We start from the raw sequence: 115,343 nt of genomic DNA, 5'->3' as shown, positions 1-115,343 counted from the left end.
GAAGCAACCGGGTTATATTTCGCTGTACCGGGGCCGGGAAGAAATTAAGAAAGTGCCGGAAGACCGAGGCGTGGCAGAATTGATTAATTTGATTAAATCGGACGATCGCTGGGTCGATCCTTAGCCGATTCTTTCTCTGTTGTGAGAGTCCGACAGTCCGACACTCCGACAGTCCGACAGGGGTTGAAACCCCTGTCTCATAGCTGAAGTCGGTTTAAACCGACTGAAGAGCACCTTTGTCAGAAGCTGGAGGGCCTGTTTCACAAAGAGTGAGTGTTCTATTCAGGGGTGGGCACGCGAGCCCGCCCTGAATAGAACTCGGCAAAGTTGAATAATATATGTACGCCAACTGCCACCGGGCCTTGCTTGTGTTAGATTGAGCGTAATTATTCTGAACTCTTTTCGTCCCGCGCGTCAGACAAATGGTTATAACAAAACGAGGGCTTGTTCTAAGTGCAGCAGCGGTGGTACTCACTGCTGTAACTCTTGCGAACGCTGGTTGCAGTTCTAAATCTCTGGCTTCTTTTCGGGGAAGCCCTAAAGAATTGGTTGATGAAGTTTGGCAGATTATAGACAAAAGCTATGTGGATGGCACTTTTAACCAGGTTGACTGGAAAGCGGTGCGGAATGATTATTTGAACCGGACTTATACCAGCGACGACGAAGCTTACAAAGCAATTCGGGAAATGCTGAAGAAGCTTGACGATCCTTATACGCGGTTTATGGACCCTCAAGAGTTCAAGAATATGCAGGTTGAAACTTCTGGGGAACTGACAGGAGTGGGGATTCAGTTGACTCAAGATGAGGAAACCAAAAAGTTGGTGGTGATTTCGCCGATCGAAGATACCCCTGCTTTTACTGCTGGTATTCTGGCAAAAGATATCATTACTAAGATTGACGGCAAGAGCACAGAAGGCATGGATACGAATCAAGCGGTAACTTTGATTCGCGGCCAGGCGAATACCGAGGTGACGCTGACGATTTTGCGTGGAAGCAAGGAATTAGAATTTAAGCTGAAACGCGCTAAAATAGAAATTCATCCAGTGCGGAAGTCGGTGCAGAAAACCCCGATCGGAGAAGTCGGCTATATTCGCTTAAATCAGTTCAGTGCCAATGCTGCATCGGAAATGCGATCGGCAATTAAGGATTTGGAACAGAAAAAGGTAACGGGTTATATTTTAGACTTGCGTTCCAATCCCGGCGGGTTGCTGTACGGAAGTATTGAAATTGCTCGGATGTGGCTCAAAGAAGGTACGATCGTCTCGACGGTCGATCGAGTCGGTGAGGCCGATAGACAAACTGCAAACAAGGCAGCGATCACAGACAAACCGTTAGTTGTACTGGTAGACGGCGGTTCAGCAAGTGCTAGCGAGATTCTATCCGGCGCTTTACAAGACAACAAACGCGCGGTTTTAGTAGGGACAAAGACATTTGGTAAAGGTTTAGTTCAGTCAGTACGCGGTGTGGGAAATGGTGCCGGTTTAGCGGTGACAATTGCCAAGTATTTTACTCCCAACGGCACTGATATCAACCACGCCGGGATTGAACCGGATTTTAAAGTAGAACTCACCGAGGCTCAAAAACAGGAATTGAGGCGCGATCGCGATAAAATTGCTACGGCGGCAGATCCGCAGTACGCCAAAGCTATGGAAGTTTTGACACAGCAAGTTACTGGTAAAACTGGGAATGATAAGGCGGAGTCGAAACCGAATGCAGCGCCATCTAAGCCGACTGCGGCGCAGGTAAAACCGAGTGCAGCACCTTCTAAATCGAAGTAAAAAACTTGTGTAGGATGTCAGTTAAAAAAAGCATTCGGGGGAAGAATCACGGCTAAAAGCCCAGATTTTCAACTCGAATGCTTCGCTATTTTTGGCAATCCGTCATTGTGACTCATCTCAAATTCGGTAGCATCGTCGGGCGTAAAATCCAGTCAACAGTCAACTGCGGACGGTGCAACTGTAATCGATCTAATTCATCTGCGTTAATCTGTGTTTATCTGCCTGTATCTGCGGTTAAAAAAAGAGAATGTATTAACCGCAGATGACCATGGATTGACGCTGATTCACGCAGAGGTCGAGAATAGAGATAGGAATAATTGCGATGCTAACAGATTTGAGATCGCGTTAGCTTTCGCCATGGGGAGGAAAGTAATCGCAATCCGTCATTGCGGCTGGCATTTCCCGGCGCGAATTAATCCGATGCGGCGGGCGATCGCATCTTCGGGCGAATCGTAAGGGCCCCACTTTTCAATAATACTGGGGTTTTGTTCTTCGAGTTGGGCGAGCGGCAAAATTTCGCAATTACCCGCAGGACGTTTGACAATATAAAATTTTGGTGTTTGTTTCATAGCTAAATTCGTCAAATCAATTCTGGATACTAACTAGGCAATTGGCTCATTATATCAAGTAAGGTGTTGTGCATTGAAACTGCGATACAACCCTCTGATATCTCCGTGTTCTTCCTCTTTCAAAGCTTTCTGTAGTTTCTCTATCTGTTTTGGATAGAGATGATTTTTGGCTGGCTTTTTTGTAATGATTTAATAAATAAATGTTCTATTATACCCTATTTAAATACACAACAGCTTAGTCTCAACTCCAGTGCAATCATGAAGCAGGGCGATCGTCTTTTTTGTACCACTTTTAAAACTTTCCTAATTGTGTTTGTAGTGAGGACTTTAGCATTCATCAAAACTCAGGACTCAAGTCCTTACTACAAACCCCATTCCCTATTTCCGCCACCTGTCAAATTGGTCTTCGGAACAGCCATTAATAAATTGATTGCTCACCCAACCGTCAAGAATGGTAAAAGTTTCATTAGGAGGATTACCCGAAAATCTGGCCGCAATTTTCACCCAATTACCTTGTCTGCTGAGGGCCCTAACTCCGTCTCCCCTTTTCAATTTAGCAACAACCGGGTACTGATTGCCTGGGCCTTTGCGAATGTTAACAGCGCCACCTTTACCTGTAATAAACGAGCATTGAGTTCGCTTTTTTAAAGCTTCTGCTTTTGCCGGATTAAGACTTTGCTGCTTTCCGAAAACAGGAAAGCTGTAAAGCGAGAAGCTAAAAGTTGCAACTGCGGCTGCAATAAAAAAGGCTTTTGATTGAGTAAAGATTAGCATTATTTCATTTCCTTGGATGGGTCGAACAGAAGTCCTGACTGTGAACTTTTTGATAAGGACTTCACTCCTTACTACTAACTGTTATTTTACAGAGGCAAACCATTCGGTAACACCTTGGGCGATCGCCTCGGCTAACTTCTTTTGTTCTGTCGGATTCACAATCCATTCAAACTCTTCGGGATTGATCAGAAATCCCAATTCCATTAAAACAGATGGAGCAACGGCAGGACGAGTCATTGCTAAGTTGTTCCAGAATACACCATAGCTCGGACGGTTCAACTTGGCAACTAAATAATTGTGCAAAAACATTGCCAAACTGTGCGCTTGCGGGTGAAACCAGAAAGCGCCGACACCTTTAGTATTAATCGCGTCGCCGTTATCGGGCAAAGCATTGTAGTGAAGTGAAATTGCGATCGCAGGTTCTTCTTTTTGAATCATTTCCACCCTCGGCGGCAAATCCAAATCGACATCTTCTACCCGCGTCATTAGCACGTTCGCGCCGCGATTTACCAATTCATCTCGCACCAATTTCGACACTGTTAAAGCTACTGTTTTTTCCCTAATTCCCACTGGACTCACCGCACCTCCATCCTCTGGCCCGCCGTGTCCCGGATCGATGAGAACCTTAATTCCCGACAGCGGCTTTGCTTGCGACACAGGCATCATGCTTGTATTTGCCGGCGGGTGTTTTAAAGACAGCACTAAAGTTGTGCCCTCGTATCTCAATTTATAGCCCCACTGCTGCGCTGATTTGAGATTAAAAGTGTATTGTACTTGCAGCGGCGAGATTTGTTGCCATTCCAAACGCGAAATTACCGGGTCATCCTGGACGCGAATAATGTCAGTTTGAGCGGTAGTATTGTACAGCGTTAAAGTGAAGGTGCGTTCTCCTTCTTGCACGGTGACTGGGACGGGTATTTCTAAGGGAAATAAGACCTCTGTCCAGCCGGAAACTTGACGCGAACTGGCGCTGCGAATAATCGATCGCGGAGGCACTGAATCCTGGACAATTCGCACTTCCGAGGCTTTAATCCAAGCACCGTAATCGAGTCTGACCCATTCTCCATCGCGCCCGATAACTGTTGCTCGTGTTCCCTTGGGCAGCGGTGTCATTCGAGAAAAATCTGTACTCGCCCCGGTTCTAGCGACACCAGGATCTGCTGTTACTTCAGCTATTTCTAAGTCAGCCGGAGAAAGAATAGAAATCTTGCCAGTACCCTGCTGGCTGATAGTTCGATCGTTCATTGTTAGCTCAAATAAAGGCACGCCTAAATCAACTGTTTCTCCCTTAGATGAGAGGGCGTTCTCAGGAGTTTTACCGCAGCCTTGATACTGTTCGCTGCCGCCTTTTTCGATCGGAGAGTTTTCACCTAACAGTACAGATTTGTTGTCGGGTAGTTCGACTTGCGATCGCGCTTTTAAAGGAATAGTAACGCCGGCCAATTTTACCGCAACTCGAGCATTGGCAGGTGCGATCGCCCCAAAGCAAATATATTCGCCCGGCAAACTCGCCACATCGACTTTCGGCGTCAGGGAATCTTTAGCAAAAGCCAATCCTGCAGGGACTTCCGGCTGATTCGACTGGCGCGTCACCTTAATTTTGACTTCCTGATTTTCGTAACGCAAGGTAAAGACATTTTCGCCGAGTTGCAGCGGAAAAGTCGGGGCGAAATGCCCGGATGCGGTGCGCGAAATTTGGTTGCCATTTACCAAAACTTGTCCCGGTGCGGGCGCTGTGCCGATTAAAAAGATGCGATCGGCTGTAGTTTTGTGGTTAGTCGGAGGATAAGCAACAAACAAAGGTTGAGCCGCGACAGCTACAGAGGCGATCGCCATTATCATCCCGAACACAACTAATCCTAAAAATTTTCTCATTCTAAATAGCAGCTAATTGAGAACCTGTTTGTTCTTTTTACTATACTTCCCCAATTCTATCAGGTTTATAATTGCAAATTGTCTAAATTACCGGGTAAAATCTTTAACTTTTAATTCCGAGGTGTTTATCCACAGTCGATCGAGGCGATTCGCCGGCATCGTCAAATACAAAACATCTCCCGCACTCAAACAACAATTCAGCAAATCCCAACCGTGAATAGTTTGACAATTAGTTTCCACATACAAAGGCACAAAATCAGCAGACATAGCAGCATCTTGAATGCGGTGGCCGCAGAAAGGATGTGCCGGTGTAATCAATGTACCCAAAGCAACCCAAAGACGATCGGCAGTCATCCCGTTGCCCAAAATTCGCCCTCCAATAGCTGCCGCCGCGAAAGCAGGTGCCGCCAATTCCGTCGAACTCAACACAGATTCAAACTCAAAAACTTGCTGCACCATCAGAGCAAAATGAGAGTCTTGATTGCGGACAATAACTGGTAGTTTTGGTGCTAATCCTTTAGCACTTAAGGCAATTTCTAAATTAGACATATCGTTGCTAGTAACTGCCAAAAGAGATGCCGCTTGCTTAATATTAGCAGCTTCTAAAGTGGCGGGAACACTAGCACTTCCTTGAATAACCGGAATTTTGAGAGAGCGAGCCATACTTAAAAACCGACAGTTCGGATCTTGCTCGATCGCCACAACCTCAAAACCATTAGTGTGGAGTTCTTTCGCAATTTGTATTCCCGTGCCGCCGAGTCCACAAATTATGTAGTGACTGCGCCCTGGAACTCGCGCTACATCCCAATATTCAGTAAAGCGAGTTCCCAATACGTAGTCGTTGAGCAGTGCGTAGCAAATGCCGATGATACCTGCTCCAACTAACATCATGACAACTGTAAATAGTTTAATGCTTTCGGGAGCTTGTTCAGCCACTTTTTCATGGCCTCCTGCTCCGGTAATCATCCCTACTGAAAAATAGAGAGAATCAACAATTGAGATATTATCGTCAACACAAATATAGGTAGCAGTAGCAACTACAATCATTGACAGCAGCGTCAGTAGAACAATTACTGTTGCTTGGCTGTGCTGCTGAAATCGGCGCAGGTTAGTTAAGGTTTTGAGCAGTGTTTGACTTAAATTTTTTCGGGGGCTGCGCACAGTTGGCTGAGTGGCAACAATTAGCCGATCGCCCTGCTGGCATTGCTGCTCGGCAAGCACCGCCGATACTAAATCAATTTTGTTAGCAGCCGGCAGATAATAAATCAACATTCGCGAACGATCGTTCCACAAATCGCTCAACTTTCGGCCTTTCCAAGCATGATTTTCATCGATATATTCTTCGTGAATCGGCCAAGTGCGATCGAACAAACGCAAATGTCCGATCGCCTGACTTCCGAGAGCAGCAAAGGCAAAAACCGGAGCAGCCAATGATGAAACGCTCATGGAAGTGTGATCGGGCAAAGTGCGATCGAGTCTGTCGCCCAAGCTAGTATTGAACAATCTGTTGATAATGCGAATCCTCGGATTGAGAATCCTCGCCTGCATCAAAACTGCCAAATTCACAGCATCATCGTCTCCTGCAATTACTAAAGTATTAGCGTTTTGAATGCCCGCCGCCAACAAGGTAGAAGCTGCTTGCAAATTGCCGACAACTACATCAGAAGTTTCGCTGCGAATTGGGCGATCGCTAATACCAACCACAATCGCTCCTTGCTGTCTCAACAAACAAAAAATCTTGTGTCCCGTGTGGCCCAACCCGCAAACAATGATTCGAGGTTTCATAAAAAGTTATTTGCCAGCCAATTTCCGAGCTGTCCTTTGTAATTTTACTTACCATTGTTGACTCTCCTGGCTTTGTAAAATGTAGCTAAAAACACTATCTAGGATGCTTGTGCAGCAGTGGTCTCGAAGTTTTGAAACAAGGAGAGGGCAGTGCGATGCCTCTACAGCCGCGTTGCCAATTTTTGAAAAAAAGACACCGCACTGCCATGTACCTACAGACATGAGGTGCAACTAACCTGATTTAATTTTTGAAAAGTATCCGGGTGCGACAGCCAACCAGCAGAATTGGAATAGGTAGGGACACTGCCCTGTCCCTATAACTATGACTTCCTACATAAATTTAGCTGCCTTAGTGGCGGGAATTATTATGAAATTGACTGCACCCTTATTAGCATCCGCTGTAGTTTTCACCGGTACTGTCGCCTTTGCAAGCCAAGTGCAAGCAGCTCCAGCCAGCAACTCTTGGAATAGCACTAGAACAACATTTCAGTGCGTTACTTCCGGTCGCAATTTTGTGACAATTGCGCGACGCGGAAATGTCACGACCGATCCGATGATTCTGTGGAAATCTACCGAGTTCGGCCGCGAATATACACCTTGGCAGCGCTGTCAAATTGTTTCCAATAGATTGACCAAAGCTGTTGCTCAGAATGGCGGAAGATTGAGCAACTTGCAGTTAACAACAGGAATTGTTAATAACTTGCCCGTAGTTTGTTACGTGAACGGACGGGGGCGCTGCAACTCTCAAAATCTGCTGTTCACCCTAGACAAGCGAAATGCTAAAAATCCCGGTGATGCTTTAACGAGATTGATTAATTTTGCCCAAGACGGCGGTGGGCCAGTTACAACGTTCAGAACAGGAACTCAATCATCTGCACCGCAGTTTGTTCCCTTTGGAGATATGGTCGATCGAGCTTTTAATTCTCCAAACAAGAAACCGTCAGTTCCTGTAGCAAAACCGCAGGGCGATCGAGGTATTTAATAGCCGCGCCTCTAACTTGCACCTGAAAAATTTTGAAACTATTGTGGGGAGTAGGGGTTGGGCTTCTAGCCCGCCCCTATATATTTAGACTAAAAAAACTACACTGTCACCCCTTCAATCTTCTCATCTGTCAACTCATACAACTCTCGCAACTGCTGTAACTTATCCGCATCCGGCTGCCACAAACCACGCCCGTTAGCCTCCAACATTCTGCCGACAATATTGCGAAAAGCTTCAGGATTAGCCTCCCGCAACTTCTTCGCCATCTCTTCATCTAAAGCATAAGTATCAGCCGCCTGATCGTACACCCAACTATCAGTAAAATCAGCCGTTCCGCCCCAACCAATTAATGCCGTCATCCGCTGCGAAATTTCATAAGCACCGCCAGAACCTTGATTTGCCATCGCGTTAGCCCACTTAGGATTGAGCAACTTAGTTCGATATTCCAAGCGCAGCAAATCTTCTAAATTGCGAGGAGTTGTATCCTGAGAAAAACTTTCTACAAAACTCGTGTTAACCTTTTTGCCGCGCTGCTTTTCTGCGGCTTTCTTCAAACCGCCAGTATTCGCATAATACTCTTGAATATCAGTCAAACCGTATTCAACCGAATCAATTTCTTGAATTATGCGATCGCACCCTTGCAACAACTGAGTCAAAACCTCCGGCCTCGCTTCCCCCTTATCCTTCCTCCCGTAACTAAAAACATTGCGACTTTCCCAAGTTTTCCCCAACTCATCCCCCGATTCCCAACTACCATCAACAACCCTATCGTTAACCAAAGAACCAAAATCCCCAGCCGGATTAGAAAACAACCTTGCCGAATAATTCTGCACACCTTTTGCCTGCAAAGTTAAAGCGTGTTTGCGAATAAAATTCTCCGACTCCGGTTCATCAGCATCCGCCGCCCGCACAAACAAATCATCCAACAATTCAATAATATTCACAAAGCTATCACGGAAAATACCCGAAAGATTTCCCAACACATCAATCCGGGGATGACCGACATCAGCTAACGGTTTTAACTCATAGCGAACAATTCGTCCAGTACCTTCTTTAAGAGGTTCAGCCCCCACCAATTCTAGCAGAATTCCAATAGATTCGCCCCGCGTTTTAATCGCATCCAAACCCCACAGCATCACCGCCACAGTCTCAGGATATTTACCCTGTTCTTTAACGTGCTTCTCAATTATTTTCCGAGCAATTTCGCGGCCCCTTTCATAAGCAGCAGGAGAAGGCATCCGATAAGGGTCTAAAGCATGAATATTCCGACCAGTTGGCAACACCCCAGCCCCATCCCGCAACAAATCCCCGCCCGGTGCCGGCAGAATATATTCCCCATTCAAACCCCGCAAAAGATTAGTCAACTCATCCGTAGTTTGCAACAACAAATCCCTAACTAGCAAGCCCTCCTCAAAAACCTCACCAAACCCCTCTTCTGGCACAGGCATCTTGCCTGTGCTTGTTTGCGAAACAATTGCTTTCACCTGTTCCTCCGACAACCTATCCCCAAAATAAGCCTCAAGATAAGAGGTCATTTCCTCAGAATTAGGCGGTTCCCCGAGAACGTGCAAACCAGAAGAAAACAAGCGAGATTCCACCACCTGCAAATACTCGTATAGCTTCACAAGATAGCGGTTAAAAGCATCAGCACTGAACATTCCCACATTTTCAAAACTAAAAGCAATCCCCAACTTTCGAGCATCCTCAAACGGACAATCAGCCTCCAAACCGCTATCTAAAACCTTCTTGCAAATAGCCTCTTTCAGCACATAATTCTTTGCAGTATCTTCCCGATATTCCGCAATCAAATCCCGCAAAGCCATCAATTCCTTGTACAAACCAGCGCGGCCGTAGGGCGGCACGTTGTGAGAAATCAAAACACCGTAACCGCGCCGTTTTGCCAACATCGATTCCGAGGGATTGTTGGCGGCGTAGATATAAAGATTCGGCAAACTTCCCAACAGAATATCCGACCAAGAATAGCCTGTATTTCCCAGAGGCGATCCCGGCAACCATTCCACAGTGCCGTGCATTCCGAAGTGAACCACAGCATCAGCTTGAAAATCATTTTGCAGCCACTTGTAAAAAGCAGCGTATTGAGGGTGAGGCGTCAAATCGCGATCGAACATTAAGCGCATCGGATCGCCCGAAATTCCCAGCGGCGGCTGCAAACCTATCCAAACATTGCCCAGTTGAATGCCACCGATTTGGAACTCGTCGCCGTCTGTCTTAATCCCAGTACCAGTCAGAGATTTCCACTGTTTTTCGATACGGCTTGTTAACAGATAGCCCAGCCATTTCTCCAGAGTTTTAACATTAACAGTATTGCCGTAAATTCCCTCCGTATCTGCGTTCATCCGCGTTAATCCGCCCCCATCTGCGGTTGCAGCATCATCCGCCTCTTTCACCCTGCGAATTAACTCCTCCCCGTCAGCCGGAATTTCTCCAACTGTATAACCTGCTGCTTGAAGTTTGTGCAGGAAATTTAGCAGCGATTTCGGTACATTTAATAAAGCCGCCGTACCCGCCGCACCGTAACCGGGAGGAAACCCGTAGAGAATAATCGCAATTTTCCTTTCAGATGGCGGAGTTTGACCTAGTTTCACCCAATTGTTAATTCTACTTGTCAGGCGTTTCGCGCGATCGGGAACCAGATAAATATCCTCACCCACCAAACCGCCCAGGGGAACAGGATCGATCGCGCCATCCAACTCCGGCAAAGCATACAATACCACACTTTGCAAACCTCCAATCCCCTGACGAGTCCAAGAATGGATATCCTGAATCAGTAGAGGTGCGGACACAAAATAAGGTACATTTTTAGCAGTTAAAATCCGCTTGGCAACTTCCACCTGCCTTCCACCCTCCATCGAACCAGCAGGCCCGCCAACCAAAGGAAAGCCAATAGTAGAAACAATCGCATCAACTTCCACAGCATCTTTAGAAAGCGAAAGAGTTTCAATATTGCCTTGTTTTCGCCGCGCAGTTTCATCAGCAGTCGTCATCCAATCCCGCACAGCCACATGGCCTTCAACCCCATTGATAAAAATCGGCAAAGGCACAATTCCTGCATCTTCAAAATAGCGAATTAATTGAGGAATATAAGGCTGCTTGGTGATAACGTGCTTGCGGTAAAGCAAAAGTCCTACCACAGGGGATTTTACTGGATTGGAATTAGGGAAGCCATTGGTTCTAAATTTTGTGGAACGGGCATCTTGTCCGTTATAACCCTTTCTATCCAGATGTCTGGCCTCTTTTGTGGAACGGGCATCTTGCCCGCTTCTACCCCTTTGATTACCGAGATACCAATCTAAATATTGCCGGGGCGATTCAAAATAACCATTATAATCAGGATGCAATAAACCCATATTGGGAGTTTCCACAGGCGGCGGAATTTCTGCAACCTTCAGCCCCAAATACTTTTCGGCAATAATCCAAAACATCGAGACAACATTATCCGCACCGCCCGCATTCCAGTAACCATAAATAATCAGCCAGTTTCGCAAATCCTGCACTTTTTGCACCGGCACATACTTTAATAACTTCGGCCCCACCTTCAAAAAACTGATATAACCAGCCAGCTTATCTTCTTCTCGCCCGTTGCTGAACTTATCCAGAATAAACTTAACCGGTTTCGGCATTCCCTTCGGCTTGTCGCCAATTTTAAAAGCGCCGATTTGAGTAAGACTCATCAATTCCAAAGCAGACTCAAAAACCAGGCGGATCGGGATATGTTGCACCCTTTCTCGCAGCCACATTACCGCATCGTAATCAAACAGCAAACTCCCGAAAAACACATCAGCATTCGAGAGGGCGGCTGCTACAGCATCGGGTTCATCTGCGAGGGCGCGATCGCTAAAAACCCGCACTTCCAATCCCTGACAGCCAGAAACAGCCAACTCGGCAGCTTTGCGGTACAAATCAGCATTAAAAGATTCAAACCCTGCAATTAAGACAATGCGTTTCACAGCCCGACCTCGAAATATTTATTGATTGTAGCCTGTTTTAATTAGGTTATATTATATTAGATAGCATCCTCGGTGGGGGTGGGGCGGGTTTAGTAGATTTCTGGTGTTGTATTGCAGACCTTGGCGAACCCGCCCCTACATTACCAATTATCAATTATTAATTCCTAATTTCCGTCGCAACTCTCATAAAATCTAAAATCTAAAATCTAAAATCTAAAATGGTTCGACTTCCTCCCGCCATAGTTATCTTAGGTCAAAACAGCCAGCCGATCGCCAAAAAAATCTCCGCACATTTCCCCGGTTCCCAGATTTACGGTTTAATCGATCGCACCAACGACACAGACATCAACTTTAGCAACTTCGGCGAAACATTGCGGGAATTATTCGCAACACAAACCCCAATCATCGCCATCTGCGCCGCCGGAATTATCATCCGTACCCTCGCCCCGCTGCTGTCAGACAAACGCGCCGAACCCCCAGTTTTAGCCGTCGCAGAAGACGGAAGCGCCGTCGTACCGCTGCTGGGCGGTTTGCACGGCGTTAATGATTTGGCCAGAGAGATTGCAGCAGCCCTAGGCGTACAGCCTGCAATTACCACAACCGGAGATATCCGCTTTCGCACCGCGCTGTTGAGTCCTCCCCAAGGCTATTCTTTGGCGAATCCAGAGGACGCGAAGACTTTTATTTCAAATTTGCTCGCCGGGGCACAAGTACGCCTAGAAGGGGCTGCAAGCTGGCTTTCCGAGAGCAATTTGCCGTTAGCGAAGCCCGCCCCTACGGGGACTACGCCAACGCAGAGGATCGCCCCCGACCCAAAATTGACCATCCGCGTCACCGAAAAAGCAATTGCGCCAACGCCCGATTGTTTAGTTTACCATCCGCAAATTGTGGCAGTTGCACTCGCAAAGCTATCGAATATTGAGCCGGAAATAGCGGTTTCATTAGTGCAGCAAGTCTTGGAAAATGCAGGTTTAGCAGCAGCTTCTGTTGCGGGATTTTTTGCATTAAAAGAGGAGATGGGAAATCCGGCACTTGAAGCAGTTTCACAATATTTCAAAGTCCCCGTCCGCTTTTTCAATCTCTCCGAACTTGTCGAATTAGACTCTATTGAATTCATCGAAAATCAGGCCGCACAAATTGCCCTGACAGCAGCCGGTGCAAACAGTCAGTTAATCGAAGGCGATCGCACTTTAGCCCTGAATTGCGCGATCGCCCTAGCCGCCCAACCCCTAGATGCTAGCGCGATCGGAGTTAGCCGCGGCAAACTGGCGATCGTCGGTACCGGCCCCGGAGGCGCGCCCTGGATGTCCCCGGAGGTTAAGGAAATTCTGCGCGAAGCCACGGATTGGGTGGGTTACAAGTTCTATCTCGACTTAGCCGGAACTATGCGGGAAGGGCAAAAGCGGCACGATTCCGACAACCGCGAAGAGATCGATCGCGCCCGTTTTGCCCTAGATTTAGCAGCATCAGGCAAATCTGTCGCCGTCGTTTCGTCGGGAGATCCGGGTATTTTTGCGATGGCGGCAGCGGTGTTTGAGGCGATCGACTTTGATGCCAAACCCGAATGGCAAGGCATCGATATTCGTGTGGCACCGGGCATTTCAGCCATGCAGGCAGCCGCTGCTGCGATCGGAGCACCCCTCGGACACGATTTTTGCGCGATTTCGCTTTCGGATATTCTCAAGCCTTGGGAGGTCATTGAACAGCGGATTTCGGCCGCTGCGATCGCAGATTTCGCGATCGCATTTTACAATCCGATCTCAAAACAGCGGATTTGGCAACTCTCCAGGGCGATCGAGATTTTGTTGCAAAGTCGCGATCCTAAAACCCCGGTCGTACTAGGGCGAAACCTCGGTCGGCCCGGTCAATCTGTGCGGGTTTGCACCCTCGGCGAATTCCAGCCGCAAGATGCAGACATGAGAACTTTAGTGATTGTCGGTTCGAGTCAAACTCGGATTATTCCCCGCAAATATGGAGATGTTTGGGTTTACACGCCGCGCAGGTACGAAAAATAAGTAAAGCAGCAAAAACTTCGGAAATCAGCAATTGACTGACAGCTAATTGACTTTGAAAAAGAGATATTTTGTTCTCGCTGGGCGGAGTCTACTTTAACAAATAGCGGCGGATCGATCGACCTGTTATTTCATCTCATAGCGGTTACTGAGATTGAGATGCGATCGCCTTTGATTACAGAAATCCTCGGTACTGAGGGCTATCGGCTTCCTGAAGCCGAGTTTTTCTTGCAGGCATCGATCGTCGAATTTAGATATCGATTCAACCGTAGTAAGGATTTCAGCTTCATTTTTGGATCTCTATAATTTACTTCTCAGAAAACAAATATTTTTATGTAGCCACAATAAAATAGACGGCGATCGAGCTCTGCTAAATTCCTTAATCTTGCAGTAATCTTACGGTAAAAAAAAAGAGCGCCTTCACCGGGATGAGTCTTCTCTATCTGTAGATATACTGAAAAAAGGTTTTTTTTGATAGCATACCTTTAAACCAAGGTTAAGAAAACGGTTAAAAGAAGATGAAATTCCAAATTCCTCTAACTCCAGGATCTGTAACCCAGTTACTGCTGCGAGTGGTGGCCTGTCTAGTTGTACTATCTTTCTTAAGTCAGATGACTATGTACTTCTTGCCGGATTACCCGTCTAGAGACTACTTAGCAAAGGCATTCAACGTTGATTACGAGCGGAACATTCCGACCTTCTACTCATTTTTGGCATTGCTGTTTAGTTCTCTCTTGCTGAGTGCGATCGCCTATGCGAAAAATTTGGATAGCTGTCGCTACAAGCATCACTGGAAAATTTTATCATTCATATTTTTATATATATCTTTAGACGAAATTGGTCAATTGCACGAAAAATTGATTGACCCGATGCGAAACCTGCTAAATGCCACAGGATTTTTTTACTTTACTTGGATTGTGCCGATGGGTTTTCTGGTAGCGATATTTCTTGTGTCCTACAGTAAGTTTCTGTTCCACCTTCCTGTTTCAACGAGAAAATTGTTTGTTGCAGCCACCGCTCTTTATATTGGAGGAGCAATCGGAGTGGAAATGCTAGGGGGATACATAGTTTATACAATAGGACCGGGGAATATATCCTACGTGATGTTAACGACCATTGAAGAGTTCTTAGAAATGCTGGGCATCGTTGTATTTATCCACGCCTTGATGTCATATATCAAGACATATTTAGGCGGGGTAAGTTTGAATATTTCCATACAAGGAAAAAACACACCAGTTACCGAGCATCAAAATATCGGCTTACCTGCCCTTAGCGAACCAGCAAACAGAAAGCTATTAAGGTAAATCACTTGAAACCGGGTTTGATGGACGACGAAAATACTGCACTTGGGTCTTTAATCGCAAAAAACAACCCGGTTTATTTGGTTCTACGATCTTCGGCGCACCAAATGACTAATATGTAAGCTACTTGCTGCACCAAACGACTAATTAGACGTAGAACAGCTTAGTTCACAGATGACATCCTCACCTTTATCAGAAAATCGCTAAGAGCAACTTTTGCATTAGGATTTGACGGCAAATGACTTGTAAAACTCGCATCTTCTAATATATTAATTAGCCGATCGCGCTCTTGCTGATAAAATTCAATATCTGTATCTTCCAGCACTGATTTTTCCTCCCCAGCCAGCTTGCGATCGATCAGATCGGGAATATACGACAATTGGAATTTATCGTTAAGTTTCACCAAATTCGCCTCGACTTCTCCGGTTTGCATCAAGTGAATCCCAGCCAGCAACACCCGGTAAACGTACAGCAGCGGCTTAACCCGACGCGGGTGTTCTTTCTCAAACAATTTCCATTGAGTTTTAGCAAAACCGAGATAGTGGTGGCTGTGGTGCTTGGTTATGCAGTTAGAGGCGATATCCTTTAATTCCTCGTGTTCCTTTGTAGTGTAAACTATGAGCGGCGAATACAGTTGTTCTAGCACGTAGCCGTTGCGCTTCAACAGCATCTCAAAAAATTTCTTGATGTCGTGAGTTACTAAATCTAGTTGCATTCCCTCCCGAACTTCAGAAACTTCGATTGTTTCTTCTCCAGAAATCAGTCCAATTACTTTCGGTAGCGGTAAGATGTGTACTCCCCGCAAGTCGAAGTCAGAATCTGCGGAAGGAAAGCCGTATAAGTGCGAACCGCTGACAGTCGCAAACAGCAGCGGATAAGGTTGAAATGAGATAATTTGGGCGAGATGCGAGATGTATTCTGTCATTTATTCAACAACATTTTATCTATGCTTATTTCAATTCCGGTTAAACAATCGCAAATACCTGTAGGGGCGGGTTTTACCAACTATATATGTCTCAAATTAACGATCTCGTAAACCCGCCCCTTTTAGCCGATCGCACCTCTACGCGCTTCAATCAAAAACTGATTAGCTTTCTCGTAATTAGGACGTTCTGGTAGCTTAGTTGCAGCAAAAGCGCGATCGAACTCACCGTGCAAACTCAACCGCCAGCGATTCACCTCATCCCAGGATATTTCTTGGTTGCGGATAGATAGCAATTGCGATCGATAATCCTGCACCCGAACCGGCACAAACCCCTCCTTGAGCACCGTAATTCCTGACAGCAACAAGCGAATTAAGTGCATCGCGTGCTTCCAACGAATTTCCCCGGTATTCCGGAGGTCTTGCTCCATCTTTTTAAATTGAGATAAAACGTAGCTATTGTAAGTTTGATAAACCAATTGAGAAAGAAAGATTTCCTTAATTTCCAGCAATTCTTGTGCTACGGGAGAAACTGTTTCTACTAAAGGCGTGTACAAACATTCTAGCACATTTGGATTAGCTTTTAGTGCCAAAACCAGAAACTTTTGCAGTTCCCAATAGCATTCCTGATTTTCCTTGTTCTCCAATTGTTCTGGGATGCCGTAAAGCGACCAATGAAGTATTGCGGGCGGCAGGTAAATCCCGCGTCTGTCTGTATCGGATTGCTCGTTATCAAGACCGTAGGCTCTAGAACCAAGAATGCAGCGGTAAATTACAGAATCGTAGAGGTTGTATTCTGCAAGAAAATCTCCTCCTGACTGCAATCCTTCGCTCTGAAACTGCTTGCGGATACTGAGTTCGTGCCGCCGCAGACTAACTTCTGTTCCGTCTGGGAGTTTAACTAAATATGCGTGGGAATTGTCCGTAGGCGATTGAACGATGACGCCTACTAATCCCGGTTTCCAAGATTGAGCGCCTGCGGGGTTTTTGACCTCGATTTTGGTGACAATTTGGGTTCCTGCGGGGATGATTAAGTTGAAATTTTGAGGAAGATTGGCATTTGCCATGAGGAAACCTCCTGCGGGGCACGAGCTACGATATTTATTGTAGCATATGTGTAGTATATAAGGGAGTTTTGGGCGATTCCCTACCCTACCCTACGGGAACCCCTGCGGGAAGATAGCTTCGCTTCACGCAGATTTGGCCTTGTTGAAAATAGCCTAATTCACGATCGATTCTGCAAAAACAGAAACAGAAATAATTAAAGAATCTCCCTCCTCAGATAGGATGCGCTGGCTTTTAATGGAAGGTGGGGCTGGATGAGATTTATAATCTGTTATAGGGAAAAATAGAGGAGTGGAGCGCTCGCACGCTCTAGAAAAGGGGTTGGTAAACGATATCGTAATGTCTCGTAACGAAGCGAACACCCGAAAAGAATTAATAGATAAAGCCCTACAGACAGCGGGATGGAACCTCGATGCTCCAAACCAGGTGGGGATAGAGATTCCGGTGGATGGGTATGATGCTGAACCTTGGAACGGAGTGACGGACTATTGTCTGTATCAGCCGAATGGCGAAGTAATTGCTGTTGTAGAGGCGAAGCGACAAAGCCGCGATCCAAGGGTAGCAGAACAGCAGGTGAGGCATTACGTTACAGAGATTGAGAAACGCCAGAGTTTTCGCCCCCTTGCTTTTATGAGTAATGGGGATAAGACATTTTTCTGGGATGTGGGGAACGAACACAAGCGCCAAGTGGCGGGTTTCTTCTCGCTCAGAGACTTGCAGAATTTGCTCTACATCCGTCAGAACAAAATCCCCCTGAAACAGTTGAGCGTGAATCTTGCTATTGCCAACCGAACCTATCAGCAGTTGGCAATTCAACGGGTTAGCGAACGGTTTGACGATGGACACCGGCGGGCGCTGGTGGTGATGGCGACGGGGACGGGGAAAACGCGCACGATTATGGCGCTGATTGAGTTGTTCCTGAGAGCGAATCAAGCGCGGACGGTGCTATTTGTGGCGGATCGAGATGCTTTGGTGAAGCAGGCCTTAGATGAGAATTTTAAGGTTTATTTGCCCAACGAGCCAAGAGATAGAATCCGAACCTACAACATTGATTACAGCAAGCGGCTGTATGTGGGAACGCTGCAAACGCTGGTTAAGTGTTACAAAAAGTTCTCTCCTGGCTTCTTTGACGTGGTGATTTTTGATGAATCTCATCGATCGATTTACAACCAGTTCCGCGAGGTGGTGGAATATTTCGATGGGCGGATTATTGGACTGACGGCAACGCCAGCGGCTTTTATTGAGCGCAATACGTTCCAGCTTTTTCGCTGTGATGGTATTCCGACTTTTAATTATCCTTATCGAGATGCGGTGAATGAAGGCTATCTCGTAGATTACAGCCTTCGTCAAGCACAGACTCGCTTTCAACGGGAGGGGATACGCGGGGCAAACCTTTCTGAAGAAGACCGCAATACTTTGATTCAGCAAGGGTTAGACCCCGATGAAATTGATTATGAGGGGACGGAATTAGAGCGCACTGTCACTAATCGGGATACGCTGCGGAGACAGTGGGAAGAAATTATGGAGGTTTGCCACAAGGATGAATCGGGGCAGTATCCGGGTAAAACAATTGTATTTGCGGTGAGTCAAAACCATGCCCTGCGCTTGGCAAGCGTGTTTGAGGAGATGTATCCTCAGTATCCCGACATGGTGCAGGTGATTACTTCCCAGATGGAACGCACCGATGATTTGATCGATCGATTCAAGAAGGAAGAGATGCCGCGCATTGCTATTTCTGTCGATTTGCTGGATACCGGGATAGACGTGCCGGAGGTGGTCAATTTGGTGTTTGTGAAGCCCGTCCATTCTCTCATCAAAATGCAGCAGATGATTGGACGGGGGACGCGCAGTAATGACGCTTGCCGCTATTTTCATCGGCTTCCCAATCGGCATAAGGATGAGTTTCTGATTATCGACTTCTGGGAGAATGAGTTTGATAAAGACCCCAGTGAGGAGACGGTGACACAAAATCTGCCTGTTACGGTGAAGATTTTTAACACGCGGTTGAAGCTGCTGGAACTTTATCTAAATAATCAGGAATCGGCAGATTGTCAGCAGGCAATTAGGGATTTACGGCAGCAAATTAACCAAATTCCCCGCGATGCGTTTAGCGTGCAGCAGGTTTATTCTCAGATTGAGCAAGCTTGGACGGATGGATTTTGGCGGTATCTGAGTCAGCGCAATATTGATTTTCTCCGCACTCAGGTTGCGCCGTTGCTGAGGTTTGTGGCGGGGGTGGATGTGGCGGCGGCGACGTTTACGAATAAGGTGGAACGGTTGAAGCTGGAGATTCTCACCGATGGGGCAAAACCGGGGACGTTGGAATCGATCGCGGAGGATGTGAGTCGGTTGCCGGATTTTGTGTTTGAGGACTCCCAGCGTCGGGGTTCGGCGGATTTTTGCTTGTCGCATCGGCTGCGGAGGGCGACACCGGAAGAGTTGAACCGGGCGATCGCGGATTTGGCCAATCAGATGAAAAATCGGCGTCAGCGTCCCAGTTCGTTTATTGAGATTGATTTGGGCGATCGCATTGCCGTTAGTGGTTATATCAGCTTGGGAGAAGGGGGAGAACAGGTTTATGTGGAGGAATACCGCCAACGAGTTGAGGCTAAGGTGTTGGAGATTGTGGAGACTCACCCGACAATTGCAGCAATTCGCAACGGGGAAGCGGTGACGGACTTGCAACTGGTGGCGTTAGAACGTATTCTAAGGCAGGAGTTGGGTGGCCCAAACGTGCAGTTGTCGGAGTCGAATATTCGCAAGGCGTTTAATTTGAAGGTGAATAGTTTATTATCGTTTCTGCGAGAGTTGTTCGAGATTGAGGCATTGCCGGATTATCAAGATGTGGTAAGGCGGAATTTTGAGGATTTTATTGCCCAACGGCAGTTTAACTCCAATCAGATTCAGTTTTTAAGGGCCGTGCAGAATGTGTTTTTGAAAAAGCGACGGTTGGAAGTTCCAGATTTGTATGAGGCACCGTTAGACAGATTTGGGGAGGATGCGGTAGAAAGGTGGTTTACTGAGGAGGAAGTGGATGATTTAATTGAATTTGCTGCACAGTTTGTGGCTTAGCTTAAACACTAGATACTGCCTCTAATCTAGACAAAGTTATTAAAAGAAAAACATAGAAAATTAAATTATTAAAAGCCCTTTCACTCCTACAGAATTAATATGACTCATTTTGGCATCATCTGTCCTGGTTCTACTGGTCCCCTCAACACTATGCTGCCTTTAGGGCAGGAACTTCAACGGCGCGGTCATCGCGTCACTCTATTTGGAATACTCGATACTCAATCTAAGACATTGGCAGCCGGATTGGAATGGCGGGCCGTTGGCAATGAAGAGTTTCCTGCAGGATCTACGGCAGCATCCTTTGCACAATTGGGAAAACTCAGCGGATTGGCTGCATTGCAATATACGATTAATCTACTTAAGCAGGGAGCGGCTGTTATGCTCCGGGATGCTCCAGCATTACTTGAAGCATCGGGTGTAGAAGCCTTGCTAGTCAACCAAGGTTCAGTAGAAGGAGGAACTGTTGCCGATTTTCTAGACATTCCTTTCGTAACTGTGTGCAGTGCAGTGGTGCTGAATCGAGAACCGGGCGTTCCTCCTTTTAACACCCTCTGGGAATATAGCCCAGCTTGGTGGGCGCGTTTACGCAACCAAATGGGTTATCTGTTACTTAATCGTGTCGCGAAGCCCATTCGAGATGTAATTGCTGAGTATCGCCAAGAATGGAACCTGCCTCCGCACACTCATCCTAACGATCCCTACTCTCAACTGGCTCAACTAAGTCAAGCACCTGTTGAGTTTGAATTCCCTCGGCAGGAATTGCCTCCGTGGTTCCATTTCACCGGCTGCTACCATTCGTCAGCCAGCCGAGAACCTGTTCCTTTTCCCTATGAAAAGTTGACGGGGAAACCATTAATTTATGCTTCGATGGGAACATTGCAAAATCGCCTGATTGGGGTTTTTCAGGATATTGCGTTAGCTTGTGAGGGATTAGATGCCCAGTTGGTGATTTCTCTTGGGGGTTCAGCTAGTCCAGAATCCCTGCCACAATTGCCCGGAAATCCTCTGGTTGTTGGCTATGCACCTCAATTGGAAATACTCACAAAAGCTACCTTGATGGTTACTCATGCAGGAATGAATACCACGATGGAATGCCTCAAGAGTGGAGTGCCAATGGTTGCAATTCCGGTTGCTAATGACCAACCAGGAGTAGCAGCACGGATCGCTTGGACAGGAGCAGGTGAAGTTGTTCCTCTGAACAAATTGAGTGTTCCCAGGTTACGATCTGCTATCGGAAAGGTGCTGACCCAAGATTCTTACAAAAAAAATGCGCTTAGGTTACAAGAGGCGATCGCTCGTGCTGGTGGAGTGAGTCGAGCTGCCGATATTATCGAACAAGTTGTATCGACGCGGAAGCCTGTTTTAGCTCAAAGCCTGCAATAAATAAATAGGTTTTATTAGCCATCACTTTGAGAATTGATAGATGCTCACTGACCCTGAACTCCGATCGAAAGTTGACCAAATTTGGGATAGATTGTGGTCGTCGGGACTCTCCAACCCGATGGATTCCATCGAACAATTCTCCTATCTGCTATTCCTCAAACGACTCGACGACGCGGAGAACCAGCGCGAGAAACAGGCAAAACGCCGCAATCAACCGTTTGAAACGCAAATAGACCCAGAATTGCGGTGGTCGCACTGGATTAATTTTAAGGCAGATCGGGCTCTCAAGCATCTTCGCGATCGCGTTTTTACCTGGTTGCGGACGGCGGGGACTGAGGGGAGTTCTTTTGAGCGATATATGCAGAATGCTGAGTTTAAAATCAGCAAACCTGCGACGCTGATAGAAGTCTGCAACTTGATTGATGAGATGAAAATCTCGGAACAGAATCAGGATGTTCAGGGCGATTTGTACGAATATCTGCTGAGTAAACTCAATAGTGCGGGACGTAACGGACAGTTTCGCACGCCTCGCCATATTATCCGCATGATGGTGCAGATGGTTGACCCGAAACCGAAGGAACGAATCGGGGATTTGGCGGCCGGGACTTGTGGGTTTTTGGTGAATGCCTACGAGTACATTTTAGAACAGCACAGCGAACCGGATGAGAAAGGAAAACGGCAGTTAATCGGAGATTTACTCAGCGACGAAGAACGGGAGTTTCTGCAAACAGAAGCTATTACTGCATACGATAATGATTCTGGCATGACGATGTTGCGGATTGGGTCGATGAACCTGATGCTGCACGGGATTAAGCATCCCCGCTTTTTCTACATGGATACGCTTTCTAAATCCTTTGAGGATGAGAAAAGCTTAGATGTGGTGCTGATGAATCCCCCGTTTAAGGGGAAGATGGATGAGTCGGATATTAACCCCACGCTGCCAACGAAGTGCAAGAAGACAGAACTGCTATTTTTGCATCTGATTCTGCGGGTGTTGGATATGGGGGGACGCTGTGCGGTAATTGTGCCGGATGGGGTTCTGTTTGGTTCGAGTAACCAACACCAGGAAATTCGGAAAAAACTGATTGAATCTAATCGACTCGATGGGGTGGTGTCGATGCCTTCTGGGGTGTTTAAACCCTATGCGGGTGTTTCGACGGCGGTACTGCTATTTACTCGCGGCGGTACGACGGACAAAATTTGGTTTTACGATATGGATCATGATGGGTTTTCGCTGGATGATAAGCGGCAACCTGTTGCGGAGAATGATATCCCGGATATTCTCACGTGTTGGAACAATCGGTTTGATGCTGATTTCACGATGCAAAAAGCAGAACGCCTGAGTGTGTTAAAATTGCAGATTGCACCCTTGAAGGCTGAACGGTTGATAATGCACAAGGAAATCAATCGCCTGACGTTTGAGAATGCTGTTGCACCGGCAGATGATGAGCTAACGCGCCTCGCTTTGGAAACAGATAGGCAACGACTGGCACAACTGCAGGAGCAAATAGCACCCCTGCAAGCCGAAATCAATCAATTGAATCGCCAGTTTTGGGTGACAAAGGCACAGGTGAAGGCGAATAAATACGACCTTTCAGCTAGTCGTTACCGTCAGATTGAGCAGGATGAGGTGTATTATGAAGCGCCACAGGTTACAATGGAGAGGTTGCTGAAGTTAGAGCATATTATGGGGATAGAAGTGCGGGAGTTGATGAGTTTTATAGATGAAAAATGAAAGTTAGAGAAGTTATTAAAATGTTAGAAGAGGATGGTTGGTATTTAGCTAGAACAAAAGGCAGTCATCGTCAATTTAAACACCCAGAAAAGGCTGGGACTGTCACGGTGTCAGGTAATTTAGGCGTTGATATGCCAATAGGTACGCTTAAAAGTGTTTTGCGACAAGCTCAACTAGAGGAGGAGGAAGATTAATGCGTTATGCTGTTGTAATTGAAAAAGGTGAAACTAGCTACGGGGCTTATGTTCCCGATTTACCTGGATGTGTAGCTGTGGCTGAAAGTTTAGAAGAAGTGAGGAATTTAATTAAAGAGGCGATCGCCTTTCATATTGAAGGACTACAAGAGGATGCTTTTCCTATTCCCGAACCTGTCTCTATTTGCGAATATGTTGAAGCTGGATAAAAGAGCGATGGCATTGGAAACTGATCGGCAACGACTGGGACAACTGCACGAGCAAATGGCACCCCTGCAAGCGGAAATCAATCAGTTGAATCGCCAGTTTTGGGTGACAAAGGAACAGGTGAAGGCGAATAAATACGACCTTTCAGCGAGTCGTTACCATCAGATTGAGCAGGATGAGCCGTTTTATGAGTCGCCACAGGTTACAATGGAGCGGTTGTTGAAGTTAGAGCCTTTGATGGAGATGGAAGTGCAAGAGCTAATGGGCTGCATAGAGTCTACATGAGATAGTTGCAGCATGATGACATTTCAAGTTGATACTTGGCAAAGAGTAAAGCTAGCAGAGATATGCGACAAAATTACTGATGGAACTCATCAGCCACCCTCCTTCAATTCTGAAGGCATTCCATTTTTATTTGTTCGGAATATCGTTTCAGGGCAAATTGACTTCAATGTTGAAAAGTATGTGTCACGAGAGACATATGAAGAGTTGACTCGTCGCCATCGACCTTTACCTGGTGACTTGCTTTTCAGTGCTGTAGGCAGTTTTGGCGTTGCAGTTGTTGTTGACACTGAGCGAGCTTTCACATTTCAACGTCATATTGCTCTCTTAAAGCCAAAAACAAATCAAATAGACTCTTATTTTTTAGCGCTTTATCTCAATTCACCGGAAGGGCGGCAACAGAGTGAAATAGCAGCAACAGGTGGCTCTCAACGAACTGTAACCTTACAAGCTCTTGCTGAGTTTGTAATCCCTCTGCCACCGTTAGCAGAACAAAAGCGAATTGCCGCGATCGCCCAAAAAGCCGATCGACTCCGACGCACCCGACGCTACGCCCTACAACTTAGCGACACCTACTTGCGATCGGTCTTTTTGGAGATGTTCGGCGACCCAATCGCTAACCCGAAAGGATGGGAAATCGTTAAACTTAGTTCTCTTGGTGAATTAGATCGTGGTCGTTCAAAACATAGACCAAGGAATGCCCCTAAATTGTTTGGGGGTTCTTATCCCTTTATTCAAACTGGTGATGTTGCTAACTCTGCTGGATATATTAGAACGTACAAGCAAACCTACTCAGAATTAGGACTTAAACAAAGTAAGCTTTGGACAAAAGGAACTTTATGTATAACTATTGCTGCAAATATTGCAAAAACAGGTATTTTAACTTTTGATGCTTGTTTTCCTGATAGTATAGTTGGGTTTTCTCCAAACTATAAAACAAATACTGAGGTTATTCAGCAGTGGTTTAACTTCATTCAACAAAATCTGGAAGAAACTGCGCCAGAATCTGCCCAAAAAAATATCAACCTGGAAATTCTTAGGAATTTAGATTTACCTATTCCCCCCCTCCCCCTCCAAGAAAAATTTGCCCAAATTGCCCAGAAATTCGATCGCCTCCGCACCCAACAACAGGAAGCCGATCGCCAAGCAGAGCATTTATTTCAAACCATACTGCATCGTGCCTTTCGGGGTGAACTAACTCCTCAAAACGCTGATGATGAGCCTGAATCTGTCTTATTAGAAGAGATTCGCGCACAACAAGCCAAAGCCAAAGCCGCTACTCAGGCGATGGGTGACGCTGCTGATTATCTTGGCACAAAAGCCAAACAGCAAGACATAGAACCAATCCAGCTAAAATTCCCAGGATTTGAATAGCTTCGGCAGAATAAACGGCGGTTCAAACCGCGGCTACACAAAATTTTGTCCCACCAGAGGGGGACTAAGAAATAAGAGGAATCAGAAAATAATTTAGATGGGCAATACAGGATTTGAACCTGTGACCCCTTCCGTGTGAAGGAAGTGCGCTACCACTGTGCTAATTGCCCGCAGATAGTCATCATACCATACCAAGTCAAAATTTGCAACTAAATTTTTCCTAAAAATTCAGCCGCTGGTTTCCGAGTTAAACTCGACACAATGCCAAGAATACAGGCATTTGTCGAGTCTGGCATCAGTTAACCTGCCACCAACCCGCCGCTGGGCCGACAAATCGCACTACCACCCACCAAGCCACCAAAAGGCTAATCCCGATCCAGCTTCCGCGACTTGTCCACTTCACAAAATCTTCGCTTTGGGTTTTTGTGATTGGCAGCCAGGGAACGATGCGCTCTTCTTTACCGTATTCGTCGCCGATCGACTCTTTGCGACGCTTAGCTTCACCCATAATCTTTGTCTACTAAATTAGATTTCAACTGGATACCTAACCAAATTATACGCCAACAGGTCATCTCAAGCCTGCGTCAGCCAAGTCGTATCCAAATAATCAATCCTCGCAAAAGGACTCAAAGCCCCTAAAACCTGCTGTCCGTAACTGCGGTGAATCACCCTGCTGTCGAAAATCGCCACCACCCCTTGACGTTCTCGCACCGGCGCGATCGCCCGCTGCAACTCATTCAGCGCCGCCGGCAGCAAATACAACCGAAACCAATCCTTGCGCCGTTCCTTATAATAAGCCACACGCGCCGTCACCAAAGGATTCTCCAAAGAAGGTAGCGGCAAAGTGGCGATCGCCAGCAAGTGAGGCGCGCTCAATTCCCCCTGATGTTCCCGCCAAAACTCCCACCCCGTCACCAAAATCGCATTCTCCCCCACATCAGTCTTTTCTACCTGCACCCGAGAACCGAACTCAGCAGCCAAAATTGCCGCCAGCCTTGCCTTCAGCGGTACATCACCAACAATCAGCACCGTTAAACCCGCCACCGACGCGCTCATCAACAGCAAAGTCCGAATTTCTTCAATTAAAACTCCCTGAAATTCCGGCGTATTTGGCAGCGGCAGCCAGTTGGGGATGTACAGTTGAATTAATTCGCTTTGTCGATCGGGCGAAAACTTAACGCTCGTCAATTCTGGCAGTCCCATCATTTGCCGGAAAATCGGAGCCTTCGGTTCCAAATCCACCGCCCCACCCATCAACACCACCGGCTGATCGTCCCAAATTTTGCTCAAAACCTCAGCCACCTGCACCGGCGCGCAATACAAAGAAAATGACCCAGCCTCCCGATTAATTTCCGCCCACCGCAGTTTTCCGTTTGTTTCCCACCGCTGCCAAAAATTGCTCCAAGCAGCCGGAATCAGCGAATTCGGCTCGATAGTTTCAAACAGCCCCTCCAATATCTTTTGCTCTGCGGTTTCCAGCAAATAGCACTCCTCTGGTTTCGCCGGATGCCGAAAGAAAGCCCGCGTTAGCATTACCCGCGCTTGGAGGATGGCATCGGCTTCCAAAGGCTGAGATTGCATTAAATCGTTCCAATCAGCCGGTTGGAAACCTGCCGTCAATTGCTGGCGCGTCCAAACTTCCAAGTCATCCACACCGTCGATAATTGTCGGAATATTGCTGTGCAGTTGCGAATCCGCCGCCAAGCGAGCCGCCAGCCAAGACTCGGGATCTGCTAGCATCAATCCTCGTCCAGCGGCCTTATCGGAATAAATCTCGATGGGCCGCTGAGTTTCCAGCCACTCTTGCAAACGGGGAATTTCCACCGCCTGCAAATGTTCCAGCAGCGGTTTCGGCGCGACTAAAATCACAGGTTCCGGCCACATCAAAATCGGCATCAAATAGCTGACTCGGTACCGCTGTCGGTAAGCTCCAGCGGGAAGCCCCGTTTGGATCAGAGCGCTGCGCCCCAAGCGCAAAGCCCGCGCCACGAGCCGCGCCATCGTTAAATGGTGGGGCCAGTGCGGCTCGGAGTTCGATCGCAGGAAGCGGAGCAATGAGTTGTGGACTTCTACCTCAATCAATCGGTTTTACACTTGGGATTTATCAATCAAGATAATCAAAACTTGCCAGAAAATCAACTAATTTTTTACCCGCGGGCAACAGGAATTTACTCTCATGATTATTTCCACCTCGCCGACCAAAATCCTGGTGACACTGCACGGTCAAACTCTTCTCCCCAGAACTAATTAAAATAGTTTTGGTTGGCGACTCAAAAAAACTTGTTTCCTGACTAATAATTAATTTATTTGAAAGCAAACTTCTCAATTTATCTACCTTATTTGTCACTGCACTCAATGATTGAGTCAATTGCAATATTCGTTTTTTATCCAAATTTTGACTTTCGATAGTTTGAGCGATCGCCATAATATTTTTTTGAGTTTGTACGGCATCCTTAAAAGGAAGAATCGCTAAAAAAGCTGCTGGCAATAAATGTTCATCCCTATCCAATCTAAAAGTGAGAGTTGTCCGGCGGTAGCCCACTTCAATATTGGGAGGACAGCTCATTGCTGGGTAATGCTGAGCTATTTCGCTGTAAGCTGTTGCTAAAGTGCTGTTTGCTGAGTAGTCTAAAAGTGCGTCAACCACAATTCGTACTAACCCCGGCGTGTGATTTAAAAATTTTCTCGCTTCTGAGGGCGAATTGAATTGTTTAATCTGAGTGCGATCGCCGATAGGGCTGAGGTCAATCCACTGGCAAGTAATATCATCTGCAATGATGCCAAATCTGGGAACCAAATAGAGTTTTGCTCCTGTTAAAGTTGCCCCCCTCAAATCAGCGCCCACCCAATCTGCATCAATAAAATTAGTTTCTGTCAAATCAGCGTGAACCAAACTAGCATTGGCTAAATTAGTATTGCTTAAATCTGCTCCGTTGAGGTTGGCTCCGCTCAATTTAGCATCGCTCAAATCGGCACCTTTGAGGTTAGCTCCCGTCAAATCCGCCCATTGGAGATTAGCTCCGCTCAAATTGCCACTGCTGAGATTCACTTGTTGCAAAGAAGCTTGTCTCAAATCTGCATTGCTAAAATTGACCCCATTGAGCTCTGCTTTAGTCAGATCCGTGCGGTACAAGTTAGCTTCTTGAAAGTTAGCTGAAGCAGCCGAAGCACCTCTGAGATTTGCACCGGAAAGATTAGCACCGCACAGGTTAGCTTGCGTCAGTTTTACCTCTCTTAAATCTGCTTGAGTCAGGTTTGCACCGCTGAAGTTAGTTTTGCTGAGTTTGCAGCGGACTAATTCGCTTCTAATCAGAGATGCTCCGATTAATTGAGCTGCACTTAAATCGGCTCTCACTAAGTTTGCTACGTTGATAGTAGCACCGTTTAGGATTGCCCGCGAGAGATTGGTGCTGCTGAGTCTAGCCACATTCAGGTTAGCTTCGCTCAAGTTAGCTTCGCTCAAGTTAGCGCCACTGATGTTGGTGACAAATAAGCTAGCCCGCGTTAAAATTGATTCGCTGAGGTTGATGCGGCTGAGATTAGCTTCATTCAAGTTGATTCCTGTGAAATCTCTGTCGCCTTCTGTGTATCTTTTGACGAGTGCAAATCTTTTGAGAAGTTCTTCAGCTTCCATTTCTTTTACCTGACTCAAAGGGCAATCGGCTAATTTTTATATGGCATGAATAGAAATTATCTCAAATTAATTTATAGTATTTACTCGCCTATCTGATAAAAGCTTTTGACAAACTCAACCACCGTATTTAGCGGCGGGGTTGTGAATCTTTGGGCTTTAATTGCAGGACCGATCGAGGTTTTGGTGACTCCTGGCAAATTTGTCAAGTTTCTGCCAAAGTCTGGGTGATAGTGAACCATCAAACTGTCGCCGCTGGAGTTAGCCAGTACAGTTTGGGTAGGCGATTGAAAAAAACTCGATACCGATTCGCGATCGAGGCGAACCGGCTGAATTTTCATTTCCCCTATTTTTCTAATTGTTTTGGTCAGGGTCACGTTCAATTGCACTACCAGATTAGAGACTCTGACGCCCAGGTTATTACCGCTTTGGGGTTGAATCATCTTAATCAGAGTAATGAGATTTTTCTGAGTAAATGCCGCGTCGCTAAAGGGAATAATGGCAACGAAAGCTGTGAGAAAGAGTTGGTCGTCCTGGTCTATTCTAAATGAGATGATTGTGCGTCGCGAATGAACTTCTATGCTGGGAGGATTGCTCAAACCCGAGTATTGACGGGCAATTTGGCGGTAGGTAGCTGCGAGGATAAAGTTAGCGTCCGGATCTAGGGGTCGATCGACAATAATTTGAACTGTCGGCGGTGTAGCATTGAAAAACCTTTGAGATTCTTCTGGGGTAAAGCGCTGAATGTGGCTGCGATCGCCGTTAGGACTGAGGTCAACCCAATCGCAGGTAATGTCATCTGCTTTGAGATCGAACCTGGACACCGCGTAAATTTTTGCCCCCGTCAGGGCCGCCCCCGTCAAATCTGCGCCTACCCAATCAGCATGAATCAAATTCGCTTGAGTCAAATCTGCGTGTACCAGAGTAGCGTTCAACAGGTTGACATTGTTCAAATTTGCCCCGTACAAGTTGGCCCCGCTCAATCTCGCTTCGTCGAGGTCAGCGCCGGTCAGGTTCGCCCCGCTGAGGTCAGCCCACCGGAGATTAGCGCCTCGCAAGTCTGCCCCGCTGAGGTTTGCCTGAGAAAGATTAGCTTGTCTGAGTTCGGCATTGCAGAGGTTGACTCCTCGCAAGTCTGCCCTGCTGAGGTCGGCTCTGTGCAAGTTGGCCCGTTCCAAGTTGGCCACTGTCATACAAGCCCCTCTCAGGTGAGCCCCGCTGAGGTCAGCTTGCTCTAGATTGGCTTCTCTGAGGGTTGCTTCTCTCAAATCTGCTTCGCTGAGGTTGGCGCCGCTCAAATTTGCACTGCTGAGGTTTGCTCGAATCAGTTCGGATCTGATCATTGTAGCTTCGACGAGTTGGGCTTCGCGGAGGTCGGCTCGAATCAAGTTAGCTACGTTGAGGATAGCGCCGCTGAGGTTGGCTTTGTGGAGATTGGTACCGCTGAGTCTGGCAACATTGAGTTTGGCTTTTCTCATGTTAGCGTTTGACAAATTGCTGCCGCTCATGTTGGTGAGGCTCAAGATTGCCTCGCTGAAATTAGCCCCGCTGAGATCGATCCTGCTGAGATTTGCCTCGCAAAGGAGGATGGCAGTAAAATCTCTTTCTCCTGCTGTATATTTGGCGATGAGTTCTTCGGCGTCCATGCTTTTGACTTTCCCTGATGTGTTAGCTAGAACAAAGCTTTGTTATGCCAACCTTTAAAATAGAATAAGCATTTTTTGTAACAAGATGCAATATGCTTAGACATCTATATTGTGGAAGCCTTTTATAAAATCCAAAATGCTAGTGATATTAGCTTGACCCAATTTTGTGCTTTCGGCTAACTTGCCTGGGCTTGAGTTGTTCGGATCGTATTTTTTAATCAGGCGCTTGCCGAAGGCTGGGTGGTGATATACGCTGAGTCTTTGGTCGCGGGAATTAATTAAGATCATCTGTGTAGGAATTTGAAAAAAATTGATGCTTTCGCCGATTTTTGGAAAAGAGCTGGAAATTTTGATTTGGTCTACCTTGCTAATAGCTTGGTTGAGAGATTTGCTGGATAACTGAACGTGTTTGGATTCTTTGACGTTAAGTTTGCCTGCATCGTGAGATTGAATCATTTTCATCAAAGCAATCAGGTTTTTTTGAGTTGTGGCGGCGTCATTAAAAGGAATGATCGCAACGTAAGCGGTCGCAAATAATTTATCGTCGCTGTCCATTTTAAAGGCGAGTACGGTGCGCCTGGAGCTGACTTCGATCGTGGGAGGCTGACTTAAACTCGGGTATTGTTGGGCAATTTGGTAATAAGTTGCAGCTAGGGCAAAATGAGCGCCTTGGTCTAAGGGGGAGTCAATCACAATCCGAACAGTGGGCAAGGTTTCGTGAAAAAAGTCGTGGGTTCCTCCAGAGTTCAACCAGTAAATTTGGCTGTGGTCGCCGTTGGGGCTCAGATCGACCCACTTGCAGGTCATGCCTTCGGTTTTGATGCCGAGCCGCGAAACTGCGTGGAGTTTGGCTCCGGTTAAGGTGGCTCCGGTTAAGTCGGCTCCAATCCAATCGGCGCGGATGAGATAGGCATTTGACAGGTCGGCGTGAACTAAACTGGCATTGAGCAAGTTGGCGTGGCAAAGGTCGGCTCGGCTGAGGTCTGCCCCGCTCAATTTGGCTTCGCTGAGGTCTGCCCACCGCAGGTTGCAGCCGCTGAGGATGGCCCAGCGCAAATTGACGCCGCTGAGGTCGGCTCCGCTGAGTACGGCTTGAGTGAGGTTGGCTTGTCGCAGTTCTGTGCCTCGCAGGTCTGCGCCGCTGAGGTCGGCTCGGCTGAGGTCGGCACCTTGCAGGTTGGCTTGTTCGAGGTTGGCTTCTGTCAAGGACGCGCCACTGAGGTGAGCGCCTCGAAGGTTGGCACCGCTGAGGTTGGCTCCTCGGAGGGTGGCTTCGGTGAGGGTGGCACCGCTGAGGTTTGCTCCGCTGAGGTTAGCGCCGCTGAGCTCGGCTCGAATTAACTCGGCTCTGATCAGTTTGGCTCCTACGAGTATGGCTTTTTTGAGGTCAACTCGGACTAGGTAGGCGACGTTGAGGTCGGCGTCGGTGAGGTCGGCGCCGCCTAGATGGGCGCCGCTGAGTCTGGCGATGTTGAGTTTGGCACCTGTGAGGTTGGTTTTGCTGAGGTTGGCTCCGCTGAGGTTTGCTACACTCAGATTCGCACCCTTGAGGTTGGCTCCGCTCAAGTTGACGCCGCTGAGGTTGGCCTCAGTCAGGTTGATTCCGGCAAAGTTTCTTTCTCCGGCGGCATATTGTTTCAGGAGTTCCTCGACTGTCATGGGGGCGGCACCGTATCAAATATCCCCATTTTATTGCTATGAATATCGGTATTGTAGGACTGGGTTTAATTGGCGGCTCGATCGGGCTGGATTTGCGATTGCGCGGGTTTAATGTTTTTGGGGTTTCGAGCCGGCAGCAGACTTGCTCTCGGGCGCAAGCTCGCGGTGTTGTCAATGAAGCCAGCATACACCTGTCTCTAATGGCAGCAGCCGATGTGGTTTTTATTTGCACGCCGCTCTTGTCGATCGAGCCGATCGTCCGAGAGTTGGTGCCCTATCTTTCCCGGAATACTATTGTAACGGATGTCGGTTCCGTAAAAACACCTATAGTGCAGGCTGTGTCTTCTTTGTGGCCGAACTTTGTGGGGGGACACCCGATGGCGGGGACTGCTGAAAGCGGAATCGAGGCGGCGATGCCGGATTTATTTGTGGGCCGGCCTTACGTGGTGACGCCCACTGCCCAGACGCCGGCGCTGGCGGTGGATAAGGTTGAGGAAATTGCGCGGTTGCTGGGTGCTAAAGTTTACCGATGTGACCCGATCGAGCACGATCGAGCTGTGGCTTGGATTTCTCATTTGCCCCTAATGGCGAGCGCGACGCTGGTGGCGGCCTGCGATCGAGAGGGCGATCGGCATATTGTTAATTTAGCCCAACATTTGGCGAGTTCGGGTTTTCGGGATACGAGTCGGGTTGGGGGCGGCAATCCCGAGCTGGGAGTGATGGTGGCAAAGTACAATCGAGAGGAATTGTTGCGATCGCTCTCTATTTACCGCGACAATCTCGACGAGTTCATCAGCGATATCGAAGCCCAAAATTGGCAAGCTCTAGAACACAAGCTGAAGCTGACTCAACAAGCGAGACAGAATTACAACTTGTGAGCCAAAAATTACTTAAAACTGAGATCTTGCACCCTATTCAATAGGTTTGATTGTGGGGCCCGCTAGAAGAGCAACGGCCCACAATCAAACTCACTCTTCGCAGAACGGGCTAGGGAAGCCTGTGATTGAGAATGGTGCAAGATCTCAGTTAAAACTGTCCCCGTCTCGATTATGATTTGTGGACGGCTATATATTGAGTTTCAATGTACACTTATTCTCGACTCAAGCGGTTTTTACTGGGTGAATCTCTCCCCACTAGCGCATCTATTCACGAACGCCTGAGCAACGCTACAGGACTAGCTGTTCTGGCGTCTGATGCACTTTCGTCTGTTGCCTACGCTACTCAAGAAACTCTGCTGGTGCTATTACTAGCGGGGAGTAGCAGTTTGAGCTTATCGCTGCCTATTTCTGCAATTATTATTTTACTGTTGGCGATCGTTGCGCTGTCTTACCGACAGACAATTAAAGCGTACCCCAACGGCGGTGGCGCTTACATTGTGGCGCGAGAAAATTTAGGTATTTATCCCGGTTTGATCGCGGCAGCTTCGCTGATGATTGATTACATCCTCACCGTCACAGTCAGCATTTCGGCTGGGGTGGCAGCGTTGACTTCAGCAGTTCCCTCGCTGCACCCCTACACAGTTGAACTGTGCTTAGTTTTTATTGTCTTAATCATGTTTGCCAATCTCAGGGGATTGCGGGAATCTGGCAATATATTTATGGTTCCCACCTATGGGTTTCTCGTTGGGATTTTTGTTTTGATTGGCTGCGGTTTATTCCAACAGGCAACAGGTAATGTTATGCCGACATTACAAAATATTCCAGCTAAGGAACCTTTGGGATTATTTCTCCTGGCGCGGGCGTTTGCGGCGGGCTGTACAGCGCTGACTGGAGTTGAAGCCATATCAGACGGGGTGTTGGCTTTTAAGCCTCCTGAATGGAAGAATGCGCGCCTGACTTTGAGCTATATGGGTGGAATTCTGGGAGCGATGTTTTTGGGGATTAGTTACTTGGCTCATATTTATCAGGTGATTCCTACAGAACATGAAACGCTCCTTTCTGTGTTGGGAAAACAGATTTTTGGTGTCGGTATATTTTATTACTATTTGCAGGCAGCAACTCTGTTAATTTTGCTGTTGGCTGCGAATACGAGTTATGCGGATTTTCCGCGACTTTGTTATTTTTTGGCGCGGGACGGGTTTTTGCCGAGGCAGTTGTCGCTGTTGGGCGATCGCCTGGTTTATTCTAATGGCATTAATCTGCTGAGTCTCTGCGCTGCATTTTTAATTATCATCTTTCGAGGCAATACGAGCGCGGTGCTTCCCCTCTATGCGGTTGGAGTTTTCACTTCTTTTACTCTCTCCCAATCGGGAATGGTAATTCACTGGTTTAAGGAACGAGGTAAAGGTTGGCAAGTTAGTGCTGTGATGAACGGTATTGGTGCAGTGGCAACAGCGGGAGTTTTAGCTGTAATTCTCGCTACAAAATTCCTTTTGGGAGCTTGGGTTGTCGTAGTAACTATTCCGATCGCAGTCAGTCTATTTTTAGCTATTCACCGACACTATCGGTATGTAGCGGCTCGGTTGAGCATTCAGGGAATAGAACCGAGGTCTTATCTTCGCAGACCTAGAGTTAAGACGGTGACACATCCGGCAGTGGTGTTAGTCGGGCAGTTGCACCGGGGAACTTTCGAGGCCCTCGATTACGCTCGTTTAATTGCTGATGAAGTTGTGGCAGTTCACGTGGATATTGGTTTGACCGATCGAGAAAAATTACAATTAGCGTGGAAAGATTTGCAGTCTGATATTCCTTTGGAAATTTTGGACTCGCCTTACCGTTCTGTTAGTTCGGCTTTGACACACTTTTTGACTTTGTTTGAAGAGCAGCGACCGGGAGTATATTTAACGCTGATCATTCCGGCTTTTGTGACGCGAAATTGGTGGGAGGGACTGCTGCACAATCAAACTGCTTTCTTTTTGAAAGCGGCTTTGCTAGCTAAAAAAAGTCGGGTGGTGACGACGGTTAGATATTATCTTTAAGTGGGGATGGGCAACCACGGGGGGATTGCTCCTACTTCCTCGCAATGAAAATTGCAACCCGGTCGGACGCGCTGGCAAAAAAAACCTGGTTTCTTCGCAAAATCTTTGGTTTGGATGCGATTTATCTAGGCAGAAACTAGGTTTCTGATACCGCTTGGTAAATCATATATATTTATTAAAAATTAACTGAAAGGGTTGACATATCACTTTTGATATGTGATAAGTTTAGTTATTAGATAAGTTGCCTTTCAGCTTATATTGAAAAAGATGGCGGCTGCTGAACCCAAGTCTTTTTTTGCCTAAAAAATCTCTTCAACTCCTGGGGGTTGCATAGCAACCCGCAACAGACTATTTATGCAGCAGCCAAAAAACTTGAACAGGCTTTTGCGAGCTTTGTCTCGGCAAGGTCTTGATGTTAGTTACAGCAACAAAGTTTACTCCATTTCTCTCAATAGTTCTTTGCATGAACACTGGCAAGATGCCAGTGCCACAAGAGAACTCAATAGTTCTTTGCATGAACACTGGCAAGATGCCAGTGCCACAACAGCAGAAGTTTTGCTCCCAGAGGATTTTCCTGTGGAAGCAAAGGCGCTCAAACAGTTAGCAAATTTGGCGAATGTTCGACATCCTCAAGGCGGTTGCGTTTGCCGCGCTTGCGCTACTCCTGACTTCCATCCGGGGGATTCGGGGGTGGCGATCGGCTCTGTTGTAGAAACAGCAGGAATGGTGATTCCGGCGGCTACCGGTTCTGATATCAACTGCGGGATGCGGTTACACGTTGCGGATTTGTCGATCGAACAATTCCTCAGTCAGCGCGATCGATTTGTAGAATTGCTCAAAGGCGATTATTTCTTCGGTACTCGCGATGTCAGCATGACTGCAAAAACTGCTCGCGCGATGTTCCAACACGGGATTCCCGGATGGCTGGATGGTATGCTGGACAAGGCAACCGGCAGCGCGGCCAATTCGGATTTCGAGCAGTTGGCGACAGAGTGCGGTCGCACTTTCCTCGGCGGTTCCATGAATGGCGATGTCAAATGGGCTCCCGAAGAATTAGTCCCAAATGACGGGTTAGTCAGGGATGGCGGGTTAGCTACCATCGGTGGCGGCAATCACTTTGTCGAAATTCAAGTGGTTGAGGAAGTGGTGGACAAGGCTACGGCTTATACTTGGGGAGTTCGATCGGGACAAATCGCTTTCATGATTCACTCGGGTTCGCGGAATGTCGGCAAATATATCGGCGGAATGTGGCGCGATCGAGCTTGCCAGGCCTGGCCGAAAACTCTGAAACATCCTGAATCCCGGCTTTTTCCGCTGTCTGTCGCAACAAATCCCGAACTTGTGAGCAGCTACCTGCAAGCGGAAGCCACAGCCGCTAACTACGGTTTTATCAACCGTTTGCTGCTAGCAGAACTTCTGCGGTTGCGTTTGCGACAAGTTTTCGGGGATGTCGAAGCTCCCTTAGTATACGATGTGCCTCACAATATCACTTTAGCTGAAGGTGCCGGCTGGGTGGCTCGCAAAGGCGCTTGTCCCGCACATTCCGGTCAGCCTGTAATTGTACCGGGTTCGATGGGGGCGCCGTCTTATTTGCTGGTTGGGAAGGGGAACGATCGATTTTTGCGATCGGCTTCTCACGGTGCAGGAAGGGCGCGATCGCGCTTCGATATGAGTCGCAAAGGTGTTGACAAAACTGACTCCACTTTGGGATTAATCGGCGTAGATTGCATTACCTTGCGCGAAGAACGCAGAATCGAAGAAGCACCGGCAGCTTACAAACCAATTCAACCAGTAATTGACGTTCAGGTTGAGGCGCAAATAGTTGGTGCAGTCGCTAAAATGAAGCCAGTGTTAACGTTTAAAGCCTAGGAACGGGGCATTTGAGAATTAAAAATTAAACAAGGGTAAGGTGCGCGCGCCTCACCCTACTAATTTGTAATTCTCGGCCCCTTTTCCGATGCCCCATTCCCTATGACTGATTCTCAAGCATCACCAAATCCATCAAAACCTGTCCATCCCCTAAAGCGGCTGCTGAAGTACGGGCGCCGCTACCGCCTGAAAGCTTGGCTGGCAAGTACCTGTTCGCTGCTGAATAAATTCTTTGATTTAGCGCCGCCAGCATTAATCGGTATTGCCGTTGATGTGGTGGTGAAACAGCAAGATTCTATCCTCGCTCAGTGGGGCATCAAAGATGTCTTTTGGCAACTGGCAATCATCACTTTTTTGAGCGCGATTATTTGGACTTTGGAATCTGTTTTTGAATATGCCTACGATTATTTGTGGCGCAATTTAGCTCAGGATATCGAACATGATTTGCGTCTGGAAGCTTACAGCCATTTGCAGGAATTAGAGTTAGCTTATTTTGAAGAACGCAGCACGGGCGGTTTGATTTCTATTCTGAATGATGATATCAATCAACTCGAACGTTTTTTGGACGACGGCGCTAATGAGATAATTCAGGTAATGACAACGGTTGTTGTGATTGGCGCGGCTTTTTTTGCTGCATCTCCTCTTGTTGCTGGGCTGTCAATGCTGCCGATACCTTTTATTATTTGGGGCTCGATCGCCTTTCAAAACCGCCTCGCTCCTCTGTATGCTGACGTGCGGGAAAAGGTAAGTTTTCTGAACGGGCAACTGTCGAATAATTTGATGGGAATTACTACTATTAAAAGTTTTACTTCCGAAGATTATGAAATTGGGCGCATCGAAAAACAAAGCCAAGCTTACCGCGAAAGCAACCGACGGGCGATCGTGTTTTCGGCAGCTTTTATTCCGCTGATTCGGGTGGTGATTTTCTTGGGGTTTATTGCAACATTATTTCTGGGGGGTTTGGAGGTGGTGGCGGGCCGGTTGTCTGTGGGAACTTACAGCGTTTTGGTGTTTTTGACCCAGCGGTTGCTGTGGCCGCTGACTCGCCTGGGAAATACTCTGGATCAATACCAGCGCGCAATGGCTTCTACTAATCGGGTGATGAATTTGTTGGATACTCCGATCGCAATTCGCACGGGTGATATTCGCAGGCCTGTTAGTTCGATTAAGGGTGAGTTGGAATTTAAAAATGTTACTTTTTCTTACAATCAAAGAAAGCCGATTTTGCAGTATTTTTCCCTGACTCTGCCTGCCGGAAAAACTACTGCGATTGTTGGCGCTACGGGTTCGGGAAAGAGTACGCTGGTGAAACTCATCTTGAGGCTGTACGAGGTACAGTACGGCAATATTTATCTCGACGGTATAGAATTAAATAACCTGAATTTAAAAGATTTGCGGAGAGCGATCGGGTTGGTGAGTCAAGATGTGTTTTTGTTTCACGGTACGGTGGCTGAAAATATTGCTTACGGCAGTTTTGAGGCAAGCAATCGAGAGATAGTAAATGCTGCTAAAATTGCGGAGGCTCACGAGTTTATTTCGCAATTGCCCGACGGTTACAACACTATTGTAGGGGAACGGGGTCAAAAATTGTCCGGGGGGCAGCGGCAGCGAATTGCAATTGCACGGGCTGTTTTGAAGAATCCGCCGATTTTGATTCTTGACGAAGCTACTTCAGCGGTGGATAACGAGACTGAGGCGGCAATTCAGCGATCGCTCGAACGAATTACCAAAAATCGCACTACAATTGCGATCGCCCACCGTCTTTCTACTGTCCGCAATGCCGATTGCATTTGTGTCATGGAAGAGGGGCTGGTGGTAGAATCGGGGCAGCACGAACAACTGATCGAACAGGACGGAATTTATGCGGCGCTCTGGCGCGTGCAATCTGGTATAAGATAGAAACGCAGCGGTTTTGGGTAATTGAGAATTGGCAATTGGGAATTGGTAATATCATGTCTGGTAGCATCATAACTATATGGGCGGGGCGGGTTTATGAGCTCGTTAGTTTGACAGGTAGATTGTTGGTAAAACCCGCCCCTACGAGATCGAAAATTATCCGATCGCGAATCAACCAGACATGATATAGTTGGTAATTTGATTCCTAACTAATGACAACTGCCAACTGCCAACTGCCGACTAACTGCTGACTGCTGACTGTAAAATATTAGTTTATACAAACAAGAAGAGAAAATGTTTCTATTTGATAGCCCTCAGTCCAAACCCAACGAAAATAGCTGGAGTCGGAAATTAGATAAATTTGTGAAAGCTAATCAACATGAATTGGCTGCTTTGGCTTGGGGGCTATTTCTGGAAAGGGGAGAGGAAAGCGAGGAGATTTTGGCAATTGATATTGCAGAAACTGCGCGTTTTGTGTATTGTAAAAAAGAGGCGGTTGAGGAGTTGAACCGTCAAGTTAAAAGTCAGATTCAGGAAGTTGTAGGTGTGTTGAACGCTCACAAGCCTGAGAAGGAAGTGGCGATTTTGGCGATCGGGGAAGGTCAAATTAAGTTAATTCTTTTTGAACCTAAGCCTGAACCTCCGGTTTGTTTTGAGGAAGCTGCAACAGATGTTGATACATTGTTGACAAAGCTGGAACAGCAGATGGTTGAATGTATGAAATAGGACTTATAGCGGTTCGATCTCTCATATGAGGTACGTAGTTGGGCTTTAGCCCTATACGTTATTGTAGTTATATAATCTATCGATCGTACCTCATCTTTTTGAGAAAGGCTATATATCAAATCCGGTAGCATGATAATTGAGATTACTTACAGTCAGGAGACAGCAGTGCCGTTTCCCTACAATTAATCCGGCGGTTGTTACATCTCTGATTGAAGAAGAGTGATGATTTTGGGCTAGGGAAACCGCACTGTTGTGTCCTGGCTGTGGGTAATATTAATTCTGATGCTACCGGATTTGATATTATTTTAAATATCAATATCAGAATAACCAGCAATCAAAATAACCAGCGGGAGGCGAATCGTCATGCAAAATTTGAGCTTTGTCTAAATTAGCTACAGCTTCTGCCAATTCTGTACCTAATTTTACTTCCCGCGATCTGTCTGTTAATGGAAATGAAAATTGATGGCCATCTTGCAAATATTTTGCCCTAGCAACAATCTCGTCTTTCTCTAAAATAGCGCTGTTAGTACCGATCAAAACGCTGTTAATATCCTTCCACGGACACACGCACACCTGAGAAAAAACGCTTTGAAAAGTCTTTATTTTTTCCGCATAAAACTCATCTCTTTGCAGCAGATTCACTAGCACAACTCCCTCCCTTGACAAGCGTTTTTCGCAGAGTTGATAAAATTCTTTGGTGGCCAGCCTGTGCGGAAAGTAGCCGTTGCCAAAAAATACGTCGGTCATGATGATATCGTACTGATTATCTGGTTTTTGCTGTTCTAGATACTCTCTGCCGTCTTGAATTGTTACAGTCAGCCGATCGTCCAACTGCACCCCAAAACACTGTGTAGCTGCTTCGATCGCGATCGGATCGACATCCGCACATTCTATAACAGTTTCCGGCAAATAGTGGTGCAAAATTAAGGGAATTCTGCCGCCTCCAAATCCAGCTATGTAGATTTTTTGAGGTTGGTTTTGCCACACTAAACCCAACATCATCGCCTGAGTATATTCAGAAACTAGATGTAAAGGATTGTTCAAATCGAATACAGATTGCAGTAAATCTGTGTGCTGATTTACTTTTTCTACTAAAGATAGCTTAATGTGCGATCGCTCTTTTGTGACTGCAACATAGTGAACACCAGACTCTTTGCAAAAAATAACTTTGTCTGGCTGTTGCAGCAGCCAAGCCAGCCGCTGTTGAATGGCAGCTAAATTCATACGTTGCCAATTTTGGCGATCGTCAATCATTAATTTTAAATTTTAGAGTATTGGAAGCACTGGCGGTCAGAAACCGGGTTTTTTACCAAAATCCTTCGTCTTAGCCCGCCGATTCAGAAAAAAACCCGGTTTCTTTGGTTTGATGCGTCCAAGACTATTTTATTCAGGAATTACTCAGAAACCGGGTTTGCAGTCAATTTTATTTTCTTTATTATTCAAAACCCAGAGAGAAATTAAGCAGACAGTATCCGTTTATATGCCACCAACTCCAAACCTGAAATCGAAAAATCCACTCTTTCCCAATCTTGCTTGTCACCTTCCAAATTTTCAAAGGCTGCTGAGGTGAGCAAAATCTCTCCCCGTTCCGCCAAATCCTCTCCCAGCTTGGATGCCAGATTAAATTCCGATCCGTACATATCCTCTCCTTCCAGCATCAAAACATCGCCGCAACCAATACCAATGCAGAGGTGAATGTCCATTTCCGGCGGCAGTGTCGTGTTAACAGCCGCCGTTTGTTTCAAAGAGTCGATTGCAGCTTCCACCGCTGATTTTACATCAGGAAACACTGCAAAAATATTGTCGGCTTCCTCCTTAACTACAGTACCGCTGCATTCTGAAATTATCGGTTTGACAATTCCGTGCATCCGGTGAATCATTGCCAAAAAATGAATGATTCCGTAGCGGACTGTCGTGCGCGAAAATCCCGACATATCCATTACTAAAATAGCGTACTCTTTGCGGAAAGTTGCATTAATTTTTTCATCAATTTCCGCCATTCTTTCGGGATGCTCGTTTCTTTCTTGCAGCAACTTTTCCAAGTAAGCGCGGTTATTTGTTTTCATTTTTGTTTATTTAATTTAATTCCCAATCGCGACACAGTTCTTGAGGGCGACCCGCCGGATGCACCGCACAATTGATGCCATCCTTACCGTAATAATAATTGCAGACTTTGCAAGGTTGAGTTTGCTCTAATTTTTTCATCAAAATTCCCCGGATTGTCTGAACTCGGTTGCGATACTTGTTTGCATTCGAGTGACTCGGTTCAATTGCCAAAGCTTGCTGGAAAGCTGCTAAGCTGGCATCGTACAATTTAATAATTTGGGCGCTGTACTTTGTCCAAGCATCGGCGTGGCTTTGATACAGTTCGACTGTACTTAAGTTTAAAATTCCGTATTCCGTCCAAGCGTCCGCTGAAGCTCGATCGAACTTAATATTGGCATTGAGCAAAACTTTTTTGATCGTTGCCAAAAGTTCCCTCGGCTGCCAAGGTTTGCTAACATAAGCCTCGGCGCGATCGATCGCCCTCGAAAATAAACTTAACTGCTGTCCCTTCCCTGTTAAAAATACGATCGGTATATTCCGAGTTTCGGGATTAGCTTTAATCAAACGGCAAACGCCGTAGCCGTCTAGACGGGGCATTATGACATCTAATAATACTAAATCTGGGCAATTTTTCTCAATTTTCGCCAGCGCTTCCACACCGTCAGATGCCTGAATTACATTCAATCCGCTGCATCTCAACTGATGTGAAATGCACTCCCGCTGGCTGCGGGAATCCTCCACCACCAAAACTGTACTCATCACTCCCCACTTGGTTTTTGAGGTAAACTTGTTCGCTGCTTCGAGTTGTCGTTGCTGAAATCAGTTTACCCGCATTGGATGAATTTGCTATCACTGGCTATCTAAATTAACTCAAATTGCAACAAATCTTAAAATCGGAAGCCAAGGTGATACTTATCAGAAAATGCTAGTTGCTAATACGCGGATAATTGTTGAAAGTTTGGGCGGCAAATATTCGGCTTTTAAACCTTAATAACGGCAAATCGTACTGATGTCGGACGAAAACCTTGTTGAATTGCAACAGATAATCGGCTACTGTATACGTTAAAGTTCTTAAGGACGACAAATGAATAGATTGCTCCTCACTTTACTTGTAAGTCCGACGCTGTTTGGATCTTTGATGTCTTTAAGCGCGATCGCAAATCCCGCTCAAATTACCGAAACACCAAGCCGATCGGCTGATTCGCCTCAATGCGTGCGATCGCCCCACACTCAGCGCTTGACTTGCGTGCGGCTTCCTGGCAAGTCTGCTGCTGCGGCTTCTAAGCCGAGAATTAGTTGGCAGCGCCCGGGTGAAGAACAGGTGGCGATGCTGGATTTTTCGGAAGAAGAAAGCGATGAGGCGGTGGCGCTGTTTGGCTGCGACTGTCAGTTGTGTATCAACTCGCTGCGACAGTTGCGCGGTTTGCCTCCTCTGGATTTAGCTTCTTGAGGGCGATCTATCTTATATGTTGCACCATTCTCAATTAGTTTTTTACGAACAGGCTTTCCGGCCCGTTCCGCGAGAAAATTTATCTTTTGTGGAACAGGCCGGAAAGCCTGTTGCTGACAAAGGTGCAAGATATCAGATCGATCGAACAGCATTGGGAGTCATATCCATTCCGGTTGTATCGGAATGATTAAACCGCAGAGAACACAGAGGATACAGAGAAAGGGAAGAGAGAGATGAATACAGGACGATGCCAACGGATTTGATATCAGTCTCAAAAACCTGGTTTCCGGCTGCGCGCTTTTTGAGTGCCTTTAGCTTTCTCGCTTTTAGAGAAATTGCAGTCAATTTGTTCCATGATTTCTAGAGATTTTTTATCTCTCAAAATCGGGTTTCTACTTTTTAGCGAGAACTTGTTTAAGTTGAGCAGTTGCTTGTTCAATTTTTTCGATACTGCCTGGGTTGACCAATCCGTAGTAGTCAAAAACGTAAACTCGATTATTTTTTGTGGCTGTTAGTTGATTCCAAAATGAATCAGATTTAAATTGGTCTAAAATTCCTTCTCCCCGATCGACTATAATGATTACTTCCGGATTAGCCTCTAAAACCTTTTCCGCTGAAAGCGTTATGTAGCCTCGCATGGGGCTATCTCCTTGCAATTGGGCTGCGATATTTTTCACGTTAAACTTACCCAGCAAATCTCCAGCCCAACTGCTTTGATTCGGCGATAAAATCGGTTGTCTGCTTACCAAAACTAAAGTGGCGGGGCTTTGATTCGGGATGTCTGCTAAAAATGTTTGGTAGCGTTTTAACAGAGGGTCGGGATTGGTATTGAGGGATTTAGCTAAATTCGCAGTCAACTCTTCTAAAGATTTCCAGCTATCAACTTGAGTGAGTAAAGTTTTTATTCCTAGCTGCTGCAATTTTTGCACTGTTTGGTCGTGAAATCCCGACGCACCTACCACCAAATCCGGTTTCAATGCGATGATTTTTTCCAAATTGGGAGGGGTGCGTTCGCCAGTGACTGCGGTAATTCCTGTAAATTTGGGGTTGCTGCTGACTAATGCGCTGCCGGGAATTCCTACAAGTTTGGTTGGGTCGAGTTGATGGATAATATCGGCGGTTAAAGGTGTTAAAGCTACAACTTTTTGTACTGATTCGCTGTTAGTTGTTTGTGGTTGATTAACTGGCGAACCAGCAGGAGTTGATGGCTGAATTTCGGGTGAAGTGGCGGCGGAGCAAGCGGCAAATGCTAAACTCAGCAGCAGGATAGCGGTACGAGAAAACAAAGTTTTGTACATAGTTTAGGCTGGAGTTACAGCGAGTTTAGACCAGGTTTAGATAGAATTGACGGGAAGTTCGATCGCACTTTAGCGCTTAACGATTTAAATATCAATAGTCTGCTGTCCAAAGAAACCGGGTTTTTAGGGAATCTGCGGGCTACAACGACGTATTTTCGTCAAAAACCCGGTTGCTGGCCCATGCGTCCAGGATTATTACACGAAGTATGAATATACTAAATTTGGGAGACAGGGGCGATCGCACAAATCTGCAAGCCTACAGAAGTTTCTAAAATGATAGCTTCTACGCCAAAAATCTGAGCTAAATTATCAGGAGTTAAAACTTGTGCGGGAGTTCCTACACAAAAAAGTTCCCCTTTATTTAACATGGCAATCCGCGAACTGTACCTAGCAGCTAAATTAATTTCATGCAGCACTGTAATAATCGTCAAGTTGTGTTCTTGATTGAGTTGATTAAGCAACTCTAACAATTGCAACTGATAGCAAATATCTAAATAAGTAGTAGGTTCATCTAACAGCAAAACTTGCGGGTTTTGAGCCAAAGCTAAGGCGAGGAAAGCGCGCTGGCGTTCGCCTCCTGAGAGTTGTTCGACAGGGCGATCGCGAAATTCCTCAATCCCTGTTTGAGCGATCGCAATTTCCACCTTTTGGGCATCTTCTTTGCTCAATTCCCACTGCCACCAACCCTGATGAGGAGAACGCCCCAAACTAACTAATTGCTTTACCGTCAAACCTTCGGGTACTGTTTGCTGCTGCGGCAAAATCGCTAATTTTTGAGCGACAACAGCAGCAGGTTGAGTATGAATGGCTTTGCCGTCAAGCAAGACTGTTCCTTGCTGCGGAGTTAGGATGCGGCTGACTAATTTCAAGAAAGTAGACTTACCAGAACCGTTGGCGCCGATGAGACTCAACCACTCACCTGGTTGCAAAGATAAAGTGATGTTGCGGGCGATCGCAATTTCGCCGTAACCGCCAGTTAAATTTTGAATTTCTAAAGACATTATATTTTGGTAATGGGTAATTGGGCATCGGGCATCGGGCATCGGGCATCGGGCATCGGGCATCGGGCATTGGTTACTAATAACTAATGACTGATGACTAATGACTGATGACTGATGACTAATAACTAATAACTAGAACGCCGATAAAGCAGCCAGACAAACAGGGGAGAACCCAACAAAGCCGTAACCGTACCGACAGGCAATTCTACGGCACCCAAACGTGCCAAAAAATCAGCAAAAGTCAACACCCAAGCACCGCCGATCGCACTCAGCGGCAACACAAACCGATAATCGTTACCAACCAACAAACGCACCCCGTGAGGCACAACTAATCCCACAAAACCAATCAATCCGCCGATGCTGACAGCACTCGCAGCTAGCAAAGTAGCAACACCGCCAATCAACAAGCGCGATCGTACCAGCGAAACCCCCAAACCAACAGCTAAATCGTCACCCAAAGCCAGCAAATTTATCGATCGACCCAAAAAACATCCTAACAGCAAAGCAGCCAAAATATAAGGTGCAGCCACCTGCAAATCCGACCAACCGCGACCGTTCAAACTGCCGATCAACCAATTCAAAGCAGCTTGCAAGCGGCTGTCTTCAGCTAACAGCAGCAGTGTAGTTTGTATTGCCCCAAATAGAGAACTCACAGCCACACCAGCTAAAACCAAACGTTCCACAGAAATTCCCGTTTTAGTTTTTCCCAAAAAGTAGACCAGCATCGAAGTGAAAATAGCACCTATCCAAGCAGCCAAAGGCACCCAAGTTTGAAATATTCCCAAAGTCAGCATGGTAATCGCAACCAACCCCGCACCCGCCGAAATTCCTAATACAAAAGGATCGGCTAAACCGTTGCGGAGCAAACCTTGCAGCAAAGCCCCCGACATTCCCAAAGCCGCACCAACCGTCAGCGCTGCCGCAACTCTGGGCAAACGCAATTCCCAGAAAATAGTCTGATTGACAGCATCGCCTCGGTGCAGAAATGCTTGCCACAATTGATCTGCACTCATCGGCACCGCACCGAAAGAAAGCGAAAGGGCGATGGTTAACAGCAAACTCAATCCTAAGAATAAAACTGCTTGAAAAACTCGATATTTTAGCCAGATTTTTGGGAGATTCACTAGATTACACCACAATCTTGATTAACAGCACTAAGTACCATATTTCCTCTATTTTGAACGCTCGAACTCGTTAACTACAATAACAAGAACCCATTCACCTGAAGACGGCTTCAGTGGGAGCAGATGAGCGGGCGATCGCACCCGCTGCCAAAATTAAATGTATAATATTAACGAAGTAAACCGCTACGAGTGAATCATGTCCGCAAACACCGCGCTACCGCCAGCCCTAGCTAAAATCGTCCAGCGCTTCCAGCGACATTCCGATCCGAAACAGCGCTACGAACAACTGCTGTGGTATGCCAAGCGACTTCCAGCATTTCCAGAAAGCGACAAACTGCCGGAAAACAAAGTTTCTGGCTGCGTGTCGCAAGTTTATGTTACTGCAAATTTGGCAGACGGAAAAGTTTTGTATCAAGGCGATTCTGACGCTCAGTTAGTCAAAGGATTAGTTGGCTTGCTGGTGGAAGGTTTGAGCGGATTAACGCCTGCTGAAATTGTCACCATTACCCCAGATTTTATTCAAGACACGGGATTGAATGTGAGTCTGACACCTTCCCGCGCTAACGGATTTTACAACATTTTTCAAATGATGAAAAATAAGGCACTTGCTTGTGAATTGAGCAAGCAAGCCGAAGCAAATTAAAAGAATAAACAGCCATGACTCAAACTACAAATTTAACAAAATCAAATTCGGGCAACTATTCCGCCGCAGTTCAAAAATATCTCTGGAATTGGCAAGAAACGCAAATTCAAGTTATTTACGAAACCAGAGGACAGGGAAATCCTGTATTGCTGCTGCCTGCTTTCAGTACGGTTTCCACGCGAGAAGAAATGCGTCCTTTAGCAGAATTATTAGCTCCTAAATTTCAAGTTGTGAGCTTAGATTGGCCGGGTTTCGGCGAATCAGATCGCCCGCGAACCGACTATCAACCGCAATTATACCATCAATTTCTCAAGGATTTTGTTGAGGCAACTTTTAACAGTCCGGTTGCTGTAGTTGCAGCAGGTCACGCTGCGGGTTATGTGATGCAATTAGCGCAATCACAGCCCAATGTTTGGTCAAAGATTGTGTTATCTGCGCCGACTTGGCGCGGGCCTTTGCCGACGATGACCAAACAGCAAAGCGGCTGGCACGGAATCGTGAGAGAATTAGTACGATCGCCCTTACTGGGACAATTCCTCTACAAACTCAACACTGCGCCGTCATTCCTGAGTTTTATGTACCGCCGTCACGTCTACGCCGATGCAGCTAAAGTCACGCCCGATTTCATCCAAAGCAAATGGCAAGTGACGCAAAAACCCGGTGCTCGATACGGTTCCGCTGCCTTTGTGACTGGTGGTTTAGATCCGGCAAAAGTGCGATCGGAATTTACAGATAAATTTCAACATTTAGCAGTGCCGGTGATGGTTGTAATTGCTGAAAATGCGCCGCCAAAATCAAAGGCTGAAATGGAAGCATTAACGGAATTACCGGGTGTTGAATCGCGAGTTATTCCCGGTTCTTTGGGAATGCACGAAGAGAATGCAGCAGCTTTAGCAAATGCGGTTCAATCTTTTATTTGAGAGGATTAAGAGGGGATGAACCGCAGAGGGCGCAGAGAACGCAGAGGGGAGAAGGGAAGAGGGGAGGAATGCAAGCTGTTTTTTTTACGTTAGTTTGGATGGTTTGCTATTGGTTTTGTCTGCCAGTTTATACTGTCGGAGATTCGCCGATGGTCAATTTGCCAAAGAGTACGATTGAAGGTGCGATCGACTTTCACATCCATTCTTCTCCTGATGTGATTCCCCGCAGATTAGACGATTTTGAAGTAGCGAAATTAGCTGCTAGGGCGAAGATGAAAGCTGTGGTATTGAAAAATCATTATGCCAGCACAGCAGCGCGGGCAGTTCTGGTTAATAAAATAGTACCAGAAATCCAAGTTTTCGGAGGAGTTGTTCTCAATCATTCGGTAGGCGGCATTAATCCCGACGCCGTTGACGCAATGCACCGCATCGGTGGCAAATACGGTAAATTAGTGTGGCTGCCAACCGTTGATGCTGAGCATCACTTGCAGGTTTTTCACAAGTCGGGAAGGGGGATTAAAGTTGCGGAAAATGGCAAGGTTTTACCGGAAACAGCAGCGGTGTTGAAGGTTGTAGCAAAAGAGAATTTGGTATTGGAAACCGGTCATATTTCCTCAGAAGAAGTGATGGCAGTTGTAGCTGAAGCCAATCTGCTCAACATTAAGAACATCCTGATCACCCACGCAATGGCTGACGTACCGGGTTTGTCCTTAGAAAATATGCAAAGAGCCGCTCAGACGGGAGCTTTTCTAGAACTAGCATTTGTTAACGATTTGATGGGAGAAAATGCTGCTGATGAGGGCCACAAAAACTGGCATCAAGTTTCTATTAGTAAGATGGCCGCAGCGATTAAACTAATCGGAGCCGAGCATTTTGTTCTCAGCACGGATTTAGGAAGGAAACCCGATCCTTTACCTGCTGAAGGTTACAAATTATTTGTTAAAAAATTGATTGCTGAAGGTATTTCTCAACCTGAAATTGATTTAATGATGCAGGAAAATCCAGCGCGATTGTTAGGAATTTAGGAGTAAATATTATGTCCGATTGCCTAACTATTCTCAAGCTTGTACTGAGGAATTTTGTCCTCTCTGGGATTTCTAGTCAAGTAGCACCTACTTCAGGTTCTGGAGATTCTGGCTCGCCCGCTGGGGAGTTAGTTTGCAATTGGGATAGCTGCGAATTTAGCTGCAAACGTTCTTGATAGACGGTTTCTAAATGATTTTCTAATTCCCCTACTTGAGATTGCAGTTGATTTTGAGCCTGATTAGCTGTATCGATTTGACTTTGAAATTCCGAGATTTGAGAGTATAGATACGATCGCTCTCTGTTAGCTGTTTCCAATTCCGATTGCAGTTGCGATCGCTCTGCTTCGACTAATTGCAGTTGAGCTTGCAAACCCGACAGTTGAGACTGAAGTTGCTGCCGCTCTTCAATGGAGCGATCGAACTTAATTTGAATTTCCGACAACTGGTACTGTACCTGCAATCTGCTTTGAGTAGCCGTTTCCAACTGACTCTCAAATTCCGACAGCAGAGCGTGAAATTGAGAACGTTCGGCATCAACCGCCTCTAACTCTGCTTGCTTTTCCAGCAATTGAGCGTTAAGCTGCGATCGCTCCTGCTCCGCCACTTCTAACTGCTCTTTAAGTTCTGCCACTTCTGCTAACTGGGACTCAGCTTGTTGAGCATTTTCTAGCTGAAACTGCAAATCAGCAATCAGAGCATCAATTTGCGATCGATCCCGGGCAATTCCTGCCAAAAATTCTTCCATTTCTGACACTTGATTTTTTAACAATTCTTGCTCGCGAGTCACAGTTTCCAACCGACTTTGCAACTGGGACAATTCAGAATTTAGCTGATTTTCATTCTGCACCTTTTGGCGCAATTCCGAATTTCGGGCTTCCAACTGAGCAGCCAAATTCGATATAGCCTCCTGCGAACCCTGCATCCGCACCAAATTGCGTGAATTTCGCTTATTCAAAATTAGCCAGCAGACTAATGCCCCGCCTCCAAATCCTATGAATAAAAGTAATGCTTCCATTGGTTTTATATAATTAATATAAATTGAGTTATTTTGATAATGACAAAAAATGGATATCCACAAATCGCTATCTTATATCGTTTCCGGTTGCATCGGAATAATAAAATCGAGTCAACAGTTAACAATCAACGATTCAGTTTTGCGACTCAGAGTCAACAGTCAACAGTCAACAGCCAACAGTCATGAGGAGTGCAACCGGAATTGATATTACTCAAAGCTATCACAACTTGCCAGCCTGTGTTCACTTGGCTCAACAATTTATATTTCTTTACAAATACCTTTTGTTTACAGGTAAGGCGCAGCGCACCCTGCAAGTCCGATTAATGAAGCAAATCCACAATATGAGGAATAATTTCGATATGCTGAGTCAACAAATAATCCAACCTATCCGCCAATAAACTAAAAATTAAATCGTTATAACTCATCCCGTATTCCCCCAAACCTAAAGCCACCAAACTCGTCACATTTTCCCCTGGGTGTTTCAGATCCGGTTTGGGATTTGCTTCCAAAACATAAAGCGAGCCATCAGCATCACTTCGGACATCAATCCGCACCAAACTGTTCAAGCTAAACTCCCAATAAATTTTTCTAGCTAACTCTATTAACTCTTGTTTTAATTCCGGTTCCTCACCGCCCATCAACCGCCCTCGATCTGCCGTAATTGCTTTTCGATCCATAGAAGTAAAGATACGTTCGTCAGGCTCCAGCACCCGCTCGACCGTCGAAAAAGCAAAGGGTTTTGTATTTTTATCAAATCTGCCTTTAGCATAAGTAACATAGCCGCAAACTGCTACACAAAATTCTCGTCCTGGCAAATATTTTTCAATTAAAGCAGTATTGTGAGTTGCTCGGTGAACTTCCAAAACTGCCTGAGACAAACCCTCAATATTCTCTACAAAATGAACGTGCAGCGAAGCGCGACCGGATACTGGTTTAACAACAAAAGGCCCTTGACAATCACTAAAAGCAATGGCAAAGCGCTCGTGCAAATTAGGACGCAAAATCCCTTGAGAAGGATGCCAAGTCATAAACGGAGCAGTTTTAATTCCGACTGATTGCAGTTCCCGTTTAAAAGCGTGTTTGTTATCTAAAGTTGAACTGTTTAAAGGATTGTGACCCACATAAGGCATTCCCAACATTTCCAACAAAGCGGGAGTGTGACAAACAGGATTGTAACCCTGGACTCCGCCAGTATTCAGCCACACTAAATGGATATTTTTTTGTTTTAGTTGTTCGGCTAACTTCATGTCGTCAGGTATGACAAAGACTTGCTGAAAACCAATTTGTGCTAATGCTTTAGCAATTTCGCGGGCGACGATTTCGTAACTCTTCCAAGCGCGGGGATTGTGAGTTTTGTAAATCACAGCTCCGGGGCGATCGCAGTCACCGCCGAACACCACAGCAATCCGCAATTTAGCAAACAGCACCTCCAAATATTGAGGGAGCAAACTAAAGTCATAATACCAGCGATTCAGGTTAATGGATGTTGGATTCATTTAAGTATTTTTTGTTTCATTTTTGAGCGACAGAATCGCTCGATTTTCCCAAATATATCCCAGCCAAAACCACAGAGAAAGCCAACCAATTAAACAAGCTCAAACTTTCCGAAAACAGCACCCAAGCCATAATAGCGGTAATTACGGGTTCTAGCAGCAGGAAAAGAGCTACAAAGCCCGACGACAAACGACCCAGACTGTGGATCAGCAGTCCCTGGCCGAAAGCTTGGCAAATCACTGCCAAACCAATTACAGCCAGCCATCCCTGCCAAGAATAAGGGAAAACTCGATCGCCCGCAAGCAGAACCAGGGGCAAAACCAATATACTGCCAATGAAACATCGCCATATCAATATAGTTGTTGCCGGAAACTTGGTTCGCAAATGTTCTGAAATTAGCAGATTTCCTGCATAAAACATCGCAGATAAAAGAGCAGCAATGTCACCGATAAAATTGTCTCTGGCAGCTTGCAAATCGTCCATGCCGATCGCAATTGCGCCGGACAAAGCCACCGCCAGTCCCGCCAAAAACCTGTTGTCAAAGCGCCGCCCCAACAGCAGCCATCCCCCCAAAGTAGTAAATAAAGGAGTTAGGTTTCGCAGTACAGTAGAATTAGCGACATTAGTCTGATTCAGCGACCAGGCCCAGAAACCCACAGAAGCAGAAGAAACCACGCCTACGGCTGTTAACAAAATCACATCCTGCAGAGTGTAGTTCGATCGCCCTTCAACTTGTGCCCCAGACATTCGGCGGCGGGCAGCACCCGCACCGTTCCACACTCCAAATACTACAGTTGCTATCCACAAACGGTTAAAAACAGTAGCATTCGGGCTGATTTCCCGTTCGCTCAACCTAATAAAAATCGCAGCCAGCGACACCGCTAGCAGCGCCGCCGACAGCGAAACGATCGCCCAAATTTTACCTTGACTGTCCGCTAATTCACCATTTTTTAAACTATCCGGGCTTCCAGAAACAATAGTCTTTTCTTCAGTTGTCAAGGCAGAGTTTAACTCAGTTTTTTCCAAAATATTGCGCTGAAGTTCAATATTTTGCTCTGGCAATCCCAGTTTTTTTGACATTATTTAAAGTTTCCCTGAAGGCAGAAGGCAGTTGTGTAGGGCGAGTGACAAAATAAAATTTTGGCGGCAAAGGGAGTAACTCAAAAGTCACGCACTTTACTTACTAAGGCTGCACAAAGTATTTTTTTTGTTAACAGCAGCTTAGGTTGAAGGTTTAACAGAAAGCCTTGTCAAAGCCTCCTTTAGCGCCGGCGGCAATTGGCGGATAATCTTACCTTTGTCGCGATCGACACCAACCAAAGTTACCTGTGCCGTCACATATAACTCCTGAGTATCAGCCGATCGAATTTCGTAATCCCAAAGCAGCCGCACACCTTCGCTAGCAGCTATCCGCGTTCTGACTGCCGCAGATTGACCCATTTGTACAGCCCGGTGGTAGCGCAGCGAAAGTTCTACCACGGGCAATTCCAAACCCTGCGCCACCCAGTCTGCATACTCGATGCCGAGAGAACGCAAACTTTCCACCCTAGCTTCCTCCATCCAAGCCAGATAAGTCCCGTGCCACACCACACCGCTGTAGTCAGTATGGTGAGGGTAGACTCGCACCAAATATTCAAACCAGCCCTCAGAGTCCATCCCGCGCCGATTTTGAATGGCACCAGCCGGTGCGAGTTCTGGTTGAGTTCGATCGTTCTCTAACACGTTACAAATTGTTCCAAAACGCTACATTTCTACAAATCATAAAGCAAACTTCAGGCTTATGCTTGACATTAACGAACTAGAGTACAAACGCCCTAGTTAGAGCGTCGCACAAGAAAACTCAACTGTTTTTACCGCCAAAACCATGATAGAAAAAATTTTAGTAGCCGTAGCCGGTCGCGGCTTGTGCGAAGAGATGTTTAATATGTTAATGGACATCCCTTCCTTGCAACAAACCTCTGTCACCGTCTTGCACGTCGTGCCGCCCCAAGTAACCTCCGACGGCATGGCCGAGAAGTTGGAAGAAGGAGGCAAGATTTTAGCACAAGCAGTCCAGTCTTTGAAAATAGATCCCAGCAAAGTCAACCCCCGGCTCAAACAGGGAGACCCGAAAACCACAGTTTGCCAAGTTGCAGAAGAAGAACAATCCGACTTAGTAATTATGGGTTCGCGGGGACTCGGACGGCTGCAATCGATTTTGGAAAACTCAGTCAGCCAGTACGTGTTCCAGCTAACATCCCGACCGATGCTGTTAGTAAAAGACGACATCTACGTCAAAAGAATCAAGCGCGTCATGGTGGCCGTCGATAAATCCGAATCCGCCAAACAATCCTTAGAACTAGCCCTATCTTTTGTCAAAGAAGTCAGCGGGGGACAGATAATTCTAGTACACGTCACCAAAGATTTGACTGGAAAATCCACCGAAGATTTAACACCAAATGCTGAAAAAGACCCCGTATTAGCCCCTGCAGTAGCACTCGCGAAACAAATGGGAATTAGCTACCGCTGCGTCAGTGCCACAGGCAAGCCCGGGGAAGAAATTTGTCGGATTGCAGACGACTTGAATGCCGACTTGTTGGTAATCGGTTCCCCGGATCGGCGGCCCAACGTTGCCAAAAACTTTGTGGATCTCGATCGACTCCTGGGAAATTCCCTATCAGACTACGTGCGAGTCTACGCCAACTGTCCAGTCTTGCTAGCCCGCACAGTCGGTTAAACTTTCATTGTTAACAGTTAGCAGCCAACATTCACCAGTTAACAAAAAAAGCGCCTCAGCAAAAAGCTGTTGGCGCTTTTTTTTGCAACCAGCTTGCGCCAGACAGAAACAGCAGCAGTTGCTAATCTTGTCTGCCTTGACGGCTAGCCGTTTGAATGTACAGAATGATTAGAAAAACGCTGGGAACCAATACAAACAGAATGGTTGCCACAAACCCTAATTCGTTAACTTCCATGAAGACGCCCGCCTCTATCGGAAAATAGGAAAACACACAACTAGGATATCACTCAAAGGCAAAAGGCAAACTCGAAGACAGAAGGAGGACTTGCAGATGGGCGACGAAACCCGGTTTCTGCGTGAGTGCCTCGCAGGCCAACCTTTTATTTGTCCTAGCAACCAACTTTCTTTTCCTAGGTCGGCAAAACGATTAATTATACAGTGAAATAGGAAAAAAAAACAAAATTATTGCATTCTGAATTTTTCTTTCCTTCTGCATCTCTATCATCTCTAGCCTTCTGCCTTCTGAGAGTCACGGCTTAGTCTTCACACTCACCGGGCCGTTGACCAAAGCTTGACAAGCCAACCGATAGTTTTCCGGCTTTTTTTTGAGCTTGCGGTTCTCAAAGTCAGTGCGGGGCGACAGATTTTCACTTCCCTCGACAATTTCCACAATGCAGGTGCCGCATTGACCGTAGCCCCCGCAATTCATCATCTTTCCCGAAAACGTGTACAAATCGATGCGGTTTTCTAGAGCTTTGAGCCTCAAATTGGCTCCGTCTGCTGCGATGACTTCCTGATTTTCCTTCACAAACTTGATATTAGCCATTGCTGATTCCCTAGGGCAGTAAACGCGAGTCTTTATTAAAAAATATTAACTAATGTTTCGGTTATTAAGAATATTTAGGGCCCAGAAAGTGGAAATTGGTCGCGGGGCAACTCAAAATGCAACAATGACATTCCTGCTTTTTGAATTGGTGATTTTGACAGGAGACTGGGCGCGCGGGGTCAATCGATTTGAGATTTGAGATTTGAGATTTGAAATTTGAGAATCGACCCCACGGATGAATCCGGGGGCGAGCACAAGATGATTCGGAGCTTTTTTTCTCCATCCACGGATGAATCCTCTGGCCCTGACCTAATTACTTTCGGTCAGAAACCCGATTGATTCCTAGATTTGTGGTGGCCAAACCAATATTTTGCCCAGAAACCCAGTTTCTGAGTCTTAGTGGTATTTGAGTTGCCCGATACCCAATGCCCAATCCCGCTGGCCCTGAAATGTCGTGAAGCGTAGCTATCCCGTAGGGAATCGTCCCAACCGAATCTCAAGGAGCATCCGAGAGGTTATTCGTGGGAAGATTGCTCACAGCCCGCTGAAGAGACGAAAGCCCCAGGTTGTAGGTGACAATTGCCGACAATCGGTTTCTCTCAGCCCTAGTCAAATCTGTTTCCGCCTGAATCACATCCGTCTGAGTACCCACGCCAGCTTGAAACCGCAGTCTCGCCAAACGCAGAGCTTCCCTCGACTGCAAAACCCCCGCCTCAGAAGTTTCGATATTCTCAAAACTCGACTCCAAGCCAAAATAAGCTTGTTCTACTTCCCGGCGCACCTGATTGCGGAGTTGGTCGAATCGACTTTCAGCGATCGCAATATCGGCATCCCGCTGTTTCACCCGGGCGTTCGCCGCGCCCCCGTCGAAAATACTCCAAGTCAGACTCGCCCGGATCGAATAACCATCGGCCCACCCGCGAGCAGCAAACGGGTTCGGGTCGTCAGGGTCTTGTCCCTGCACGTTGTAACTACCCCCAACACTCAGTTGAGGCAAACGCCCCGCCTGAATCGATCGCCTCTGCTGCTTGCTGATATCCCTCTGCACCAACTGCTGTTCCAACTCGGGGCGATTCTTAAAAGCCTGCACGATACTCTCTTCCAAAGACAGCCTCCAAGAGCCCGCTTGCTCTACCGGGTCAGCCGCCGTCAAGTTCGCCGACTGGCTGATATTCAAAATCTCAGCCAGACGCCGCTGGGCAACTCGCTGATCGCGGCGGGCCACTGACAGTTGCTGCACTTCGTTAGCCAAATTTGCCTGAGCCTGCAACACCGCAAACCGGGTTCCCACCCCGGCCCGTTCCAAAGCTTCGGCATCCCGCAAACTTTGCTGGGCATTTCTGACCGAAGCTTGGCGGATGGCAACTTGTCCGTCCGCGTTTTGCAAGTTGTAGTAAGCCTCAGCAGTGTCGAAGCGGAGTTCCTCGGCTTGGCGTTCCACATCCAGTTCCCGAAAGCGCAACTGTTCCTCTGCCGCCCGGATGTTAGCGCGCCGCCTTCCGAACAAATCTACGTCGTAGCTCAACTGCAAAGCGCTGTTGAGACTGTTGCTGCCTAAATTTTGTCCGGCTTGGGGGGCGGGCTCCCCCCTTTGGTTAGCCTCAGAGTTGAGGCGGCGCTGCTGAGCTCGGACTCCGAGTTCTCCGCCGGCACTGACAGAACGGCTGGCGTCCATTTGAAAATTCAGGTCTGGATAAAGAGCAGCTTGCTGTTCGCGCAAAGCGGATCGGCTTTGTTGCACTTGCAGTTCGGCTATTTGCAAAGTTTGGCTGTTGCGGCGCGCCAGGTCGATCGCCTGCTGCAAGGTAATTGGCTCGGTTTGCTCGATCCTGACATCCTCGGGGTTTGTCGGAAACTGCAGCGGATTCGGGTTGGGTTCCAGGGAAGCCGGAGGCTTGGTGTCTAAAATGCCCCTCGGAGGGACAGGGGGGAAACTTTCGTTGGGAGTGCCCCGGAGAATTTGTACCGGGGCACTCGGCACAGGAACATTGTTGAGAGGGCTCGGGGAAGGCTGCAGAGGGTCTGTCGGTGGCAACCCTTTAAGAGGCGTTGCACCGGCCTGAGACAGAGTTGATGGGGAAGCCGGAGCAGCCTGTTGAGGCTTTGATGCTTGCTCGGGCCCGGTTGGGGGAGTTGATGCGATATTTCCTCCCCCTGGCTGCTGAGACTCGGAGGTTTGAGGGTTAAGGGCGATCGACTGTTCGGCCTGTGATGCTGATTCTGCCGCTGTGTTCGAGGTCGATCGAACATTCGGCCCTAATTCGAGCTGATTGCTAAGGGCCAAGCTGTCCTGAGATTGAGCCGGAGGCTGTGCTGAAGCACTCTGTGCGGCGTTGCTGAAAGTAATTGCAGCGCCCACTCCGACTACGATAATTTGACGAAAAACACGCATAATTTTTTAATTACTCTGCAATCCTAGAGACAATTTTAGAGCAAGATTGAGGTCTCAAGTTTCTAGTCTGTAGCCTGAACTCGACGGTTACAAGTCACAATTACCCTACTCATCTTAACTTTTGAATGTTCGATTCAAAATTTAGAATTTAACTTCAGCAGTTGCCAGACCGATCGCCGCCGAGATTAGTTCCTCTACTCCGCTCACCGGCAAAATCCGGGTTTTCAGCGAGCTGGCGAGCTGTTCGAGGGTCATGTCGTCGAGAAAACGCGGTTCCCCCTGTTTTAGCATCACCGACGGCAGCAGGATGCCATCTCCCAAGTCTTGCCCCTGCAAAGCTTCGAGCAAATCTTGCCCGGTGAGCAAACCCGTAACAGTGATAGTTTGTCCCCAGTAGCGGCTGCACAGTGCTGCCATGTTGACGGACAAGCCGGGAATTTGGTTTAGTTGTTGTACGATCGGCTCAAAAGCTTTTTCTACAGCATTCCCCACCACCCAAACCAACTTTCGCGGCGGGTTAACTGGCATCGGTTGCAGCTTCTCAAAAGCCGTTTCAAACTGCTGGATAAACTGGCGGATAGAGCCCACACCGTTACCAATTTGGGGATAATCTTCGTAATCAGCAGCCGACGGCAAATCTAAACCAGCTATTAAAAACCACTCGTCAGCCAGCCAAATACAGCGCGATTTTGAATTCTGCTTTTTCGCCTTTTGGCCGCCTTTTCCTGTACTTAAAAGCACTTGAATTTTCTGCACTTGCTCGATGACTTCTCGCGCTTTTTCCGCAGTTACTGCAATTAATTCATCTTCGGCAGGGCGAAAGCGAGTTAAGCCCACCGGCACCACAGCCACCGATGCTACAGCGGGAATATTTCCAGCATGAAACTTTGCCAAATCTAACAAAGTGCGTTCTAAATGTTCGCCATCATTAATACCAGGACAAACAACTACTTGAGCGTGAATTTGCAAGCGGCGTTCTTGAAACCATTTGATTTGTTCGATAATCTTCCCAGCGCGGAGATTTTTTAACAGCCTAATTCGCACTTCCGGTTCAGTAGCGTGCACCGAAACATAGAGAGGAGAAAGCCGCATTTGTTCGATTCTATCCCACTCTTTTTGATTTAGATTGGTGAGAGTAAGATAGCTACCGTAAAGAAAACTGAGGCGGTAGTCATCATCTTTGAGATAGAGAGTTTCCCGCTTCCCCGGAGGCTGCTGGTCGATAAAGCAAAAAGGGCAGCGGTTGTTGCACTGAATTAGTCCATCGAAGAGAGCAGTTTCAAATTCCAATCCTAAATCTTCGTCGTACTCTTTATCGATTTCTAACTTGTGGGTTTTGCCTTTACTGTCTAAAACTTCTAGTTCGAGAAATTCATCGGCGCACAGGAATTGATAGTCAATCAAGTCGCGGGGTTTTTGACCGTTGACGGCGACGATTGAGTCTCCGGGTTCAAATCCCATTTCGGCGCAGATGCTGTCGGGGATAACTTTGGTGATTAGGGCTGGTTTGATTGAGGATTCGCTCATACGATCGCGCTTGCTTTTTCAATTTTGACAAATTGCCGTTTCCAAATTATTTTATATCTTAATTTAGCCTAAAATCTTACCACAATATAGATTGTTTGTCAAGCGCTCCGCTCGGAATAAATAGGTGTTTGTGAAGGCAATAGATTGTAAGTGAAAAACTTTAGATCGACTTTCTGCTTGTTGCGATCGCGCAAGAGCGATCGCAAATATAGAATCTAATTTTAGCGAAGGTTCAGCCATATAAAAGGGGGCTGATTCTGGTAGGCTGATTTTTCCTGTTCTGAGAAACGCTCCCATATCAGTTTGAAAGTAAAACCGCCGACTCCCATACCATCAATAACATATAGCCAATCCGATACGCGCGATGGTTCGATTTCGATCGAATCGCCTTCTTTGACTGCATTTGCGTACAGCGGTTCGCTGGCAACCGTGCCGCATAATTTATCGCCTCTCAATTCAATATCTGAGATAAAAATATGTTCGACTTTTACGCCTGTTTTAGTAGCTGGAAATGCGTATTTGACAAGGGCTTCGTCCAAAGCAGGAAAGATGCGCCTGCTTTCTGCTTCGATCGCACCCAAGAAATCCGAGTAGGTCAATTGGGCTTGGCGGATTGCTTCTAACATTTCTAAATCTTCTCCTGCAAACCAAGAAATTGGTTCGCGATCGTTCTTGAATTGATTCATAATTACTCTCTCGCTGTTCGCTCGATCGGATGAAGCGACATTTGTTTTCTGTTTGCAGCATAGTCGATCGATATTTGTTTGTGTATTGAATATGTTGTCATAATCTATGCTTTTATTATCAAAAACAGGCCAACCGCGATCGTGACGCAGCCAGCAGCAATGTTGATTCCTTTCCTTATTTTAGAACTTATTAGCAATCTAGCGCGATCGGCCGCGAGTGCGTAACCAAGTTTTACACCACCTACAGATACTATAGCAATTGCAATGACGATCGCAGTATCAAAATAAGATATTCTGGAAAGATCGAGAAAAGCTGGAAAAAAACCGAGATAGAAGAGAGTTGCTTTTTGGTCGCCCAATGTAATAAACAGTCCAGTTAAAAAACTGGACAGCCAAGAGGATTTAACAACTTCCGCCGCTTCTACATCCTGCAATTTTGACCTGCACAAACCTATTCCCAACCAGATGAGATAAGCCCCGCCGAGGTATTTGATGAGAAAAAATAGGTTTCCCATCTTTTCCGCAATCAGCGATAAACCTAAAATGGCTATTAGGATGAAAATGATGTCACCAACTACTATCCCTAGGGTGGTAAAAACACCGTGAACAAATCCAAATGCGGCCGATCGAGTCGAGACAGCCAATACGCTGATGCTGGGAATAGCAGCCAAGACGGTCATCGCACAGAATAATGCTACAATACTACTAAAGTTCATATCGCTAACTACTTTCAAATCTGGAAACTAACTGTCGAACATTTGCTATAACAGGTGTAGATTTTTTAGCTGATAAAAGTGAATGAAACGCAGGTCTCTTGGCTGGCATCGCCTGATCTTGGGTGCGATCGCCCTATCCATTGAATCGCTCGTTTGCAGTTGCATTGCTGTTTCGGCACAATAGCTACCTACTCTAGCAAAAAATATGTCCTATGCCCAAGCTAGGGCAAGTTTACAAGATTCGGGGTGGCAAGCTGCTTACAATTATTACTCCCCCGGCCGGATTGCAGTCTTAAATTCGATTGAGAAATATATTATCAGCAAATTTTGGTTTGCAGAACTGGTCGCTTGTCCGGAAACGGCACGGGGATTGTGTCATTTTCAGTTTGTCACAGCAGATGGGAAAACTTTAACCATTACAACCACCAATAATAGCGCAGGAAAACAACCCTCGATCGTCTATTGGGAGGTAAAACCGGCAAAAATTAAACTCTCTCAACCCCTAGCAATGTTGCGTCAGGATAATCCCTATGCCGAGGTGAGACAAGCTTTAATTAATGCTGGGTGGCAACCAGTTTCCGACTCTTATTTATCGCCCTCCGATCGCGATCGTGCCGATCGATCTGGGTATCCAGAATTGCAAGCTTGTAGCGGTACGGGTTTGGGATGTTGTAGCTTTATTTTTAGGGCAAGCAACGGTCAAAAACTCCGAGTTATAACGGCTGGAAGAAATTCGACACTTTATAGGTGGTCGATCGAGGAAGGAAGATAATGGAAGAAGATGGCGTGCCAGATGCTACCAATTGGATTTTACGATCTGTACAAAGTTGATAGTTGATAGTTAATGTTTAATCGCCTGCGGGGAACAGGTAAATGTCCCTTTTAGCTACCCACGATCGCATACCACAAACTCACCATCAGGCACAAACTCGCTAAATGCTGTGGAATCAAAGATTTAATCGACCGCTTGGCAATTTTTTGAGTCACAAATATTGTGACTAATAATGATACAATCAAAGTTAAACCTTGCAAGAAACTAATCACCGCTGGATCGCCGATTAAACTGGGTAAATCGTCTCTAATTTGTCCGAAAGTGGCAAAAGTTACAGGAATCACTCGCCCGCCTTCCTGCAAACCCAATCGCCAATAGTGAGCCAAACTACCGCCCCAGACTAAGGGTAAATAACCGTAAGCAAGGCAAACAAATGAGAGGGGTTTGTAGGTTGTAAATGGCATGGTTTCTGCTTGCCCCAATCGATAAATTGCCTGCATGATGGCATAGGCAACTAAGGGAATCAGTGGCGGGATAATTAACACTGCGATCGACAGTCCTAAATGAGGTAAAAATTCCTCTAAATTGATGCCCAGCCCCAACAAACTATTTATCTCCGGCAAGCGATGCAGATAGATACCGCCCAACAATAGAAATAACAGGGCAACTTCATAACTGTGAGGAACGTGGGTAGTCCATAATTCGATGCCGGGAGGGCGCAGATTTAATTCTACCGATCGATGCGGACAAGCTTTCAAGCAAGTCATGCACAATACGCAATCTTTATTATCGGTTAATTGGGCGGGATGGGAATAAATCGGACAGCCATTAGTAGTTAATCCTTCCCCCAAGCCGGGGCCGCCTTTGTAACATTGGTAGGTGCTGCATTCCGCCCCGCAGGTTCCTTGTTGGGCGCGAAGTTCGATAATTGAGAGTTTAGCAAATAATCCATTCATTCCCCCGATCGGGCATAAATAACGGCACCAAAATCGCCGCTCGAAGATGAGGGAAAAAATTACCGCGCCAGCCGTAATTAGCAATAACAAACAACTGGATAAATAGGCGGTATTTTCTAAATTCCACAATTCTTCCCACAGAAATATTAGAGTAAATAGTCCGAAGAGAAACCAGCCGCCCCATTTTTCTGCTTGTTGGCGCGGCCATTTATTGAGAGTGCGCGGGAAAATTTTCAGCGATAGTTTTTGGACGATTTCCCCATAAATCATAAAAGGGCAAAAAGCACACCACAATCGCCCAATGATGGGGAATAATAATAAAATTAACGGCCACCACCACGCCCAAAAGATATTTAGGGCAAAATTATGCTGTCGATCTTGGGGAGCGACAAATAGGGTAATTACAACTACGGCAAATACCCAAGTGGTAAACCAATAATTCACGCGATCGGGATACCAATCGCTCCGCAAAAATTGCCGAAATTTGGGATATATCTTCAATAAATTAAGCCGAAATTTTTGTTGCTTCGCAGCCTGCGCCCAGAATACTTCTTCTGTCAATACCTGATTTCCCTGTGCTTGAACTAAAGCGCGATCGACCATTCCCTGCAATTCCTGTAAATTCCCGGGAAAATCGTAGGCTTGCAAGCGGCGAATTGCTTCCGGTGTGACTTGGGGTCTGACTAATTTCTTTTTGCGGGAAAAGATGTTGAGATAATAGTTAACTTGTGCCTCTAAATCTGCTTTTCGCACCCGCAATGACGGTACTTTAATCTTGTGTTGCGCCAGCTTATCTAGCTGGGGCAAGACCATTTCTGAGATTAAAATGATCCGCGCGTTGCTAGAACGCAGCGGTGGTGGTATTTGTCCTTCCTTGACAACTGGCGTATAGGTTCCATCGGTTAATAATTGCTGAATTTGGGGGCATAATTGAGCGGGTAATTCTTGCACGTCATTTAAAATTAACGTACCTTCTCCCAACCATTCCAACAGCCCCGGCTTGCCGCCCAAACGCCCGAATAATTCCGCTCCATTAGCCTGAAGCAAGGCACTTTTGATCTGAATAATTGGCTCGTTGCGGCGATCGGACCCAAAATGAATTAAAGCTGCTAAATTATCTTTTTCTAAGCCTGGTTCGCCAGAGATTAAAACCGATCGCCCGTCACTCGATGCAGCCCGAACTTGTTGGCGCAATTTTACCGCATAACGGCTGTTCCCAATGACTCCCCGTTTTGCCCGGGGTACTAGATAGCTGCGGAGGGCATTTTGACGCTCGCGTTCGTAGGCAATTTCTGCTTCTAACTGTTCTAATTTCGCTGCCAAGCGTTGAGCGTAGGCTTCGGTAATGCGTGGATATCTTTCTAGCAAATTGCGCCAGCGATCGGCACTAATTACCCAAAATTGACACTCTGTCCGAGTTATAATTCGACTGTCGGCAGGTTGCGATCGCTGGAGGGCAGATAAATTGACGATCGCCCCCGGCAACAAACTACTCCCCCACATTAATCCCGGTTGTTTGCGGCGGTAGCGATCGGCCTGTCCTCGTTCTAGGATGTAGAGATTAGTGACTGGTGTATCTTCGATTACCACTCGAAATCCAGGGGGATAAGTTGACATCTCCATTTCACCGGCGATCGCCTGTAAAATCTCGCGGGATAATATGCCTAATTCGGTGCTCGATGCGAGCCAGTTAACTAATTTTTCGGTAGACATCGCGCTTCGTCGGCGAAAGCCGAATCGTGGTGGTTGGTGTAGGATAAGCTGTTGTGCATTTAAATTGTATATTTCGAGTCCCGATCAAAAATCGTCAAATCCTCTCCCCCTCTCCCCTTCTCCCCCTCTCCCTCTCTAATACCATAGGCAATCTAGATGCAACACAGCTTATATATTTTTGTGCTGCATCAATATTAACTGCTGGGAACGACTAGCATTTTGAGTTTGAGTGTGGTGTGAATTTTCTGTCTTCAGCATAGCCGATCGACACTCCCCGCTCTCATATATTTTTTCTGCACGTCCTCCTGCAATCTGCACGTTAAAAGTGATTCCCGATCGCCGAGGCTGCCATCCGAGTCGCACCGCTTGCCGTATCCATTTTGCTACATCAGAGGGTCTTACTGGTTTCACTTCTTGCGTGGAAATAATTTGCCATACTTTTAGCTCTTGCTGCAATCCATCTGGAGGTTTTATCGGTATAAATTCACAGCTAGTTTGACTCCCACCTTGAGGATGAGGTCGATCGGTGATGATAACTAACACCGAACCCGGTTTTTGGGCGTGTTGGACAGCAACATGAAGATTTCCGCCAGCGAAGCATTCTTGCGTATAAGTAGCTTGTCTTCGGATTAGCCAGATGAAAGGCTGCCCATCAACAATTATTTTTCTTGTTCCTTTTTTCGGTATTGACATAGTTTGCTTAAACTCGTTAGCGTAAAGGTAAAAATCGCACTTGCCCTTCCCATTCTCCTTCCAGACTGCACTCAGCTATTAGCAAAATTTCCTCGATCGCCAAACCTGCGGAAACACGGCGACTGACTTCAAATAACCCAGGCATTGCAAGACCTGCTTGCATTCGATCGCAGGCGAAGTTGGTCATCGTTGCTACATCGTGAGTTAGTAACACGCGCCCTTATAGCGCTGCCCATTCTAAGACGGTTGGGTCTTCAGCTTCGATCGACCCCACATCTTGAACGCGGACAATATCAACGTCGGGATTCCGCCGCAGAATACCTCGGACAATCTGATTGTTAAAGTTCTCGTCTGCCAAGAATCGCAGCATATAAAACTACCCTTTTTGGTTGCGTCTTGCTAATAGACGATCGCGTATTCCAACTGGGTTAAAACGCCTTTCTGCTTCCTGCTGAACTTCTGCGGCAAGACGTTGACGTTCCATCAGATAAGCGTCAAGCGATTTTAGATTTTAGATTTTAGATTTTAGATTGACTTGCGCGAGATAAATTCGGGGGGCAAGTTTCTCGGATACAGCTTTTTTATTTCTGGACGGATGAATCCGGGGGCTTGTATCCTGGATGGTTTCGGTCAACTTCGGATTGGTGTCGCAAGTAGTAGCCGATCGCAAAATAAATATCGGAAAGTTCAACAGACGGGTACTGTCCCCGGATTTCTTCTGCTGTGCCTCCTTCAAGAAAAGCTGTAATGACTGTATCTAGTGTGAGGCGGGTTTTGCTAATGCGGATAACACCGTTTGCATCAGCCACAAGCGGAATTGGTTCAGCCGTCGGAACAAGTAGCATTTTGAGATTGATGGCAGTGTTAGTTTTCTCTCTTCAGCTTAGCAGTTTGCTAAGGTCGAGCGCCTTTAGAATCAGGATAAGTTCTGGGTTGTGAATTTAGCTTGGCTGTGAGAGGATGTATCAAAAATATGTCTTTATGAAACTCAAAATTTTGACTGGACTCCTGACAATGTTAGTTGTTTTTGCAATCACGAGTACGCTCTTTTGTCAACCCAGCATTGCGGGAAATAATCGCTTTTTTGCGATACTTTTCCATATAATTAGCACTGGGATTCTGAACGGTTAACCAGTTTTAACTCTGATACTATTTTTCCCACAATTCCGGGAGCGATAAATAAGGACATGGCTGCACCAATGTTAGCAGCCGGAACAGGCAGAATGAGCGCTCATTCTGCTTTTGGGCGCTCGCTATCTTCGAGCATTTTACATCCTTCGCGGCGACGATCGCTTTGAGTGAAAATCTAACTTTTTGTTAACTATTAATAAGCATTTTATGAACGGACTCTCCGGCCCGTCCCACAATAAAATTTACTCTTTGTGGAACAGGCAGGAGAGCCTGTTCTTGTTTTGTGGAACACGCCGGAGAGCCAATTCTTGTAATTAGAACAACCTACTGATTTCGCAATGCCCCACCTGCGAGAGCAGTTAAAATCGCCACGCCAAAAGCCAGCCGATACCACACAAATATCCAGGTATTTTGAGTTTGCAGAAACTTGAGCAGCCACGCGATCGACAAATAAGAAAACACAAATGCCGAAATCGTTCCCACTATCAAAGCTGCAACTCCAGCATCGCCGATTCCTTCTCCCAAAGCACCCTTCAATTCCACTAATCCAGCGAGAGTAATTGCTGGAATTCCCAATAAAAAAGAAAACCGCGCGGCGGCGGATCTTTCCAATCCCATGAACAATCCTGCTGTGAGAGTGGAACCCGATCGCGAACACCCCGGAATCAAGGCTATTGCTTGAGCTAATCCCATAAAAATGCCGTCTGAGACAGTTAACTTTTCATAAGTGCGATTGCGCTTGCCAGTTTTTTCTGCTATTGCTAACAGCAGCGACATGACGATCGAAGCAATGGCGATGCTGGTCAAACTCCTGAGCGGCGATTTGTCAAAATCTGGAACCAATGCCTTGATTAGCAGCCCAAAAAAGAGTATGGGTATTGTTCCCAAAACAATTCCCAGCGCTATTTGAAACTCTTGCGATTTGTAGTCGCGCCGCACCACTGCATCTACAGCACCCAAAGTTATAGTTGTCAAGTCTTGCCAGAAATACCAAAGCACTGCAACAATACTGCCCAACTGAATAACAGCAGTATAAGCAACCCCCGGATCTCCCCATCCCAGGGCGATCGGCACTACCTTCAAATGAGCGGTGCTGCTGATGGGCAAAAACTCTGTTAATCCTTGCACAATTCCTAAAACAATCGCCTGCACCAGATTGATTTGAGCCGGTCCGGAAACATCAGCAGCCGGCGTTTGGGCGAGGAGTGCGTCAAGCAAAGCTATCATTAGTTGTAAATTCCCAGTTGTCAGTTTCTAGTAATCAGTTGAATTTAATATCTTGCACCCTTCTGGGAAGCTAGAAGCCCATCCCACCACAAATAAATTTTACTGTGGCGCGGACAGTTCCAGTCCGCCCCTGAAAAGCCATCGCAAATAGCGATCTTCTGCCTGTAGAATACCCTTGTCGATCGCCAATATCAGCAATTTACGATCGTCGAGCCGAAACTACTTTAACCTACTCAACAACATTTGCCTACATTTTGCTGATAAACTTAGGAAAGTTTTTGCATCTGATTTCGCTTTTGTTACAGCAACTGCCCACAACCTATGATATTTCCTGAGAACAAAAATTCAATTGTTACTGCTGCTTCTGGCATCCGCTGGCTGAGGCGAATCTTGTCAGCCAGTCTTGTAACAGTGGCGATCGCACTTAGCTTCATACTGCTAAGCGGCACTGCGCCTGCCTTGGCAACTCTCACAGACGATCGCTTTGACGGTACAATATTTGCCCTCTACGCCGGCAACGGTTCCCTAGTTCCTCCTAAAGTCAAGATTGCAGATTCTTTCAAACGCCATAAACCCGTACTGTTAGTTTTTTACACTGATGACAGCAGCGACTCCAAGCAATACGCGATCGTCGTCTCTCAACTCCAGGAATTTTACGGCCGCGAAGCAGATTTTATCCCCGTAACAATTGACTCTTTGCCTCCGGAACCGTCACCAAAAATCACGGAACCAAGCCATTATTACGAAGGTTTTGTACCTCAAACTGTCATCCTAGACCAATCGGGAAAAGTAGTTTTTAATAAGAAAGGACAAATACCGTTTGAACAGGTAGACGATGCCTTTCGGAAAGTATTTGACTTGCTGCCTAGAGAAAAATCAATTCCGCTCAAACGCCGCGTCGTGAACGAACTTAACGTCGAATTATCGAAGTAAAATGTGGCAATAAGTAAAATCAATTCCGGTTGCACCGGAATTATTGTTGACTGTTGACTGTTGAATCGGCGTCGAAAAACAGAATGGTTGAGTGTTAACTGTTGGCTCGATTTTATTATTCCGATGCAACCGGAAAGGATCTAAGCTAATTTCCATAAACGAAATACTTCCGAGGCCCGACTTCTTGCACAAGTCAGGTCTCGAACAGCTATCAAACCAATTCTGTATTAAAAATGAAGTCGGAAATCAAAATCTTATTAATCGCGGTTGTGACGGTATTTTTTGTTTTAAAAACTGCCGAAGTTGGGCGATCGATAATTAGCGCTTTTCCTGACAGCAGTTCCCGCAAACCTCTAGCTTTAAATCAATATACAGGCGTCGCCTATCTTGATGGGGCTTTCTGTACTGGTTCGCTGCTAAGGGGAGGGTTGTACGTTCTCACGGCGGCCCACTGTCTGAACGAAGGCGGAGTTAAGGTTCCTGCTGAAACGGCAATTAAAGCAATTTTTAAATTGCCTAGCGGTGAAGTTAGCATCCCCGTTAGCAAATATTATATCCATCCGGGCTGGACTGGTTACGAATCCGAGGTTGGCAACGATATTGCTATTTTGAAGCTGAAAAGGATCGCGCCGCCAAGTATCGAACAGTACGAGATAAATAGAAAGAAAAATGAAGTGGGGAAAGTATTGACAAAAGTTGGATACGGATATATTGGTTTAGGTGCAAAGGGACAAGATGAAAATTCTAATTCAGACGCGAAAAGATATAGAGGACAGAATTGCTATGATGCTTTAATTGATGTTTTGAAAGATGCTACAGAATCAGATATGTCGCAATTGGTTTTGGGCAGTCAATTAATCTTTGATTTTGACGCGGGAACTAGCGAACACGATGCTTTGGGGAGGCATTTTCCGAGGTTGCGCGATCGCGGTTTGGGAAAAAATGAGATAGCTACGGCTAGCGGAGATTCGGGCGGGCCTTCGTTTGTTGGCGGGAAGATTGCGGGGATTAGTTCTTGGGGTTATAGCGATCGAGGATTTTTCAAAACAAACATCAGCGATATTGATAAAATTGACGATAATGGCAGTTTTGGGGAAATTTCCGGCGACACGCGGGTATCATTTTATGCAAGTTGGATCGATCGGGTGACAAAAAATCCCTAATAGTGGTTGAGGTTAATTTTAGTTTAATTGCGGCCAGGTTTTGCTGGGCCCGCACAAATTACGAGTTGCGTTTCAATCCCTAATAGGGTTTTAGTTTGATTGCGGCCTCTATCTGGAGATTTGGCTCACCGGGACTGTGGTTTCAATCCCTAATAGGGTTTTAGTTTGATTGCGGCTAAAGATTCTCCCCTACTTTTCTTACAGCAAGTAAGTTTCAATCCCTAATAGGGTTTTAGTTTGATTGCGGCACCAACCGCAGAATGCGAGATTTGCTCAACTCGACGGCGCGCTCGTTTCAATCCCTAATAGGGTTTTAGTTTGATTGCGGCATTATGCAAAACCAAATAGTCCAGATTGGGCAGATATGTTTCAATCCCTAATAGGGTTTTAGTTTGATTGCGGCTTGCGGCAATGAATCGCTTGACTGTTTCCCCAGTAATCTTTTGTTTCAATCCCTAATAGGGTTTTAGTTTGATTGCGGCTTTGATTTGCACCGCGCTATCAACTACATACGCTGTGCGCTCGTTTCAATCCCTAATAGGGTTTTAGTTTGATTGCGGCGCAAGCTCCGACTGAAAAAAGCTGGCGATCGCGACCAGCACGAAAAGTTTCAATCCCTAATAGGGTTTTAGTTTGATTGCGGCTCAACAAAGGTTTTGCAGATACTTCTCAGCTCTCTCCTGTTTCAATCCCTAATAGGGTTTTAGTTTGATTGCGGCTTGCACTCGGTGCCGAGACTCAAATCAGCCAGGTACTCTTGTTTCAATCCCTAATAGGGTTTTAGTTTGATTGCGGCATTTTGTCACAACTGGCTCGACTGCCAATTCTGTGTTTCAATCCCTAATAGGGTTTTAGTTTGATTGCGGCATTCGCTCGTCGAGCCGCTCAAGAATAACAGCACGATCCAGTTTCAATCCCTAATAGGGTTTTAGTTTGATTGCGGCTATGGTTCGCACAGTACCTTGAAGTAATAAACATCTGGTTTCAATCCCTAATAGGGTTTTAGTTTGATTGCGGCTTTTTGAGGTGCTGGTACGTTTTGCGGTTGAATGTTTCAATCCCTAATAGGGTTTTAGTTTGATTGCGGCAGGTACAACTACTAAAACAGGCTACCGCTTGGCGGCACGTTTCAATCCCTAATAGGGTTTTAGTTTGATTGCGGCTCAGCCGCGCCAGCGTGGCTCGCAGCATCGACAAAGACGGGTGTTTCAATCCCTAATAGGGTTTTAGTTTGATTGCGGCGATAGTTTGCATGGATTATGGCGGTAGCGAACCGCCTAGTTTCAATCCCTAATAGGGTTTTAGTTTGATTGCGGCGCAGCTTGTATTCGTATTGGTGAATCCTTAGGAAGTTTCAATCCCTAATAGGGTTTTAGTTTGATTGCGGCCAGCGATGGCAGTCGCCCACAAGGAAGCGACTGGTAGTTTCAATCCCTAATAGGGTTTTAGTTTGATTGCGGCAGTACGTACTAGAAGAATACCAAGCTAGCGATCGTAAGTTTCAATCCCTAATAGGGTTTTAGTTTGATTGCGGCCAAGTGGTGATGGAGCTTGCTGATCGCACTGGTGTACGAAGTTTCAATCCCTAATAGGGTTTTAGTTTGATTGCGGCCCCGAAAGAAGAACGCGCCGAAAAAGCCGAGAGTGTTTCAATCCCTAATAGGGTTTTAGTTTGATTGCGGCATTGGGAACACGTCTATGAGTCCGGGGGGTTTGAAGTTTCAATCCCTAATAGGGTTTTAGTTTGATTGCGGCCCTAGTGTTCCGGGGTTTTGTGGTTCAGCGACTGGGTTTCAATCCCTAATAGGGTTTTAGTTTGATTGCGGCGTCAAAAGTTGCGCGGTGGACTAACTGGAGAAATCCGTTTCAATCCCTAATAGGGTTTTAGTTTGATTGCGGCACGGACAAAGGCTGCCCATCCTATGTGCTTCACAGTTTCAATCCCTAATAGGGTTTTAGTTTGATTGCGGCTTATGGCGTCAATTTTAGTATCTCCCCGTCTCCAAGCTTTGGTTTCAATCCCTAATAGGGTTTTAGTTTGATTGCGGCGTAAATACGGCTGCACTGCTGATGACGATTTTTTCGTTTCAATCCCTAATAGGGTTTTAGTTTGATTGCGGCAACAAAGTAAGCGCAAACATACTTAGGAAATTCTAAAGTTTCAATCCCTAATAGGGTTTTAGTTTGATTGCGGCATGATATTAAGCGATCGAAATCGACAATCGTTAAATGGTTTCAATCCCTAATAGGGTTTTAGTTTGATTGCGGCTTTGACGACCAAGCTTCAAGAGATAGAAGCGAAGTTTCAATCCCTAATAGGGTTTTAGTTTGATTGCGGCTTGCGTGTCGTAGAGCCAACTACTGTCCGACCATAAGTTTCAATCCCTAATAGGGTTTTAGTTTGATTGCGGCACCAGGCAATCGAAGATGCAAAAGTGCGATCGCGTTTCAATCCCTAATAGGGTTTTAGTTTGATTGCGGCGTCGGGGTTGCGGTTTTGATCCGCAGCTTGGCATTGTTTCAATCCCTAATAGGGTTTTAGTTTGATTGCGGCCTTACACCCCCAGCTTTTACGATTATCAATCCAGTGTTTCAATCCCTAATAGGGTTTTAGTTTGATTGCGGCGGAGAAAGTTTAATCGTGTAGGCTCCTACAGAAAGTTTCAATCCCTAATAGGGTTTTAGTTTGATTGCGGCTTGGAGGATTTGGAGTCAATGTTTCTTCCGACAAAGGCAAACTAGGTTTCAATCCCTAATAGGGTTTTAGTTTGATTGCGGCTTATTAGAGTATTTGCGACAAGCAGAAGAAACTTTAGTTTCAATCCCTAATAGGGTTTTAGTTTGATTGCGGCCCACAACTCGCCCACAACAGCAGCCGACCGCACAAAAGTTTCAATCCCTAATAGGGTTTTAGTTTGATTGCGGCATAGTTGGCGGTGTCCAGTTCCTTTACAACTTTAACTGGGTTTCAATCCCTAATAGGGTTTTAGTTTGATTGCGGCTAAAGTTCGAGTTAAAATCCTTTTAGAGTTTGCTCCTGACGTTTCAATCCCTAATAGGGTTTTAGTTTGATTGCGGCTTTTGAATTAGGGAAAGGTGGGCCGACTATTGTTAAGTTTCAATCCCTAATAGGGTTTTAGTTTGATTGCGGCGCTGGCGAGTAGTTGCAGCACGTATGTAGATTTCGGGTTTCAATCCCTAATAGGGTTTTAGTTTGATTGCGGCAGAGAATACTGACAGTTTACCAGCGGCCACTAAAGTAGTTTCAATCCCTAATAGGGTTTTAGTTTGATTGCGGCGCAAGTTTTGTGCGGAATTCACTTGAAAGCAGGACTGGTTTCAATCCCTAATAGGGTTTTAGTTTGATTGCGGCCCATTTTTGACGGCGGCTGTATTTTTTTGAGATAGGTTTCAATCCCTAATAGGGTTTTAGTTTGATTGCGGCGCAGCGGATCGGATTCAGGAAATCTCAGCCCTTGAGTTTCAATCCCTAATAGGGTTTTAGTTTGATTGCGGCCTGCAGCGGTAGAGGAAGAGTTGGCATTAGATGATGTTTCAATCCCTAATAGGGTTTTAGTTTGATTGCGGCATCAGGAAGACATAGCTCAATTAGAAGTTGAGGCGAAAGTTTCAATCCCTAATAGGGTTTTAGTTTGATTGCGGCAAATTGTCCAAAGGGTGTGAGCCTTAAGCAGGTAGTTTCAATCCCTAATAGGGTTTTAGTTTGATTGCGGCCTGGACTGTCATCAACTGTCATCAACTGTCATCAACTTGATGTTTCAATCCCTAATAGGGTTTTAGTTTGATTGCGGCCGGCGCGGCGGCGTACCGCGAGAGCCTCCTATATCAGCTTCAAGTCCGGCGTTTCAATCCCTAATAGGGTTTTAGTTTGATTGCGGCGCCGTCCGCACAGGCAAAAATGCTGAAGGGAAGGTTTCAATCCCTAATAGGGTTTTAGTTTGATTGCGGCTGAAAGAGCGTACAGGTACCGGCAAGAAGATACGGTTTCGTTTCAATCCCTAATAGGGTTTTAGTTTGATTGCGGCCAAAACCGCTCGCGACGGTCAACTAACAAAAATCACTGTTTCAATCCCTAATAGGGTTTTAGTTTGATTGCGGCTTGTTTCGCCAGCTCGCACAACTTTCCCGGCAACATGTTTCAATCCCTAATAGGGTTTTAGTTTGATTGCGGCACCTTGAGAAGAACTCCTCAAATTCAAATAAAAGTTTCAATCCCTAATAGGGTTTTAGTTTGATTGCGGCGGTTGCTGTAGATAGAGTATTCTACTAAAAGATATCTAGGTTTCAATCCCTAATAGGGTTTTAGTTTGATTGCGGCTTTTGCAAGATAGTTCATCTTTCCAAGGGTAGCGAGCAATGTTTCAATCCCTAATAGGGTTTTAGTTTGATTGCGGCATATCATGACTCATTTAAGAGAGATGCACGACGCTTTGTTTCAATCCCTAATAGGGTTTTAGTTTGATTGCGGCATATCCTGAGTCTAAGTGGGAGTGGTATGTATTAGCCGAGTCAGTTTCAATCCCTAATAGGGTTTTAGTTTGATTGCGGCAATTTGACAGCTACAGAAAGTCTTTTTACTTAGTTTCAATCCCTAATAGGGTTTTAGTTTGATTGCGGCTTATCTGCGGTAAAGTGGCTTTCTCTCATTCCTAAAGTTTCAATCCCTAATAGGGTTTTAGTTTGATTGCGGCTATAAGGATTAGTCAATATCAATTAGAATTAGCAAGGTTATAGTTTCAATCCCTAATAGGGTTTTAGTTTGATTGCGGCTTGAACTTGGGACACACGAAGTGTCTCGGATAGGAAAGTACCAAGTGTTTCAATCCCTAATAGGGTTTTAGTTTGATTGCGGCGCAGTAACTGCGGATACTGAATCGTCCGCCAACACTACAAGTATCGTTTCAATCCCTAATAGGGTTTTAGTTTGATTGCGGCATTTACTTACTGCATTACTACAACAGCGAAAAGTTTCAATCCCTAATAGGGTTTTAGTTTGATTGCGGCTTACTCCCAATTTGCCTTTAGTGCTACCTATGCCAGCACCAAGTTTCAATCCCTAATAGGGTTTTAGTTTGATTGCGGCCTATGTGTGGGCTCTGTGGGAGTGGGCGAGAGTGTAAATGAGTAAGTTTCAATCCCTAATAGGGTTTTAGTTTGATTGCGGCGTGGTTTGCTTCTGAGATTGATTCGGATTATCGATCGTTTCAATCCCTAATAGGGTTTTAGTTTGATTGCGGCAAGTAAGCCCATAAAAAAGCATCCTCTCAAATCGAGAAGTTTCAATCCCTAATAGGGTTTTAGTTTGATTGCGGCGAGCCGGACGTTGTAAGTTTGTGGCTTCAGGCTATTGCCTAAAGTTTCAATCCCTAATAGGGTTTTAGTTTGATTGCGGCCAGAGATATCGTTCCAAGTAAGAGTGAGTAATTCTCCAAACTGGTTTCAATCCCTAATAGGGTTTTAGTTTGATTGCGGCTTACCTTCACTATGTGAATTGGCAAGCCTCTTACAGCGAAGTAGTTAAAGTTTCAATCCCTAATAGGGTTTTAGTTTGATTGCGGCCTCTCCTGTCGTCTAATTTTTCTGCTCATATTTTATCAGAGTTTCAATCCCTAATAGGGTTTTAGTTTGATTGCGGCTTTTACGAGAGGCCCTCAACACCGATTACAAAACCTTCAGTTTCAATCCCTAATAGGGTTTTAGTTTGATTGCGGCTCAATCCAGCGCGAAATGGGCCAGAGAATTTGCCCGATCGGTTTCAATCCCTAATAGGGTTTTAGTTTGATTGCGGCCCGCAGTTCCACTCAATGCTCCGGGCGATCGCGTTTCAATCCCTAATAGGGTTTTAGTTTGATTGCGGCACACCTCCAAATTTAATCAATTGTGCGCCTGCCGTGTTCGGTTTCAATCCCTAATAGGGTTTTAGTTTGATTGCGGCTGATGCTGAGCCAAGCCGTCATCAGATTTGTAATGTTTCAATCCCTAATAGGGTTTTAGTTTGATTGCGGCAGGAGCTGGAATTTTATGAGCAAAATGCCAGCCAAGGTTTCAATCCCTAATAGGGTTTTAGTTTGATTGCGGCCCTGTTCCCAACCCTCCTATTAGAAAAAAGATGGTTTCAATCCCTAATAGGGTTTTAGTTTGATTGCGGCTCCTGTGACTGAGCTCCAAGTTCTCCGCTCTATAAGTTTCAATCCCTAATAGGGTTTTAGTTTGATTGCGGCTCAAGTGTTACATAAATTATGTCAGCATTCAACAACGGGTTTCAATCCCTAATAGGGTTTTAGTTTGATTGCGGCTTTACCCAGTATTTTAGCTCCAATCCCGCCAACGTTTCAATCCCTAATAGGGTTTTAGTTTGATTGCGGCCGCCCGTTCCAGAAGCCTTACTGTATTTGGTTTTCAAGGTTCAATTCCGTGAATCTAAAACAAAAGTACCATTCCAGCCTTTGCCTTGTCAATACCCAAATTTTCATCCTCACTCCAAAGCGTTATCCTGTAAAGCTTTCAGACTTTCCGTGAATCGTTTTTTCAGAGGGTGAGCCTCAAACTGTTGCTGCACATGGGTTCCAGTCGAAAAATTTCATACCCCGATTTTTACAGCTACCCATTCACGGAAACTAGGCAAAAAATGTAGTTCGATCGCCCCCAAAACCCGCAGACAGCCACAATTCTCTGAATAATTATAAGCCGTCAGGCAAAATAGATCAGAACCCTTAAACTTCAAACCATGACCAAAACCTTAATACCCGTGATTCTCGCCGGCGGAAAAGGCGAACGCTTCTGGCCTCTCAGCCGCAAGCAGCGCCCCAAACAGTTTTTGAGTCTCGACGGTAGCGGCAAGAGTTTGCTGCAAGCTACAGCCGATCGACTTTTAACATTAGGTAACGGTTGGGAGGATTTGTGGGTGGTAACGTCCGAAATGTTGGCTGCGGGAGTCCGCGAACAGTTACCGCTGCTACCTCCTGAGAATTTGCTGGCGGAACCCGAGGGCCGGGATACTGCACCCGCAGTGGCCTGGACTGCTATAGAAACTGCGAAGCGTTACGGTGAAGATGCAGTTGTCGGGTTTTTCCCTGCAGATCACTGGATTGGGGAACCGGAGGAGTTTGTCAAGACTTTGGAGGCGGCGGCCCAGTTGGCGAGAAAGGAAAGTGCGATCGCCACTTTGGGAGTCAAGCCGAGTTATGCTTCCACCGGCTACGGCTACATCGAACAAGGCGAGGAAATCGGCAGTTTTGGGGGTTTTCCGGCTTATCGGGTGGCGAGATTTACCGAAAAGCCCGATCGTACAACTGCTGAAGAATTTGTAGCCAGCGGCAAGTTTAGTTGGAACGGCGGAATTTTTGTCTTTCGAGTCGGAACAGTCTTGACAGAATTGCGAAATCATGTACCGCAAATGATGGCAGCTTTGGAAGCAAAAGGCGCGCAGGCGTACTCGGAATTACCCAAAATTAGCATCGATTACGCGCTGATGGAGAAGACGCAAAAAGCCTGTGTTCTGCCCGTAGGTTTTAGCTGGGACGATTTGGGAGATTGGAATGCGATCGGCCGTTTGCTGCAAGGAGACAAACCGAATGTCGAGTTAGCAAAACACGTCGGAATTGACACCAAAGGCGGCATCTTATATGCAGCGGATGAGAATGAAGTAATTGTCACCATTGGTTTAGAAGATGTGGTAGTTGTCAGAGATGGCAACGTAACTTTAATTGTGAAAAAAGATAGGACGCAGGAAATTAAACAGGTAATCAAGGTGTTAGGAGAAGATGATAAATTGAAAGATTTGTTGTGATGTAAGTACGGCACAGATTGGGCAGGCGAATCCACAAAAAATTAATCACTCTTTATCCAGACTTTCGTTCGTTTCTTAATCTGTGTCGTTCTTTACTATTCTACTTTTGTTGTTCGCACTTCCACTGAAGCCATTGTTTGACCAGATTCCTAATTAAAGCATCTGCTTCTGATAGTGACATAGGTTCTTTGGGTGGAGCGTTCTGGTTCTGATCGACACCGTGCCGTGCATCATCACCAATTGCGCTTTGACTATTAGCAGTATGCTTGAATTGCCTAATCTTATCTTTAATAATCCACTGTTCAATCTTTTTTTTACCAGCATCTTTTTCGACAATTTCATAAACTTTGTAAAGATTAATCCAGTTATGTTCAAAGTCCCTAAATTGTCTAAAAACATTTTTAACTATCTCGTCTTCTTCTGCCAGCTTCCTCCAGGATTCAAACTCTAATTTAGGGATTATATCTTGACCGCCTTCTAGTTGGATAGAAACAGAACAACTTGAACCCACGTTAATTGTGGCTGAAAGCGCAAACCGCCTATGACGCTTACCTTCTTCGTCAACTTCGCAGATGATATCAGGCTTAAGAAGTGGAAAACCTGGAAAATAAATCATTGCAACAGCACTTATATCTTGAAGAGGTTTAGTAGCTTCCGAATGTACAGCAGAGTGATTCGTTAGTGATTCCCAGCGCGAAGAGGTTAGGTAATATTCATCATTCTCTGCCATTAAGCTAAACTCATCTGATGAACGCAGCAAGTCCGACAAATTGTCAAAATCCGACTTTTTAACATCTAGTAAAACTAGCCATTTCATTGGAAAAACCTCCTAATCCTAATTTTGAAAAAAATACAACTTTATAAATCAACTCGGCTGGACTGGATCGCCCTCGCAAGTAGTCTGGGGCGACTTTCGCCATCAAATCTCGTTTGCGACTTCCCGTTAAATTTTGGGCTGCATCGAGGAATGTCGCGAATGATTGCATCACTCAGCATCTTCTGGCTTTTTTCTAAGCTTTGCAATCGTCAATGGTTGCATTGCCTCTCTTCAGATTCTGCCTGGGACTTTATTTTTTCCCAAGTCTCCAACTGCGTAAACGCGCTTTACGTCCACCTCCCCTGGCACGCTGACGGAGTTGCTGGAACAAGCGCCGGCTCATACACCGCGTTCAAGACGCCGCAAGAGGGCATCAAAGGCTTTCTGGTTTAATCCGGTCATCGCCTGCAGGAATCGGTCAAGGTGAGCGTGTACGTTCCATGTTGAGCATTCCCTTCACCCTGTCTCGTTCTTCCTCTTCTCTCCTATTCCCCAACAAGTCTATAAATTGAAGTGATTGATTTGATAAAAAAGAACATTTGCTCTTATGAGTGGAGGTTGACTAAAGTAAAGCCATCAAAGAAAAACGCCAGCGAACATTAACCAGTCAGCTTCAACTAGACATTCACCCGTGAGGTTTGCCATGAAATCCACTCTATCCAACAGCGTTAATGCAAAAATGAAACCCGCCAACCATCAAATTCCTTTACAGCTTACCCCTCAAAAACCAGAGGAAAAAGCATTAACTCGCGGACAGCATTTAGCAGATACCCTAGCAGCGAAAGTGGGTTCGTGGCCCTTTTTGATTGGACAGACAGTAGTCCTCGCCGGGTGGGTGGGCGCGAACCTGACACCGGGCCTTCCTCACTGGGATCAGCAGCCCTTCATCCTGCTCAACTTAGTATTCTCTTTTGCCTCTGCTTACACTGCACCGATTGTGTTAATGAGTCAAAACCGCCAGTCGGATGTCGAACGCGAACAAAATCTCTACAATCATCAAGTTAATCTCAAAGCGGCTCACGATGTGGTACTACTGCACGAAAAGATCGATCGATTAAGCCACCACATTCCTGACTTAATGGAAAAGCTCAATCAGCAACAGCCATCTGTCAGTCCTATCAAAGTGATGGTGATGCCAACCCCCGTTAAGGCAATTACCGAAGTTAATGAAGCAGCTAAGCCGTCTGCTGCAGATCGCAAGCAGAAGCCTGAGGTTTCCATACTACTTCCCCAAGTATTTAACTCGAAATTTGACTCATCTAAATATGCGGAAGAGATGCCAATTTTACTTCCCAATCAAAAGCCATCAACACATTCGGTATCTGCGTCAACCTATTTCAAACTGTGACAATCGACGTTATTACTCAGTTAGTTATATCGTCATTCTAGCCAATCTGTTCAGTAACATTTTTTACAAAAAACACACCTCAACATCAATGAATCTCCGGCACTATTCCAGCCATACTACCATCACAATCTAGGCAGTTAGATATGAACCCATTCATTACCGCTATTTCCACAGGTCTTACAGCTTTCACCGCCACAAATTTAGATGATATTGTCATCTTGCTGCTGTTTTTCTCCCAAGTCAATGCTGTTTTTCGACGCCAACACATTGTTACAGGACAATATGTTGGGTTCGCAGCACTGGTGCTGCTTAGTCTTCCTAGCTTCTTTGGCTGTATGATGGTGCCGCGCCCTTGGGTGGGGATGTTGGGGTTAGTACCAATTGCCATTGGAGTCAGCCGCCTGCTAAATCGAGATACAGAGGCAGATGATAAAAATACAGCTACAGATTCACCTCAATTCCCTATTTTTGCTAGTCTTTTATCGCCACAAACTTATAGCGTAGCTGCGGTGACATTTGCTAATGGAGGTGATAATGTGGGGATTTATGTCCCGTTGTTTGCCAACTGCACTTGGGATAGCCTGCTAGTGATTCTGAGCGTCTTTTTCTTGCTAGTGGGTGTCTGGTGTTATGTAGCCTATCAACTAACTCGCACGAGCGCGATCGCAACCCTACTTGTCCGCTACGGCAATTCCCTTGTTCCCTTCGTTCTAATGGGTCTGGGTACGCTGATCCTGCTCGATAGCCATACTCTAGAGAATCGCAGTTTAACGGTAGTTACTTTAGCTATCAGTTGCTTGTGGCTGCTGATATTGCTTAAAGACAGTTACCAATCGTTAGAGACTGCACCTAAAGTCGAAAAAATTTAGGCAAGCTAGGGTTCAAGTTTCCTCCACTTTGCTGAAGTTGGAAAATATTTTATAACTTCAGCAAAGTGGAGGGGTTTTCCAAGAACAAACTCTGATTTATTACACAAAGGAGAACAAAAATGATGAAGCTTTTCAAAGTAATTCTGGTGGCTTTAGTGCTTTTCGTAAACTTAGCTGTAGCTCAGCCTTCTTGGGCCGGCAAGGATTTCACAAAGGGGGCTGACTATGCGGAAGTGACACAGGAATTGAATCAACTTTTGTCAGCTCAGAGCGATCCTTCCACTGCGGGTTATACGCCTGAACAGTACCAACAACGGTTGGCAGAATTGCAAATGCAGAAGTACGTGATCGAAACTGCTAAAAAGCGGGCTCAGTGTCGTAATGAAACCGGGCAAACGCTGGCAGTTTATGCGAATTTGCCGAAAAAATCGCCGACGCAACTTTATTTCCTGGGAGCTGGTACGATTACAGATGATGATTGGGATTGCGATGGTATTTACTTGCCAGCAGGAACTCAAGCTACTTTAGGCCCGGCGGCTCAGCCACTTTCTTTGGCTGAACCGGTTGCTGTTAAGGTTGTAGATGGTACGCAGCTAGTTGCTACAACGAATGCAGCAACGGGTGGTATTCAATTGAATGTTGCCCCTGCTAAAGTTTTTAAAGCGGGTGAGACAACTTGGGCCCTGCCCTCGTTTTCTCAGGCCCAGATTAATGCACAAGTTCCTACGCCGCAACTGATTGATTAATGCTTCTTTAGGAACGGTTAACAGTTAGGGACTTGGGACAAAATAAAGTCCCAAGCCTAATAGAGGAGAGGCAATCGCCAATAATTGCATTGCCTCTCCTCTAAAGCTCACAAAAAAGCCAGAAGATGCTCAGTGATGGAATCATTCGCGACATTTCTCGATCCGGCCCCAAAGTTAACGGGAAGACGCAAGCATTCAACTTGGCTGTAAATATGACGTGGAAGGGACTCAAACCAATTGTACATTTGCTAGAAACGACCTATGAAAAAGGGATTAACGTTCTATCTCAGGAACTAGAAAAGTACCTCCGCTTATGACCTCGCTCCTCCATCCTGCCTAAATGGGAGATCGCAATTGTTCCCACTTGATTGAGATTTTATTTAATCGCCAGTCGCTTTCTGGTAAAAATACTTTAGGCTGTTTCTCAATAAACTTATTCCACTCTGCGGAATCGACATAGGGCAACAGCTTTTCAAGATATTTTACAACTAGGGATGCAAAATATTTTTTCCCTTCTGTTCTGTAGACAATCGCGGGCTACTTCGATTTCTTCTAAGTTTAAGTAGCAAAGGATTTCAACTACACAAGCTAAAAACAAAGAAGAAAGATATTCAGCAGCAACCTGTATCTGATTATCAAATGCTGTAAGAGTGTAATCTTTGTAATTCTCTTGAGCTTTGTTCAACCGCGAAGCAGCCTGGATTGCAAACGCTCTAAGGCGATCGTGATTTTTCATTGTAAAGGCATTTTGTGCAAATTTGCGAGCCTCGCGGAAATCAGCATCAAAACTCAGGTCTATTTTATGCTCAATTCGCTTCAAGCGTTGTTCAATTTCTTGTAACCGCTGTAGCACGCAACTCAATCCTATACGTGAGACAGCTAAATTGAGGATACTGGCAACTGAACCACACTGAGAGAGTAGGGTTGATGCTTGAGAAAGATTAGGGTTTAGTTCACGCAACATAGCAACTATTTCAGGCTGCTGCTTCTGTGCATCCCGAAGCACACCGCCAAATCGTACATAATTCTCACTTTCTCAACCTTGATTAATCCAGTCAGGAGTTGTAAAGGTTACATCAACTCGACTCATTTTTGACCGCTTCTTAAATATGAATATTTATTTTACTTAGATAATTAATTGATGGCGGCAATAAATTTAATCATAAAAATATTATGTCTGCTTTAAATGTATATTAATTACGATGAGGAGTAATACCAAAGCCAAAAACCGATCGCCCCTACATCCCAAAATACGCGCGTGCGAAGCTATCCCGTAGAGAATCGCACTCTTTCGCCCAAGTTATTCCTCAAGACACTGATCAGCTCGGTTAACAGCCCTATGCTAGTAGTTGTATAGCCCTTAAACCCGATCGACCCGGAGGGCGCTTGTTTAGCCTAGTTCAAAACACTTCTGGCAAAGGACAAATTCTAGAGGTCGTCTTCCGCAACGGTTGGGACTGCATGAAACCTGTGCTTGTCCCAGAAAAAACGCGATCGCGGGCTAGGGTTCAACGCCATCACCTTTTTCGGCACACTATAGTGTGCGTGCGTCCAGGACTGTAATTCACAAAAATTGTTGTACTCAAAATTCATAACTCTCTGTATAACGGGCCAGCTTACGATCGCAAAATTTTCCGATAGCGAGCTTCAATTACCGAGTAGATGCCATAGGCAATTAAACCCAAAGGTACTAGACCCAAAATCACTGGACTAAAAGGCTGTTGTGCCAGAATTGCTAACACCTCGCCCAATCCCTTCGCTTGACTGGCATCTGATAGCCTTGCTGCTTGAATAAAGAAAAGACCGATTATCACGAAAACAATCCCGCGGGCAGCAATTCCAAATCGACCCAACCGTGTCGCCCAAGTTAGCTCTTTTTGGCTCATTTCATCTAGCTTGAAATGGCGGCGAAATTTTGCTTTATATGCTTGGTAGAAATAAGAAAAACCTACACCAATAACAATTGATCCCACCAATCCTACCAGCCACTGTCCAAATGGTTGCGCTAAAAGTTGAGCTGTCAAATCTTCGGTTGTATCCTTTTTACCACCGCCCGAACCCATTATCAGTTTTACAGCCGTTAAAGCCAAACCTGCGTAAGCTAAAGCACTGAAGGCGTAGCCAATGCGTTGGGCAATTCGCTTGGCATCCATGTTTTGTCCTTGGTGTTCTGGGTCGAGAATTGTCTGAACCATACGCCAAAGGAAATAACCAATAATGCCAATCGTTACAAGAAATAGCAGAAATTTACCGAACGGTTGGTTAACAATTTCTGATAATGCACCGCTAGTATCGGTTGTTCTGCCGCCGCCCGTACTAAAGACTGCTTGTGCTGCTAGAAAACCGACAATAAAGTAAACTAAGCCTTTGGAAGCATATCCCAATCTTGCCAGTCGCTCAAACCAGGGATGAGAAGCTGTCCGTCGAATTGACTGTTCAATGCTGTCGGTGGGTGAGTTGCGCCGTTTCATATTTTTTGACAATTTAGTTGTTAAAGACTGCTGCCACAAGCAATGGTGCATTCCTTTCCAGTTAACAGAGTTCTTAAACAAATAATCTATGTTATTATTTATTACTTAAAGATTAGCTTATTTTAAAAAAAAACTTATCTGTCTTGAGCGGGAGTGTCAGCGGTTGATTAATTGATAAGTTTCACCTTTTTTTGGCTTGACAAATATAGCTTTATGGGCTAACAGAAGATACCTTCACTGATGCACCCGTCTGCCAGCAATCTAGTATATCTTTGATTAAAACTTCTTTAACCCAAGTTGAATAACAATTAGAATTGACAGAGCTAAAAAGCTCCCAAAAAATCAAATAAAAATCTAAATTCTGTCAAGAGAGCTAAGGTGTAAGCGGGAAGCAAAGATACCCGCTTTTTCATAATGATAGCTGTGAGAAAATTGCCTTCAAGACGTTGTAAGAATGGATGCGCCCCCGTGCGGCAGTTGGGAATCAAGCATCTATCGCCAACCGTCCGAGCGATCGCACTTAACTCAAAGCAGTATCATAAGTGTTTCCTCAATCATCTTCCATCAGGTGGATATTTTTTTATGGCATTAGACAGATGGCAAAGTTTAGCTAGTTAGATTAAATGGAGATACAAGCAACATTTTTCGATGTTGAACAGGGACAATAGACCTTTTACCTAAGTCTATTTTTAAGATTCTAAATTGCCATTGTCGCAAGAAGTTGATGGTTCAGAACCTGGAGGATATTAGGAAAATGGAATCAACCACAACGGTAGTGGCTGTGTTGAGTTCAACCTTTTATTTACGGGAAATTGCCCAAATCAGTTCTCAAACATCAGGCATCCTGCCTCTGCTAAACAGAGTTTTCAGGAGAAGTCTAATAGCTAACCACAAAGTGGTCGCTTGCGCCAGGAAGACAAGCAGAATCTCTTTCTTGCCTCGTTTGTTTTGACTATCAATTCAGCAATAAGGTGTATATAATGAATCAAGTGAATCAACCAGAATCCTTGTCGCAACCGCTGACGAACACCGAATTCGTCGCAACTTTTCGCTTGTTCAGTCGAGTTAGCTTCTGGATACAGTTATTTTTGGGTGCTGTTTCCGGCATTGTTTTAGTATTTGCTATGTTGGGTCGCAACATGAGCGAACAAACCAATAATGCAGGTATTGGTTTCGGGGTATTTTTAGCGATTGTTGGTCTTTTATTGCTGTGCTTTAGAATATTTTGGGATTTTCGCTATCGGCTTTTAGGCAGACTTTTGCACGCCGAAAATTCCCAGGTATATCCCAGCAAAGAGCATATTACTCACACCTTGCGGATTGGATTAATTTCTAGTTTGGTGGGGGTATTAATCGCGTTTGTCGCTTCTGAAGAAACTGTTGCCGTAGTCCTAGCGAAAACTCTCGGTCAACCGCAAGCGGTGGCAGCTTATGCGTCCGAAAATGTGATTCGTTCCCTAGATATTTTTGTGACAATGGCAAACGTGAATCTGATTGGTGCTCACTTTTTTGGAGCTGTTACTTCTCTTGGGTTACTCAATTGGGTAGAGGATTAGTTGGCAGCATTAGCGATCGCTAATGGCAAACACAGATCCTATGTGGTCAGGATTTACAAAGGCTGACCGATTTAACTAAGGTTTGTCAACTACCGCACACCAACCCGAAGGGTATGGTGTGGGCTTGAATAAAGCCTGTTGACCAGACGGCTAGTTTTCAACTAGCAGCCGTTAAGACTAAGCGTTAAAGTTCGTACCAAGGAATGCGTGCCAGTTCCTTGCTCTACAACTGAGTAATTAAACAGGTTATTAAGGGAAAGCCAGTGTTACTTAGAAAATACCGAGTCTTAACAACGTCGAGGCAAACTAAACCAAGAAATTGAGAGATGCAGTAATGCGTACTTTTGTACTGGATAAAAACTTGAAACCTCTAGACCCTTGCCATCGGGCACGGGCAAGAGAACTACTAAAGAAAGGGAGAGCTAAGGTATTTAAACGCTATCCATTCACCATTGTCTTACAGGATAGGGTTCGAGAAAATTCGGTTACTCATTGTCACCGAATCAAGATTGACCCAGGCAGCAAAGCTACGGGTATTGCCGTTGTTCAAGAGCAAACAGGTCGGGTCACCAACGCCTTAGAAATCTCTCACAGAGGGCAACAAATTAAAGATTCTCTTGAGTCTCGCTCTTCTTTAAGAAGAGGTCGTCGTAACAGGAAGACCCGTTATCGTAAACCCCGTTTCTTAAACAGAACCCGTAAAGCCGGGTGGTTCCCACCCTCTCTTGAGAGCCGGATTACCAACATTGAAACCTGGGTCAGACGAATTAGGAAGGTTTGCCCCGTCACCGCCATTTCTCAAGAACTGGTGCGTTTTGATTTGCAACAACTCCAAAACCTTGAAGTTTCTGGAGTTGAATATCAAAGAGGCGAGCTGTTCGGTTTTGAAGTTAAGGAATATCTACTCCAAAAATGGAACAGAAAATGCGCTTACTGCGCCATTGAAAATGTTCCCTTCGAGATTGAGCATATTGTCGCCAAGTCTAAGGGAGGAAGCAACCGAGTCAGCAACCTGTGCCTTAGTTGTCATTCCTGTAACCAAGCCAAGGGAAACAAGCCTGTTGAAGAGTTTCTCAAGAAAAAACCTGAAATTCTTAAACGAATATTGGCTCAAGCCAAAGCACCTCTTAAAGACGCAGCGGCTGTTAATACTACTCGTTGGGAACTATACAGAAGACTTAAATCAACCGAACTGCCTGTAGAGATAGGGTCAGGGGGTCGGACAAAGTTCAATCGTAAAACAAGGGGGATTGAGAAACGGCACTGGACTGATGCAGCTTGTGTCGGAGAATCAACTCCAGAAAAACTACTCCTAAATGGCGTTAAGCCCTTGTTAGTTAAAGCCAAGGGGCATGGGAGAAGGCAACGCTGCGGAACCGATAAATTTGGCTTTCCCGTTCGTCATGCACCATCTCAAAAGTCCTTCATGGGTTTCCAGACTGGGGATTTGGTAAAGGCTAATGTTCTCACGGGAAAGTATGCAGGAAGCTACACAGGTCGAATTGCAATTCGGTTTAAACCAAGTTTTAAGCTAACAGCAGGAGGTAAAAGTTTCGATGTGCATCCAAAATATTTGAAAACCATTCACAAGGCTGATGGCTATGAATATTTATCCTAAAAACATTGCACTTGTCGGAGAGAAAACGCGATCGCTCTTTTTCGGCACAGAATATGTAGTGTGCGTGCGTAATTCCTGTGTAGATTACGATGAGGAGTAATGCCAAAGCCAAAAACAGATCGCCCCCACACCCCAAAATACGCGCGTGCGAAGCTATCCCGTAGGGAATCGCACTCTTTCGCCCAAGTTATTCCTCAAGACACTGGTCAGCTTGGTTAACAGCGCTATCCTAGTAGTTGTATAGCCCTTAAACCCGATCGACCCGGAGGCCCCTTGTTCAGCCTAGTCCAAAACACTTCTCGCAAAGGAGAAATTCTAGAGGTCGTCTTCCGCAACGGTTGGGACTACATGAAACGCCTCCTAACCGGCAGCAAAACAGACGCACCCAGTCTCCCAACTCCAGCAGTTCTCCGCAACATCCTCGTCGAATTAGGCCCAGTTTTTGTCAAATTGGGTCAATTGCTGAGCACCCGTCCCGACCTTTTACCCGCCACCTACATCGAAATCCTCTCCACGCTACAAGCGGAAGTGCCCCCCGTACCGTGGTCGCAAGTAGAAGCAATCGTCCGCCAGGAACTCACACAATCTCTCGAAAATACCTTTGCCAAATTTAACACTGAAGCCATCGCCGCAGGTTCTATAGCCCAAACCCACAAAGCTACTTTAAAAGACGGCCGCGAAGTCGCCCTCAAAGTTCAGCGCCCCGGTATTGATATTGTCATCGAACAAGACATCGCCGTACTCCGAGGTTTGGCAGAACTTGTCATGCTCACAGACTTCGGTCAACAATACGATATTGTCGCCTTAGCTGAAGAATTTGCGATCGCCCTGCGTGCAGAACTAGACTTCATTCAAGAAGCCAACTACACAGACGAACTGCGCCGCAATTTATCTAAAAGTGGCTGGTTTGACCCCACACAAGTTGTCTTGCCACAAATTAACTGGGAGTTAACTACAAAAAAACTCTTAGTAATGGAGTGGCTGAACGGAGTCCCAATTTTGTTAGGCGATTTGCAAGGAACTCGCCACCAAGGAGATGTAAATGCCGAACGCGAAGAAATTACAACGCTACTTTGCCGCGTTTTCTTCCAGCAGTTGTATATCGACGGATTCTTTCACGCAGACCCGCATCCAGGCAATTTATTTTATCTCAAAGACGGCCGGATAGCTTTGCTAGACTGCGGCATGGTCGGCAGATTAGACCCGCGCACTCAGCAAAATTTGACAGAAATGTTGCTGTCAATTGTCGATTTAGACGCTCAGCGCTGCGCTCAATTAACATTGGAAATGGCTGAATTTGCTCAGCCGAAAAGTTTAGCTGTTCTAGAGAACGATTTGGCGAGAATGCTGCGCAAGTATTACAATGTCAGCTTGTCGCAAATGAACTTGTCGGAAATTTTTTATGAGGTGCTGGAAATCACCCGCAAAAATAAAATTAGACTGCCCAGCAATCTCGGTTTGTATGCAAAAACTCTAGCTAATTTGGAAGGACTGGCCCGCTCTTTTAATCCCCGGTTTAATATTGTAGAGCAGGTCAAACCGCTGATGACCGATATGTTTCGGCGTCAGTTATTAGGAGATGACCCAGTACAGGCTATGCTGAGAACTGCCCTGGATCTCAAAAGCTTATCTTTGCAATCTCCGCGACAAGTGGAAGTGCTTTTAGACCGGGTAACTTCGGAAACTTTGAAGTGGAACTTGACGCTAAAAGAACTCGACCCGCTGCGCCGCACTCTGGGGGATTCTGCGAACCGACTTTCTTTTAGTATTGTCGTGGGTTCGCTGATTATAGGGGCTGCAATTATTTCTTCTAACGCGCAAACTTCTCAGCTATCTTTTCTGAGCACTGGTTTGTTTGGGGCGGCGAGTTTTTTGGGTTTTTGGTTGATTATTAGTATTCTGCGATCGGGCCGTTTGCGGAGTTGATTTTACAATATCGGTATGTGTTGTGGAACAGGCATCTTGCCTGTTTTTGAGCATTGTGGAAGATGTAGAATATAGCCAAGTCCAACAACCGCATAAAGGTAGGCTATGTCACAGCATGATGCTTCTCTCCCAAAGTCGGCAATTAGAGACAACCGCCACCGCGGCACTGTGGGCGATTTTTTGAAAGCCAAGGTCGAGGAAAACTCAACCTTGTCAATTGTTTCTGCTTACTTTACAATTTATGCTTTTGATGCTTTGAAGCAACAACTTCTAGGTATTAAAAGCTTGAAATTTCTGTTTGGCGAACCGCGCTTCATCAAGTCCCTTGACCCCAGTAAAACAGATAAAAAGGCGTTCCAAATTGAGGATGAGGGCTTGCAGCTACAGAATCGGTTGGAGCAAAAGCGGGTTGCGAAAGAATGTGCAGAATGGATTGAGAAAAAAGTACAGATACGGTCGGTAAAGCAATCTAATTTACTGCACGGCAAAATGTATCACATTGCTCATAAGGGAACTGAAAATGCTATTATGGGCAGTTCTAATTTTACCGTGCGGGGACTGGGATTAGGTACGAAATATAACAATATTGAACTCAATCTAGAAGTAGATAGTAAACGCGATACCCGCGACCTTAAAGCCTGGTTTGATGAACTCTGGAATGATGCCGAACTCATCGAAGATGTCAAACAAGATGTGCTGCTGTACCTAGAGCAACTTTACCAGAATAATACTCCTGAGTTTATCTACTACAAAACTCTGTTTCATATCTTCGAGACTTTTCTAGATGACCTAGAAAAAAGCGATATTCTCAGCGAACAGCTACATCTATTTGATACAGAAATTTGGAAATCTCTATTTGAATTTCAAAAAGACGGAGTTAAGGCAGCCCTCAATAAAATCCGACGATATAACGGGTGTATTATTGCTGACAGCGTTGGTTTAGGTAAAACATTTGAAGCTCTAGCGGTTATTCAATATTTTGAACTGCGGAATGAAAAAGTTTTGGTTCTGTGTCCCAAAAAACTCCGCGAGAATTGGACTGTATATCTAGCACAGAACAATAGCGATCTCAATCCTTTGGTTAAAGACCGCTTTAGCTATACAGTCCTATCTCACACCGACTTGAGCCGCGATTCCGGTTGGTCTGGGGACATTAAGTTAGAAACGATTAATTGGGGTAACTATGACTTGGTAGTTATTGACGAATCCCACAATTTCCGAAACAACATCAAGAGTAAATGGGACGAATCTGGCAATCTAATTAGAAAGAGCCGTTACGAAAGGCTGAGGGATGATATTATCAAGAGCGGTGTCAAAACTAAAGTGCTACTCCTATCAGCAACTCCGGTTAACAATGATTTAAAGGATTTGCGGAATCAACTTTATTTGATCGCAGAAGGTGGCGACGCTGCGTTTGGGGAATCGCTGGGAATTGCCAGTCTGCGCGATACACTAGCTGATGCTCAGGGGAAATTTACCAAGTGGGCCAAGAAAAGTAGGGAACGCAAAACTAGCGAACTGCTGGAAGAACTTAGTTCTGCTTTTTTCAAACTGCTTGACGAATTGACGATCGCACGATCTCGCAAGCACATTCAAAAATACTATAAAGATGCGATCGCCCAATTAGGCGGCTTTCCAGAACGGCTCAAACCCATCTCCGTATTTCCTGAGATTGACCTAAAGGGTGAGTTCCTGTCCTACGAACAGCTTAACAGCGAAATTTCTAAATATCAACTCTCGCTATTCAACCCTTCAAAATATGTCCTGTCGCCATACCGTTCGGTGTATGAAAATAAAGGAGTGCGAAATTTCAAACAGAGCGATCGCGAACGCTGTTTGATCGGCATGATGAAAGTCAATTTCCTTAAACGCTTAGAAAGCTCCATCCATTCCTTTGGGCTGACAATGGAGCGCACGATTAAAAAAACTGAAGCTCTAGAGGCAAAAATTAAAAAGTTTAAGCAATTGCAGCAATTTCGCGACGCTAACCAGACAGTAACTTTCAGCGATTTGATGATTGAAGACTTGGACGATGAAGAGTTGCAAGATGCCATGCAAGTAGGTCAGAAGCTGATATTTGAAATGGCGCACCTCGATGTCGCAACCTGGTTAAAAGACCTCAAAAACGACAAGGAACAGCTTAAAAAAATTTACAATTCTGCCCAAAGCATTTCTGTTGAACGCGATGCCAAGCTGGCTGAGTTAAAAGAACTGATCGCCGAGAAAGTCAAGCATCCTACGACTAACAAGCATGGCCAATCAAATCGCAAGGTTTTAGTTTTTACTGCCTTTGCAGATACGGCAGTCTATCTCTACGAAGGATTGCGGGAATGGGCAACAGTAGAATTGAAAATTAACCTAGCTTTGGTCACTGGGGGATCGGCGGCAAATAAGACTACTTTTGGCAAAAACGAGTTCAATCACATCCTGACAAATTTTTCGCCTTTCGCCAAGAAACGCGCCCAAATTCCATCTATGCAGCAAGACGGCGAGATTGATTTATTAATTGCCACAGATTGTATTTCCGAAGGGCAAAATTTACAAGATTGTGATTATCTGATTAACTACGACATACACTGGAACCCAGTCCGAATTATCCAGCGGTTCGGTAGGTGCGATCGCATTGGCAGCCCCAACCACACGGTACAATTAATTAATTTTTGGCCGACAGAGGACTTGGATCAATACATCAATCTGAAAAATCGAGTAGAAGCACGGATGGCTTTAGCGGACATGGCTGGTACATTTGAAGATAACCTACTGGAGGCAAAGGAAATTCAAGAACTGATTGAGAGTGATTTGAAATACCGCGACAAGCAGTTGCTGCGATTGAAAGATGAGGTGCTGGATCTCGAAGATTTCACCGAGACTGTAGCCCTAACGGAATTCACTCTCGATGATTTCCGAATGGAACTAGCCAAATACATTGAGAGCAACCGCAAACTACTCCAAGATGCCCCTTTAGGACTCTATGCAGTAGTTCCAACTAACTCGGAGTACCCGATAATTGCTCCGGGCGTAATTTTTTGCCTCAAACAAAAAGGCGATTCTCTTGATAATAAAACCGTCAACCCGCTGCAACCATACTTTTTAGTTTACGTTCGAGAAAATAAGGAAGTGCGATTAACTTTTGCTCAACCCAAACAAATACTTGAAATATATCAGTTGCTGTGCGCGGGGTGTAGTGTTCCCTATGAAGAGTTGTGCAACTTGTTCGATAGACAAACTAAGAACGGATTTGATATGAGTTTGTATAATGATTTGCTTCAGCGGGCGGTTGATTCAATTGCAGGTATTTACAACAAGCGGCTCATCGGCCACCTGCTGTCTAGCCGCAGTGCTGTGTTGGTTGAGCAAGCGCATCAGGTTAAAGCAACAACGGATTTTGAACTGATTACCTGGCTGGTGATTAAATGAGCGTCAGCGAACAACAAGCTAAAGCATCTATTAATGAAGCTTTAAGTAGTTTTGCCAAGGGAAAACTAGCCGATAACGCCCGTAATTTGTTCTTCGCTCTTGGCTACCGAAGTGACAGAACGAGTCAATTTTATCCCAATACTTCGGATAACTTTATTGCGAGTTTTGACATAGATCAAAAGCTCAACTCCCAAAAAGCTCTCTTAGAGGAATGGCTGTCGGTTGATTTTCTCTTCCAGTTTACCGGGACAGAAATTGCAGATAATGACCAGTTTGTCGAATTTGATACTAGCAGTGCTGAGAGTGCCTTTTTTACTTCCTACTTGTTTTTCGCGATCGCACTGCGGAGGAGTGCGTACACTATCGAACAACTTGACGGGATTATCCGCGAGATTAATAAAATTTTACGGATGCCGGCGATCGTTCTCTTTCAGCATGGAGAAACTCTGACTTTATCCATTATCAACCGTCGCCAACACAAGCGCAATCAATCTGAAGATGTATTAGGAAAAGTCAAACATATTAAAGATATCCCATTCGCCAGTCCGACAAACTCTCATTTAAAAATGCTCTTCAATATTTTTTTGACAGAGTTGCATGAGAATCATGGCTTTAGCAACTTTGACGAATTTCATGAAGCTTGGCATAAAACTATTCCTGACAGCATCAAATTTAAAAAAGAGCGCCTACCGCCAGATTCGCTTCGGGTTTACCTGCAACAAATCGGTCGAATTCCCATGCTCAAAGCTGACGAAGAGATTGAACTAGCTCGTAAAATTGCTGAGTTAGAATTAGAGGGCAGCCGAAAAGCTAAAAACCAAATGGTAGAGTCTAACTTGCGGCTGGTAGTCTCCATTGCTAAAAAATATCAAAATAGAGGGCTGGATTTCTTAGACTTGATTCAGGAGGGAAATCTCGGTTTAATCAGGGCTGTAGAAAAGTTTGATTGCACGAAGGGCAACAGGTTTTCCACCTACGCATATGGGTGGATTCGTCAGGCAATTACGCGGGCTATTGCCGAACGATCGCGGACTATCCGCCTACCAGTTCACGTTTATGAAACTATCTCTAAGATTAAGAAAACTACCAAACAGCTTTCTGAAGAAATCAGTCGCAAGCCTACCGAAGAAGAAATCGCTACTAAAATGGAGATAACAATTACCAAATTGCGATTTGTTATTAAATCTGCTAAATCTATCATTTCCTTAGATACTAAAATGGGTGATCGTGAAGACTGTACATTGGGAGAGTTGATTGAATTCGATGGAGAAACACCAGAGGAACAAGCATCTAAAAATTTGTTTACCGAAGATTTAGAAAGCGTTTTAGATACTCTCAGCCCTCGACAACGTGACGTTATTCGGATGCGATTCGGATTGGATGACGGCCGCGAGAAAAGTCTACAGGAAATCGGCAATATATTTCATGTTACCCGGGAGCGGATTCGGCAAATTGAGGCTAAGGCTTTACTAAGATTGCGCCATCCCAACCGCAACAGCATTTTAAAAGATTATATTCGCCCTACAGCAATTTATCAAACTCAGACAAAAAGACCGATCGCCCAACCGATGCAGCCCAGACAGTTCAACATTCCAGAAAACTTGTCTCGCAGCCATTGCGACACTTTCTTACAGGAGCCTGTTGGTGATAAAATAGTTGATATAGCTAATATTACCGAACCATTAATTCCTTTTAATAACTTCAGAGAAGAATCAAATATAGAACAAACAAATTTGACTCAGACTTACTTGTCGAAGACCGATGAAAATGAAAACAACCTCACTTATGCAATTTTGAACGCTCATAATTTCCACATTGCCGAACGGACAGAAAATGACTTGAATGGAGTGATTACACCGATGGTACAAAATTCAGCAGATTTACTGAAACAACTCACCGCACTAGAAGAGGTTTTTTCTCAACTGGAAGCACGGCTGTTAGAGGCGAGTCGAAAGTTGCTAGACCCTGGTATACCTATATCTCAAAAGCTGATTCAAGAACTTGACGAGTCCCGGAAAAACTTTATTCAGCTTCGCAACAAGGTGCTAGAACTGGCTGAATATTTGGCACTATCGCCAATGCTGAAAACTGAGGAAATTGGTTCTTTAGCAGATATCAAGTCTGTACTTGAGCGTGTTGATTTTGCCGAGAAGCAAAAAAGTGCGATCGCTCTTGTCCGCGACTCTGCTTTGAGGGTTCTGGAACGAGTTTTAGCGATCGCCCATCGAGTAGAGAGCAATTTTCAATCATTGCTGGAATGTCAGGAAAAAGCCCGCGAACTTCAACGCGCTATCTCCGAATGGCAAGAGTCTGACTTGCATCCAGACACCCAAGTCTTGGCTGACGGCAATCATCCATTCTGCAAACTGCTAACACTAATTGCAGAATTGGAAGAAGCAGATGAAGAGCGTTTGGATTCCTTACATGATGCCGTATCTGAATCGTTTGGAAGAACTCTGGCGATGGCAGCAGTCAGAGGTAAACTGATTATTCACTCGGAAGCAATACCAGATTTACCTGCTCTTTCTACTAACAATAACTTAGAGGCAACTTCCTTAGTTGAGGAGCCGGAACCTGAAACTGTTCCTATTCTAGAACAACCACCATTAGCAGAGTTGAACGCGGTCTTGATAGAGGAGGTGATCGCGCAGCCAATCACTGAAAATATCCCAGATATTCCACCAACAGAAGCGCCAACCGCAACTCAGATAAATCATCAAAATTCGGAAAAGAAGCAAGGAAAAGAAGTTGACAAGCCGGGGAATAGAAAAAGAGAAGAAAAACAGCCTCTCTACAGCTTCTCGCCCAATGATACCGCTCAACAAATCGCTCAATCCATCTTGGACGACCCCGATCGAGAACGCCCAGCAGTTTTGCGCGACTTAGTTTGGCGGCTGATTCTTGAAGAAAAACTCAGCCTTGCGTTTCATTTAGCTCGCTGCTTTGAAAAAAAATATTCCAACTTCGATCCGCACCTGCCACCGCAGTTAATTAGAGCAGTATTGCTAGGACAAAACCTGCGCTATGACGTAGGATATGGAAAACTTGCAAATCTGCTTAAAGATGATTTCACCAGTTACACCGCTAGCTATTTATTACCAGAAAAAAGTGAATGGAATCAAGCCGTAAGCTTGCTCTTGGCAGCAGCAGCACTGCGGCCGTCTTTGCTAGCCCCAAATACTGGTGCTTCGCACCTTTTCCAGGAGCTTCAATTCGGTGCTGGACTCGACAAACTGTATGATTATTGCCAAATTATCGCCCAACACGGCGATCGGCAGCGGGCCCTAGATACAAAAGCCATCAAGAAAGCAAAAACTCTGGCAGCGTTGCAAAAAGATTTAGACGATTTGTATATAAAAATCGAGGATTGGTGGTCTCAAGCGCCGCAACAAGATTTGATTTACGGTCATGCAAAGAAAGTTTGGGTCGAGTGGTTGAACCCCGGTGAACTTTTTTACACTCTGTGGCTTCCCATCAAGCAAAAAGATTTGAGCCAACTTCCCTTCCTTAAGGAGAAGATCGAGCGATTGTCTAATGAGTCCAATCTAGACTGGGAAATTCAGCGAACAGAGCGCAAAATTCGTCGCCCTAAAGGTGCTGGTATCATTACAGGTAAAGCCCTCATTCAGCTTCGCTCTCGCGCTCGGCAATTTTTAAATTGGGTGGGTCGCTGGGTTAAGGAGCAGGAATTGCGCTTAGCTGAAAGCGAAAATTATCTTCAGAAAGAAGCCAAACAGTTAAAACAAGATATTGAGAATCTTCAAGATACTGTTCTCAAAGAATTGGATACCTTTGAGGCGACAAAACCTCCAGTGTTTATTTTAGCTGGTATCGCTTGTTGCCGAAAAGCTGTGCAAGATATCGGCAATATCTTCGATCCAGATACCGAATTGCCAACGACAGAACCTGACCCAAGACATATCCTACACGCGGATCTGTTAAGAATGCCATCTATCCCTATCAACGATGCCTGGGAACTGGATATCGCTAATGCAGAAGCGGGTATAGATGGAATTTTGAAGTTAGTCAAAAATGATATTTGGGATTGGCAACAAGCATTCGATCTGCACAGTTATCTCTGTAGTTCAAAAGCTGTGGGAAATCACGAGGCTACGGCGCAAATCATCGAATACCTCGAACTCTACCCCGAACCAAAAATAGACCTCGCTCAGCTAAAGGACTTACGAAATAATCGGATTGAAGAGTGTCAAGGAATTTTGCAGGAGCAGGTCGAGACTACTAGCAAACAGCTCGAAAGTGCCGTAGCTTTTGGTTTACTAAGAGAAACAGATAGAAGTGCTTATGCAGCACAGATTGAAAGCATTAAAAATGCTCATGTAACAACCAGGCGGTTTTCCGAAAAAATTGAGCTGCTTCGGGCGATCGGTCAAGGAATTAGCGCCAAGCGCCAGGAACAGATCGATCGAGTATCCGAGGAATTAGAGAGTCTTCAGCAAACAGGTATAGCAGATGCCGATCGTACCAGAATTTGCAGTGTATTGGAGCAAGGCGATATCCTGACGGCTAAGGAATATATATCTATGCTGCAAGAGCGGCGATCGCTTCCTGAACCAGAGGAAAAAAGAGATGCTTTTAAAGACTTCTTCGAGCATAAGTATGCTGCGATCGAAAAAGTGCTTGAGGAGTGCGATCGCGATCGACAAAAAAAGCAAGACCTAATTCCCAACATTTCCAAAGGGAAAAGTATCGCAAAAATACAGATACCGCAAGGAACTCAAGCCAAAAAAGCCGCTGATATGCTAGATGCTTGGTTTGCAGCCAAGGGAAGGAAGCAAGAAATCACAGAGAAAGATGCTCGCCAAATTCTAAGCAACCTCGGTTTTAACATAACATCTCTTACATTTAAAAAATCAGGACAAAATACCTGGATTGACGTTAATGCTGAGCCGATATTTGACCAAAATCGCTGTCCTGTGTCTGCCTATGGTTCAGCCGCGAAGGGCCATTACCGCATTCTTTGTGTATGGGATAGACCGAACGAACAGGATCTCCTCAATGCCGTTGGAGAAACTGCTCTTGGAGGGCCGATATTCGTCTTTCATTTTGGGCGAATGACTGAAAAGAAACGCCGAGATTTGGCTGATTTGTGTCGGCAGCGTCGGAGCACTTTCATTGTGATAGATGATGTGCTGATGCTCTACCTTTGCGGAGAACAAAAAACACGCTTACCTGTATTGTTTGATTGTACCTTACCCTTTACTTTCTTAGAACCTTATAAAACCGCAGCAGGAGAGGTTCCGCCTGAGATGTTTTACGGGCGAGTACGAGAACGGGAATCCATAATCGATCCTCTTGGTTCTTGTTTGATTTATGGAGGTCGGCAGTTAGGTAAAACCGTTTTGCTTAAGTATGTACACCGGACTTTTCATGGAACCGACGCGGGAAGGAACGCCCTATTTTTGGATATTAAAGAAATTGGACGCAACCAAGCTTTAGATAAGATTTGGGATTTACTAAACGGAGAATTGGATAAATTAAAAATTCCTGATACCAATCGGCGCAATTCCGTTGGCGAAAGCAGCTTGCTGCGGATTAAAAATTGGCTGGAATTGGACAAGCAGCGGCGCTTTTTGCTGTTGTTGGATGAGGCAGATAATTTCCTTGAAGCCGATGGTAAGGAGGATTTCCTCCGCTGCGATGAACTCAGAAAATTAATGATGGAAACTGACCGACGTTTTAAGGTAGTCTTTGCCGGATTGCACAACGTTCTGAGAACCACTAGACAAGCAAATCATCCGCTGGCTCACTTTGGCAGGCCGATCTGCATTGGGCCTCTGCTGAATAATGGTGAAATGCGTGCGGCAACAGCTTTGGTAGAACGTCCGCTGGCTAGTCTTGGCTATCGTTTTGAATCACTTGATTTAATCCCGCGCATTCTTTGGCAGACTAACTATTATCCGAGCTTGATTCAACTCTATTGCGAGCAGTTACTCAAGCACATTACTAACCCAGATGTCCCTACTTTCGATCCTAAAATTAGTCCGCCTTACGCGATTACTTCTCGCCATGTAGAAGAAGCTTATCAAAGTCAAGACCTTCGCAATAATATTCGCGATCGCTTTAAGTTGACATTGGGACTAGATAAGCGCTACGAGGTAATTGCCTACTCGATTGCTGATGGCTCTCAGGAGGATGAAACAGGCATGGAGGATGGGTTTTCTGTATCTTGGATTCGCGAACAAGTCTTGTATTGGTGGTCTGACGGATTCGCGGGAAGGTCATCGGAAGATGAAATTCTTGCTTTACTAGAAGAAATGGTCGGATTAGGAGTTTTACGAGAAACCAATCCAGGTTACTTCACTCTGAGAAGTTCTAATTTAGCCTTGCTTATGGGTACGCAACCAGAAATTGAAGCAGAGCTTCTGAGACCGCGTGAAGCTCCACCTGAATACGAACCTGCTACTTTTCGGTCTCCTCTTGTCAAAAATAAAGCTGATTCCCGGCGCAGTCCTTTAACTGTTCAACAGGAATCAGAGCTGCTGCGCCGGGAGTATGGTGTCTCTATTATATTTGGCTGCCAAGCCGCAGGAATTGACGATTTGAGAGTTTTTATGGAAGCAGCATTTAGTAAGAAAGATTGCAAAATTCACTATTTAGAAAATCTCTCCGATCGATCGGATTTCAACCAGCGTTTGACAGAAATTAGTAACCGTCGCAAGAAAGATACCACGACGCTCGTTGTTGTATCACCCACCACCCCTTGGAGTAAGGATTGGGTTGATGAGGCAATTAAGAAAATCAAAAGATTGAAGAAGGAAGACTCGTTTATCCAGCTTGCTTTCGTCGCCGACCCTCAGAAAGTTTGGGAGTTAGTTAATTATAGTTCCAGAGGCTTTGATTACTTTAAAGAAGTGAGATTTTTCAGTCTCAAACCTTGGCACGATGCGGCGCTGCGACATTGGTTGGAAGATGCTAAGTTGCCCAGCGGACTAGAAGTTAGAAAGAAGATTACGGAAGTTACAGGGAATTGGTCAAACCTGTTGCAAAAATTCTATCAATTTTCTCAATCTAATCCGCATCGCTGGCAAGATTCCTTGGCGGAACTGAAGAATCAATTTAATAACTCTGACAAATTAATTAATTCAATGGGCTTTGACGGTTGCGAACCTCAACTAAAGCTGGTGATGAGAACTTTGGCCGAATGGCGAGAAGCAGCAGCGGTTGAGGAATTAATTGAGGTTCTTGATGATGTATCGCCTGAAATTGTCAAGCAGACTCTCAGATGGGCGGAGCTCCTCAGTCTTGTCTCGCATTTAGGAAATCAGAAGCAAGACGGTAAGGATTACTGGCAGATTGACCCTGTAGTTGGCCGTCTGCTCGAATCTATGGCAGAGTAATACAAACTTTCTGCTGTGCGATGTACTTAAGCAGATCTCTGACTTAAGATAGGCGATCGCCCGCAGCAGCTAAGTCTAAGCTAGAAATTGTTCGAGCGACCTAATTGAGGAAAAAAAGATGAGTAGCGGTCACGCCAGCCATAAAGGCTCTTCCACAAAACCCAATACCAACACTAACGGTCAAATTACATCCCCTGACGACCAACCCGCTGACCCGCTAAATCAAGAAACATCCGGTTATCCGTTCCATAACGAAGCAATGGAAAATCCTGTTGCCACGGCGCGGCCCGACGAAGAGGCTGAGTCTGGCGAAGAACAGCAATAGTTATATCGATTAAATTGGCATCGATATGCTATCTGCGACGCTGTTGATTAGATGTTTGATAAAAATCAGGTTTGTGCTAATTACATCTTGCACTTCCAGAGTCCGCCAGCGATTTCAATCTCTGCCGGACTATTTTGGCAGGTTCAGTAGTACCTTCATATCAAATCCGTTGACATCGGAATTATTATCTCTCTCTTCTCTTTCTCTGTGTCCTCTGTGCCCTCTGTGGTTTAATCATTCCGATACAACCGGAATTGATATAACAGCTTCAGAACAAAGGACTAAAATCCTTACGACAAAACTATTTAACCTAAAATTCAAGTTAGGAATTATTGATAAATGAGCGGGATTAACCAAGTATTGGAAAAAGACAAATTGCCGGAATTGGGGTTAGTCTGCATTACAACATCCGATGCAGTTCGCTTTCGCACTGTCACGCGGAAGCGACTGTTGCAACTTACAGAAACGGAACAAGAAAAAGTATTGCGCGATCTTTATACAGACAACTTAAAACGGCTTGACAAAGCGATCGACTTCTGTTCGGCTAATCAGATTAATCTCTACCGCATGACTTCTGCACTGTTCCCTTTTGCAGATACAGATTTGGGGGAAGCAGTGCTACACTCCATGACTGAGGAATTGCGGACTACGGGCGATCGCGCTTTGTCTTTGGGCATCCGCTTGGTACTCCACCCCGATCAATTTGTCGTCCTCAGTTCCGACAAGCTTTCTGTTGTAGAAAACAGCATTAAAATTCTCGCGGCTCATGCTTTAATTTTAGATATGTTGGGACAGCCCCGATCGCCCCAGGCACTGATGAACATTCACGGCGGCAAGGGCGATCGCAGTTTGCAACTCAAGTCAGTCATCCGCGATTTACCAGAATCGATTCGATCGCGCTTAACCTTTGAAAATGACGAATACGCTTACAGTTCCTCGGAAATTTTAGAAGTTTGTCTCGATACCGGCGTACCAATGGTTTTTGACGCCCACCACCACGTCATTCACGAACATTTAGAAACTTACGACCATCCCAGCGTTGCCGAAATGCTAGCAGCAGCCCGCACAACTTGGTCTGTTCCTGAATGGCAATTAGTACACATATCGAATGGAAAAGATTTTTTTGCCGATCCGCGCCACAGCGATTTAATTACAGAAATGCCTAATTGCTATTATCAGGCTCCTTGGATTGAAGTAGAAGCTAAATTTAAAGAATTAGCGATTGAAAAGTTGCGCGCCGAATGGTTGTCTGCGAATGTTCCACAATTTAGCAATGTCTCGTAGGGGCGGGTTTTACCAACAATAATTGCCTAAAACCAATCATCTCGAAAACCCACTCCCACCCAACGGTAAATCGAAAATGTCTCGTAGAAATCGGTTTAGTCCGACAATCCGACAGGGGTTAAAAACCCCTGTCTCATAGCTAAAGTCCTCTAAAAGAGGACTAAAATAGATAGATATTGATCTCGTATTTCCAGTCGGTTTTAACCGACTTTAGCTATGAGGCAGGGGTTTAAACCCCTGCCGGACTGCCGGACTGCCGGACTGCCGGACTGCCGGACTGCCGGACTGCCGGACTGCCGGACTGCCGGACTGCCGGAATCGGTAAAAACCGCGTTAATACCAACTATAAATTATGTGCGGACGATACACTTTAACTACTTCAGGTGAAATCATCGCCGAGTTCTTCAAACTGTCGGCAGTTCCCGACATCAAACCGCGATACAATATCGCCCCAACTCAATCAGTTGCCACAGTCACAGTTGATGCAAAAAAAATGCAGCGACAGTTTCAATTTATGCGCTGGGGTCTGATTCCAAGTTGGGCAAAAGACATGAAAATAGGCAGTCGGATGATTAACGCGCGATCGGAAACTGTAGCAGAAAAACCTGCTTTTCGCAGCGCCATCAAGCACAGGCGGTGTTTGATAGTCGCTGACGGTTTCTACGAATGGCAGCAGCAGGGAAAGAACAAACAGCCTTACTATTTTCAAAAGGCAGACGGCGAACCTTTTGCTTTTGCCGGTTTGTGGGAAAATTGGGAATCTCCAGAAGGAGAAAACATTGTATCTTGCAGTATAATTACTACCGCTGCTAACGAAACAGTGCAGCCGATGCACGATCGAATGCCGGTGATTCTGCCCGACAGCGATTGGCAACAGTGGCTAGATCCTGCTGTTAAAAATGCTCAGGAAGTTTTGCCGCTGTTAAAGCCCTATGCTTCGGAAGCCATGAAAGCAAAGGCCGTAAGTGCGATCGTCAACAGTCCAAGTAGAGACAGTCCCGAATGTATTAGCGATCGGCAATAAATCATTGCAGCGGACGAAACCGAGATAGTTTGAGTTATGATGTAAAATGATGTTTGAGCTGTAGCTTTGGTTTTCTAAGCCGCAGTTTAACTCAGTTATTATTTGCTCAAACATTTTTTAAATCTTAACATCAGTTAGAAGACAAAAAATATGATCGGATACGTTACACTCGGTACCAACGATATTGAACGTGCAGCAAAGTTTTATGATGCTTTGCTTGCTGAAATTGGCGCTCGACGATTCATGGAATTCGACGGATTTATCGCATGGGTCGTTTCTCCCGATAGGCCAGCACTTGCTATTACAAAACCATTTGACGGTAACACAGCAACTGTTGGCAATGGAGTAATGATCGCTCTTCAAGTTGACAGTCCAGAAAAAGTCAACTTAGTTTATAACAAAGCGATCGAACTTGGGGCTAAGGATGAAGGAGCAGCAGGACCAAGAGGCGTGTTGCCGGGGTTTTATGCGGGATATTTTCGGGATATTGATGGCAATAAGCTGAACGTCTTTTGTATGGAGCCAAACAGTTAAGAAAAAAAAACGCTGTGGTAAGGTGCATCGCCACTCGTCAATCTACAAATTTCCTCGAAGATATGACAGGGAGGCACCCTACAAAATCAAATAATTCTCAATCTATTTAAGCGCAACATGAGAACCTTAGAGCCAGAGGTAAAGCTGATTGATTTCAGTCAAGAGAAAGCAACAGATTTTATGCTGCCTCAGCCCGCTGTCCTGGCAAGTTCAGGATGGGATAATATCTATTTTGAACACCATCAACAGCCGCAGTTTGACACGCCCGAACATCAAGGTACGTGGCACGTTATTGCTTATTGTCCTGCTTTTGATGTGTCGGGAGATCCATCGGGAGAACGATGGTTGGATGGTAAGCTCAAAACAGAAGCGCGGAATCAGGGAGACATTGCGGTGATTCCGGCGGGTATTTCCCAGCGCTGCAATTGGAATACTTTAGCTCAGTTTACCATTTTGGCGATCGCCCCTGCACTCCTGGAACAAGTCGCTCAAGATTTGGTAAATCCCGATCGCATTGAACTGATCCCTCATTACATGACAGAGCAAGATATCCTGATTCAAGGGATATTCGCCGCCTTGAGACAAGAATTAGAATTTGGCAAAATCGGCGGTTATTTGCTGGTTGACAGTCTCAAAACCGCATTAGCCATTCACCTGTTGCGGAATTATTGTACCGCGCCACCTCGGCTTTCTAGCTATACGGATGGATTATCTAAACCCAAGCTGCAACAGATAACCGAGTATATCAACGAACATCTTCATGAAGACGTAAAGCTCATTGAACTTGCTGCGATCGCCCAAATCAGTCCTTATCACTTTTTACGTCTGTTCAAGCAAAGCACGGGCTTAACACCCCACCAGTATATCTTGCAGCGCCGCATCCAGAAAGCCAAGTACCTATTGCAAGAGAGCGAACTTAGTATCGCAGATATTGCTTTCCGGGTAGGATTTTGCGACCAAAGTCACTTGACTCGATGTTTCAAGCGCCTGCTGGGGATGACACCGAAACAATTCCTGCCCGGGCGATCGCAATAATCTACCAAACATCCCGCAACTTTTTTCTATATTTCTTGAGGGCGAGCTTCCTAAACTATTAGTAAGTTTTAGGAGGTTTGTTTGTGAATTCGATTAACATGACCTTTCCCTTATGGGGTTTAGCAATTTTCATTTTCTGGACAATAGCTGTCGTCATCCTTTTGCTCGCAGTTAGAATCCGGCATCTATCTGCGGGTGGATCGGTCAAAGATTTTGGGACACCAAACGATGAAAGTTTGCTGTGGCGACTCTTTCGGGTTCAGTCAAATTTAGTAGAAAACCTGCCTTTATATCTGGGAGTTGTTTTCCTGCTTACCTGGAGGGGCGTATCTGGAACAGCGGTAGATTTGCTGATTGTTGCGTACATCGTGTTTCGGCTTGTACACTCAGTTATTCACATCGCTGGGATTAATCCAATATTTCGTCTTTTGTGCTTAGTGATTCAGTTAAGTTGCTTAGTCACCTTAACTGTGATGACTTTCTTCTAAAGGCAGAAGGTAGAAGGCAGAATTTTTAATTCTTCCAACTGCCAACTGCTTTCCTGTCAACTGACAAATGACCGATCGCTAATCACTAATCACTAAATTAACTCTCGTACATCCGCGCTTCAGCAGCCTCGGGATTTTCCTCGCAATACTCGTCAAAAGCCGTTTTTTCAAGCTTGATCGATCGCTGGTGAGAAGCCTCAGCCTGCATTTCCTCTACAATATCCCACGCTACCGCGCATTCTGTAGAAGTAGCGCCTTTCTCGGCACAGATCTTTCTGGCATCCGCGATCGCCCGTTCGATTTCTTCCTCAAATAAAATACTTTTCGGCTTTTCGACAAAATCGCTTTTTGTCAAGATATCGGTTACTGAAATAATGCCCAGCAGTTTGTCTTGAATCACCGGAGCTCTGCGGATTCGGGTATTGGCGAACAACCTCGCCACGTATTCCACGCCCAAGTCGGGATTCACCGTGATGCACGGTTTGGTCATGATCTCGAAGACGCGGACTTTCTGCGGGTCTACTCCGTAGGCTGTTACTTTGTAAACAATATCCGTTTCCGTGACAATTCCGTAGGCGTCTTGTTCGTGGCGGCGTTCCACAATTAACGCGCGCAAACACAGTTCGTTCATCATCGCCACCGCTTCAGCTACAGTTGCCGAACCGCGAATGGTAACAACTTCTGTGGTCATAATATCTTGGGCTTTCATCATCATTTTTTATTGCTTCCTGCTTATAAAGTCTACTGCGTCCCGATCTAGAGCTGTCCTTTTGATGTGCCATCATCATGAGGACTTACCCTCAGAAACCCGGTTTCTACCAAAATATTGGGTTTAGTAACGATAAGTCCGGTCTAGCAACCAGGTTTCTGAGAAATCGCGCGATCGCAAACTAATCATAAAACCTTTAACGGCATTCGGTATCACAAGTTGCCTGAAACCGCCGATCGATCCTCCGGAACCTCGGGGAATGCCGGATTTCCCGCTCATACCGGGCTGGGGTGCGATCGTCCCAGCAAGAGTTGAAGTATTGGGGCGATCTAATCTTGAGCTGGTTTTGCCCAGATTTTCCAGCCCCAGTCTCAAAGAAGTAAAAGTTAACACAAACTAAGCAACTGCTTGCGCTCGCACAGATCCCCGCCTCTGATAAACTTGATGGCTGGGAGTGCAAAAGAGCACAAGGCACGCATCAGCAGTTGGGAGGATCTAGTTCGTGGACAATGTAATCGGTTTAGAGATTATCGAAGTAGTTGAGCAGGCAGCCATCGCCTCCGCTCGCTTGATGGGCAAAGGCGAGAAAGACGAAGCCGATAGAGTGGCTGTAGAAGCCATGCGGGAGCGCATGAACAAAATTCATATGCGCGGTCGCATCGTGATCGGCGAAGGCGAACGCGATGACGCACCCATGCTTTACATCGGCGAACAAGTAGGTATTTGTACCCGCGAGGATGCCCATACTTTCTGTAACCCAGATGAATTGGTAGAAATTGACATCGCCGTTGACCCCTGCGAAGGTACTAACCTCGTGGCTTACGGTCAAAACGGTTCGATGGCAGTTTTGGCAATCTCTGAAAAAGGTGGTTTGTTTGCGGCACCGGATTTCTACATGAACAAATTGGCTGCTCCTGCGGCTGCTAAGAATCATGTAGATATTCGCAAAACGCCCACTCAAAACCTCAAAATTATCTCTGATTGCCTCGGCCGCAGTATTGAAGATTTGGTGGTGGTGGTCATGGATCGCCCCCGGCACAAAGATTTAATTAATGAAATTCGGGGAGCGGGTGCAAGAGTTCGGCTGATCAGCGACGGCGACGTTTCGGCAGCGATTTCTTGCGCGTTTTCTGGTTCCAACATCCACGCACTTATGGGTATTGGCGCAGCACCGGAAGGTGTGATTTCCGCAGCAGCAATGCGCTGCTTGGGCGGTCACTTCCAAGGGCAGTTAATTTACGATCCGGCTGTTGTAAAAACTGGTTTGATCGGTGAAAGCAAAGAGAGCAATATAGCTCGACTTAAAGAGATGGGCATCACAGACCCTGACAAGATTTACAATGCTGAAGAGTTGGCATCTGGAGAAACAGTTTTGTTTGCAGCTTGCGGGATTACTCCCGGAACGCTGATGGATGGAGTTCGCTTCTTTGGCGGCGGCGCTCGCACTGAAAGTTTGGTAATTTCTTCTCAGTCGAAAACTGCTCGGTTTGTGGATACAATCCATATGTTTGACGAACCGAAAGCTTTGCAATTGAATTAGTGATTAGTTGGCGGTTAACAGTTAAATGTTAACAATTAACAGTTAACTGTTAACAGTCACCTGTGATTAGCAATTAGCGATAAACTAAGAAATAATAACAGGTGACTGTTAACAACTAAGAAAGAAATAGTGACAAATCACAGATATGAATATTGCAGTCGTAGGTCTCAGCCACAAAACAGCGCCGGTTGAAGTTCGCGAAAAACTGAGCATTCCAGAACAGAAAGTTGAAGCAGCGATCGCCCAATTGCGCGGCTACCCGCACATTCAAGAGGTTGCCATCCTCAGCACTTGCAACCGCTTAGAAATTTATATTGTTACCAGCGAGTCTGAGCCTGGTGTGCGAGAGGTTATTCAGTTCCTTTCCGAATGCAGTAAAGTTTATGTGCAGTCTTTGCGCCCTCACCTGTTTATTTTGCTGCACGAAGATGCGGTGATGCACTTGATGCGAGTGGCTTCTGGCCTAGACAGTTTGGTGCTCGGAGAAGGACAAATTTTGGCTCAGGTGAAACAAACTCACAAACTCGCCCAACAGTACAAAGGTGTAGGCAGAATTTTAGAGCGCTTGTTCAAACAAGCTCTCACAGCAGGGAAGCGAGTTCGCACGGAAACTAGCATCGGTACCGGTGCGGTTTCGATTTCTTCGGCGGCGGCAGAATTGGCTCAAATGAAAGGTCAGCATTTAGCAAGCAGCAGGATTGCTATTATCGGTGCTGGCAAAATGTCGCGGCTTTTGGTGCAGCATTTGCTCTCAAAAGGAGCTAGCCATATTTCGATCGTAAATCGATCGACCAGAGGTGCTGAAGAATTGGCGAGCCTTTTTAAAGATGCTCAATTGCACCTATATCCGCTCTCGGAAATGATGCAGGTAATTGCCGATTCAGACTTGGTTTTTACCAGTACGGCCGCTACCGATCCGCTTTTAAATAAAGCTAAATTGGAAACAGTTTTAGACCCGAATCGCCCTTTGATGTTGGTGGATATTTCGGTGCCGCGCAACGTCGATGCTGATGCGAACGAACTCGCTAATGTGAAGTCGTTTAATGTGGACGACTTGAAAGCAGTGGTAGCTCAAAATCACGAAAGCCGCCGCAAAATGGCAATGGAAGCTCAGGGACTCCTGGAACAGGAAGTAGAGGCTTTTGATGTCTGGTGGCGCAGTCTGGAAACTGTTCCTACTATTAGCTGTTTGCGGGATAAGATAGAATTGATTCGCGAACAAGAGTTAGAAAAAGCTTTATCGCGTCTGGGCTCTGAATTTTCGGAGAAACATCAAGATGTGATTGAATCTTTAACAAGGGGGATTGTGAATAAAATTTTGCACGATCCGATGGTACAGTTGCGGGCTCAGCAGGATATTGAGGCGCGGCGGCAAGCGATGCAAACTTTGCAGACGCTGTTTAATTTGGATGTGGATGTCAATCAACAGTACAGCTAACAGGAGTTTTTTCGATTCAAATTTCGATTCAGATTCCCTTGACTGTACATTATATTTGTAGGGACTCAGGCATTTGTCTATTGCTGTCAACTTAGCCTTAAACTCTGAGTGCGGTAGGGTTTTAAGCCGTGCCTCAAAGCTCAATTACTCTTGCAGAGGACTGAAGAACTGATTAGTAATTAGTCTTCATAGCGAGGACTCGATTTATGAGCCAAGGACTTAAGCCTAATAGCGGTATTTCGGGTTAAGTTGACACCTATGGGCAATGTCATGTCCCTACTTTTAGATCGTTTTTATGACTTTAAGAAGGCAAATTTATCAATTAATTGTATGGATTGTAGGGCTGTGGCTGGTTTTTGAGTTTGCGTGTCGCATTGCGGCAGAAATTTTCTGGTTTCAAGAAGTTGGATATCTTCAGGTTTTTCTGTTAAAGCTGAAAACTCAAGGGTTGCTGGGGACGATCGCAATTGCTGTTTCTTCTGCCTTTTTCTTCGGAAATTTGGCTTTAGCCCGCCGCCTGCAACATCCCGCCGAGGAAATCAAATCGCCAATTTCAGCGGCACTATTCGCTTCACTGAGGGCGAAAAAAACGGGGAAGAATTACGAATTACCTGTTGCTAAATCTCAAATTACCTTTTTTTGGCTGCTGTTGGCGGTATTCGGATTGAGTTCGATCGCAACTTTGACCGCAATTCACTGCGGGCTGTTAGCTGCAAGCAGCCTCACCTATTTCGGTATAGCTGACAATTTGCCTGCACCGCCCCTGCAGTTGGGAATTGAGTCAATCCAGCAAATAGTGGTACAGCTATTTTCTCGCTGGTGGGAGTTGGGCTTGCTGCTGGGAACAATGTTAGCTGTGGTAATTAAGCCTGATTTTTGTCTGCGGGCGATCGCCCTTTTTCTCAGTTTGGCGATCGGGCTGATTGCCGTCAGTCGCTGGACAAATGTTTTGCAATATTTTTACCCTACTAATTTTAACACAACCGACCCTCTTTTTAATCAAAATATTAGCTTTTATGTATTTATTTTGCCAATCTTAGATTTGCTAGGATTCGGGCTGACAGTTGTATTTTTGTACAGTTTAGTATCTTGTGCTTTAACATATTTGCTGTCAGGAAATAGCCTGAGTCAAGGGATATTTTTGGGGTTTTCTCGATCGCAGCAGCGGCACTTGTACGGGTTGGGTGCAGCTTTAATGCTAGCCGCCGCATTCCGCTACTGGTTGGGGCGCTACGCATTGCTGTATGCGCGGGGAGACGTTACTTACGGGGCCAATTATGCTGACGTGACGGTGCGGCTGCCCTGCTATGGATTTTTGAGTATTTTGGCAGGGGCGATCGCACTTTTGATGCTGTACCAGGTTTGCCAATTCAAAATTAAGAATGAACTCATAAAAAAAATTATTTTAGCGTGGCTAGCTTTAATTTTTTTGGGAAGTTTACTGCTACCCAAAATTGTGCAGCAACTCATAGTTAAACCTAACGAACTAGCACGAGAACAGCCGTACATCCAGCGCAGTATTGCCTATACTAAAGAAGCATTTGAACTCAATAAAATCGAAATAAAAACATTCGATCCCGCCGGACAACTTACTTATGCCGACTTAGAAAAAAATCAACTTACTATTAGCAACATCCGCCTGTGGGACAAGCGACCGCTGCTGCAAACAAACCGACAGTTACAACAAATCAGACCCTATTATACATTTCCTGATGCCGATATCGATCGCTACACAATCAAAAAGGAACAAGCACAAAAGGGAGATTCGGAAAGCCAACAAGTGTTTCTGGCAGCGCGGGAATTAGATTACACAGCAGTTGCCCCCGAAGCTCAAACTTGGGTGAACGAACACCTAGTTTACACTCACGGTTACGGCTTTACTCTTTCTCCCGTAAACAGAGTCGGTGTCGGCGGTTTACCCGATTATTTTGTCAAAGATATTGGAGTTGCAGCCCAGACAGGAGAGACTGCTTTGGAAGTCACTAGCGCTCAAATTCGGGCCAGTATTCCGATCGGCTACCCGCGAATTTACTACGGCGAAATCACCGATACAGACGCGATGACGCCCACAAAAGTCAAAGAATTCGACTATCCCAGCGGCGAAGACAATGTTTACAATACTTACAGCGGTAGGGGGGGAATTGCGATCGGTTCTATGTGGCGGCGCTGGCTGTTTGCTAATTATCTCAAAAATTGGCAAATGGCGCTGACCCGCAATTTTACGCCAGAAACTAGATTGCTGTACCGCCGAAATATTAATAAAAGAGTCCGGGCTATCGCTCCTTTTTTGCGCTACGATTCTGACCCGTATTTAGTAGTAGCAAACGCCAATCTTAGCAATGAAGATATAGAACAAGAAAGGGAGGGAAATGGCAACAAAATTAAACCTTCTCCCTCGGCTAATGACAAATCTCCCAACTATCTTTACTGGATTATCGATGCCTATACAGCGAGCGATCGCTATCCGTATTCTGACCCTGGAAATCATGAGTTTAACTACATTCGTAACTCCGTCAAAGTAGTTATTGATGCCTACAACGGGTCTGTTGACTTCTACGTTGCCTATCCATCCGATCCGATTATTAACAGTTGGATGGCTATCTTTCCCGGACTCTTCAAACCCCTTGACAAAATGCCTCCGGCTCTCCGCAAACATATCAGGTATCCAGTAGATTTGTTGAGCATTCAATCCGAACGCTTGCTAACTTATCATATGGAAGACCCGCAAGTATTTTACAATCGGGAGGATTTGTGGCGAGTTCCCAAGGAAATTTATGGCACCGAACAGCAGCCCGTAGAACCGTATTATTTGATTACAAAACTGCCAACGGAAACAACAGAAGAATTTATTTTGCTCCTCCCATTTACACCAATAAGTCGCAACAATTTAATTGCTTGGATTGCAGGGCGATCTGATGGTGGCAATTACGGAAAATTGCTGCTGTATCTATTTCCCAAACAGCGATTAGTTTACGGTCCGGAACAAATAGAAGCTTTAATTAACCAAGATCCGGTTATTTCCGAACAAATCTCTCTCTGGAATCGCCAGGGTTCCAAAGCACTTCAAGGAAACTTATTAGTAATTCCCATAGAACAATCTTTACTGTATGTGGAACCTCTTTACTTAGAAGCAGATCGCAATAGTTTGCCAACTTTAGTCAGAGTTATTGCTGTCTACGAAAACCGCATAGTCATGGCAGAAAATCTTGAATTGGCACTCAAGGCACTTTTTCAGCAACAATCTACTAATAAACCGGCCATTATTCGACCTGTAGAAGGAACAGCACCAGCTTTAAATAGTGAATGATATCAATTCCGGTTGCACTCCTCATGACTGTTGACTTTTGACTCTGGGTCGAAAAACTGAATTGTTGATTGTTAAGTGTTGACTCGATTTTATGATTCCAATGCAACCGGAAACGATATAAATTACTGCGATTTCTGTTCGCTAGCAGCCTTAATATCCTGCCACCAAACATCGACATAAGGCCACATCAATCTCTCGTCTCCTCCCGAATCTAGTTTCACAGTCACCTCATAACGCTCAATATGCGTGAGTTCGCCAGTTTTACCATTCAAATACAATTGTTTGGGATTGTCGGTGATAATTTCTACCCTTTGATTCAACAGCGGCAGCATCTGGGTTGAAGAACCATGAAAAGGATTTTTGCCTTTGAGTACATAGCCGCCAATCAAAGAGAAGTACATTGAAGCTAGGAAAAATACTGTACATAAACCCACAATTACCAGTGTTTTTTGTTGTGACAAACTGGTATAAACGCTCACATATCCTACGCTCATAGTTCCAACAAACAACAAATTTGGCAGGTACAGCCCATCTTCCAGAAACACGCTACCAAAAAACATGAGGGCTACCTGAAAACCAAATAATGCAGCCACCCAACTCCACCCAGTTAGCAACGATGCAGACAACAGCCAATTCATTGCTATAGTGAGGGCAATCGCCATTGCTATTGCCCCAAGTGGTGCTGCATAATCGTACTGTCTGAAGGGAAGAAGAACAAACAATACTAAAGCATAAGCAAAACCCGCAAAAGCCAGTGCTAATCCACTAATTATTTGGTTCCCGTTCAGCATGGCGATGGATTTTTAGAGAACTAAAGTGAAGCGTTCATCTTCTGTTGTGATAGTAGCCGTTGAAAATTCCCAGCCGACTAAGGCCAGAAATTCTAACCGTAGGGTGCGCCACGAGCAGCTTACCGCTATATTTAGGGGAGTGAACCGATGTATTAATCAAGCGTGCTATCCCAGTTTCCGAAGGTGCAAATCAGCCACATCAGAAGGTATAATAAGGTAGAATTTTCAGAAAACCAGATTATTTAGGGTCGATCGACTTAACAAATTGTTGCACGGGCTGCGGTAGAGCCGGCACAAAAGTCTTTCTAAAACCCCTAACATCGAACACTCGCCACAAAATACCCACCGCTACCGTCAAGAAAAATAACGCTCCCAAAAAATTGAACACAGTAGACAGAAAACCGCTGTCCCTTTTTTTCGGAGGTGTAATATGTTTCATGCGATATACAGCCGGCTCGTAATCTTTCGACTCCTCGCGACTGCGGGGCGGCGTTTTGGGGCGCGAGCTCGCACTGCGGCTCTGAGTCAAACCCGTTTTATTAGTTTTAGTAAAACTGCTGGGCGACTTTAGCTCAGAAGCGCCGCGGGTTCCCGTTAACTTGCTAGCAGAAGCCCCCGTTTGGCCAACAGCAGCATCCTGAATTCTGCTGTTAGGGCGCTGAGTCGATTTGCGTTCGGCGAGGGAACGCATCAAACTTTGCAATTGCTGAGTCGCCGCCGGCGGGCGTTCCCCTTTCCTCGCCCAATTTAACAGCATTGCCCCGGTAATCCCGCAGAGATTCGTAGCGCCTACAGAAGCCAGCCGCTTTAGCAGAGGCTGGCTGTTGGACACAAAAACCACCAATGCCTCCGGGTGTTCTTGAGCCAAACCGTAAACGCACTGAGCCGTCGCCACTACGAGCATTGCTGGCTTGCTTTGATTTTTAATCGAAGGTTCCAGAGCTCGGTGTGTTTCCTGAGCGTCAGTTGCTATCCAGCCGCTGTCGGCAAAAAAGCGCATAAACTCTCTAGCTACTTGCTCTTGAGCTTTTTCCACCGCTTGCCCTGTCAGACGATCTATTTCGTCGTACACTACTTCCGGGATATAGCAAGTTCCCACCTTGGCATATTCTTGCCACACTTGGGTTCTGCCAGCCATCAAAACATCTGCATCAAAAGTTACCAATACAGGAGGAAGTTGATTAGCCATGACTTTATCCTATATGCTTAGATAAGTTATTTTTACTTTATCGATCGAGTTTAAACAAATTTTGGGCAGTCCAAAAATCAACTTTTGGTAAGAGAGAAATAACCTGGGGCGCGGCTCTTAATTGGAAATTAGCAGTTAAGAACCCGATCGCCCAATTCCTAGATTTCACTAATTTACCGCAACCCAAGAGCCTATTACCAAAGCTGCACCGCTGCTGTTAGTTTCCGATGCCCAGACGGCCTGCTAAAGCCGGAGTCAAAGGCAACAGCGCAGCAATCATCAAGAACAAAGCTAGCAAACCCAAAGCCGCGCGAGCGTCGTCAGGCTCAGTCAGCTCGTTGAGGCTCGGCCGTTCCAGATTGCGCTGTAAAATCAGAATCACGATCGCCCAATACAGAGCCAAAGGATTAACTAAAGAAGCGATAGCCAGCACCACAAACGTCGCCAAAGTAGCGCGACTTGCTATTTTCCGACCGTAGATGGCTTGCACGATTCTACCGCCGTCCAACTGTCCCGCCGGCATCAAATTAATCGCCGTTATTACCAAGCCCAACCAACCGATAACAACCAGCGGGTGAACGTCAACAATCTGCTGCTGCAAAGTCGAACCCAAAACCACTTTTGCCAAAGTTCCCACCAAAACCGATCCCTTGAAAAATTCCGTGGGAATTTGAAACAAACTGCCGGGGTGAGACAGCAGCAAACCCGTTACCAGCATTAGCAGAGAAACTATTCCCCCAGCCGCTGACCCGGCAAAAGCGATGTCAAACAAAACTTTACGGTTGGGCAGCAGCGACTCAAAACGGTCGAGCGCTCCAAAACAACCTATCTGCAAAGTTGGTATAAAAAACGGCCAACTCAAGCGAACATTGTACCGATTTGCCAGCACTCGGCGAGCAATTTCGCCCGACCCTAAAACCGCCCAAATTCCGGCTGCAATTGGCAGAACTTCTAGATATCTAGTCGGCGAGTTAAAGAAATCGAAACCCAGCAGCAAACCGCCTGTTTCCAAGCTGGTAGCAATTGTTGCCAACAGCAGTACGACTGCTAGGATTTTTTGATATACGGTAGTTGGCTGCGGGTCGTTGGTGCTGGGCAAGATAATAACTACGGGCTTGTCGTCCTGATTTTCTACTAAGAATAGGCGGTAGCGATCGTTTAATCTTTCTTGCAAACTTGCCGTCAAACGCGAGTGTACTTGTTCTGGGTCTCCCCGGAGATTGCCTTTCAAGATTACCCCATCTTGATAGGGAATCGTTTCTGTGGCAAAGAAAGTATCTATGCCAAAGATGCCTTGAATTGCCTTGAGGTCTTCAACTGGAACGGGAATTATTTCTAATTCATTAGTTGCCGGTGGCGCTGTGACGATCTTAATGATTTGTTTGGCTGGTGTCGGCTGCGAGTCAGAGGCTGAGAAATCATCGCTTTCGGAATTTACCTCAGCAGCATCCGGGCGCGGCAGCACTGCATCGGATGCAGCCTTACGCAATTGCCTGCCCAGATAAATGTACAATCCCGTGGATGCCACGAGCAGCAACAATACCGCAACTAGATTGAGGTAAATCCCGGCGGCGAACAAACCAAAGAACAGCAGCCAGGGGCTCATCAGCGCAACTGACTGCAACCAAGCCAAAATTCCCAGTTTGCCAAAAGGTCTGGCCCGATAAAATCCCCAACCTAGAATTCCCAGAGCAACCAATACCAGGGCAATGGTTGCCGTATTTTCCGATGCAACTACAGGCATTCCGGTTGCTTGCGCCAATAGCGGCTTTAATAGGTCGATCGCGCCGCGGTCGAGTGATAGCATTAAATTTTGAGGAATATGAAATAAAGTTGCTGGGAACATATCCAAACCTGTCGGAAACTAGCCTGATTACTAAGGATAACCCCTGAGGGCTACTCGGGCCACAACCGCCGCGTCCTGCTGTTTTCAGATCGCCTGCGATCTGATATTGACACAATACACATTTTATGATATTACATGGGCTGTGGCAAACACATACTCATAAGATTTACGCACGGCCAGTCAGAAACCGGGTGTTTATTGCGAAAATACTGCCTCCCGACCTTGAAAACTGCTAAAAACCAGGTTTATTCGGTATTTATGCGTCCAGATCTAACTCAAAAAACTGGCAGTCTCGATCGGAGAAGCTGGAAAATTAGCCCCGGTTTGGCAGGCGGGGCTTTTTCGCGGACGTGAGTGTTTTTCGGATTTGAGCAGGCCAAACAAATCCGAAACAAATGCACAACAAATAAGGTTTGAGCCGCTGTCTCCCTTGCGGTAAAGAACGGCTCAAAGCTTTGATGCTATTAGGTTTAGTTAACGGGTACGGCAGGACTTGAACCTGCGGCTGGCTGGGTAGTCATAAATATGTAGTGATCCGGGATATTACCCGGCTCTACATTCATTATAGTGATGAATGAAATACCAAATGGCTCCGATCTGATTTTCTAATTTTTTTGAGAAAGAAAGAGTTCGCCTTACAAGTCTTGAAACTCGTTGGCGTAAAGTATTATTAAATCTTTCAAGATGACTGGTTTTACCACTTTCTTTGCCAACGGGTTTGTGACGTTTTAACTGGAGTTTAGACTAAAAAACGAGCGCATCTAAAAGTAGCTGCCTTTGAAGATCCGGCAAGCTGTTGCTCAAAAAC

Annotated in this window: 88 protein-coding genes, 1 tRNA gene, 1 pseudogene and 1 CRISPR repeat array (1 of these 91 running past the window's edge); of the genes and pseudogenes, 46 read left to right on the top strand and 44 right to left on the bottom strand. The window is 45.7% G+C overall.

The genetic code is table 11. From position 1 onward, the window contains the following. Window positions 1-124: the final stretch of a (E)-4-hydroxy-3-methylbut-2-enyl-diphosphate synthase gene (ispG, locus tag QUA80_RS02680; protein WP_333421163.1), read on the top strand. The gene continues 1,097 nt to the left of window position 1, outside the view; the window shows 124 of its 1,221 coding nt (coding positions 1,098-1,221); its start codon lies off the left edge, out of view; the stop codon is at window positions 122-124. A 298-nt stretch (window positions 125-422) separates the two neighbouring features. Continuing rightward, entirely contained in the window at window positions 423-1,778 is a 1,356-nt protein-coding gene (gene ctpC, locus QUA80_RS02675; RefSeq protein WP_333421160.1) for a carboxyl-terminal processing protease CtpC, read from the top strand. A gap of 383 nt (window positions 1,779-2,161) precedes the next feature. Here the strand turns inward: ctpC and QUA80_RS02670 are convergent, their stop codons facing one another. The 4 genes from QUA80_RS02670 to QUA80_RS02655 form a co-directional block, all read right to left on the bottom strand. Next, window positions 2,162-2,347, bottom strand: a complete 186-nt coding sequence (locus QUA80_RS02670) for a DDE transposase family protein (protein WP_333421158.1) — start codon at window positions 2,345-2,347, stop codon at window positions 2,162-2,164. Window positions 2,348-2,725: 378 nt separating this feature from the next. Beyond that, window positions 2,726-3,121, bottom strand: a complete 396-nt coding sequence (locus QUA80_RS02665; protein ID WP_333421156.1) for an SH3 domain-containing protein — start codon at window positions 3,119-3,121, stop codon at window positions 2,726-2,728. 81 nt (window positions 3,122-3,202) lie between these two features. After that, entirely contained in the window at window positions 3,203-4,996 is a 1,794-nt protein-coding gene (locus QUA80_RS02660) for an N-acetylmuramoyl-L-alanine amidase (RefSeq protein ID WP_333421154.1), read from the bottom strand. Window positions 4,997-5,083: 87 nt separating this feature from the next. Beyond that, a complete protein-coding gene (locus QUA80_RS02655; protein ID WP_333421152.1) occupies window positions 5,084-6,781 on the bottom strand; it encodes an NAD(P)-binding protein in 1,698 nt (565 codons plus the stop codon). 322 nt (window positions 6,782-7,103) lie between these two features. On the opposite strand from QUA80_RS02655, the gene QUA80_RS02650 reads away from it, so the two are divergent. Then, the gene (locus QUA80_RS02650) at window positions 7,104-7,763 is read left to right on the top strand and encodes a COP23 domain-containing protein (RefSeq protein WP_333421150.1); all 660 of its coding nucleotides are present in this window, start codon (window positions 7,104-7,106) and stop codon (window positions 7,761-7,763) included. A 98-nt stretch (window positions 7,764-7,861) separates the two neighbouring features. On the opposite strand, the gene bchH is transcribed toward QUA80_RS02650, so the two are convergent. Beyond that, window positions 7,862-11,731, bottom strand: a complete 3,870-nt coding sequence (gene bchH / locus QUA80_RS02645) for a magnesium chelatase subunit H (protein WP_333421149.1) — start codon at window positions 11,729-11,731, stop codon at window positions 7,862-7,864. A gap of 218 nt (window positions 11,732-11,949) precedes the next feature. Between bchH and cobJ the strand changes: the two genes are divergently transcribed. The 3 genes from cobJ to QUA80_RS02630 all read left to right on the top strand — a co-directional run bounded on the left by cobJ (window position 11,950) and on the right by QUA80_RS02630 (window position 15,047). Then, entirely contained in the window at window positions 11,950-13,746 is a 1,797-nt protein-coding gene (gene cobJ, locus QUA80_RS02640) for a precorrin-3B C(17)-methyltransferase (RefSeq protein WP_333421147.1), read from the top strand. Window positions 13,747-13,902: 156 nt separating this feature from the next. After that, window positions 13,903-14,049 (top strand): hypothetical protein, encoded by a 147-nt coding sequence (locus QUA80_RS02635; RefSeq protein WP_333421145.1) that lies wholly within the window; start codon window positions 13,903-13,905, stop codon window positions 14,047-14,049. A gap of 212 nt (window positions 14,050-14,261) precedes the next feature. Continuing rightward, window positions 14,262-15,047 (top strand): hypothetical protein, encoded by a 786-nt coding sequence (locus tag QUA80_RS02630; protein ID WP_333421144.1) that lies wholly within the window; start codon window positions 14,262-14,264, stop codon window positions 15,045-15,047. A 160-nt stretch (window positions 15,048-15,207) separates the two neighbouring features. On the opposite strand, the gene QUA80_RS02625 is transcribed toward QUA80_RS02630, so the two are convergent. Then, entirely contained in the window at window positions 15,208-15,969 is a 762-nt protein-coding gene (locus QUA80_RS02625; RefSeq protein ID WP_333421142.1) for a nucleotidyltransferase domain-containing protein, read from the bottom strand. A gap of 122 nt (window positions 15,970-16,091) precedes the next feature. Next, complete coding sequence (locus tag QUA80_RS02620) at window positions 16,092-17,033, bottom strand: DNA polymerase beta superfamily protein (protein WP_333421140.1); 942 nt, start codon at window positions 17,031-17,033, stop codon at window positions 16,092-16,094. A gap of 337 nt (window positions 17,034-17,370) precedes the next feature. Here QUA80_RS02620 and QUA80_RS02615 point away from each other — a divergent pair, with 337 nt between their 5' ends. The 7 genes from QUA80_RS02615 (at window position 17,371) to QUA80_RS02585 (ending at window position 25,278) form a co-directional block, all read left to right on the top strand. Further along, the gene (locus tag QUA80_RS02615) at window positions 17,371-20,103 is read left to right on the top strand and encodes a DEAD/DEAH box helicase family protein (RefSeq protein WP_333421138.1); all 2,733 of its coding nucleotides are present in this window, start codon (window positions 17,371-17,373) and stop codon (window positions 20,101-20,103) included. Between the two features lie 99 nt (window positions 20,104-20,202). Continuing rightward, window positions 20,203-21,486: a glycosyltransferase gene (locus tag QUA80_RS02610; protein WP_333421136.1), complete on the top strand. Its 1,284-nt coding sequence runs from the start codon at window positions 20,203-20,205 to the stop codon at window positions 21,484-21,486. A gap of 40 nt (window positions 21,487-21,526) precedes the next feature. Beyond that, the gene (locus QUA80_RS02605) at window positions 21,527-23,221 is read left to right on the top strand and encodes an N-6 DNA methylase (protein WP_333421134.1); all 1,695 of its coding nucleotides are present in this window, start codon (window positions 21,527-21,529) and stop codon (window positions 23,219-23,221) included. Continuing rightward, complete coding sequence (locus tag QUA80_RS02600; protein WP_333421132.1) at window positions 23,218-23,415, top strand: type II toxin-antitoxin system HicA family toxin; 198 nt, start codon at window positions 23,218-23,220, stop codon at window positions 23,413-23,415. The genes QUA80_RS02605 and QUA80_RS02600 overlap by 4 nt, the downstream gene beginning before the upstream one ends. Beyond that, on the top strand, window positions 23,415-23,624 hold the full coding sequence (locus tag QUA80_RS02595; RefSeq protein WP_333421130.1) for a type II toxin-antitoxin system HicB family antitoxin: 210 nt from the start codon (window positions 23,415-23,417) through the stop codon (window positions 23,622-23,624). Before QUA80_RS02600 ends, QUA80_RS02595 begins: the two co-directional genes overlap by 1 nt. 7 nt (window positions 23,625-23,631) lie before the next feature. After that, complete coding sequence (locus QUA80_RS02590; RefSeq protein WP_333421128.1) at window positions 23,632-23,907, top strand: hypothetical protein; 276 nt, start codon at window positions 23,632-23,634, stop codon at window positions 23,905-23,907. Between the two features lie 12 nt (window positions 23,908-23,919). Next, window positions 23,920-25,278, top strand: a complete 1,359-nt coding sequence (locus QUA80_RS02585; protein WP_333421126.1) for a restriction endonuclease subunit S — start codon at window positions 23,920-23,922, stop codon at window positions 25,276-25,278. A gap of 98 nt (window positions 25,279-25,376) precedes the next feature. Here QUA80_RS02585 and QUA80_RS02580 read toward each other — a convergent pair. The 6 genes from QUA80_RS02580 to QUA80_RS02555 form a co-directional block, all read right to left on the bottom strand. Continuing rightward, window positions 25,377-25,448: transfer RNA gene (locus QUA80_RS02580), tRNA-Val, on the bottom strand. Window positions 25,449-25,573: 125 nt separating this feature from the next. Continuing rightward, window positions 25,574-25,786 carry a DUF2839 domain-containing protein gene (locus tag QUA80_RS02575; RefSeq protein ID WP_015177735.1) on the bottom strand — a complete coding sequence of 71 codons (213 nt, stop codon included), beginning with the start codon at window positions 25,784-25,786 and terminating at the stop codon, window positions 25,574-25,576. A 65-nt stretch (window positions 25,787-25,851) separates the two neighbouring features. Then, window positions 25,852-27,360, bottom strand: coding sequence for a helicase C-terminal domain-containing protein (locus tag QUA80_RS02570; RefSeq protein ID WP_333421123.1), 1,509 nt, complete (start codon window positions 27,358-27,360; stop codon window positions 25,852-25,854). Window positions 27,361-27,382: 22 nt separating this feature from the next. Then, complete coding sequence (locus tag QUA80_RS02565) at window positions 27,383-28,912, bottom strand: pentapeptide repeat-containing protein (protein WP_333421121.1); 1,530 nt, start codon at window positions 28,910-28,912, stop codon at window positions 27,383-27,385. Between the two features lie 80 nt (window positions 28,913-28,992). After that, window positions 28,993-30,555 carry a pentapeptide repeat-containing protein gene (locus QUA80_RS02560; protein ID WP_333421119.1) on the bottom strand — a complete coding sequence of 521 codons (1,563 nt, stop codon included), beginning with the start codon at window positions 30,553-30,555 and terminating at the stop codon, window positions 28,993-28,995. Window positions 30,556-30,651: 96 nt separating this feature from the next. Further along, on the bottom strand, window positions 30,652-32,214 hold the full coding sequence (locus tag QUA80_RS02555; RefSeq protein ID WP_333421117.1) for a pentapeptide repeat-containing protein: 1,563 nt from the start codon (window positions 32,212-32,214) through the stop codon (window positions 30,652-30,654). Window positions 32,215-32,252: 38 nt separating this feature from the next. On the opposite strand from QUA80_RS02555, the gene QUA80_RS02550 reads away from it, so the two are divergent. From QUA80_RS02550 to ccmS, 5 genes are all read left to right on the top strand, one after another. Next, on the top strand, window positions 32,253-33,092 hold the full coding sequence (locus tag QUA80_RS02550) for a prephenate/arogenate dehydrogenase (RefSeq protein ID WP_333421115.1): 840 nt from the start codon (window positions 32,253-32,255) through the stop codon (window positions 33,090-33,092). 203 nt (window positions 33,093-33,295) lie between these two features. After that, window positions 33,296-35,131, top strand: coding sequence for an APC family permease (locus QUA80_RS02545; protein WP_333421113.1), 1,836 nt, complete (start codon window positions 33,296-33,298; stop codon window positions 35,129-35,131). 354 nt (window positions 35,132-35,485) lie between these two features. Next, window positions 35,486-37,000: an RtcB family protein gene (locus QUA80_RS02540; RefSeq protein WP_333421111.1), complete on the top strand. Its 1,515-nt coding sequence runs from the start codon at window positions 35,486-35,488 to the stop codon at window positions 36,998-37,000. Window positions 37,001-37,102: 102 nt separating this feature from the next. Next, window positions 37,103-38,899: an ABC transporter ATP-binding protein gene (locus QUA80_RS02535; RefSeq protein ID WP_333421109.1), complete on the top strand. Its 1,797-nt coding sequence runs from the start codon at window positions 37,103-37,105 to the stop codon at window positions 38,897-38,899. A 291-nt stretch (window positions 38,900-39,190) separates the two neighbouring features. Then, window positions 39,191-39,622, top strand: coding sequence for a beta-carboxysome assembly chaperone CcmS (ccmS, locus tag QUA80_RS02530; RefSeq protein WP_333421107.1), 432 nt, complete (start codon window positions 39,191-39,193; stop codon window positions 39,620-39,622). A gap of 318 nt (window positions 39,623-39,940) precedes the next feature. On the opposite strand, the gene QUA80_RS02525 is transcribed toward ccmS, so the two are convergent. The 3 genes from QUA80_RS02525 to QUA80_RS02515 form a co-directional block, all read right to left on the bottom strand. Next, window positions 39,941-40,876 carry a fused MFS/spermidine synthase gene (locus QUA80_RS02525; RefSeq protein ID WP_333421105.1) on the bottom strand — a complete coding sequence of 312 codons (936 nt, stop codon included), beginning with the start codon at window positions 40,874-40,876 and terminating at the stop codon, window positions 39,941-39,943. A 203-nt stretch (window positions 40,877-41,079) separates the two neighbouring features. Further along, on the bottom strand, window positions 41,080-41,688 hold the full coding sequence (locus QUA80_RS02520; protein WP_333421103.1) for an adenylate/guanylate cyclase domain-containing protein: 609 nt from the start codon (window positions 41,686-41,688) through the stop codon (window positions 41,080-41,082). 10 nt (window positions 41,689-41,698) lie between these two features. Further along, complete coding sequence (locus tag QUA80_RS02515) at window positions 41,699-42,427, bottom strand: response regulator (protein WP_333421101.1); 729 nt, start codon at window positions 42,425-42,427, stop codon at window positions 41,699-41,701. Between the two features lie 325 nt (window positions 42,428-42,752). On the opposite strand from QUA80_RS02515, the gene QUA80_RS02510 reads away from it, so the two are divergent. Together QUA80_RS02510 and QUA80_RS02505 are read left to right on the top strand one after the other, a co-directional pair. Then, the gene (locus QUA80_RS02510; RefSeq protein WP_333421099.1) at window positions 42,753-43,118 is read left to right on the top strand and encodes a hypothetical protein; all 366 of its coding nucleotides are present in this window, start codon (window positions 42,753-42,755) and stop codon (window positions 43,116-43,118) included. A 16-nt stretch (window positions 43,119-43,134) separates the two neighbouring features. After that, on the top strand, window positions 43,135-43,305 hold the full coding sequence (locus QUA80_RS02505; RefSeq protein WP_333421097.1) for a hypothetical protein: 171 nt from the start codon (window positions 43,135-43,137) through the stop codon (window positions 43,303-43,305). 205 nt (window positions 43,306-43,510) lie between these two features. Here the strand turns inward: QUA80_RS02505 and QUA80_RS02500 are convergent, their stop codons facing one another. The 3 genes from QUA80_RS02500 to QUA80_RS02490 form a co-directional block, all read right to left on the bottom strand. Beyond that, window positions 43,511-44,416, bottom strand: a complete 906-nt coding sequence (locus tag QUA80_RS02500) for an ABC transporter substrate-binding protein (protein ID WP_333421095.1) — start codon at window positions 44,414-44,416, stop codon at window positions 43,511-43,513. A gap of 215 nt (window positions 44,417-44,631) precedes the next feature. Beyond that, complete coding sequence (locus QUA80_RS02495; protein ID WP_333421093.1) at window positions 44,632-45,417, bottom strand: ABC transporter ATP-binding protein; 786 nt, start codon at window positions 45,415-45,417, stop codon at window positions 44,632-44,634. Between the two features lie 125 nt (window positions 45,418-45,542). Further along, window positions 45,543-46,541 carry an iron ABC transporter permease gene (locus QUA80_RS02490; RefSeq protein WP_333421091.1) on the bottom strand — a complete coding sequence of 333 codons (999 nt, stop codon included), beginning with the start codon at window positions 46,539-46,541 and terminating at the stop codon, window positions 45,543-45,545. A gap of 196 nt (window positions 46,542-46,737) precedes the next feature. On the opposite strand from QUA80_RS02490, the gene QUA80_RS02485 reads away from it, so the two are divergent. The 3 genes from QUA80_RS02485 (at window position 46,738) to QUA80_RS02475 (ending at window position 49,129) form a co-directional block, all read left to right on the top strand. Next, window positions 46,738-47,184, top strand: coding sequence for a SufE family protein (locus tag QUA80_RS02485; protein WP_333202615.1), 447 nt, complete (start codon window positions 46,738-46,740; stop codon window positions 47,182-47,184). A 14-nt stretch (window positions 47,185-47,198) separates the two neighbouring features. After that, window positions 47,199-48,104 (top strand): alpha/beta hydrolase, encoded by a 906-nt coding sequence (locus tag QUA80_RS02480; protein WP_333421089.1) that lies wholly within the window; start codon window positions 47,199-47,201, stop codon window positions 48,102-48,104. A gap of 68 nt (window positions 48,105-48,172) precedes the next feature. Beyond that, a complete protein-coding gene (locus QUA80_RS02475; RefSeq protein WP_333421087.1) occupies window positions 48,173-49,129 on the top strand; it encodes a DUF6282 family protein in 957 nt (318 codons plus the stop codon). Between the two features lie 76 nt (window positions 49,130-49,205). Here QUA80_RS02475 and QUA80_RS02470 read toward each other — a convergent pair whose 3' ends face one another. From QUA80_RS02470 to QUA80_RS02455, 4 genes are all read right to left on the bottom strand, one after another. Next, window positions 49,206-50,144 carry a hypothetical protein gene (locus tag QUA80_RS02470; RefSeq protein ID WP_333421085.1) on the bottom strand — a complete coding sequence of 313 codons (939 nt, stop codon included), beginning with the start codon at window positions 50,142-50,144 and terminating at the stop codon, window positions 49,206-49,208. A 320-nt stretch (window positions 50,145-50,464) separates the two neighbouring features. Then, entirely contained in the window at window positions 50,465-51,640 is a 1,176-nt protein-coding gene (locus tag QUA80_RS02465) for an ATP-grasp domain-containing protein (protein WP_333421083.1), read from the bottom strand. 16 nt (window positions 51,641-51,656) lie between these two features. Continuing rightward, window positions 51,657-52,718, bottom strand: a complete 1,062-nt coding sequence (locus QUA80_RS02460) for a DMT family transporter (RefSeq protein ID WP_333421081.1) — start codon at window positions 52,716-52,718, stop codon at window positions 51,657-51,659. 141 nt (window positions 52,719-52,859) lie between these two features. Next, the gene (locus QUA80_RS02455; RefSeq protein WP_333421079.1) at window positions 52,860-53,360 is read right to left on the bottom strand and encodes a thioesterase family protein; all 501 of its coding nucleotides are present in this window, start codon (window positions 53,358-53,360) and stop codon (window positions 52,860-52,862) included. Window positions 53,361-53,502: 142 nt separating this feature from the next. Here QUA80_RS02455 and QUA80_RS02450 point away from each other — a divergent pair, with 142 nt between their 5' ends. Further along, window positions 53,503-54,354, top strand: a complete 852-nt coding sequence (locus tag QUA80_RS02450) for a universal stress protein (protein ID WP_333421077.1) — start codon at window positions 53,503-53,505, stop codon at window positions 54,352-54,354. Between the two features lie 121 nt (window positions 54,355-54,475). Here the strand turns inward: QUA80_RS02450 and psbM are convergent, their stop codons facing one another. The 6 genes from psbM to QUA80_RS02420 all read right to left on the bottom strand — a co-directional run bounded on the left by psbM (window position 54,476) and on the right by QUA80_RS02420 (window position 60,501). Next, window positions 54,476-54,589, bottom strand: a complete 114-nt coding sequence (gene psbM, locus QUA80_RS02445; RefSeq protein ID WP_333234547.1) for a photosystem II reaction center protein PsbM — start codon at window positions 54,587-54,589, stop codon at window positions 54,476-54,478. Between the two features lie 294 nt (window positions 54,590-54,883). Beyond that, window positions 54,884-55,180 carry a 2Fe-2S iron-sulfur cluster-binding protein gene (locus QUA80_RS02440; RefSeq protein WP_333339625.1) on the bottom strand — a complete coding sequence of 99 codons (297 nt, stop codon included), beginning with the start codon at window positions 55,178-55,180 and terminating at the stop codon, window positions 54,884-54,886. A gap of 496 nt (window positions 55,181-55,676) precedes the next feature. Then, window positions 55,677-57,572, bottom strand: coding sequence for a TolC family protein (locus QUA80_RS02435; protein WP_333421075.1), 1,896 nt, complete (start codon window positions 57,570-57,572; stop codon window positions 55,677-55,679). 141 nt (window positions 57,573-57,713) lie between these two features. After that, entirely contained in the window at window positions 57,714-59,099 is a 1,386-nt protein-coding gene (locus QUA80_RS02430; protein WP_333421073.1) for a TIGR03279 family radical SAM protein, read from the bottom strand. 221 nt (window positions 59,100-59,320) lie between these two features. Continuing rightward, window positions 59,321-59,785 (bottom strand): DUF2314 domain-containing protein, encoded by a 465-nt coding sequence (locus QUA80_RS02425; protein WP_333421071.1) that lies wholly within the window; start codon window positions 59,783-59,785, stop codon window positions 59,321-59,323. A gap of 104 nt (window positions 59,786-59,889) precedes the next feature. After that, window positions 59,890-60,501 (bottom strand): LysE family translocator, encoded by a 612-nt coding sequence (locus tag QUA80_RS02420; protein ID WP_333421069.1) that lies wholly within the window; start codon window positions 60,499-60,501, stop codon window positions 59,890-59,892. Window positions 60,502-60,706: 205 nt separating this feature from the next. Here QUA80_RS02420 and QUA80_RS02415 point away from each other — a divergent pair, with 205 nt between their 5' ends. Then, a complete protein-coding gene (locus tag QUA80_RS02415) occupies window positions 60,707-61,273 on the top strand; it encodes a hypothetical protein (protein WP_333421067.1) in 567 nt (188 codons plus the stop codon). A 110-nt stretch (window positions 61,274-61,383) separates the two neighbouring features. Here QUA80_RS02415 and QUA80_RS02410 read toward each other — a convergent pair whose 3' ends face one another. The 6 genes from QUA80_RS02410 to QUA80_RS02385 form a co-directional block, all read right to left on the bottom strand. Continuing rightward, window positions 61,384-63,942: a sigma 54-interacting transcriptional regulator gene (locus QUA80_RS02410; protein ID WP_333421065.1), complete on the bottom strand. Its 2,559-nt coding sequence runs from the start codon at window positions 63,940-63,942 to the stop codon at window positions 61,384-61,386. 168 nt (window positions 63,943-64,110) lie between these two features. Continuing rightward, entirely contained in the window at window positions 64,111-64,635 is a 525-nt protein-coding gene (locus QUA80_RS02405) for a hypothetical protein (RefSeq protein WP_333421063.1), read from the bottom strand. Window positions 64,636-64,651: 16 nt separating this feature from the next. Beyond that, window positions 64,652-64,849: a hypothetical protein gene (locus tag QUA80_RS02400; RefSeq protein ID WP_333421061.1), complete on the bottom strand. Its 198-nt coding sequence runs from the start codon at window positions 64,847-64,849 to the stop codon at window positions 64,652-64,654. Window positions 64,850-64,855: 6 nt separating this feature from the next. Further along, a complete protein-coding gene (locus tag QUA80_RS02395; RefSeq protein WP_333421059.1) occupies window positions 64,856-65,005 on the bottom strand; it encodes a DUF5615 family PIN-like protein in 150 nt (49 codons plus the stop codon). 211 nt (window positions 65,006-65,216) lie between these two features. Continuing rightward, on the bottom strand, window positions 65,217-65,480 hold the full coding sequence (locus QUA80_RS02390) for a DUF433 domain-containing protein (protein ID WP_333421057.1): 264 nt from the start codon (window positions 65,478-65,480) through the stop codon (window positions 65,217-65,219). Between the two features lie 610 nt (window positions 65,481-66,090). Then, window positions 66,091-66,993 (bottom strand): undecaprenyl-diphosphate phosphatase, encoded by a 903-nt coding sequence (locus tag QUA80_RS02385; protein ID WP_333421055.1) that lies wholly within the window; start codon window positions 66,991-66,993, stop codon window positions 66,091-66,093. Window positions 66,994-67,314: 321 nt separating this feature from the next. Between QUA80_RS02385 and QUA80_RS02380 the strand changes: the two genes are divergently transcribed. The 3 genes from QUA80_RS02380 to QUA80_RS02370 all read left to right on the top strand — a co-directional run bounded on the left by QUA80_RS02380 (window position 67,315) and on the right by QUA80_RS02370 (window position 76,899). Beyond that, on the top strand, window positions 67,315-67,926 hold the full coding sequence (locus tag QUA80_RS02380; RefSeq protein WP_333421053.1) for a thylakoid membrane photosystem I accumulation factor: 612 nt from the start codon (window positions 67,315-67,317) through the stop codon (window positions 67,924-67,926). 233 nt (window positions 67,927-68,159) lie between these two features. Further along, complete coding sequence (locus QUA80_RS02375) at window positions 68,160-69,089, top strand: trypsin-like serine protease (protein ID WP_333421052.1); 930 nt, start codon at window positions 68,160-68,162, stop codon at window positions 69,087-69,089. Between the two features lie 69 nt (window positions 69,090-69,158). Continuing rightward, window positions 69,159-75,476: a CRISPR direct-repeat array (repeat unit 37 nt; unit sequence GTTTCAATCCCTAATAGGGTTTTAGTTTGATTGCGGC). A gap of 361 nt (window positions 75,477-75,837) precedes the next feature. Beyond that, entirely contained in the window at window positions 75,838-76,899 is a 1,062-nt protein-coding gene (locus QUA80_RS02370; RefSeq protein WP_333421050.1) for a mannose-1-phosphate guanylyltransferase, read from the top strand. Between the two features lie 100 nt (window positions 76,900-76,999). Here the strand turns inward: QUA80_RS02370 and QUA80_RS02365 are convergent, their stop codons facing one another. Then, the gene (locus tag QUA80_RS02365; protein ID WP_333421048.1) at window positions 77,000-77,716 is read right to left on the bottom strand and encodes a hypothetical protein; all 717 of its coding nucleotides are present in this window, start codon (window positions 77,714-77,716) and stop codon (window positions 77,000-77,002) included. A 643-nt stretch (window positions 77,717-78,359) separates the two neighbouring features. Between QUA80_RS02365 and QUA80_RS02360 the strand changes: the two genes are divergently transcribed. From QUA80_RS02360 to QUA80_RS02345, 4 genes are all read left to right on the top strand, one after another. After that, complete coding sequence (locus QUA80_RS02360; protein ID WP_333421046.1) at window positions 78,360-79,064, top strand: DUF1003 domain-containing protein; 705 nt, start codon at window positions 78,360-78,362, stop codon at window positions 79,062-79,064. Between the two features lie 143 nt (window positions 79,065-79,207). Then, window positions 79,208-79,933: a cadmium resistance transporter gene (locus tag QUA80_RS02355; RefSeq protein ID WP_333421044.1), complete on the top strand. Its 726-nt coding sequence runs from the start codon at window positions 79,208-79,210 to the stop codon at window positions 79,931-79,933. A gap of 119 nt (window positions 79,934-80,052) precedes the next feature. Beyond that, window positions 80,053-80,679, top strand: coding sequence for a hypothetical protein (locus tag QUA80_RS02350; protein WP_333421042.1), 627 nt, complete (start codon window positions 80,053-80,055; stop codon window positions 80,677-80,679). Between the two features lie 125 nt (window positions 80,680-80,804). Continuing rightward, entirely contained in the window at window positions 80,805-80,996 is a 192-nt protein-coding gene (locus QUA80_RS02345) for a hypothetical protein (protein WP_333421040.1), read from the top strand. 155 nt (window positions 80,997-81,151) lie between these two features. Here the strand turns inward: QUA80_RS02345 and QUA80_RS02340 are convergent, their stop codons facing one another. Then, window positions 81,152-81,643 carry a hypothetical protein gene (locus QUA80_RS02340; RefSeq protein WP_333421039.1) on the bottom strand — a complete coding sequence of 164 codons (492 nt, stop codon included), beginning with the start codon at window positions 81,641-81,643 and terminating at the stop codon, window positions 81,152-81,154. Window positions 81,644-82,295: 652 nt separating this feature from the next. Continuing rightward, window positions 82,296-83,150 (bottom strand): DUF1206 domain-containing protein, encoded by an 855-nt coding sequence (locus tag QUA80_RS02335; protein WP_333421037.1) that lies wholly within the window; start codon window positions 83,148-83,150, stop codon window positions 82,296-82,298. Window positions 83,151-84,130: 980 nt separating this feature from the next. Between QUA80_RS02335 and QUA80_RS02330 the strand changes: the two genes are divergently transcribed. From QUA80_RS02330 to QUA80_RS02280, 11 genes are all read left to right on the top strand, one after another. Continuing rightward, entirely contained in the window at window positions 84,131-84,706 is a 576-nt protein-coding gene (locus QUA80_RS02330) for a DUF3611 family protein (RefSeq protein WP_333421035.1), read from the top strand. A 334-nt stretch (window positions 84,707-85,040) separates the two neighbouring features. Continuing rightward, window positions 85,041-86,324, top strand: coding sequence for an RNA-guided endonuclease IscB (gene iscB, locus QUA80_RS02325; protein ID WP_333421033.1), 1,284 nt, complete (start codon window positions 85,041-85,043; stop codon window positions 86,322-86,324). A gap of 273 nt (window positions 86,325-86,597) precedes the next feature. Next, entirely contained in the window at window positions 86,598-88,250 is a 1,653-nt protein-coding gene (locus QUA80_RS02320; protein ID WP_333421030.1) for an AarF/ABC1/UbiB kinase family protein, read from the top strand. 105 nt (window positions 88,251-88,355) lie between these two features. Beyond that, the gene (locus QUA80_RS02315) at window positions 88,356-91,667 is read left to right on the top strand and encodes a helicase-related protein (RefSeq protein ID WP_333421028.1); all 3,312 of its coding nucleotides are present in this window, start codon (window positions 88,356-88,358) and stop codon (window positions 91,665-91,667) included. Next, window positions 91,664-99,025, top strand: coding sequence for a sigma-70 family RNA polymerase sigma factor (locus QUA80_RS02310; RefSeq protein ID WP_333421286.1), 7,362 nt, complete (start codon window positions 91,664-91,666; stop codon window positions 99,023-99,025). Before QUA80_RS02315 ends, QUA80_RS02310 begins: the two co-directional genes overlap by 4 nt. 118 nt (window positions 99,026-99,143) lie before the next feature. Next, the gene (locus QUA80_RS02305) at window positions 99,144-99,350 is read left to right on the top strand and encodes a hypothetical protein (protein WP_172190898.1); all 207 of its coding nucleotides are present in this window, start codon (window positions 99,144-99,146) and stop codon (window positions 99,348-99,350) included. A 339-nt stretch (window positions 99,351-99,689) separates the two neighbouring features. Further along, window positions 99,690-100,634 (top strand): UV DNA damage repair endonuclease UvsE, encoded by a 945-nt coding sequence (uvsE, locus tag QUA80_RS02300; protein ID WP_333421026.1) that lies wholly within the window; start codon window positions 99,690-99,692, stop codon window positions 100,632-100,634. A gap of 352 nt (window positions 100,635-100,986) precedes the next feature. After that, window positions 100,987-101,658 carry an SOS response-associated peptidase gene (locus QUA80_RS02295; protein WP_333421024.1) on the top strand — a complete coding sequence of 224 codons (672 nt, stop codon included), beginning with the start codon at window positions 100,987-100,989 and terminating at the stop codon, window positions 101,656-101,658. A 150-nt stretch (window positions 101,659-101,808) separates the two neighbouring features. Beyond that, window positions 101,809-102,192, top strand: a complete 384-nt coding sequence (locus tag QUA80_RS02290) for a VOC family protein (RefSeq protein WP_333421021.1) — start codon at window positions 101,809-101,811, stop codon at window positions 102,190-102,192. A 117-nt stretch (window positions 102,193-102,309) separates the two neighbouring features. Beyond that, window positions 102,310-103,227: an AraC family transcriptional regulator gene (locus QUA80_RS02285; RefSeq protein WP_333421019.1), complete on the top strand. Its 918-nt coding sequence runs from the start codon at window positions 102,310-102,312 to the stop codon at window positions 103,225-103,227. Between the two features lie 83 nt (window positions 103,228-103,310). Next, entirely contained in the window at window positions 103,311-103,715 is a 405-nt protein-coding gene (locus tag QUA80_RS02280) for an MAPEG family protein (RefSeq protein WP_333421017.1), read from the top strand. Window positions 103,716-103,812: 97 nt separating this feature from the next. Here QUA80_RS02280 and QUA80_RS02275 read toward each other — a convergent pair whose 3' ends face one another. Continuing rightward, a complete protein-coding gene (locus QUA80_RS02275) occupies window positions 103,813-104,430 on the bottom strand; it encodes a CP12 domain-containing protein (RefSeq protein ID WP_333421015.1) in 618 nt (205 codons plus the stop codon). Window positions 104,431-104,547: 117 nt separating this feature from the next. Then, entirely contained in the window at window positions 104,548-104,817 is a 270-nt protein-coding gene (locus QUA80_RS02270; RefSeq protein ID WP_333421013.1) for a hypothetical protein, read from the bottom strand. A 109-nt stretch (window positions 104,818-104,926) separates the two neighbouring features. Between QUA80_RS02270 and glpX the strand changes: the two genes are divergently transcribed. From glpX to QUA80_RS02255, 3 genes are all read left to right on the top strand, one after another. Further along, complete coding sequence (gene glpX / locus QUA80_RS02265) at window positions 104,927-105,964, top strand: class II fructose-bisphosphatase (RefSeq protein WP_333421011.1); 1,038 nt, start codon at window positions 104,927-104,929, stop codon at window positions 105,962-105,964. Between the two features lie 145 nt (window positions 105,965-106,109). After that, the gene (locus QUA80_RS02260; RefSeq protein WP_333241170.1) at window positions 106,110-107,402 is read left to right on the top strand and encodes a glutamyl-tRNA reductase; all 1,293 of its coding nucleotides are present in this window, start codon (window positions 106,110-106,112) and stop codon (window positions 107,400-107,402) included. 295 nt (window positions 107,403-107,697) lie between these two features. Then, a complete protein-coding gene (locus QUA80_RS02255; protein WP_333421009.1) occupies window positions 107,698-110,709 on the top strand; it encodes a UPF0182 family protein in 3,012 nt (1,003 codons plus the stop codon). Window positions 110,710-110,831: 122 nt separating this feature from the next. Here QUA80_RS02255 and QUA80_RS02250 read toward each other — a convergent pair whose 3' ends face one another. The 4 genes and pseudogenes from QUA80_RS02250 to QUA80_RS02235 form a co-directional block, all read right to left on the bottom strand. Then, window positions 110,832-111,500: a hypothetical protein gene (locus QUA80_RS02250; RefSeq protein WP_333421007.1), complete on the bottom strand. Its 669-nt coding sequence runs from the start codon at window positions 111,498-111,500 to the stop codon at window positions 110,832-110,834. A gap of 238 nt (window positions 111,501-111,738) precedes the next feature. Continuing rightward, window positions 111,739-112,689, bottom strand: a complete 951-nt coding sequence (locus QUA80_RS02245) for a hypothetical protein (RefSeq protein WP_333421005.1) — start codon at window positions 112,687-112,689, stop codon at window positions 111,739-111,741. A 217-nt stretch (window positions 112,690-112,906) separates the two neighbouring features. Continuing rightward, window positions 112,907-114,535 carry a site-2 protease family protein gene (locus QUA80_RS02240; protein ID WP_333421003.1) on the bottom strand — a complete coding sequence of 543 codons (1,629 nt, stop codon included), beginning with the start codon at window positions 114,533-114,535 and terminating at the stop codon, window positions 112,907-112,909. A gap of 543 nt (window positions 114,536-115,078) precedes the next feature. After that, window positions 115,079-115,261: pseudogene (locus tag QUA80_RS02235) on the bottom strand (IS1 family transposase); the annotation flags it as partial. Window positions 115,262-115,343 lie beyond the last annotated feature (82 nt).

The sequence above is a fragment of the Microcoleus sp. F4-D5 genome, from assembly GCF_036704885.1.
GTDB lineage: Bacteria > Cyanobacteriota > Cyanobacteriia > Cyanobacteriales > Microcoleaceae > Microcoleus.
The sequence above is the reverse complement of the archived record's forward strand: the minus strand, read 5'-3'. Positions and strand labels throughout refer to the sequence as shown.

Coding starts and splice junctions, on each gene's coding strand:
- ctpC (WP_333421160.1), top strand. CDS start 423: ATGGTTATAACAAAACGAGGGCTTGTTCTAAGTGCAGCAGCGGTGGTA.
- QUA80_RS02670 (WP_333421158.1), bottom strand. CDS start 2,347: ATGAAACAAACACCAAAATTTTATATTGTCAAACGTCCTGCGGGTAAT.
- QUA80_RS02665 (WP_333421156.1), bottom strand. CDS start 3,121: ATGCTAATCTTTACTCAATCAAAAGCCTTTTTTATTGCAGCCGCAGTT.
- QUA80_RS02660 (WP_333421154.1), bottom strand. CDS start 4,996: ATGAGAAAATTTTTAGGATTAGTTGTGTTCGGGATGATAATGGCGATC.
- QUA80_RS02655 (WP_333421152.1), bottom strand. CDS start 6,781: ATGAAACCTCGAATCATTGTTTGCGGGTTGGGCCACACGGGACACAAG.
- QUA80_RS02650 (WP_333421150.1), top strand. CDS start 7,104: ATGACTTCCTACATAAATTTAGCTGCCTTAGTGGCGGGAATTATTATG.
- cobJ (WP_333421147.1), top strand. CDS start 11,950: ATGGTTCGACTTCCTCCCGCCATAGTTATCTTAGGTCAAAACAGCCAG.
- QUA80_RS02635 (WP_333421145.1), top strand. CDS start 13,903: ATGCGATCGCCTTTGATTACAGAAATCCTCGGTACTGAGGGCTATCGG.
- QUA80_RS02630 (WP_333421144.1), top strand. CDS start 14,262: ATGAAATTCCAAATTCCTCTAACTCCAGGATCTGTAACCCAGTTACTG.
- QUA80_RS02625 (WP_333421142.1), bottom strand. CDS start 15,969: ATGACAGAATACATCTCGCATCTCGCCCAAATTATCTCATTTCAACCT.
- QUA80_RS02620 (WP_333421140.1), bottom strand. CDS start 17,033: ATGGCAAATGCCAATCTTCCTCAAAATTTCAACTTAATCATCCCCGCA.
- QUA80_RS02615 (WP_333421138.1), top strand. CDS start 17,371: ATGTCTCGTAACGAAGCGAACACCCGAAAAGAATTAATAGATAAAGCC.
- QUA80_RS02610 (WP_333421136.1), top strand. CDS start 20,203: ATGACTCATTTTGGCATCATCTGTCCTGGTTCTACTGGTCCCCTCAAC.
- QUA80_RS02605 (WP_333421134.1), top strand. CDS start 21,527: ATGCTCACTGACCCTGAACTCCGATCGAAAGTTGACCAAATTTGGGAT.
- QUA80_RS02600 (WP_333421132.1), top strand. CDS start 23,218: ATGAAAGTTAGAGAAGTTATTAAAATGTTAGAAGAGGATGGTTGGTAT.
- QUA80_RS02595 (WP_333421130.1), top strand. CDS start 23,415: ATGCGTTATGCTGTTGTAATTGAAAAAGGTGAAACTAGCTACGGGGCT.
- QUA80_RS02590 (WP_333421128.1), top strand. CDS start 23,632: ATGGCATTGGAAACTGATCGGCAACGACTGGGACAACTGCACGAGCAA.
- QUA80_RS02585 (WP_333421126.1), top strand. CDS start 23,920: ATGATGACATTTCAAGTTGATACTTGGCAAAGAGTAAAGCTAGCAGAG.
- QUA80_RS02575 (WP_015177735.1), bottom strand. CDS start 25,786: ATGGGTGAAGCTAAGCGTCGCAAAGAGTCGATCGGCGACGAATACGGT.
- QUA80_RS02565 (WP_333421121.1), bottom strand. CDS start 28,912: ATGGAAGCTGAAGAACTTCTCAAAAGATTTGCACTCGTCAAAAGATAC.
- QUA80_RS02560 (WP_333421119.1), bottom strand. CDS start 30,555: ATGGACGCCGAAGAACTCATCGCCAAATATACAGCAGGAGAAAGAGAT.
- QUA80_RS02555 (WP_333421117.1), bottom strand. CDS start 32,214: ATGACAGTCGAGGAACTCCTGAAACAATATGCCGCCGGAGAAAGAAAC.
- QUA80_RS02550 (WP_333421115.1), top strand. CDS start 32,253: ATGAATATCGGTATTGTAGGACTGGGTTTAATTGGCGGCTCGATCGGG.
- QUA80_RS02545 (WP_333421113.1), top strand. CDS start 33,296: ATGTACACTTATTCTCGACTCAAGCGGTTTTTACTGGGTGAATCTCTC.
- QUA80_RS02540 (WP_333421111.1), top strand. CDS start 35,486: ATGCAGCAGCCAAAAAACTTGAACAGGCTTTTGCGAGCTTTGTCTCGG.
- QUA80_RS02535 (WP_333421109.1), top strand. CDS start 37,103: ATGACTGATTCTCAAGCATCACCAAATCCATCAAAACCTGTCCATCCC.
- ccmS (WP_333421107.1), top strand. CDS start 39,191: ATGTTTCTATTTGATAGCCCTCAGTCCAAACCCAACGAAAATAGCTGG.
- QUA80_RS02525 (WP_333421105.1), bottom strand. CDS start 40,876: ATGATTGACGATCGCCAAAATTGGCAACGTATGAATTTAGCTGCCATT.
- QUA80_RS02520 (WP_333421103.1), bottom strand. CDS start 41,688: ATGAAAACAAATAACCGCGCTTACTTGGAAAAGTTGCTGCAAGAAAGA.
- QUA80_RS02515 (WP_333421101.1), bottom strand. CDS start 42,427: ATGAGTACAGTTTTGGTGGTGGAGGATTCCCGCAGCCAGCGGGAGTGC.
- QUA80_RS02510 (WP_333421099.1), top strand. CDS start 42,753: ATGAATAGATTGCTCCTCACTTTACTTGTAAGTCCGACGCTGTTTGGA.
- QUA80_RS02505 (WP_333421097.1), top strand. CDS start 43,135: ATGTTGCACCATTCTCAATTAGTTTTTTACGAACAGGCTTTCCGGCCC.
- QUA80_RS02500 (WP_333421095.1), bottom strand. CDS start 44,416: ATGTACAAAACTTTGTTTTCTCGTACCGCTATCCTGCTGCTGAGTTTA.
- QUA80_RS02495 (WP_333421093.1), bottom strand. CDS start 45,417: ATGTCTTTAGAAATTCAAAATTTAACTGGCGGTTACGGCGAAATTGCG.
- QUA80_RS02485 (WP_333202615.1), top strand. CDS start 46,738: ATGTCCGCAAACACCGCGCTACCGCCAGCCCTAGCTAAAATCGTCCAG.
- QUA80_RS02480 (WP_333421089.1), top strand. CDS start 47,199: ATGACTCAAACTACAAATTTAACAAAATCAAATTCGGGCAACTATTCC.
- QUA80_RS02475 (WP_333421087.1), top strand. CDS start 48,173: ATGCAAGCTGTTTTTTTTACGTTAGTTTGGATGGTTTGCTATTGGTTT.
- QUA80_RS02470 (WP_333421085.1), bottom strand. CDS start 50,144: ATGGAAGCATTACTTTTATTCATAGGATTTGGAGGCGGGGCATTAGTC.
- QUA80_RS02465 (WP_333421083.1), bottom strand. CDS start 51,640: ATGAATCCAACATCCATTAACCTGAATCGCTGGTATTATGACTTTAGT.
- QUA80_RS02460 (WP_333421081.1), bottom strand. CDS start 52,718: ATGTCAAAAAAACTGGGATTGCCAGAGCAAAATATTGAACTTCAGCGC.
- QUA80_RS02450 (WP_333421077.1), top strand. CDS start 53,503: ATGATAGAAAAAATTTTAGTAGCCGTAGCCGGTCGCGGCTTGTGCGAA.
- psbM (WP_333234547.1), bottom strand. CDS start 54,589: ATGGAAGTTAACGAATTAGGGTTTGTGGCAACCATTCTGTTTGTATTG.
- QUA80_RS02440 (WP_333339625.1), bottom strand. CDS start 55,180: ATGGCTAATATCAAGTTTGTGAAGGAAAATCAGGAAGTCATCGCAGCA.
- QUA80_RS02435 (WP_333421075.1), bottom strand. CDS start 57,572: ATGCGTGTTTTTCGTCAAATTATCGTAGTCGGAGTGGGCGCTGCAATT.
- QUA80_RS02430 (WP_333421073.1), bottom strand. CDS start 59,099: ATGAGCGAATCCTCAATCAAACCAGCCCTAATCACCAAAGTTATCCCC.
- QUA80_RS02425 (WP_333421071.1), bottom strand. CDS start 59,785: ATGAATCAATTCAAGAACGATCGCGAACCAATTTCTTGGTTTGCAGGA.
- QUA80_RS02420 (WP_333421069.1), bottom strand. CDS start 60,501: ATGAACTTTAGTAGTATTGTAGCATTATTCTGTGCGATGACCGTCTTG.
- QUA80_RS02415 (WP_333421067.1), top strand. CDS start 60,707: ATGTCCTATGCCCAAGCTAGGGCAAGTTTACAAGATTCGGGGTGGCAA.
- QUA80_RS02410 (WP_333421065.1), bottom strand. CDS start 63,942: ATGTCTACCGAAAAATTAGTTAACTGGCTCGCATCGAGCACCGAATTA.
- QUA80_RS02405 (WP_333421063.1), bottom strand. CDS start 64,635: ATGTCAATACCGAAAAAAGGAACAAGAAAAATAATTGTTGATGGGCAG.
- QUA80_RS02395 (WP_333421059.1), bottom strand. CDS start 65,005: ATGCTGCGATTCTTGGCAGACGAGAACTTTAACAATCAGATTGTCCGA.
- QUA80_RS02390 (WP_333421057.1), bottom strand. CDS start 65,480: ATGCTACTTGTTCCGACGGCTGAACCAATTCCGCTTGTGGCTGATGCA.
- QUA80_RS02385 (WP_333421055.1), bottom strand. CDS start 66,993: ATGATAGCTTTGCTTGACGCACTCCTCGCCCAAACGCCGGCTGCTGAT.
- QUA80_RS02380 (WP_333421053.1), top strand. CDS start 67,315: ATGATATTTCCTGAGAACAAAAATTCAATTGTTACTGCTGCTTCTGGC.
- QUA80_RS02375 (WP_333421052.1), top strand. CDS start 68,160: ATGAAGTCGGAAATCAAAATCTTATTAATCGCGGTTGTGACGGTATTT.
- QUA80_RS02370 (WP_333421050.1), top strand. CDS start 75,838: ATGACCAAAACCTTAATACCCGTGATTCTCGCCGGCGGAAAAGGCGAA.
- QUA80_RS02365 (WP_333421048.1), bottom strand. CDS start 77,716: ATGAAATGGCTAGTTTTACTAGATGTTAAAAAGTCGGATTTTGACAAT.
- QUA80_RS02360 (WP_333421046.1), top strand. CDS start 78,360: ATGAAATCCACTCTATCCAACAGCGTTAATGCAAAAATGAAACCCGCC.
- QUA80_RS02355 (WP_333421044.1), top strand. CDS start 79,208: ATGAACCCATTCATTACCGCTATTTCCACAGGTCTTACAGCTTTCACC.
- QUA80_RS02350 (WP_333421042.1), top strand. CDS start 80,053: ATGATGAAGCTTTTCAAAGTAATTCTGGTGGCTTTAGTGCTTTTCGTA.
- QUA80_RS02345 (WP_333421040.1), top strand. CDS start 80,805: ATGCTCAGTGATGGAATCATTCGCGACATTTCTCGATCCGGCCCCAAA.
- QUA80_RS02340 (WP_333421039.1), bottom strand. CDS start 81,643: ATGTTGCGTGAACTAAACCCTAATCTTTCTCAAGCATCAACCCTACTC.
- QUA80_RS02335 (WP_333421037.1), bottom strand. CDS start 83,150: ATGAAACGGCGCAACTCACCCACCGACAGCATTGAACAGTCAATTCGA.
- QUA80_RS02330 (WP_333421035.1), top strand. CDS start 84,131: ATGAATCAAGTGAATCAACCAGAATCCTTGTCGCAACCGCTGACGAAC.
- iscB (WP_333421033.1), top strand. CDS start 85,041: ATGCGTACTTTTGTACTGGATAAAAACTTGAAACCTCTAGACCCTTGC.
- QUA80_RS02315 (WP_333421028.1), top strand. CDS start 88,356: ATGTCACAGCATGATGCTTCTCTCCCAAAGTCGGCAATTAGAGACAAC.
- QUA80_RS02310 (WP_333421286.1), top strand. CDS start 91,664: ATGAGCGTCAGCGAACAACAAGCTAAAGCATCTATTAATGAAGCTTTA.
- QUA80_RS02305 (WP_172190898.1), top strand. CDS start 99,144: ATGAGTAGCGGTCACGCCAGCCATAAAGGCTCTTCCACAAAACCCAAT.
- uvsE (WP_333421026.1), top strand. CDS start 99,690: ATGAGCGGGATTAACCAAGTATTGGAAAAAGACAAATTGCCGGAATTG.
- QUA80_RS02295 (WP_333421024.1), top strand. CDS start 100,987: ATGTGCGGACGATACACTTTAACTACTTCAGGTGAAATCATCGCCGAG.
- QUA80_RS02290 (WP_333421021.1), top strand. CDS start 101,809: ATGATCGGATACGTTACACTCGGTACCAACGATATTGAACGTGCAGCA.
- QUA80_RS02285 (WP_333421019.1), top strand. CDS start 102,310: ATGAGAACCTTAGAGCCAGAGGTAAAGCTGATTGATTTCAGTCAAGAG.
- QUA80_RS02275 (WP_333421015.1), bottom strand. CDS start 104,430: ATGATGATGAAAGCCCAAGATATTATGACCACAGAAGTTGTTACCATT.
- QUA80_RS02260 (WP_333241170.1), top strand. CDS start 106,110: ATGAATATTGCAGTCGTAGGTCTCAGCCACAAAACAGCGCCGGTTGAA.
- QUA80_RS02255 (WP_333421009.1), top strand. CDS start 107,698: ATGACTTTAAGAAGGCAAATTTATCAATTAATTGTATGGATTGTAGGG.
- QUA80_RS02250 (WP_333421007.1), bottom strand. CDS start 111,500: ATGCTGAACGGGAACCAAATAATTAGTGGATTAGCACTGGCTTTTGCG.
- QUA80_RS02245 (WP_333421005.1), bottom strand. CDS start 112,689: ATGGCTAATCAACTTCCTCCTGTATTGGTAACTTTTGATGCAGATGTT.
- QUA80_RS02240 (WP_333421003.1), bottom strand. CDS start 114,535: ATGTTCCCAGCAACTTTATTTCATATTCCTCAAAATTTAATGCTATCA.